Genomic DNA, 96,654 nt, shown 5'->3' with positions numbered 1-96,654 from the left:
TCAAGGCCGTCCAGGATCTCCTGCCGGTCCGGAAGGACGAGCGCGGCGCCGCCGCGAAGGACGGGCGCGGCCGGCTGCGGCTCGCCTGACCGGCCGACCTGATGCGCGGGCGGCACGGCCGACCGCCATCCGCCGCCCGTCCGTCGCCTCGCCTTGCCGGGCGGGCGGCGGACTGGCAGAAGCGGCGCGCCTTGCGGCACCTCCCGCGGATCGCACAGCGGACACGATTGAGCAGATGATCGAGGCCCAGGACCGCATCCCGTCTGGCGCCCGGCCGGAGGTCGGCCCGGTGCTGGTCACCGGCGCGAGCGGATTCCTCGGGCCCGCCCTGGTGGACGTGTTCCGCGCCGCCGGCTTCCCGGTCCGGGTGCTCGTGCGGGCGACGAGCCCGCGCACCAACCTGACCTGGCCCGACGTCGCGGTGGCCGAGGGCGACATGCGCGACCCCGAGGCCGCCGCCGCGGCCATGCGGGGGATGCGCTACCTCGTCCACGCCGCGGCCGATTACCGGCTCTGGGCGCCGGACCCCGAGGAGATCGTGCGCACCAACCGCGACGGCACGCGGGTGCTGATGCGGGCGGCCCTCGAGGCCGGGGTGGAGCGGGTCGTCTACACGTCGAGCGTCGCCACCATCAAGCCGCACGACGACGGCACGCCGGCCGACGAGACCCGGCCGCTCACCCCCGAGACCGCCATCGGCGCCTACAAGCGCAGCAAGGTGGTGGCCGAGCGCGTGGTCGAGGAGATGGTGGCGCGCGAGGGCCTGCCGGCCGTGATCGTCAATCCCTCGACGCCGATCGGCCCGCGCGACGTGAAGCCGACGCCGACCGGGCGCATCATCGTCGAGGCGGCCCGGGGCAGGATGCCGGCCTTCGTCGATACCGGCCTCAACCTCGCCCACGTCGACGACGTCGCGGCCGGCCACCTCCTGGCGCTGCGCCGGGGCCGCATCGGCGAGCGCTACATCCTGGGCGGCGAGAACGTGCTGCTGTCGCGGATGCTGGCCGACATCGCGGGCCTCGTCGGCCGCAAGCCCCCGACCGTGCGGCTGCCCCGGGCGGCGGTGTACCCGGTGGCGTTCGTGTCCGAGCTCGCCGCGCGGGTCACCGGCAAGGCGCCCCTCGCCACCCTCGACGGCATCCGCATGTCGCGCTACCGCATGTTCTTCTCCGACGCCAAGGCCCGGGCCGAGCTCGGCTACGGGGCCCGGCCCTACCGCGACGGCCTCGCCGACGCCGTCGCCTGGTTCCGTCAGGCTGGATACCTCCGATGACCACCGCCACCGAGGCGCGCTCCGGCAAGTCGCACCGCGACGAGAACTTCCCGGTCGCCTCCCACCTGATCCACCCGCGCCACCGCGGCGCGATCCTGGCCTTCTACGACTTCGTGCGGGCCGGCGACGACGTCGCGGACAATGGCGGGCTCCCGCCCGAGCGCAAGGTCGCGCTCCTCGACGGGCTCGCGGCGGCGCTCGCCGGGCGCGGGCCGGACGACCCCGAGGCGGCGCCCCTGCGCGCGGCCCTGGCCGCACGCGGCCTGCCCCCGCGCCACGCCCTCGAGCTCCTCGACGCCTTCCGGATGGACGCGCGCAAGTCCCGCTACGCCACCTGGGACGAGCTGATCCACTACTGCCGCTACTCGGCGATGCCGGTCGGGCGCTTCGTGCTCGACGTGCACGGCGAGGACCCGGCCGTGACCTGGGGGCCCTCGGACGCCGTCTGCGCGGCGCTCCAGATCGTCAACCACCTCCAGGATTGCGGGAAGGATTTCCGGCAGCTCGACCGGGTGTACCTGCCGCAGGACGCCCTCGACGCCCACGGGGCGAGCGTCGCGATGCTCGGTGCCGAGCGCGCGCCGCCGCCCCTGCGGGCCGCCATCGCGGCGCTCGCGCGGCGCAGCCTCGACCTCCTCGAGGAGGGCCGCGCCCTCCCCGACCTGATCGACGACACCCGCCTGAGCCTCGAGATCGCGGCGATCCACCGGCTCGCCGTCGTGCTGGCCCGCGGCCTGACGGAGCGCGATCCCCTGAGCGAGCCGGTGCATCACGGCAAGGCCGCCTTCGCGCTCGTCGCGCTCAGGGGCGTGGCCGCCTGCCTGGCGCGCCGGCCGTTCCGCCGCCGCCTCCATCCCGTCCTCCGGGGAGCGCGCCCGTGAACGCCCGCACGACGTCCCGCCAGGCTCCCTCCGAGGGCGGCGCCTCCGAGGTCGCCCCGTCCCATGTCGGCGCCTCCCGGGAGGCCGGGGCCCGGGACGCCCCCCCGGAGGCGGCGCCCGCCCTGCCGGCGGCCGGCTCCTCCTTCTACACCGCCATGCGGCTGCTCCCGCCCGAGCAGCGCGAGGCGATGTACGCGGTCTACGCCTTCTGCCGGGCGGTCGACGACGTCGCCGACGACGGCGGTCCGCGAGAGGCGCGGGCGGCGGAGCTCGCCCGCTGGCGCGCCGACGTCGACGCCCTCTACGCCGGCACGGTCCCGCCGCGCCTGGTCGGCCTCGCCGAGCCGGTGCGCCGCTTCGGCCTCGCGCGCGAGGACTTCCAGGCCGTCATCGACGGCATGGCCATGGACGCGCAGGCCGACATCGTCGCCCCCGACGCCCGGACCCTCGACCTCTACTGCGACCGGGTCGCGAGCGCGGTCGGGCGGCTCTCGGTCCGGATCTTCGGCCTCGCCGAGCAGCCGGGCCGCGACCTCGCCCACCATCTCGGCCGCGCGCTCCAGCTCACCAACATCCTGCGCGACGTCGACGAGGACGCCGCGCGGGGACGGCTCTACCTGCCCTCGGAGCGGCTGGCGGCGATCGGGCTCGCGCACCCGACGCCCGCGGCGGCCCTCGCGCATCCGCGCCTCGGCGAGGTCTGCGCGGCCCTGGCCGACGAGGCGGAGGCGCATTACCGCGCCGCCTGGCGGGTGATGGCGGGCGCGCCGCGCAAGGCCACCAAGGCGCCCCGTTTGATGGGGGCGGCCTACCACCTGATCCTCGAGGGGCTGGTGCGGCGCGGCTGGGCCGCGCCGCGGGCCCGGGTGAGGCCCGGGAAGCTCCGGCTCGTCGGCGTCGTCCTCCGGCACGGGATCGTCTAGGCCGATGGGAACCGTCCACGTCCTCGGCGCCGGGCTCGCGGGGCTCTCCGCCGCCGTCCGCCTCGGCCTCGCCGGCCGGCAGGTCGTCGTTCACGAGGCCGCCAAGCAGGCCGGCGGGCGCTGCCGCTCGTACTTCGATCCCGCCCTCGGGCTGACGATCGACAACGGCAACCACCTGCTCCTGTCCGGCAACCGCGACGCCCTCGCGTTCCTGAAGGCCGTCGGCGCGCCGGACGACGCGCTCGCGGGGCCGGACGAGGCCGCCTTCGCGTTCGCCGACCTCGCCAGCGGCGAGCGCTGGACCCTGCGGCCCAACGCCGGGCGCCTGCCCTGGTGGGTGCTCGACGCGCGCCGCCGGGTGCCGGGCAGCCGCGCCCGCGACTACCTGGCGCCGCTCGGCATCTTCCGCGGCGCCGGCCGGGCCGCCACGATCGGCGACAGCATGGCCTGCGGGGGCCTGCTCTGGGACCGGCTCTGGCGCCCGGTGCTCCTCGCGGCCCTCAACACCGAGCCGCAGGAGAGCGATGCCGGCCTCGCCGCCACCATCCTGCGCGAGACGCTCGGCGCCGGCGGCCGGGCGTGCCGGCCCCTCGTCGCCGTCGAGGGGCTGTCGGCCGCCTTCGTCGAGCCGGCCCTGCGCTGCCTGGCGCGCCAGGGCGCCGGGCTGCGCCTGGGCCGGCGCCTCAGAGCCCTGCGCATCGAGGGGGACAGGCTCGCGGCCCTCGACTTCTCCGACGGCACCGAGACGCTCGGGCCCGACGACGCCGCCGTCCTCGCCCTGCCCGCCTGGGTCGCCTCCGACCTGATGCCGGGGCTGCGCGTCCCCGAGAGCCACCGCTCGATCGTCAACGCCCACTTCGCGCTGCCGCCCCGGGCCGGCGCGCCCCTGCTCCTCGGCGTCGTCGGCGGGCTGACCGAGTGGCTCTTCTCCTACCCGGACCGGCTCTCGGTCACGATCAGCGGCGCCGACCGCCTCCTCGACGTGCCCCGGGAGGAGCTCGCCCGCACGATCTGGGGCGAGGTGGCGCAGCTCTCCGGCTACGGCGACGCGCCCCTGCCCCGGTGGCAGATCGTCAAGGAGAAGCGTGCCACCTTCGCGGCGACGCCCCGGGAGGCGGCGCGGCGGCCGGGTGCGCGCACGCACGTCGCGAACCTCGCGCTTGCGGGAGACTGGACCGCGACGGGACTGCCCTCGACCATCGAGGGCGCGATCCGCTCGGGCGCCACCGCCGCCGCGCTCCTGGCGAATGGCGGTGCGGTTCTGCGCGGAGCCGCTTGACGGCGGGGGCCGCATCCGGGAACAGCTTGAGCGCAGGCGGCGTTTGTGCGGCGCCGCAAAGCCGGGGCATCACGGCGGCGGCCCGGGGCCGCCGCGCAAGAAGGCGGCCCGTGGCGGCCGCGCAAGAAGGCGGCCGGGGCCGCCGCACACGAGGGCGGCCCCGGCCGCCGGGTACGAGGAAGGTGACAGGGTCGTGGGCAAGGTCGAGACGCTGCAACGCAGGAGCACGCAGGACATCACCCTCGAGGATGTCGAGCGGCGGGTGTCGCTCGCGTCCCGGGCCCTGATCGGGCTCGCCAACGCCGACGGCCACTGGTGCTTCGAGCTCGAGGCGGACGCCACCATCCCGTCCGAGTACATCCTCTACCACCATTTCCGCGGCTCGGTGCCGACCGCGGAGCTGGAAGGCAAGATCGCCAACTACCTGCGCCGGACGCAGAGCGCGCAGCACCACGGCTGGTCGCTCGTGCACGACGGCGCCTTCGACATGAGCGCCACCGTCAAGGCCTACTTCGCCCTGAAGCTCGTCGGCGACGCGACCGAGGCCCCGCACATGCGCCGGGCCCGGGACGCGATCCTGAAGCGCGGCGGCGCCGCGCACGCCAACGTCTTCACCCGCACCCTGCTCGCCCTCTACGGCGAGGTGCCGTGGACCGCCGTGCCGGTGATGCCGGTCGAGATCATGCTGCTGCCGCGGTGGTTCCCGTTCCACCTCGACAAGGTCTCGTACTGGGCCCGCACCGTGATGGTGCCGCTGTTCGTGCTCCAGGCGAAGAAGCCGCGGGCCCGCAATCCCCGCGGCGTCGGCATCGCGGAGCTGTTCACCCAGGCCCCCGAGCGGGTGCGCCGCTGGCCCTCGGGCGCGCAGGAAACCTCGCCCTGGCGGCCGGTCTTCTCGGCCATCGACGCGGTGCTCCAGCGGGTCGAGGGCGCCTTCCCGGCCGGAGCGCGGGCGCGCGCCATCGACAAAGCGGTGGCCTTCGTGAGCGAGCGGCTCAACGGCGAGGACGGCCTCGGCGCGATCTTCCCCGCCATGGTCAACTCGGTGCTGATGTACGAGGCCCTCGGCTACCCGGAGGACCATCCCCTCGCGGTCACGGCCCGCTCGGCGGTGGAGAAGCTCGTCACCGTCAAGGAGCACGAGGCCTACGTCCAGCCCTGCCTGTCCCCGGTCTGGGACACGGCGCTCGCCGCCCACGCCATGATGGAGGTCGGCGGGCCCGAGGCCGAGCACCAGGCCGCCCGCGCCCTCGACTGGCTCAAGCCCCTCCAGGTGCTCGACATCAAGGGCGACTGGGCGGCCCAGAAGCCGGACGTCCGGCCCGGCGGCTGGGCCTTCCAGTACGCCAACCCGCACTACCCCGACCTCGACGACACCGCCGTGGTGGTGATGGCGATGGACCGCGCCCAGACCCGGCGCAGCCCGAGCGAGGACCCCTCCGATTACGGCGCCTCCATCGCCCGGGCCCGGGAATGGGTCGAGGGCCTGCAGAGCCGCGACGGCGGCTGGGCCGCATTCGACGCCGACAACACCCACCACTACCTGAACTACATACCGTTCTCGGACCACGGCGCGCTCCTCGACCCGCCAACCGCCGACGTGACGGCGCGCTGCGTCTCGATGCTGTCGCAGCTCGGGGAGACCCGGGCGACGAGCCCGGCCCTCGAGCGCGGCATCGAGTACCTCCTCGCCGACCAGGAGGCGGACGGCAGCTGGTACGGCCGCTGGGGCATGAACTACGTCTACGGCACCTGGTCGGCGCTGTGCGCCCTCAACGCGGCCGGCCAGGACCCCGCCTCCGCGCCGATGCGCAAGGCGGTGGCTTGGCTCGTCGGGATCCAGAACCCGGACGGCGGCTGGGGCGAGGACGCGGCCAGCTACAAGCTCGAGTACCGGGGCTACGAGCGGGCGCCGAGCACCCCGTCGCAGACCGCCTGGGCGCTGCTCGCCCTCATGGCGGCGGGCGAGGCCGACCACCCCTCGGTCGCCCGCGGCATCAACTACCTGACCCGCACGCAGGAGGCCGACGGCCTCTGGAGCGAGGAGCGCTACACCGCGACCGGGTTCCCGCGGGTGTTCTACCTGCGCTACCATGGCTACGCGAAGTTCTTCCCGCTCTGGGCGCTCGCCCGCTACCGGAACCTGAAGCGCGGCAACAGCCTGCGGGTCGCGGTCGGCATGTAGGGCGGGCGCGGGGCCCGGAGCCGGGCCGCCCGCACCGGAACACCTTCGGGGGTTCCGGAATTCCGTCCCGCGCCGGGAGGCGCCGGAGAGCCCGCGATGACGCTCTACAGCTACCACGTCTCGCACGAGCAGGTCGCGCCGCGCGACCTGCTGGCGCTCGTCCAGCGCGCCGAGCAGGCCGGCTTCGACGGCGCCTTCTCGTCCGACCACCTCCAGCCCTGGTCCACGGGCCAGGGGCAGTCCGGCTTCGCCTGGGCCTGGCTCGGCGCCGCCCTCCAGGCGACCCAGCGCATGACCTTCGGCATCGTCACGGTGCCGGGGGGATGGCGCTACCACCCGGCGGTGCTGGCCCAGGCGGTGGCGACGCTCGGCCAGATGTTCCCCGGGCGCATCCCCTGGGTGGCGCTGGGCAGCGGCCAGGCCATGAACGAGCAGGTCACCGGTGCGCCCTGGCCCGACAAGGCCGAGCGCAACGCCCGCTTGCGCGAGGGCGCCGAGATCATGCGGGCGCTGCTTGCCGGGGAGACCGTGACGCAGCGGGGCCGCCTCACCGCCATCGAGGCCCGCGTCTGGTCGCGCCCCGAGACCCCGACCCGCCTCGTGGGGGCGGCCACCAGCGAGGAGACCGCGGCCTGGCTCGGCACCTGGGCCGACGGGCTCCTCACCGTCGGCACCCGGCCCGAGGTCCTGGGCCCCATCGTCGACGCCTTCCGGGAGAACGGCGGCGCCGACAAGCCGGTCTTCCTCAAGCTCGACCTGAGCTACGCGCCCGACCCCGCGCAGGCCCTGCACCAGGCCCACGCCGAGTGGCGCTTCAACCTGCTCCCGCCCGCCGTGGCCTGGGAGCTGCGCAGCCCCGCCGACTTCGAGGCCGCGGCCCGCTTCGTGCGGCCCGAGGACCTGCGCGAGGCCGTGCTCGTCTCCCACGACCTCGCCGCCATCGCCGACCGCATCGCCGCCTGCGCGGCCCTCGGCTTCGACAGCATCGACCTGCACCAGGTCGGCGGCAGCCAGCCGGCCTTCATCGACGCCTTCGGCGAGCGGGTGCTGCCCGCGCTGCGCGCCCGCAAGGCCCCGGTGGTCGAGTTCGACCCGTTCGGGCGCAAGCCCTCGGCGCGGGCGGGGTAGCCGGCCGGCGAGGCGTGCGACGCCGCCGCGCCGGCGTGGCCTGCGCGCCACATAGACGCCCCAGCCGCCCTGGTATGAAGGCTGCATCGCGCGGACGCGCTCCGCGCCCTGCCCGCCAGACAGGTTGACCACCCGCATGATCGTCGTCGAGGAGAATCACGGCCCCGCGCCGCACCCGGTGCTGGCCGTGACGGGGCTCGCCCGCGAAGCCCGCCTGGCCGCCGGCCCCGGCGTCGCGACGGTCGGGGCCGGGGGCAACCCGGAGCGTCTGCGGCACTTGCTCAGCGCCCGCACGCCGCCCGGCTGCCGGGCCGTGATCAGCATCGGCATCGCGGGCGGGCTCGATCCGGGCCTCGCGCCCGGCGACGTCGTGGTGGCGACCGGGATCGTGACGCCGGCCCGGCGCTTCGGCGCGCACCCGCAGGTCGCCCGGATCCTCGCGCAGCGCCTCGCGGCGGCGCCGATGCGGGTGGTCTCGGCGGACCTCGCCGGGGTCGACGCCGCGATCCTGTCGCCCCTCGCCAAGGCGGCCCTGCGCAGCGAGAGCGGCGCGGCCGCCGTCGACATGGAATCCCACGTCGCGGCCGCCTTCGCGGAGGCGCACGGCCTGCCGTTCTGCGCGCTCCGGGTGGTGTGCGATCCGGCCGACCGGGCCCTGCCGGCCGCCATCGCCAAGGCCCTCAAGCCCGACGGCGAGCCCGACCTGCTCGCCGTCCTGTCGGCGCTGGCACGCCGCTCCGCGTCGCTGGGCGGGCTCGTGCGCCTCGCCCGCGACTCGTCGGCGGCCTTCGCCTCCCTAGGCCGCTGTCGCGCGCTTCTTGGCGTCGGCCTTGGCGTCCCGGATCTCGGAGAGCTTCTGCGCGACGTTGCGTGAGAACACGAACTCCGCCGGGCGCTGGTTCTCGAGGGAGATGTCGGGGGCCATCTCGCCCTCGGTCTTGATCCCGCGCAGGGCGTAGACCAGGGGCTTCCAGGGCTTCCTCACCGAGTCGACCACCGAGGACGCCTCGTAGCCGGAATGCACCATGCAGTCGGCGCACTTCTCGTAGTTGCCGGTGCCGTAGGAATCCCAGTCCGTGGTCTCCATCAGCTCCTTGAAGGTCCGGGTGTAGCCCTCGCCCAGGAGGTAGCACGGCTTCTGCCACCCGAACACGGTCCGGGTCGGGTTGCCCCACGGCGTGCAATGGTAGGTCTGGTTGCCGGCCAGGAAGTCGAGAAAGAGGCCGGATTGCTGGAAGGTCCACTTCTCGCGGCCCTTCTGCTTGCCGTACCGGAACACGCCGCGGAACAGCTCCTTGGTGGCCTTGCGGTTCAGGAAGTGCTGCTGGTCGGGCGCGCGCTCGTAGGCGTAGCCCGGCGAGACCGTGATGCCGTCGATCCCCATGCGGGTCACGCTGTCGAAGAAGTCCGCGATCTTCTCCGGCGCCGAGTTGTTGAAGAAGGTGCAGTTGATCGTGACGCGGAAGCCGAGCTCCTTCGCCTTCTTGATCGCCGCCACGGCCTTGTCGTAGACGCCGCGCTGGCACACCGACTTGTCGTGCATCTCCTCGTCGCCGTCGAGGTGGATCGACCAGGTGAAGTACGGGCTCGGCTTGTACTGCGCGATCTTCTTCTCGAGCAGCAGCGCATTCGTGCAGACGATCGCGAACTTCTTCTGCGCGATGATGCCGTCGACGATCTGCGGCAGGTCCTTGTGCAGCAGCGGCTCGCCGCCGGCGATCACCACCACCGGTGCGCCGCACTCGCGGACCGACTCGAGTGCCTCGTCGACCGGCAGCCGCTTGTTGAGGATCTCGTCAGGATAGTCGATCTTTCCGCATCCCGCGCATGCGAGATTGCACCGGAACAACGGCTCCATCATCATCACCAGCGGATAGCGCTTGCGCCCGGTGATGTGCTGCTTGAGGATATAGCCGCCGATCTTCGCGACGTACCGAAGAGGGATGCCCAAGATCAGGCTCCTTGTGTGTCGTTCGCAGTGCCAAGCCGGCTGCTTAGCGCGAAAAATGGCGAATTTCCAGCAAGCTAGGTTCGAATGGGTCCAGCCTGCGGTCGATTGAACCGAGGTGTTGCCCAAACTCGACGGGAGCGGAATGGTCGCGCGCTCCTCGGCGCCCGGGGAGCGCCGGGACGCGCGGGCGCGTGCGACGCTGCAACGCAGCAATGCCCTTCCGCACCAGCGCCTCCTGGGTCGCGGCGCCGGGTGTCGGGCCGGCGGTCGGCGCCGACCCGGAATCGATCCGGTCGAGGTCGCGGGCCTCCCGCACGGGATGGCTCCCCGGCCCGGCCTCGCGGCCGATCCCGCGTCGCCGGTTGCCGTCCAGGGAGTTCCGGGCGCCCATTGCCAGGCCCAGGTCGACCAGCCCGGCGAGGGCCCGCGCGACGGCGTAGCGCCGGGCTTGCGCGCGCCGGGCCGGCGGCGGGCCCGCCGAGGCCGGCGGACTCGTTTTCCCGCAACGCGTTGCATTCGGGCCTTCGGACCACTACTTAGCGCGCCAACACGGCGAACCGTGACGCGTCGGCGATCCCGCTCGGGCGGACGCCGCTCCCAGGCCACAGCAACAGAGGCAGGCTCCGCATCGTGATCGAACGGCTCGTGGCCTATTCCGTCCATCGGCGCTGGATCGTCCTGGCAGCAGCGCTGCTCGTGACCGTGGCCGGCGCATTGACGGCGGCGCACCTGTTCCGCATCAACACCGACGTCGAGCGCCTGATCACGTCCGACGTGCCCTGGCGACAGGACGAGATCCAGTTCGAGAAGGCATTCCCCCAGCGCAGCAACCTGCTCGTCGCGGTCCTCGACGCCCGCACGCCCGAGCAGGCCGACGAGGCCGCCAACCGGCTGACCGAGGCCCTCTCCAAGCACAAGAACCTCCTGCCGGTCGTCTACCGGCCCGACGGCGGCCCGTTCTTCGACAAGAACGGGCTCCTGCTCATGTCCCAGAAGGAGCTCGACCAGACCACCGAGCGCCTGATCCAGCAGCAGGGCCTGCTGGGGCCGCTCGCGGCCGATCCGTCCCTGCGCGGCATCATGCAGGCCCTCGGCCTGGGCGCCCAGGGCGTGAAGTCCGGCCAGGCCAAGGCCGAGGACCTGGTCGAGCCCGTCGGCCAAATGAAGGCGACCTTCGACAAGGTCCTCAAGGGCGAGCAGGCCCGGATGTCCTGGCAGTTGCTGCTCGCCGGCGGCAAGGCGGAGGTCGGCGACCTGCGCCGCTTCGTCATCGCCCAGCCGGTCCTCGACTACGACGAGTTGCAGCCCGGCGCCCGGGCGACGGAGCTGATCCGCGACACCGCCCGGGGCCTCGGGCTCACGGCCGAGAACGGCGTGCGGGTGCGCCTCACCGGCCAGGTCGCCGTCGCGGACGACGAGTTCGCGACGCTGTCGGACGACGCGCTGCTCAACAACTCGGTCACGGTCGGGGCGATCGTCCTGTTCCTCTGGCTCGCCCTGCGCTCGGCCAGCCTCGTCGTCGCGGTGCTGATCACGACCTTCGCGGGCCTGATCGTCACGGCGGCCCTGGGGCTCCTGATGGTGGGTGAGCTCAACCCGATCTCGGTCGCCTTCGCGGCCCTGTTCGTGGGCCTCGGCATCGATTTCGGAATCCAGTTCGCGGTGCGCTACCGGGCCGACCGCTTCGCGCAGCCGGACCTCGCCCTGGCGATCCGGTCCGCGGCCCGGGGCGTGGGCTGGTCGCTGACCCTCGCGGCGGTGTCGCTCCTCGCCGGCTTCTTCTCGTTCCTGCCGACCGACTTCCGGGGCGTCTCGGAGCTCGGCCTCATCGCCGGCGTCGGCATGATCGTGGCGTACCTGTTCTCCCTCACGCTGCTGCCGGCCCTCATCGCGGTGATGCGGCCGCGGGGCGAGAAGGAGGAGGTCGGCACCGCGCGCCTCGCCTCCGTCGACCACTGGATCCTCGCGCACCGCAAGCTGGTGCTGGTGCTCACCGGCCTCGTCACCGTGGCGGGCCTGCCGTTCCTCTACAAGCTGCCGTTCGACTCGAACCCGATGCACCTGCGCAGCGCGAAGGTGGAGTCGGTCGCGACCTACCTCGACCTGACCAAGGACCCGAAGACCAGTCCCAACACCATCGACGTGGTGGTGCCGAGCCGCGACGCCGTCACCCCCATGGTCAAGGAGCTGACGGCGCTGCCGAGCGTCTCCGGGGTGATCGACATCGACACCTTCGTGCCGCCCGACCAGGACCAGAAGCTCGCCACCATCGAGGACGCGGCCCAGGTCCTCGGCCCCGTGCTGAGCCCGCCCCGGGTGGCGCCGCCGCCGAGCGACCGCGAGGTGGTCGCGGCGATCAGGACCGCGGTCACGGCCCTGCGCGGCATCGCCGGCACCGGCGAGACGCCGGCGCAGAAGACCCTGCAGGGCTTCACCGAGACCCTCGAGCGCCTGGCCGCGGCCGAGCCCGCATTCCGCGAGGCCGCCGCCGCCGCCACGGTGCCCGACCTCAAGGCGCTGCTCACGCGCCTGCGCGCCCTGCTCTCGCCCGAGAAGATCACCCTCGAGAATCTGCCGGCGCAGATCCGCTCCGACTGGATCGCCGCCGACGGCCGCGCCCGCATCGAGGTGCAGCCGAAGGGCAATTCCAACGACAACAACGTCCTGCGCCGCTTCGCCAAGGAGGTGCTGAGCGTGGCGCCCCACGCCACCGGGGCGCCGGTGGCGACGACGCGCTCGAGCCACACCATCCTGGGCGCCTTCATCGAGGCGGGCCTGCTGGCGCTGGTGTCGATCTTCATCATCCTGTCGGTGGCCCTGCGCCGGCCCTGGGACGTCGCCATGGCGCTCGGCCCCCTGGTGCTCGCCACCCTGTGGACGCTCGAGGCGCTCTACGTCATCGGCATGCCGCTGAACTTCGCCAACATCATCGCGATGCCGCTGATGCTGGCGGTGGGCGTGGCGTTCCACATCTACTACGTGATCGCCTGGCGGGCCGGCGTCGCCGACATGCTGGCCTCGAGCCTCACCCGGGCGATCTTCTTCTCCGCCCTCACCACCGGCACGGCCTTCGGCTCCCTGGTGCTCTCGAGCCACCCGGGCACCGCCAGCATGGGCAAGCTCCTCGCCCTCTCGCTGTTCTTCACGCTGGTGGCCGCCTTCTTCATCGTGCCGGCCTTCCTCGGGCCGCCGCCGAAGACGGCGCGGGAGAAGACCGGCCCCGCCGGTGCGGCTGCCCGGCGCGATCCGCTGATCCCGGAGCCGGCCGAGGTCGTGCCGGCGACCTCGCAGCGGCTGGTCTGAGCGGCCGTCGCCCGGGGAGCCTGCGGGCGCGGCCCGGGGTTTGCGCGCGGCAGCCCGCCCGGTGACCGGGCGGTCCGCCTCAGGCGAAATCCGAGAAGCCGCCCAGCACGGCGCCCGACGCCCTCAGGGCCGCGCGGCTCGCCGGCGCCGTCAGGGCCGCGAGCTCCTCCGCGTAGGCGTAGCCCGGCGCCTCGCCCGGGAAGCCGCCCGTCGTCGCCGGATGGGCGTAGAGCTCCGTCAGCCCGTCCGGCAGGTGCGCGAGCAGCCCCGCGACGCGGGCCGGATGCAGGGCGCCCGACCAGGCGAGGCCGAGCACCCCGTCCGGGACCAGCAGGCCGGCGCCGCGGGCGCGCAGCGCCAGCAGGGCGGCCCAGGGGGCGGTGTCGAGGGCGGGGCGCGGGGCGGTGCCCGGCTCGGCGCGGCGCAGGACGGCGCGGGGTTCCCGCGGCACCCGGAGCGCCCGCACGCCGTACTCGCGCCCGATGGCCAGGACGAGGCCGGCGATCACCGGGTGGACGTGGAAATGCTTGTGGGCGTTGACGTGGTCGAGGGGCAGCCCGGTCGCCCGGTAGGCCTCGAACTGCGCCCGGATCTCGGCGGCGAGCTGCCGGCGGGCGCTCGGCCGCAGCGCGAGGTCGAGCCCGAGGCGGCCCATGTCCCGCCGCAGGAGGCCGTCCGCGCCGACGAGATCGGGCAGCCGGTCCGGCGGCAGGGTCGGCCAGGCCTCGACCATCACGAGGTGCAGCCCGACCCGCAGGGTCGGCGCGGACCTCGCCCGCGCCACGGCGTCGGCGGCGGCCGGCGCCGACACCATCAGGCTCGCGGCCGACAGGATGCCGTCCCGGTGCGCCCGCTCCACCGCCTCGTTCACCGGCAGCGACAGGCCGAAATCGTCCGAAGTGACGACGAGGCGTTTGATGGCGGGGGATCCTGACGGTTGCGGGCGCGAGGCCGCCGGCCGCACCGGCGCGTCCCCCGCCCGGATGAGCCGACGGGCCCGCGGGGCGCCAGCCGCCAGCCTCGGGCGCCCCCGGACGACGCCGTTCCGGGGGGCGGCCTTCCTACGCGGCCGCCTTCGTGGTGGTCTGGCGCTCCTTGAGGAAGCGGTAGAACTCGACGCCCTCGCGCAGGCGCCGCTTCATCATCTCGGGCGAGCGCACCATCTCGCCGACGATCGAGGCGATCTTCGGGGCGCGGAAGTAGAACTTGCGGTAGAAATCCTCAACCGAGTTGAAGATCTCGGTGTGCGACAGGTGAGGATAGTGCAGTGGTGCGATCTGCACGCCGTTGTCGTCCACCAGCTCCGCATTGTCCTTGTCGAGCCAGCCGTTCTCCACCGCCTGCTTGTACAGGAAGGTGCCCGGATAGGGCGCCGCCAGGGAGACCTGGATGGTGTGGGGGTTGATCCGGGTCGCGAACTTGATCGTTTCCTGGATCGTCTCCTTGGACTCGCCCGGCAGGCCGAGGATGAAGGTGCCGTGGATGGCGATGCCGAGCTCGTGGCAATCCTTGGTGAACTTCTCCGCGACCTCGACCCGCATGCCCTTCTTGATGTTGTGCAGGATCTGCTGGTTGCCGGACTCGTAGCCGACGAGCAGCAGGCGCAGGCCGTTGTCGCGCAGGACCTTCAGGGTCTCGCGCGGCACGTTGGCCTTGGCGTTGCACGACCAGGTCACGCCGAGCTTGCCGAGCTCCCGGGCGATCTCCTCCGCGCGGGGCAGGTTGTCCGTGAAGGTGTCGTCGTCGAAGAAGAACTCCTTCGTCTGCGGGAACGCCTGCAGGCAGTACTTGATCTCGTCGATGACGTGGCCGACCGAGCGCGTGCGGTAGGTGTGGCCGCCGACGGTCTGCGGCCAGAGGCAGAAGGTGCAGCGCGACTTGCAGCCCCGGCCGGAATAGAACGAGATGTAGGGGTGCTTGAGGTAGCCGATGAAGTAGTTCTCCATCACGAGGTCGCGCTTGTAGACGCTCGTGACGAAGGGCAGCTGGTCCATGTCCAAGAGCACCGGCCGGTCCTCGTTGTGCACGATGACGCCGGAGCCGTTGCGGTAGGACAGGCCCTTGATCTGGGAGAGGTCGCGGCCCTCCGCGACCTCCTTGCAGGTGAGGTCGAACTCGTTGCGGGCGACGAAGTCGATCGCCGGCGCCTTCTCGAGGGAGCCCTGCGCGTCCACCGCCACCTTGGCGCCGATCAGGCCGGCCTTGAGGTTCGGGTTCGCGGCCTTGAGGGCCTCGACGGTGGCGACGTCGGCCTTGAACGACGGCACCGAGGTGTGCAGCACGACGAGGTCGAAATCCTTCGCCTGGGCGGCGACGTCCCCGAGCTTCAGGTTGTGGGGCGGCGCGTCGATGAGCTTGGAGTTCTCGACGAGCGCGGCCGGCTGGGCGAGCCAGGTCGGGTACCAGAACGACTTGATCTCGCGCTTGGCCTGGTAGCGGGAGCCGGCGCCGCCGTCGAATCCGTCGAAGGTGGGGGCCTGGAGGAAGAGGGTCCGCATCGGGTTCGTCTCTCGAGAGGGTGGGCCGGAGGGCGGCGGGGGACGGCCGCCCGGCGGGCGGCGATCAGGTCGAGGAAGCGCCGGGTTCGGGAGCGAGGCCGGGCTCGGGGATGAGCGTGCCATCTGCCACAACGCGATAATCGTGACCTTTCCAAGTCACGGCGCCGGAGACGAAGCACCAGGCGAAGCCCGCGAAGGAGAGAAGGTCGCGGATCGGCAGCAGCCAGTAGGGGTGCGGCGCGAGGCCGAAGGCCCGCTCGACGCGCATGCACAGGATGATTCGGCACGCCAGCGCCAGCGCCGCCACCGCGAGGGCGAGGTGCCCGGACCCGGGCATCAGCGCCCCGATGAGCGCGAGCGGGAAGGCGTGCGTCACGAGGGTCCCGGCGTAGCCGACCGGGTCGACGTTGCGGATGGTGCGGTTCCAGCGGGTCTCGTGCCGCCACAGCTCGGGCAGCGAGGTGTCGACGCAGGTGTGCCCGATCGTGAAGCTCGGGATCGCCACCAGGCCGCCCTGCGCCCGCAGGGCTGCCCCGAGGGCGTAGTCGTCGGCGAGGTCGTCCTTGATCGCCTCGAAGCCGCCGATCTCCGCCAGCATCGCGGCCCGGAACGCGATGGTCGAGCCGAAGCACGGCTCGGCGAGGCCGAGCGCGGTGCCCATCAGCACGTTCGGCAGGAACTGCGTGTCGATGGCGAGGGTCGAGAGGTGGGCCCAGACCGTCCGGTGGGCCGGGACGCCGTGGTAGAGGCACGTCACCCCGTTGACGCCGGGACGGGCGAGCTCGGCCGCGAGGCGCTCCAGGTAGTCGGGCCCGACCACCATGTCGCTGTCGGCCAGCACCACGACCTCGTGGGCGATGAGGCCGCTCATGTTGATCAGGTTCGAGACCTTGCGGTTCGCGCCGTGCTGGCGCGCGTCGACCACGAGGTCGATGCGCAGGGTCGGGTGCGCGGCCTGGAGGCGGTGCACCACCGCGATCGCCGGGTCGCCCGCGGTCTGCACGCCGAAGATCACCTGCACGGCGCCCGCGTAGGCCTGGGTGCAGAAGGTGGTCAGGTTCTCGTAGAGGTTCGCCTCGTTGCCGCAGAGCGGCTTCATCACCGTCACGGAGGGGCGCGGCGCGTCGGGCGCGAGGCGCGGCGCGGCCTTGCGGGCGAGGCGCCCGGCGAGCCACGCGGTCGTGAGCCCGTACAGGCAGCCCGCCAGCGCCAGGGTGAGAAGAAGGGTCGTGATCCAGGTCGAATCCATGACGATCGCGAGGTCCCGAGGAGTGGGCCGGGCGCAGCGGCGCGCGGCGTGCTTTGGCGTCCAGCCTGGAGGCAGGCCGTTAGGGCTTCGTTTCCGTTGCCGGCCTTTTTTCGGCGGGCTTGCCGTCCAGGGGCTTGCCGTCCGCCGGCGCCGCCCCGGGGCCCGACGTCGCGGGCGCGGCCGCCGCGGGAGCGGCCGCCAGCATCCCCTCGGTGGTCTTGCGCAGGTGGGCCAGGAGCCCGTCCGGCCCGCCGCTGCGCAGGGGATCGGTGAAGCCGGTCCGCAGGGTGCCGGCCTCGCTCACCGTCCCCTGGAGGTAGACGTCCGTGATCTTGTTGTCGGGGCCGAGGATGTAGTCGACCGGCGAGGGGTCGCCGCTCGCATCCGTCACGGTGGAGCGCACCAGGCGCCCGCTGCCCCGCGCCTCGCTCTTTGCCTGCACCTCGAAGCGGCTCCCGGCCGCCGCCGAGAGCCGGGTGGCGTAGGTCGCGGTGAGGTAGGGCCCGAAGGCCGCGATCAGGGCCGCCTGCTTGTCGGCCGGGATGTCTTTCCAGCGCGTGCCGACCCCGAGGCGCAGCATCGCCGGCAGGTCGAAGTTCTGGGCCATCGGTCCCGCCAGCACGGCGGAGCGGGCCCGCACGTCGCCGGCCTTCAGAGCCTCCTGGAAGGCGTCGGTCATGCGGCGCACTGTCGCCACCGCCGCATCGTCGTCGGCGCGCGCCGGGCCTGCGGGCCAGAGCGCGAGCGCGCCGGCTCCGAGGATGTCGCGAAGCGTCTCGCGTCGGGTCCCCACCAGATCACTCTCCCCTGTTGGCGTCGGCCGGCGTCGCGGCCGGCGCGCCGGCATAGCCGTAGGCGGGCCCGAGCCCGCCCGCGGGCTGCACCAGGGCCCGCAAGGTCGCCCCGATCCCGCCCGCGCGCAGGCCGCGGGCGGCGCCGGACGTGTCCTCGAGGGCGTGCCACAGCATCAGGCTCGGCAGCCCGACCACGAGGTCGGCGAGGCGCTTGAGCAGCGAGAGCGCCAGCGCCGCCTCCGCCGGGATGCCGAAGAGCGCGCAGAGCGCGATCAGGCCGCCCTCCTGCGCGCCGAGCGCCCCCGGCACCGCGAAGGCCGCGCCCCGCACCGCCTGGGCCAGGCTCTCGATCACCAGCGCCTCGAGGAAGCCGATCTCGTAGCCCATGAAGCGCAGGGCCACCCAGACCTCGAGGGTGCCGATCACCCAGCCGAACAGGTGCGTGGCGATCGCGGCGAGAATTCGGCCGCGACGGGCGTAGAGGCCGCGCAGGCGCTCGAACAGCACGTCGACGGCCCCGAGCGCCCGCCACTCGCTGCCGCTGGCGAAGCGGTTGATGGCGGCCTGGAGCAGGCGGTGCCCGAAGCGGCGCTGCACCAGGTAGAAGGCGCCGAGGGCCGGCGCGGCCAGCATCAGGCCGAGGCCGACGTAGTGCACGATCGGCCCCTCGCCCCCCAGCGCGATGAACACGCCGAGGCCGGCGACCGTGAAGAGGAACTGCGTCAGGGCCTGGACCATCAGGTCCACCAGCATGCTGGCGCCCGAGAGGCTGCCCGGGACCCGCTGGAGCGTCAGCAGGCGGGCGCCGATGAGGTCGCCGCCGACCTGCGCCACCGGCAGCAGGGTGTTCACGCCCTCGCGCACGAACCGGATGCTGACGCAGGCCCGCAGCAGCGGCCGCTCCGCGGGCGGGAACACCACCCACCAGCCGAGGCCCGCCCAGGCCACGGCGGCGAAGCGGGCGAGCACCACCAGGGCGGCGCCCCAGCCGGCCGCCCAGATCGCGGCCGCCACGGCCTCCGGCCCCGAGGAGACGAACAGGCCGATCACGGTGCAGAGGCCGGCGATCAGGCCCAGTGTCGTCAGACGCTTCATGACCCACTTTCTGTCGTCGCGGCGCGGCCTCCGGTCGCGGCAGGCGCGCCATTCCAGCAACGGTTGCGAAACAAACCAGCGCCGTCGCGTCTCGGCACGTTGCAGCTTTGGCAGGCGTTGTCTATCACCGGCCGGACACAGTGCTGGCGAATCCAGCATTGCGGGCGGCACTTTCGGGATCATCCGGTTGCCGCCCTAAGCTGATGTTAAGACGCGGATTTGTCGCTCGGCCGCGGGGGCCGGCGGGCAACGAGGCGCGAGGCCGAGCCGCACCGGGACGGCACCAGGGGGCATTGGGAGATGGATCGGGACACGACCTTCGAGGCCGAGCGTGACGGGCCCGGCGACGAGCCCGCGCGCGCGCTGCCGGGCCTGCCGGATCTGGGCCCGGGCCCGACGCCGGAGCCCCGCTCGCCCGTGATGGCCTGGAACGAGTGGGATCCGCTGGAGGAGGTGATCGTCGGGTCCCTCGACGGGGCCACGATCCCGTCGCACCACCTGACGGTGATCTTCAACCTGCCGCGGGCTGCCCAGCCCTTCTACCGGCTGGCCGCGGGCTTCCGCTACCCGCGATTCATGAAGACGCTCGCCCAGAAGGAGCTCGACGGCTTCATCGCCATCCTGGCCGGCGAGGGCGTGACGGTTCGCCGCCCCGACGCGATCGACCATTCCCGCCGCTACAAGGCGCCGCGCTGGTCCTCCCGCGGCTTCTGCGTCGCCTGCCCGCGGGACCCCTACCTCGTCGTCGGCGACGAGATCATCGAGGCGCCGATGTGCTGGCGCTCGCGCTACTTCGAGGGCGACGCCTACCGCTCGCTGTTCAAGGAGTATTTCCGCAACGGCGCCCGCTGGACCTCGGCGCCGCGGCCCGAGCTCTCCGACGCGCTCTACAACTACGACTACCGGGTGCCGGACCTGAAGGCCGGCGAGCCGATGCGCTACACGGTGAACGAGTTCGAGCCCGTCTTCGACGCCGCCGACTTCGTGCGCTGCGGCCGCGACCTGTTCGTGACGCGCTCGAACGTGACGAACCTGATGGGCATCGAGTGGCTGCGCCGCCACCTCGGCTCCGGCTTCCGCATCCACGAGATCGAGAGCCGCTGCCCGCAGCCGATGCACATCGACTCCTCGTTCATGCCCCTCGCGCCCGGCAAGGTGCTGGTGAATCCCGACTACGTCGACGTCGAGCGGCTGCCCGCGGTTCTCAAGAGCTGGGACGTGCTCGTCGCGCCCCGTCCCGACCCCGTCGAGGGCTTCATGAGCAGGATCTCGATGTGCTCGCCCTGGACCTCGATCAACGTCCTGATGCTCGACGAGAAGAGAATCGTCGTCGACGCCAGCCAGCCGACGCTGATCAAGGCGCTCAAGGACTGGGGTTTCGACCCGATCCCGACGCCGTTCCTGTCCTACGGGCCCTTCGGCGGCTCGTTCCACTGCGCCACGCTGGATGTGCGCCGGCGCGGCACGCTGAAGTCCTACTTCTGAGGCCGGCGGAGCGGTCCCCCGGCGCATGGAAGCGCGCCGGGGGGCCGGTCCGGCCTCCGGGGCGGGCCTGACGTCCGGCCGGACCGCCGGCGCGGTGGGCGGGCCGCACCCCCGCCCGGGCCTTCCCGCCCGGAGGCTGTTTCCCCGCCGTTGCTGGCGCGACACAGGCTTGGCAATAGCGACGCTTGGGGCTCGATGCGGGTGCCGCCGCTCCTCATTTCCTCCGATAACATGCCCGGATCGAAGTGAAGGACAGCATGATGGTCTCGCGTGCCCGCCCGTTCCGCCGCCGCGCCCTCGCGGGTGCCGCGGCCGTCGCGGCCTGCATCCCTGGTCCCGGTGTCGAGGCGGCCGATCTCTCGGCGCCCGCGCCGGCTCCGACCTTCGTGGTGGCCCCGCCACCGACCTGGATCGTCACGCTCTCGGGCAATCTCCAGGGGCTGCCGCAATATCCCGGCGCCAAGGACTACACCGCGGTCGTCTACCCGGGCGTCGACATCCGCCGCGCCGACCAGCCGAAGCGTTTCTCGGCCCCCGACGACGGCTTCAGTCTCGCCCTGTACGACAGCCCCTACTTCCGGGCCGGGCCGACGGCGCGGGTCGTCCCGGGCCGCTACTACGGCGACAACCGCAAGGCCCTGTTCGGCTTCCGGGACGCGATGTGGGCGGTCGAGCCCGGGGCGTTCGTGGAGTTCTGGCCGATCCCGGTCCTGCGCGCCCGGGCCGAACTGCGCCACGGCGTGCACGGCCACCACGGCCTGGTCGGCTCGGTCGCGGTCGACTACGTGCAGCCCATCGACCGCTTCGTGCTGTCGATCGGCCCGCGCTTCAACTTCGGCGACTCGTCCTTCGCGCAGCGCTATTTCGGCGTGCAGCCCTACGAGGCGGCGCTCAACGGCTTCGTGACGCCCTTCCGCCCCGAGAGCTACACCACGGTCGGCGGCCTCGCGGCCCTCACCTACACGTTCGACGCCCAGTGGGCCGTGACCGGCTACGCCAGCTACAACCGCATCGTGGGCGCGTCCGCCGACAGCCCGCTGGTGCGCGGCCGCTTCGGCACGCCCGACCAGTTCGTGTTCGGCACCCGGATCGACTACAGCTTCAGCATGCCGGCCCTGTTCTGACCGCGATATCCCCTCGGGTTCCGGGGGCCGCCGCGCTGCGCGGGCCCGGTTCCCGGCGGCGGGTCACGCGAGCGCCACCATGCTGCAGCTCTGCCCGCCGTCGACGGGCAGGCAGATGCCGGTGATGAAGCGCGCCTCGTCGGAGGCGAGGAACACCGCCGCGTGCGCGATGTCCCAGGCCTCCCCGCGCCGTCCGAGGGGCACCAGCCGGTCGCGTCCCGCATCCACGGTGCCGGCCGAGCGGCACTCGTCGGTGAGCGAGGTGTCGAGCAGGCCGGGCAGGATCGCGTTCGCCCGGATGCCGTCGCGGGCGTACTGCATGGCCACCGCCATCGTGGCCTGGTTCACCGCCGCCTTGGCGGCCGCGTACGCGAAGGCCGGCGCCCCGGTCCAGCGGATCGAGGCCACCGACGAGATGTTGACGACGGCGCCCTGGCGCCGGGCCCGCATCCCGGGCAGCACGGCCCGGCAGGTGCGCCAGACGCCGCCGACATTCGTCTCGATCGCCCGCCGCCACCCGCCCTCGTCGAGGTCCTCGGGGCCCCCGGCCTCCGGCTGGCCGACGTTGTTGTGCAGGATGTCGAGGCGGCCGAAGCGCCGCTCGCCGGCCGTCACCGACTGCGCCACGGCCTCGTAGTCGGTGACGTCGGCCGCGAGGGCCTCGGCGTCGTTGCCCTCCTCGGCGATGATCTGCGCCGTCTCCTCGGCGGCGGCGCGGACGCGGTCGACGCAGACGACCCGGGCGCCCTCGCGGGCGTACGCCACCGCGACGGCCTTGCCGTTGCCCCAGCCGGTGCCGGCGGAGCCAGCCCCGAAGACGATCGCGACTTTTCCGAGCAGGCGTTCCGGCATGGCGGCCTCCGTGTCACCCGGAGAGTCGCGAGAAAGGCCCCACCCGCGCAACGGGCGATGAAGCAGGGCCGCCATATGGCGCCCGCATGGATGACCGGCGTCAGGCGGCGCGCGCGCCCCGGTGCTGGACCGCCCGGCGCCACGCCGCGAGCCCGAGCGCCAGCGCGAGGGCGACCTGCGCGAGGCTTCCCTCCGCGAGGTGGACGGGACCGATCTGGAACCGGATCGCGAGCCAGACCGCCAGCCCGGACGCCCAGTAGCCGATGCAGAACACCAGGGTCGCGACCAGGAGGGAGACGAAGTCGTTCATGGGGCTGCCCTCGGGCACTCCCCGACCTCCGATGCAAGCGCCGCGCCACGCTTGCCGGGCCGCCTGCCCTCAGCGCGCGCGCTGGTTGACCGCCGCCGGGCGCGCGCCCGGCCTGCCGGGCTTCGGCGCGGCCTGGGGCGTCGTCGCCGTCGTGGCGGGCTTCTCGGAGGGCGGGCGCGGGGTCTCGGCCGCGAGGCGGCGCACCGGCCAGCCGTCGCTCCAGCGCTCCATGTCGGTGAAGCGCGGGTTCGCCTTCAGGCTCGCCGCATCCTGCCCGGCGAAGGCAGCGTTCGCCGCCATGTCGAAGCTCTTCCAGTAGGCCAGGTAGTCGAGGCTGTCGGTCCCGGCCGCGTTGATCTGGGCCACCAGGGTGGTCTGCTCGCCCGTGAGCGACATGTCGGCCGACCACTTGAAGGGCGGCGGCTTCTGCCTGGGGTCCCGCGGCGGCTCGGGCGGGCCCTTGATGGCGCCGGCATCGTAGGCGCCGTTGCTGCCGGCGGGCGACGCGAGGGTGGCCGAGAGGGCCGGGAAGCCGTGATCGTCCGAGAGGGCCCGGACCATGAGCTTGCGCTCGGGCGGCACCGCACTCGCCTCGCGCATCAGGCGCCGGGCCGCGAGGTCGGCGGCCCGGGCGTCGCGATCTCCGATCACCGTGACCACCAGGGTCGTCGGGCCGAGGCGGCCGAGGTCGTGCAGGGCGATGCCGCGGGACTTGTCGTCCCGGGCGATGCCGCCCGGCATCACGCCGAAGATCAGCCGCGGCACCGGCAGGCCGGTCTCCTGGGCGTGGGCGGCGAGGTTGGCCGCCAGGGGCACCCCGGCGAGGTGACCGATCAGGGCGAGGCGGCCGAGGTCGGGCTTGGCGTCGGCGTCGGACCCGAGCTCGGCGAGGGCGTCCTTGACGAGGCCGGCCGCGATGCCGCTCGCATCCGCCGGCCGGGTGCGGTTCACCTCCTGGAAGCGCGGGAACAGCACCAGGTAGCCCTCGCGGGCGAGATGCTCGATCCAGGCGCCGTAGACTTGCGGGTTCGTCGCCCCCCAGGCGTGCAGGAACACCACCACGGGCCGGCCCGCCGCCGGGGCCGCGCCGCTGCCGTAGAACGCGAAGGTCGTGGCGCCGGCCCGGCCGAGGGCGCGCTTGACGACGCTCGCGGCGACGTAGGACTGGCCGCCGGGGCCCTCCTTGGGCTGGGCCGGCGGCGTGGCGGCCCCCGCCTCGGGCGTGCCCGCGACGAGGCCGAGCGCGAGCAGGAGGGCGTGGCGAAGGCGGGGCTGGGGCTGCATGCGACCGGATGTGTGGGGGCGGGCCGTTATGCTGCACCCCACACCTTTTCGCGCCCAACCTCAAGGCATCATCGCGCGCCGGGCCGCCGTCGCACCGCCCTGTCGCATCCGCGGTACAGTGGCGGCCGCAATCCCGCGTCCGGCGGGCCTCGATCGAGGCCGGAACTGCAGCACTGACAAGAGTTTGGCTGGCGCGCCGGACCGGGCCGCGCTCAGCGCGTCTCGCGCCCGTCCCGGATCACGACGCCGAGCTGGTCGATGAGCGTGTCCAGCTCCCTCGGCACCGGCTGATCGACCACCTCGGTGTACATGGCCCGTAGGTCGTGACCGAGCTTGGCGAGCAGCAGCGCGTCGGCCAGCGACGACGCCGTGGCGTCCGTCTGGCCGAACGTCGCCGCGTGGTTGCTCGAGATCAGCTTCATGGCGGGACCGTCGGGCGCGAGCCCGGCTCCATCGAGGGACGCGAGATCGGGGCCGCCGCGGCACGGGTTCGACGGCGACGGGCCGCCGCGCGACCGGCGGGATCACGCAAGACAACGCGGATCCGGGCGGGCAGTTGCGCCGGGTCCGCGCGCGGCTCCCCGCCCCGTGCCGAACCGCACGGGCGGGGAGCCGGGCCGGGACGGCGTCGTCACATCGGCGGCGTGAGGCCGTCCTTGCCGACCGAGACGCTGCGCGCGTCGAGGCGGTCACCGTCCCGGGCCGCCACCGCGAACACCTTGGCACCCGGCACCAGGATCGCGGCATCCGCCGGCTCGAGGGTCACGACCGGGGCCTTGGCCGGTACCGCGATGACGATGGACTGGCCCTTGTAGGCGACCGTCAGGGTCCTCTCCCCGTTGGCGGCGGCGCTCGCCGCGACGGTGCCGTTGGTCATCGAGGTCTCGACGCGGGGCGCCTGCACGGTGCCGTTGGTCATCGAGGTCTCGACCGCGCCGCCCCCGGACACCGTGTCGGGCAGCATGTCCCAGGCGTAGTGGCCCTCCCCCGCGCCCCGCAGCGCCTCGGGGAAGATCACCACCTCGAGGGCGGTCGGCGGGGTGCCGGGCTTGGCGGCGGTGCCGATGAAGCTGCCCTCCTTGACGGCGTCGAGGCTCGCCCGGATCACGTGGGCGAAGCGCGTGGTCGGGGCGAACCGTACGGTCTCGGTCTTGCCGTCGACGGTCCGGACCGTGACGGTATCGGGACCGACGCTGTCGATCGTACCCCGCACGCGCTCGACCTGGGGCGCGGCGCGGGCCGACCCCGCCGGCAGGGCGAGGGCGGCCGACAGCGCGAGGGCGGCCAGGGCGAGCGGTCCTGCGGCGACGCGGGTTCTGAAAGCGGTCATGGGGCGGGCTCCCGGACATGAGGGTCCGGGACGTTATGGTGCGCGCGCGGCGGGCCACCATGCCCCGGCGCGGATCGCGGCGGGGCCCCGATGTCGCGGGGCGCCGGCCTCAACCCCGCGCGGCGACGGCGATCGTCGTCTCCTCCGTGAGGCAGAAGACGATCCCGGCCGCCCGCAGGGCCGCGACGGCAGCGTGGCGGGCCCGGGACGAAGGCCCCTCCCCGTCCTCCTCCAGGCGGCGGATGGTGGACAGCGACAGGCCGCTCATCGCGGCGAGGCCGGCCATCGAGCAGCCCAAGAGTGCGCGGGCCGCCCGCAGGTGCCGGCCCTCGATCGCCTGCTCGAGGCAGTGGCGCAGGGCGCCGGTACCCTGCACCGGGTGCACCCCGCTCGGCGCGGTGACCCCATTCCAGTTCAGGATCGTTCCGTCGCCGCCCCGGGACACCGCGACGGTGAGCCGGAACGGCACGCGATCGCCGTTCGCCAGGATCTGCTTGAACGCCAGCGTGAACGGCTTGCCGCTCTGCCAGAGCGCAGGCACCTCGTCGCGCCAGTATCCCTGCTCCTCCCGGGGAATCGCCCGGAGCCAGTTCTCCAGGAGGTCCTCGTTGCGCAGCCCGGTGAGCTCGAGGAACTCGCGCGGGTAGGAGAGGATCGGGAAATGCGCGATGGTCGCGAAGTAGGTCTGGCTCTGCTCGAACAGGGCGCGGCGCTGAAGGGTCTGGACGCGGTGGGCGCGCGCCAGCAACTCGCGCTCGCTGACGTCCACCACCACGCCGGCTGCCCGCAGCGGGCGCCCGTCCGGCGCGTGGAACACCTCGCCCCGCATCATCACGGTGCGCAGGACCCCGTCCGGCCGCAGGATGCGGACGGTATGATCCCCGAGGATACCCCATTCGCGCACCTCGACCGCGCTCTCCAGGAGCGGGCGGTCGTCGGGGTGCACGAGGCTCAGGAGCCCTTGGTAGCTCGCCTCGACCCGGCCCGGGGTCACCCTCAGGATGTCGTGGAGCCCCGCTGACCAGGCCTGCCGGTTCGCGGCGAACGCCCAGCCCCAGGTCCCGGTGAGCCCGATGCCCTCGACGAGCCGCAGGATCTCGTCGGTGGAGGTGCCCGGGTCGAAGGCCGGGATGGAGTCAGTCATCGCCGTCCGACGGGGCCGCGTCTGCGCCGATCTCCCGCGGGAGGATCCGGGACGGGAACAGCCGGAGCGCCGTGCCGCGGACGCACCTGCCCGCGCAGGTCCGGCAGACCCGTGCACCCACCCGCCGCTTCGCGGCAGGAACAGCGGCTGAGCGTCTGGGATGCGGCATCACGTGCGACGAGACGGTCGGATTTCGGCGGGCTGGACCTCAGCTTTCCACTATAACAAAAATCAATTTCACGACAGCCCTCGCGCGTGCGGTCGGGCCCCGGCAGCCCAGACGGGCCGGACCGGCTCCGCTGCGGGCGGCCCTGGCGCCGGGATGCGGCCGATGCGTCCTGCGAGCCGGCCGACCGCGTTCTCAGGCGGCGACGGGGTCGCCGAGCGGCGCCGCCGGCGGGATCCCCTCACTCCTCCTCGGCGGTCTCCAGCGTGGCCTTGAGGGTGTCCAGCACCCGGCGGGCGAGCTCCGAATCCGGGTCGTCGCGGGTGAGCGCGTCCTCGAGCATGCCGAGGTAGCCGCCGAGCTGGTGCCGGTAATGCTCGGAATCGATCGTTCGCAGGATGCCGGCGACGAAGCGCACCGCCATCTGCATGGCCACCTGCTTGGCGGCGATGTCGGCCTGCGCCTCCGAGAGCCGGGCGATCATCTCGCCGTGGTTCGCCGACAGGGTGGTCAGGCCGTTGATCTTGTCGTCCGGGCTCATGCGCTCCCCCAATTGGAAAGGGGGCCCCTCCCGGCGGGAGAGGCCCCCTCGCGGCGCCCCGTGCGCGGGGGCGCAAGGCGCCCCGTCAGGCCGCGAGCTGGCGCAGCACGTAGGGCAGGATGCCGCCGTTGCGGAAGTATTCCAGCTCGTCGAGGGTATCGATGCGGCAGGTCAGCGGCACCTGCGTCACCGTGCCGTCCGCGGACGTGATCTCGGCGGTGAGCGTCTGGCGCGGCTTGAGCTCGCCGGCCAGCCCCCGGATGGTGACGGTCTCGTCGCCCCTGAGCCCCAGGGAGGCCCAGGAGGTGTCGCCCTGGAACACCAGCGGCACCACGCCCATGCCGACGAGGTTCGAGCGGTGGATGCGCTCGAAGCTCTCGGCGATCACCGCGCGCACGCCGAGCAGCTTCGTGCCCTTCGCGGCCCAGTCGCGCGACGAGCCGGTGCCGTACTCCTTGCCGGCAAAGACCACGAGCGGCGTGCCGGCCTGCTGGTAGCGCATGGCCGCGTCGTAGATGAACATCCGCTCGCCCCCCGGCTGGTAGAGGGTGTAGCCGCCCTCCACCACGGTGCCGGAGCCGTCGCGCACCATCTGGTTCTTGATGCGGATGTTGGCGAAGGTGCCCCGCATCATCACCTCGTGGTTGCCGCGCCGGGTGCCGTACTGGTTGAAGTCCTGCACCCGGACCTGGTGCTCCTGGAGGTAGCCGCCCGCCGGCGAGGCCGCCCGGATGTTGCCGGCCGGCGAGATGTGGTCGGTGGTGATGGAGTCGAGGAACAGGCCGAGGATCCGGGCGTCGACCACGTCCTCCACGGGCTTCGGCGTCTTCTCCATGCCGACGAAGTAGGGCGGGTTCTGCACGTAGGTCGAGCCGGGGTTCCAGCTGAACGTCTCGGCCTGCGTGACCTCGACCGCCTTCCAGTTGTCGTCGCCGCCGAACACGTCGGCGTAGCGCGACTTGAACAGAGTCGAGGTGATGTTGGCCTCGATGAATTCCTGCACCTCGGCGGCGCTCGGCCAGATGTCGGCGAGGTAGACGGGCTTGCCGTCCGTGCCGATGCCGAGCGGCTCCCGGGTGATGTCGATCTGGAGCGAGCCGGCGAGGGCGTAGGCCACGACGAGGGGCGGCGAGGCGAGGTAGTTCGCCCGCACGTCGGGATTCACCCGGCCCTCGAAGTTGCGGTTGCCCGACAGGACCGCCGCCGCCACCACGTCGTTGTCGTTGATGGCCTTCGAGATCGCCGGCGGCAGCGGGCCCGAATTGCCGATGCAGGTGGTGCAGCCGAAGCCCACGAGGTTGAAGCCGAGGGCGTCGAGGCTCGTCTGCAGGCCGGCCTTCTCGAGGTACTCCGCCACCACCTGGGAGCCGGGCGCGAGGGAGGTCTTCACCCAGGGCTTGGAGCGCAGGCCCCGGGCGACCGCGTTGCGGGCGAGCAGCCCCGCGCCGATCATCACGCTCGGGTTCGAGGTGTTGGTGCAGGAGGTGATCGCCGCGATCACGACGTCGCCGTGGCCGATGTCGAAGTTCGCCCCCTCGACCGCGTAGCGCTTCGCGATCTCCGCCGCCTTGCGGAACTCCGTCTCCATGGACTGGGCGAAGCCCGGCTTGGCGCCGTCGAGGAGCACCCGGTCCTGCGGGCGCTTCGGGCCGGCGAGCGAGGGCCGCACGTCGGTCATGTCGAGGGCCAGGGTGTCGGTGAAGACCGGGTCGGGCGTCTGGGCGTCCCGCCACATGCCCTGCGCCTTGGCGTAGGCCTCCACGAGGGCGATGCGCTCGTCCCGGCGCCCGGTGACGCGCAGGAAGTCGATGGTCTTCTGGTCGACCGGGAAGAAGCCGCAGGTCGCGCCGTACTCGGGCGCCATGTTGGAGATGGTGGCGCGGTCCGCGACCGACATGTCGTCGAGGCCCGGGCCGTAGAACTCCACGAACTTGCCGACCACGCCCTTCTTGCGCAGCATCTGGGTGACGGTGAGCACGAGGTCGGTCGCGGTCGTGCCCTCCGGCAGCTTGCCGGACAGCTTGAAGCCGACGACCTCCGGGATCAGCATGGAGAGCGGCTGGCCGAGCATCGCGGCCTCGGCCTCGATGCCGCCGACGCCCCAGCCCAGCACCGCGAGGCCGTTGACCATCGTGGTGTGCGAATCGGTGCCGACGAGGGAATCCGGATAGGCCACCTCGGCGCCCTCGAAGGGCTTCGTCCACACCGTCTGCGACAGGTACTCGAGGTTGACCTGGTGGCAGATCCCGGTGCCGGGGGGCACCACCGAGAAGTTGTCGAAGGCCGACTGGCCCCATTTCAGGAAGGTGTAGCGCTCCCCGTTGCGCTCGTACTCGAGCGCGACGTTGTCGGCGAGCGCCTTCGGGGTGCCGAACTCGTCGACGATCACCGAGTGGTCGATGACGAGGTCGACGGGCACGAGCGGGTTGATCTTCTGCGGGTCGCCGCCGAGGGCCACCATGGCGTCGCGCATCGCCGCGAGGTCGACCACGGCCGGCACGCCGGTGAAGTCCTGCATCAGCACTCGGGCCGGCCGGAAGGCGATCTCGGTCTCGACCTTGCCGCGGTTGTCGATCCAGGCGGTGACGGCCTCGATGTCGGCCTTCTTGACCGAGCGGTCGTCCTCGTAGCGCAGCAGGTTCTCGAGCAGCACCTTCATGGAGAAGGGCAGCCGGCTGGCATCCGACAGGCCGTTCTTCTCGGCGGCCGGGATGGCGTAGTAGGTGTAGGTCTTGCCGCCGGCCTGGAGCGTCTGGCGGGCCTTGAAGCTGTCGATCGATGCCACGGCGTGGTCCTCGCGAGGGGTTGTCGAACACGGCACAGGCACGGCCTGCGCCAAACTCGGTGTTCGGCCGGATGCGCTGGGGGAGCCGGCGTCGCTGACGCAATGCCGCTGCCCTTGTCCCGAACGCCCTCTCCGGTCGGTCGACCGGACGATGCGGACGGTGCGCGCGCCGCCCCGGGGGTGCCCGGACTGGGATGCGCGAAGGACGGTTTGGACGCCTCTAAGGTCGCGCGGCGCAGCCAAGGGTGCGTATAGAACACTTCGAAACTGCCCGCTACCGGTCAGGTGGGCGCCGGCCCGGCCATTCTCTCCGGCCCGCGCTTGCCGTATGGCACCCGGGCCGAGCACGCTCCTCCCCATCCGGGCCGAGGGGGTCCGTCCCGCGGGAGCCCCCGTGCGCCTCATCGCCGAGAACCTCGCCTGCCGCCGCTCCGGCCGCCGCATCTTCGCCCGGCTCTCCTTCGCGCTCGGGCCCGGCGAGGCCCTGACCGTCACGGGGCGCAACGGCGCCGGCAAGTCGTCGCTCCTGGCGATCCTGGCGGGCCGGCTGCGGCCCGATGCCGGCGCGGTGCGGGCCGAGGACGTGGGCGAGCGCACCATCCCCGAGTGCCTGCACGTCGTCGGCCACCGGGACGGCCTCAAGGGCGCGCTCACCGCCGAGGAGAACCTGGCCTTCGCCCGCGATCTCCTCGGCGACCCCGACCTTGCTCCCCGGGCGGCGCTGGCGCGCCTCGGCCTCGCCCACGCGGCGGCCCTGCCGGTCGCCTACCTGTCGGCGGGCCAGCGCCGGCGCGTCGCCCTCGCCCGGCTGCTGGTCTGCCGGCGGCCGCTCTGGCTCCTCGACGAGCCGGCCGCCGCCCTGGACGCCGCCTCCCAGGGGGCGCTGGCGGCGCTGATGGGCGCGCACCGGGCCGCCGGCGGCCTCGTCGTCGCGGCGACCCACCAGGCCCTCGGGCTCGAGGGCGCCCGCGCGCTCTCGATCGAGGGCTACCGGGAGGCGGCCGGGCGCGGCGCCGACCCGTTCGGCGAGCCCGCCCGATGATGCGCGCCTTCCTGGCCGTGGTCGCGCGCGACCTGCGGCTCGCCGGCCGCATCGGCGGCTCGGGCGCGCTCTCCCTCGTGTTCTTCCTGATGATCGTGGCGCTCGTGCCCTTCGGCCTCGGGCCGGACCTGAACCTCCTCGCGCGGATCGGCCCCGGCATCCTGTGGATCGCCGCCGTGCTGGCGACCCTGATCGGCCTCGACCGCTTGTTCCAGGCCGACGAGGAGGACGGCTCCCTCGACCTCCTCGTCGGGGCCCCCGCCCCGCTGGAACTCGTGGTCCTGGCCAAGGTCGCGGCGCACTGGCTCGGCACCGGCCTGCCGCTCGCCCTCGCCACCCCGCTGTTCGGCCTCCTGGTGGCGCTCTCCCCCACGGCCATGGCCGCCACCGGCCTGACGCTCCTCGTCGGCACGCCGGCCCTGACCTTCATCGGCGCGGTGGGCGCCGCGCTCACCGCCTCGATCCGCCGCGGCGGGCTGATCCTCGCCGTGGTCGTGCTGCCCCTGATGATCCCGACGCTGATCTTCGGCGTCTCGGCGGCGGACGCGGCGCTCGGCGGCACGGTGCCGTTCGGGACGCCGCTGATGATCCTCGCGGCGCTGAGCCTCGTGGCGGCCGTGGTCGGGACCCTGGCGGCCGCCGCGGCCCTGCGCTGGGGGGAGTAGGCCCGGTGGACGGCCGCGCCAGTGGGTCGGGTTTGCGCGATTTTTGTGGGTACGAAATCCGATGCGGATCGTCTACGATCCTGCCAAGCGAGCCAGCAACCTGTGCAAGCACGGCCTCGACTTCGAGGATGCGGCGGAGGTGCTCGGGGGACCCGCGCTCGACATCCGCGACATCCGGTTCGACTACGGCGAGCCGCGGATCATGAGTGTCGGCCATCTCCGGGGCCGCATGGTCGTCGTGGTCTGGACGCCGGATGGCGATGCATACCGGATCATCAGCATGAGGAAGGCGAATGACCGCGAGCAGAAACGATATCGAGGCCGCCTGGACGCGCCTTGATGCCGCGCCGGCCACCCCGGACGACGACAGCCCGGAACTGACCGAGGCCGATTTCGCCCGCGGCACCTGGCGCATCGGCGGGACGCCCGTGGGCGAGGCGGAGGGCCGAGCCGCCGCGGCCGCCGCCGCCCGGCCGCGCGGCCGGCCGCCCCGGAGCGGAGGCAAGCAACATCTCAACCTGCGCGTCGACCACGACGTCGTGGCCGCCTACCGGGCCACGGGGCCGGGCTGGCAGGGGCGCATGAACGACGCGCTGCGCAAGGCGATCGGGCTGTAGCCCCTCGCGCCGGCCTCTGGCTGCGGGCGCGGCCTGCCGTCCCGGTCCGCTCCTCGTCCTCCGTCCGCGCGGAGCGCGGATCGGCGCCCCGCGCTCAGAACACCGCCTGCCCGAGCAGCACCGCCGCGACCACGATCACCACCGCGACGACCAGGAACAGCCCGAACAGCAGCCGGGCGATGCCGCGGGCGCCGGACGCCACGTTGGTGAAGCCGAGGGCGCCCGCCACCAGCGAGACCACGAAGAAGATGAGCGCCCATTTCAGCATGGCGGTGAAACCTCGGCCGTCGGTGGAGACGAGGCGACAACCGGCGCGGCCACGCTTCGTTCCACCCCGTCGGGCACGGCCGGCGCCGCGCCGTCCCGGCTCCGCCCCGCCACGGAGCCAGGCGGCGGGGCTGCGCCCATCGTCCGCATTGCCGGGAGCGTCGCCGGCGCGCTAAACCCGCTGCATGTCGACGGGTCGTCTCACGCGGCTGGCGCAGCCCGGCCATTTCCTGCGCTGGTCCGGGGCCCTGCTGCCCTGGGTGGCGGGCCTGGCGGCCGTGCTCGTCGCCACCGGGCAGTACATGACCTGGTTCGTCGCCCCGCCCGACTACCAGCAGGGCGAGACCGTCCGGATCATGTTCATCCACGTGCCGGCGGCCTGGATGGCGGTGTTCTTCTACGGCACCATGGCGGTCTCGGCGCTCGGCACACTGGTCTGGCGCCATCCCCTGGCGGACGTGGCCCAGCGCGCCGCGGCCCCGATCGGGGCGGCCTTCACGCTGGTCTGCCTCGTCACCGGCTCGCTCTGGGGCAAGCCGATGTGGGGCACCTACTGGGTCTGGGACGCGCGCCTGACCTCGATGCTGGTGCTGTTCCTGATCTATTGCGGGCTGCTCGCCCTGTGGCGGACCATCGAGGATCCCGGCCGGGCCGCCCGGGCGGTGGCGATCCTGACCCTCGTCGGCGCCGTGAACCTGCCGATCATCAAGTTCTCGGTGAACTGGTGGTCGACCCTGCATCAGCCCGCCTCGATCCTGCGCCTGGGAGGCTCGACCATCCATCCGAGCATGCTCTACCCGCTGCTGGTGATGATCGCCGCCGCCTCGGTGCTCGGCCTCGCCCTGCACCTGCAGGCGATGCGCACCGAGATCCTGCGCCGGCGCGTGCGGACGCTGACGCTGCTGGAGGCCGAGCGGCTCGACGCCGCCCTGCCGGCCGCCCAGGCGGCCTGAGGAGCCCGGCCGTGGATCTCGGACCGCACGCCGCCTACATCGTCGGCGCCTACGCGTTCACCGCCCTGGTGATCGCCGGCCTCGTCCTGCACGCCGTGCTCGACCACCGGGCGCAGCTGCGCGCGCTCGCCCTCCTCAAGGACGACCGGAGGCGCCCGTGAGCGCCGCCCCCGGGCAGCCGACCGGTGGGCTCGAGACCGACGAGGCGCCGCCCCGCCGCGGCCGGCTGGTGTTCCTCCTGCCCCTCCTCGCCTTCGCGGGCCTCGCCGGCATCTTCCTCGGCAAGCTCCTGACCACCGGCTACGACCCGTCGAGCGTGCCCTCGGCCCTGATCGGCCAGCCGGTGCCGGCCTTCGCGCTGCCGGGCGTGCCGGGCCTCGTCGCGGAAGGCGGACCGGTGCCGGGCTTCTCCAGCGACGACCTGAAGGGCCGGGTCACGGTCGTGAACGTCTGGGCGTCCTGGTGCGCGCCCTGCCAGGTCGAGCACCCGATGCTGGTGCGGCTCGCCGGCGACGGCGTGAACCTCGTGGGCATCGACTACAAGGACCAGCCCGAGAACGGCCGCCGCTTCCTCGGCCGGCACGGCAACCCGTTCCGGGCGGTCGGCGCCGACGAGAGCGGCCGCGTCGGCATCGATCTCGGGGTCTACGGTGTGCCGGAGACCTACGTCGTCGGGCCCGACGGCCGCATCCGCGAGAAGCTCGTCGGCATCCTGACGCCCGAGACCTATCCGGCCTTCCTCGCCCGGGTGCGGGCCATCCGCTAGGACCCCGCCCCGCCCGGGCGCCGGCTCGCGCCTCGCCCGGGGAGGGCTACCCTCACGCGGACCGGATTCCGCTCACTTGGCCAGTGCTCACTTGGCAAGAGCTCATTTGGCCAGTGCTCACTTGGCCCGAGCTCATTTAGGCAGCGCGTAGATGTTGACCTCGAGGCCGTCGTCGGCGGTCGCGCCGAGGTCGCTCAGGTACTCCTCCACGAAGGCGTCCTGGACCACGATGCCCTTGGCGTCGAGGTAGGCCGTCACCGTCTCGTAGGTCTGGTCGATGCCCTCGTAGGCGCCCTTGTGGACGAAGCGCAGGGCCTTGCCGCTCGGCGTGGCGCCGAAGCGCACGTCGTCGGGGAGCCCGGCGGGCCGCGGGCTCGGGGCGGCCTCGACCGGCACCATGGCCTCGTACTGGAAGCCGTCGTCGTCGGTGCGGGTGAAGACCGCGAGGGGCCGCCCGGCCGCCCGGATGCCGGCCCGGGCCAGTTCGGACTCGATGCGCCCGATGGCGTCCTTGAGGTTCTGCACCGCGTTGTCCCAGGTGCCCCGGCCCGACACGATCGCGGCGGGCTTCGCCGGCAGCGTCACCTCGTCGACGTCGGACGGGTCGCCCGGGTTCGCCACGAGGGGCGGGCGGCCCGACGCCGGCGGCACCGGTGTCGCGGGCGGCAGCGCCTTCTCGGGGACCGGCGGCCTCGGCGCCTGGTTGGTCCCGGGTCCGGGGCCCGGCTCGGTGGTGGTCGGGAGCGGCGCGCTCTGGGCCGGCGAGGGCGTGCCGGCCGGCGGCGCGGAGGGCGCCTGCGGCGCGGGAGCCTGGGCGCCGGCGGGGCTCACGGCCAGGGCCGCGGCGAGGCCGAGTGCGAGGAGCGGGACACGGGTGTTCATCACGGGCGGAGCGCTCCGGGAGGGATGCCGGGGGCCGGCGCGTCGCCGAATCGCCGGCCCCGTCGAACGCGTCAAGCGTAAAGCCGTTTCCCGTCCATCGCGAGAGCGTGAGCGCGCAGGGCAGCGCGCGGCGGGCCGGCCGCTCGCGCCCGCCGCCATTCTGGTCCATAGAGCGCGCGTCCCGTCCGCGAGGCTTCCCGCGTGTCCCCCCTCGACCATCGCCGCTTCCTCAAGATGAACGGGCTCGGCAACGAGATCGTCGTGCTCGACCTGCGCGGCACCGCGATCCGGGTGCGGCCCGGCGAGGCCCGCGCCATCGCGGCCGACCCGGCCTCGCGCTTCGACCAGATGATGGTCCTGCACGATCCAGCGACCCCGGGCACCGACGCCTTCGTGCGCATCTACAACACGGACGGCACGGAGGCGGGCGCCTGCGGCAACGGCACCCGCTGCGTCGCCTGGGCCATGCTGGAGGACCCCGCGATGGCGCGGCCGGCGCCGGAAGGCCGGCTCACCCTCGAGACCCGGGCCGGGCTCGTCGCCGTCGCCCGCGTCTCGGACGTGGACTTCACCGTCGACATGGGGGCGCCGCGCCTGAGGTGGGACGAGATCCCGCTCCGCGAGCCGTTCCCCGACACCCGGCGCATCGAGCTGCAGGTCGGCCCGATCGACGATCCCGTGCTGCACTCGCCCGGCGCCGTCGGCATGGGCAACCCCCACGCGGTGTTCTTCGTCGCGCGCGATCCCGCCACCTACGACCTCGCCCGGATCGGCCCCCTGCTCGAGGCCCACCCGATCTTCCCCGACCGGGCCAACATCTCGCTGGCTCAAGTTCTCGACCGGCACCACATCCGGCTCCGGGTCTGGGAGCGCGGCGCCGGCCTGACCCGGGCCTGCGGCACCGCCGCCTGCGCGGCCCTCGTCGCCGCCGCGCGCCTGCGCATGACCGGACGCGAGGCCGTCGTGACCCTGCCGGGGGGCGACCTCGCCATCGCCTGGGGGGAGGACGACCACGTGCGCATGACCGGCCCGACCGAGCTCGAGCACGAGGGCACGTTCGCCCCCGCCCTGCTCGCCGGGGCGGCGTGATGCCCGTGGAGGTGCTGACCTTCGGCTGCCGCCTCAACGCCGCCGAGTCGGAGGCGATGCGCCAGCAAGCCGAGGCCGCCGGCCACCGCGACCTCGTCGTGGTCAACACCTGCGCGGTCACCGCGGAGGCCGGGCGGCAGGCCCGCAAGGCGATCCGGGCCGCCGTGCGCGCCGACGCCGGCGCCCGGGTGGTGGTGACCGGCTGCGGCGCGCAGGTCGAGACCCGGGCCTACGCCGCGATGCCGGAGGTCGCCGCCGTGATCGGCAACCGCCGCAAGCTCGACGCCGAGACCTGGCGGGACCTCGACCCGGCCGGGGGCGTCCCGGACGGGGCCGGGCGGGTGCGCGTCGACGACGTCTGGGCGCGGCGGCCCGAGCCCGCCCCCCTCCTCGGGGAGATGCCGGGGCGCACCCGCGCCTTCGTGCCGGTGCAGAACGGCTGCGACCACCGCTGCACCTTCTGCGTCATCCCGTTCGGCCGCGGCGCGTCGCGCTCGGTCGCGCCGGAGGCCGTGGTGGCGCAGGTCTCCCGCCTCGTCGAGCGCGGCACCCGCGAGGTGGTGCTCACCGGCGTCGACCTGACGGCCTACGGGCGCGAATGCGGCGGCCCGTCCCTCGGCGGCCTCGTCGCGACGATCCTGCGGGCGGTGCCGGACCTCCCGCGCCTGCGCCTCTCCTCGATCGATTCGGTCGAGGCGGACGCCGCCCTCCTCGACGCCCTGGCGGGCGAGCCGCGGCTGATGCCGCACCTGCACCTGTCGCTCCAGGCCGGCGACGACCTGATCCTGAAGCGGATGCGGCGCCGCCACGGCCGGGCCGACGCGATCCGGTTCTGCGCCGAGGTGCGGCGGCTGCGCCCGGAGACGGTGTTCGGGGCCGACCTGATCGCGGGCTTCCCGACGGAGACCGAGGCGCAGTTCGCCCGCTCGCTCGACCTCGTGGCGGCGTGCGGCCTGACCCACCTGCACGTCTTCCCCTACTCTCCCCGGCCCGGGACCCCGGCCGCCCGGATGCCCCAGGTGGCTCCCGGGACGATCCGCGACCGGGCCTCCCGCCTGCGCGCGGCCGGGGCCGCCGCGCTCCGGCGCCGGCTCGACGCGGAAATCGGCCGCACCCACCGGGTTCTGGCCGAGCGCGGCGGCCTCGGCCGCACCGAGTCCTTCCTGCCCGTGCGGCTGCCCGAGGGCGCCGAGCCGGGGGCGCTCGTTCCCCTGCGCATCGCCGGGCACGACGGGCGGGCGCTGCTCGCCGCGTAGGGCTTGCTTCTCCCGGGGCGTCGCGTCCGCACGCGCGTCCGAGCTCCCGGCCCGGTGCAGACGCGTTCCTCCGCTCGCCACGGGCTCCTACCGCCCCGCCCGGGTGCGCCGGCGCACAGCGGCCGGCCCGCCCGGCTTGCCCACGGCCGCGTGCACTGCAAAAAGGGAGCCGCGGGCGCGCGCCGCCCCCGGTGCGGCGGCCGAGATCGGTTAGGGCAGCGGATGCGAAGCCTGTTCGTCCTGCTCACGATCGCCGTCGCGATCGGCCTCATCGTCAACTCCCTGATCGAGAACGCGGACACGAAGGCCCTCGCGGTCGCCCAGGCCGAGGCCGCTCGCCGGGTCGTGGCGGCGGTCGACGCGTTCGCCGGCAAGGCCGGCCTCTCGCAGGACTGGGTAGCGTACTGCCGGGTCGAGACGCAGCGGAAGATCGGCCTGTACCCGAAGGACGGCTCGATCCCGTTCGGCCTGCGCTACTCGAGCGCCACCGCGGCGGAGGTCCAGGCCGCCATGCGGGTGCGCGAGCAGTACGAGATGTCGGATCAGATCCTCTGCCTCGCGACCCTGAGGAACGCGCTCCGGGGGGCGGACGACCCCGTCCGGTAGGACGGCGTCCCGCCGGCGCTCGCGGCCCCGGGCTCGGCCGCGCCGTCGAGGTCCCTGCCCCGGCGCGAGCGGCCTCGTCACGCCCCCGGGAGGCGCCGCAGCCGGACCACCGCGCGGTCGAGAGCGCCCAGGAACGCCGAGCGGTCCCGGGGCGAGAACGGCTTCGGGCCACCCGTGACCGCCCCCGCCTCGCGCAGGCTCTGCATCAGGTCGCGGGTCGCGACGGCCATGCCGATGGAGGCGTCCGTGAAGCCCTTTCCGGTCGGCGACAGGACCGTCGCGCCGGCCTTGACGCAGCGGCTCGCGAGCGGCACGTCGGCCGTGACCACGACGGCGCCCGGCCCCGCCCGCTCGGCGATCCAGTCGTCGGCCGCGTCGAACCCGTCCGAGACCACGATCCGCTCGATCCAGGGCTCCCGCGGCACGTTGATGAAGGCGTTGGCGACCATGAAGACGTGGAGCCCGTAGCGCCCGGCGACGCGGTAGACCTCGTCCTTCACCGGGCAGGCATCCGCATCGACGTAGATGGCGATCGGGTGGGGCATCGTCGCTCTCAGGTCGGGTCGTCCGCGCGGCGCCGCTCCCGGGGAAGCCGGAACCGGGCCGGCCTCGCGGAGGGACGAGAGGTTAGGGTCCGCCAGGCGCTTGGCTCGAGCGCCTGGCAGACCCTATCTCAGGTGCCCGGATTGACGAACAGGCTGGCGAACTCGGCTGGCCCGTAGTCGCGGCCGGTGATGTCGGTGATCACGACGTCCGCATGGCCGTCCGCCGTCAGCGCGACGGCCTTCTCCAGGGCGGATTCCGGCGTGGTGCGCTGGTACGACAGCCGGCCGTCGGCGGTGTGGGCGGTCACGACGAGTTGCATGAAGCTCCTGCTTCGTTGGGATCGGCCAGCTTACCGGAGCACGCCACCGTTCGCGAGTCCGGACCGGCCTTCCCCGCGCCGGAGCGTGGTCCCGGGCCGCGCGTCCTCCTCCGACCGGGGTCCCGCCCGGCCCCGCGGGATGCTTTGTGTCTCCGCGCGAATCGGCCTAGCCTGCCGATTCGGGAAGTTGGCCGCAGAAAGCACGAGCCGACGAGGGAGACGTCCATGCAGGATCCCGTTCGCATCACGGTGAAGCCCGACGGCCGCTACACGCTGTTCCGGGGGGATCGCCCCCTGATCTACGGCCTCGAGCGGGAGGTCGCCCTGCGCCTCGCCGAGACCTACAACGTCGTGATCGAGCGGGCCTACAGCATCGGCTAGCCTCTCGCCCGGCGCAGTCGATACTTCCTCCTCATCCGGACCGAACACGGATCGCGCACGCGGACGACCGGCCGGTGTCTCGCGGGGTGCCGGTTGCGTCCTCGCGTGGTCTCGCGACGACGTGGCCGTTCGTCCAGCGCGGGCCGCGCGGCGCCACGAGATGCCTGGGCCCAGCCGGCTGCGGGACGTCGCCCGGGTGGCCTTCCGCCGGGACCCGGCTTCCCCCGAAGGCCCGGGCACGCCTCGGCCAGAACGCAGCGCCGTGGTTCGCAGGAGACCGGGACCGGCCGGGACGCGAGGGCGTGCGCTGCGTGCCGGGCAGACCCGAGCCCGTCCCGTCGGGCCTCGCCCGCGTGAGCGCCGCGTCGCAGGACAAAACACGCGGGCCGGACGTCGGCAGAGGTCTCAGGGGTGCCGAGATCCAGCCCGCAGTTGCGCCGGAGTGTCATGGAGGTCGCGAAATCAGCGACGCCGGCGCACAACCTAAGATATAGTTTGCGATCACGAATGCAACCGGAATAATCTTCTCCCGCGGCCCATCGCGTGAGCGGAGCCGTACCGTCATGGAGATCCTGGCGCGCCGACGCTTCTACCGAAGGTTGTAACCGATCCTCCGCGGGTCGCGCGCGCTGCCGTGCGCTCGCCGAACGGCCGGGCGAGCGCCGGGGGGCGGGTGACGACGCGGTCCGCGCGGCCGCGCAGGGTCAGCGGGCGGGACAGACGGGTCCGGTCAGGAGGGCTCCCGCCCCGGCGCCCAGGGGGCCCGCACTCGCCGGGGCCGCGGACGCCGCCTGGTCTCCCGTCGGGTCCAGGTCGGCGCGCGGGCCGATCACGGCGGCGGGCTGCGCGACCAGGCCGCCCGGCACTTGGCCGGTGGAGGCTTGGCCGGTGGAAGCTTGGCCGGTGACTGCTTGGCCAGCAGGAGCTTGGCCGGCCGGGGCCTGGATGTTGATCGGCCAGCTCAGCCCGCCGGCGGGCAAGGGCCGCCCCGAGGCCACGAGCGCCTCCGCGTGATCGAGCAGCATATCCTCGATGTCAGCCGGTCCCAGCATCGCCAACTCCATCGCGTATTTTGCACTGCACAATGCGAACCGGGCGACGCGGGCAAGGTTCCCGCCGGGCACGCTGCGCGGGGCTCACCCCGGAGGCACACCTCGGGCGCGCGCGGAGCCGCGTCCGGCCACGGTCGCACAGGGCCGCGGCCGTCTGAGCAGGCCTGCGCCGGAGGGTGGCGTACCGGGTGTCCTCGCGCGTCGGGAGGGGCCATCGCGCCACCGGCACCTCTGCTCCCGCTGGCCCCGCGGCGCTCGCGCGCCTCGCCGGGCGATGCTCCTCTGAAAAGAAAGGCCGCTCTCGCGAGCGGCCTCGAAGTCTAGGGAGGAAACGCCCAAAGAGGGCATGCATGACCGCGACAGCGTCGCGGGCCGGCAGACACACTCTACGCTGCACCGCACTTGGTGCAAAGCGCAAAACCGGTCCGCGCTGCACGAGCTGCGACTTCGTTGCACGGACGCATCACTTGCCCGTTGCGCGGGCCGGCAGTGTCGGCAGGGCGCGAATGCCCGATCCGGTCCGCGCCGTAGCGGCCCGGATCGGCGACGCGCCGAGCCCGCCGCGCGGGGACGGGCGCAGCCTCCGTCTCAGAAGACGCGGGCGTGCCACGTCGGCCCGAAATGGGCCGAGGCGCGCCGCTGCACCGGAACGGCTCTCGCCGCGCCCTGGTTCACGAGCCCGAGGCAGCACGCGGCCAGGAATGCGCAGACGCTGCCGCCGAGGGGCGCCGCCGCGAAGGCGACGGAATGGCCGGCGCCCCAGAGGAGCGCCGTCGTCAAGGGGCCGCCGATCAGGGCGGACATCACCAGCGGGATCATGGTCGATCTCTCAGACATGGATTTCGTAAGGCAATGATCGAGGAGGCGGAGTTGTTTCCTCGATCGCCGCAGTTCCGGACCGAGCGCCGTGCATGGCTCGCCGCGTCGGCGGGACGCCCGGCTCAGATCCTGAGCATTCCCCATTGGCCGATGACCAGCACGCCGAGGGCCACCGCGACGGCGCAGCCGCCGGCGAGGCGCTGGTCGTCGTCGATCCGGCCGAAGCCCCAGAGCAGAAGCAATCCCGCCGTCAGGGAACTGGCCGCACCGAGCGTGAGGGGAGTGAGGAGAGAAGAGATGTGCGCCTCCGGTCTGTCGGACGCCACGGATCGGGAACGCGGGCGGGAAGAGCACGGCCGCCCCGCCTGGGGGATGCGGGACGGCCGCCCCTTCTCCGATCGCTCCGGCGCAGCACGCCGGAGCGCCGGAAACCCGGACCCGACCTCGGCCCCGTCCGCTCCGGCGCTCCCCCGAGGGGCGTCCCGAGCGATGGCGGGGGCGGGCACGGACCTGATCGTGCGTGGTTGGTCCTGCGTGGACGAGAAGCAGGATGCCCGCGGCCGGCGGGAGCTTCCGTGAGGTACATCACACAGGCCGGCGGCCGCGGGGATCGCCCCGCCGGGGCGGACGAAAGGGCGGCGCCGGGGCGCGCAAAGTGCTACCGAGGCGCGGAGTGTGGTTGGAGCAGAGATGGACCGGAATGGCGATCAGGGCGCTGAACACCCGCAACAAGCTCTCGAACGACTTCAACGACGCGACTGACGCCTTCATCGACGAGGTGCTGGACGCCCTCCAGGCGGGCCGGATCCCCCGCGACCTGGCGCGGGCCTACCTGGCCCACCCCGTCGCCATGATGCATGCGGACGGCGCCCAGGCCGTCGCGAACTATCTCGACCGGATGCTGGCCCAGCGCCCCGAGATCGACTGGACACCCGGCGAGTAGCCGCGCAGCGAGGTTCGGAGCGTGGACACCCCCGTCATCAGGCGCGTCGCGGCGGCCATCCAGGCGGAGGATGCCGGGCCGGGCACGCTCTTCGGCATCGACGACGCGGCGGCCGAGCGCTTCGCGCGGGCGGCCGTCGCGGCGTACGGGGCGGCGCTCGCCGAGGCCGGCCTGGCGATCGTGCCCCTCGCGGTCGCCGAGGCCATGCAGGCCCACGATCAGCAGGTCACCGAGCAGGGCCGGAAGGCGGCCGAGGACCGGGAGAGCGTGAAGAAGCCGCTCGAGCGCTACCGCAGGCTGACCGGCCGGAAGGCGTGATTGCGGTCCCCCGGGCGACGCGGCCGGCCACGCCTCCCGCCCCGGCGGCTCGCGACCGGCGGCCCCCCTCATCCGGGTCGCGAGGACGCCCGCAGGGCCTGGCGCGCGCGGCGCCGCGGCCGCACGCGCGGGTTGCAATTTCTCGATCCCGAGGCCCGGAGGCGCGCTTATGGCCTAGCTTGCCGGCGCCGGGCATGTTAGTGTTCACGGCATCATCGGTGGCGAAGCGAAAGTAGTCCTTCTGCAATCGGCCAGGACGGACCGAGCATCCGCGCCACCGCAGACGATCCGATGCTGCTGCGCGACAGCAGTGCGAGAACGATCCGTTCTGCGCCATGCGGCTTTGCATGCGCGGACGCGGGATCCTCTGACTGGACCGAGCGATACGCACCCTCCCGGCGGCGGCAGCTGTGCCGACGCCTGTCGGCCGATGCTTGCCCGAAGGAGTGACGGCATGAGGAAGCACGCCCGCGCGGCCGGTCTGGCCGTGCTCGCCGCCGTGACGACGACGGCGGTCTCCGCCCAGGAATCGAGTGCGCAGCGCGCCGCCTGCACGCCGGACGTGATCCGCCTCTGCTTCGGCGACATCCCGGACGTGCCGCGCATCAAGGCCTGCCTGCGCCGGGAGCGCCAGAACCTGAGCACGGCCTGCCAGGAGGTCTTCAACGCCGTCGACCGCGGCGGCGCCTCCGCGTCCGCGACGACGCGGCGCCGGGGGTAGCGGCGTCCGGTTCGCGCGGCCCCGGTCCCGCCCGGCGTCCTCAGGGCCGGGAAATCGGGCCCGGCGCGGGTCCGCGGCGGAACGGCGGGGCCGTCCGTCCTGTTGCGTCACGACCCCTCCGCTCTCGTGACTGGACCCGTCGATGCCGGACGAACCCGCCCCGCAGACCTTCGCGCGCCTTCCGAGCGCCCGTCTCGATGATCTGCGCGCCGCGAAGGTCGCCATCATCGGCGCGGCGAACGGCTCGCCCTACGAGGCCGGCCGCGAGAGCCACGCCGCGGCCGCGCCGGCCGCGCTCCGGGCGGCCTCGGCGGCGTTCACGCTCAGGCACTTCGACTTCGACCTGGACGGACCCCTCCTCGACGCGGAGGGCGAGGGAAGCGGGATCGTCGATTGCGGCGACGTCCCGACCGACCCGGCGGATCCCGCCGGCAACCGCGCGCGCATCAGCGACGCGGTCCGGACGATCCTGGCGGCCGGCGCCGCGCCCCTCGTCCTCGGCGGCGACGATTCGGTGCCGATCCCGGTCCTGCAGGCCTTCGAGAGCCAGGGCCCGATCACGATCCTCCAGATCGACGCGCACGTCGATTGGGGCGACGTGATCCAGGGCAACGGCCTCGGGTACGGCAGCCCGATGCGCCGCGCCTCCGAGATGCCGTGGGTGAGCGGCATGGTGCAGGTCGGGATCCGCGGCCTTGGGAGCGGCACCCCCGACCAGATCGCCGACGCCCGCGCCTGGGGCAGCCGGATCGTGACGATGCGCGACTTCCGGCGCATGGGGATCGAGGGAGCCCTCGCCCTGGTGCCGGCCGGCGGCGACGTGTTCGTGACGATCGACGTCGACGGCTTCGATCTCGCGATCATGCCGGCCGTGAACGCCCCGACGCCCGGCGGTCTGTTCTACCAGGACGTGATCGAGCTCATCCACGGCGTGAGCGACCGGGCCCGCATCTGCGGCTGCTCCCTGGTCGAGCTGGTGCCCGAGAAGGACCCGGGCGGCCTGTCGGCCCTGACGGCGGCCCGGGTCGCCTGCACGGTCGCCGCGCTGATGCGGGTGCTCTAGGGGCGGCGCCGGAGCCGCGCCGCGCCGCGCTTGCCGGCCGGCGGGGCGGCCGCCTCGGCCCCCGGGGCCGGCGCAGGTCTCAGGACAGGTGCAGGCCGGTGCCGAGCGCCGTCGGGCGCCGGCCCGCGGGCGCCGACGCCGCGGTCTCGGGCCCGTGCGCCTCCAGGACCGTCTTGCCCCGGAACACCCAGTAGGCGTGCGCCGTGTAGGCGAGGACGACCGGCAGGACGAGCACGACGCCGCCGAGGATGAAGCGCAGCGTGGCGGCGTCCGAGGCCGCCTCCCAGAGGGTGGCGTGGTACGGCACCACGTGCGGCCAGAGGCTGGCGACGAGGCCCGCGAAGCCGAGCACGAACAGCAGGATGGCGAGCAGGAAGGGCCGGCGCTCGTGCCGCCCCCAGAGGCTGCGCCAGAGCAGCACCGCCGCGCCGGCGGCCGCGAGCGGCAGCGGCGCGAGCCAGAGGAGGCGCGGCCACGCGAACCAGCGCGCCGCCACGTGCGGCTCGCTCAGCGCCGTCCAGGCGCTCACCAGCGCCATCATGGCCATCGCCAGGATCAGCGCGGCGTGGGCGACCTCGCGGCCGAAGACCTGCGTCGGGCCGTCGGTCCGCCAGATCAGCCAGCCGGCGCCGAGGAGCGCGTAGCCGCCGACGATCCCGGCGGCGCACAGGAGACCCAGGATCGAGACGAACGAGAACGGACCCCCGGCGAAGTGGCCGTCCTCGATCGCCACCCCCTGGATGAACCCGCCGAGGATCAGGCCCTGGCAGAGGGCCGCGGCGAGGGAGCCGCCCGCGAAGGCGAAGTCCCAGACCCGCCGGAAGCGCCCGGCCTGGAAGCGGAACTCGAAGGCGATGCCGCGCAGGATGAGGGCGAACAGCATCGCCATGATGGGGAGGTAGAAGGCCGGCAGCAGGACGTAGTAGGCCATCGGGAAGGCGGCCCAGAGCACGGCGGCGCCGAGCACGAGCCAGGTCTCGTTGCCGTCCCAGAACGGCGCGACGCTCTGCATCATCAGGTCCCGGTCGCGGTCCATGGGCGCGAGCAGGAACAGGATGCCGATGCCGAGGTCGAACCCGTCGGCGATCACGTAGAGCGCCACGGCGCCGGCCGCGACGAGGGCGAAGACGAGGGGCAGGTCCATGGCTACTCTCCGGGGGCCAGCGTGCGGGCGTAGGCGGGCGCGGCGCCCACGATCGCGGGGCCGGCCTGCTCCAGGCCGGGCCGGACCGCGTTCGGCCTCTCGTCCGCCAGCGGGTCTGGCCCGCGCATCGCGATCCGCGCGCCGTACCAGAAGAACGCGAGGAGCAGCAGGTTGTAGACGACGAAGAACAGGATGAGGGAGGACAGCACCGCCCCCGCCGGCTGCACGGTCACGGCGTCCGCCGTGCGCAGGTGCCCGTAGACCACGAAGGGCTGCCGGCCGGTCTCGGTGACGGTCCAGCCCGCCACGATGGCGACGAAGCCGAGCGGTGTTCCCGCCATGCAGGCGACCTGGAACCAGCGGGTGGCGTAGAGCCGGCCGCGCCAGCGCAGCCAGGCGCCGGTCAGCGCCAGGGCGATGAGCACGAGGGCGATGCCCACCATGATGCGGAAGGCGAAGAACACGAACGGCGCGTAGGGGCGGTCGGCGGCGGGCACCGCCTTGAGGCCCTGCACCTCGCCGTCCCACGAATGCGTCAGGTAGAGGCTCGCGAAGCCCTTGATCGGGAGCGCGACCTCGTAGAGGTTCCGCTCCTGGCCCATGTCGGGCCAGGCGAAGAGCAGGCTGGGAACGGCCCGGCCGGTGTCCCAGATCCCCTCCATGGCGGCGACCTTGGTCGGCTGGTGCACCAGCGTGTTGCGGCCGTGCGCGTCGCCCAGCACCGCCTGGAGGGGCGCGAGGACGAGGCAGGCCCACATCGCCATCGAGAAGGCGGTCCGCGAGGCCGTGACGTGCGTGCCGCGCCAGAGGTGGTAGGCTGAGACCCCGGCCACCACGAAGCTGCCGGTGAGGTAGCTCGCGCAGACCATGTGCATCAGGCGGTACGGGTAGGACGGGTTGAAGAAGGCCTGCGCCCAGTCGCTGACGCGGAAGATGCCCTCCGGGTCGACGGTGTAGCCGGCCGGCGTCTGCATCCAGCTGTTCGAGGCCAGGATCCAGCTCGCGCTGATGAGCGTGCCGGTCGCCACCATGAGGCAGGCGAAGGCGTGCAGGCCCGGGCCGACCCGGCGCTCGCCGAACAGCACGATGCCGATGAAGCCCGCCTCGAGGAAGAAGGCCGACAGGACCTCGTACAGGAAGAACGGGCCCAGCACGTTGCTGACCGAGCGCGAGAAGCCGCTCCAGTTGGTGCCGATCTGGTAGCCGAGCACGATCCCGGTGATCACCCCCATGCCGAAGCCGAGCGCGAAGATCCGGATCCAGAAGCGCATCAGCGCCCGGTAGACCGGATCGTCGGTGCGCCAGGTGAGGACGCTCAGGAACGCCACGAAGGACGCGATGCCGATCGTGAAGGCCGGCCACAGGATGTGGAAGGCGACCGTGAAGGCGAACTGGATGCGCGAGAGCAGGAGGGCGTCCATCGTCACATCCCCCGGCCTGCGCGGATGCGGACCGGGACGGCCTTGTAGGAGGGCGTGCCGCTCTGCGGGTCCCGCGCGTAGAGCGGCACCAGCGGGTTGGCCTCGGGGTAGTAGGCCCCGCAGCACCCGTCGGGCAGGCGGTAGGGCACGACCTTGAAGCCCTCGACGACGCGGGAGACGCCGTCGGTCGAGAGGGTCTCGAGGGCGACCGCGTCGCCCGCCCGAAGGCCGCGCCGGCCCATCTCGGCCTCGTTGAGGAACACCACCATGCGCTGCCCGAACACGCCGCGGTAGCGGTCCGACAGGCTGTAGAGCGTCGTATTGTACTGGTCGTGGCTGCGCAGGGTGGTCAGCCACAGCGCCTCCGGGTCGTCCTGGTGGGGATCCTCCTCCAGGCCCTCGTAGACGGCGAACTCCGCCTTCCCGGAGGGCGTGGCCCAGATGCGCTCCCGCGCCAGGGAGGTCAGGTGGAAGCCGCCGCGGACGCGGATGCGGGCGTTGTAGCCCTGGAAGATCGGGAACACCGCCTCGATGGCGGTGCGGATGCGGTCGTAATCCGCCGTCAGGTGCTCCCACGGGATCGTGGACGCGGGCCCGAGCGTCGCCCGCGCGAGGCCGGCCACGATCGCGGTCTCGCTGCGCAGGTGCGCCGACGCGGGGGCGTTGCGGCCGGCTGAGGCGTGGACCATCGACATCGAATCCTCGACCGTGATCGATTGCGGCCCGGTCTCCTGCCGGTCGACCTCGCTGCGGGCGAGGCAGGGTAGGATGAAGGCCTGCCGGCCGTGGACGAGGTGGCCCCGGTTGAGCTTGGTCGAGATCGCGACCGTCAGGGCGAGGCCGCGCATGGCCCGGCGCGTCGCCTCCGTGTCGGGGGCCGCGGCCACGAAGTTGCCGCCGAGCGCCACGAAGGCCCGGGCCTGCCCGCTCCGCATCGCCTCGATGGCGGCCACGACGTCGTGCCCGTGGCGGCGCGGGGGCTCGAACCCGAAGGTGTCGCGCAGCCGGTCGAGGAAGGCGTCCGTGGGCTTCTCGGTGATGCCGACCGTGCGGTTGCCCTGGACGTTCGAGTGGCCGCGGACCGGGCAGATCCCGGCCCCGGGGCGCCCGATATTGCCGCGCAGGAGCGCGAGATTGGTCAGGAGCCGGACGTTCTCGGTCCCGCGCCGGTGCTGGACCAGGCCCATGCCGTAGACGAGAATGGCCTTGTCGGCCCGCAGGTAGGTGCCCGCGGCGGCGTCCAGCTCCGCCCGCGTCAGCCCCGACGCGCGCTCGATCGCCGGCCAGGGCGTGGCGCGCAGGTCGGCGGCCAGCGCCTCGAAGCCGGTCGTGTGCCCGGCGATGAAGTTCACGTCGAGGAGGCGCGCCGCGTCGGCGGCGGCGGCGGCATCGTCGCGCTCGATGCAGGCCTTCAGGAGGCCCTTGAGGGCGGCGGCGTCGCCGCCGACCCGGACCTGGTAGATCTGCGACGAGATCGGCGTGGATGTCAGCGACGCCATCTCGATCGGGTTCTGCGGCGCCTGGAAGCGCTCCAGGGCGCGCTCGCGCAGCGGGTTGAAGCTCAGGATCGCGGCACCCCGCCGGGACGCGTCGCGCAGCGACGTCATCATGCGCGGACTGTTGGTGCCCGGGTTCTGGCCGAAGATCAGGATCGCGTCCGCGGCGTCGAAATCCTCCAGCAGGACCGTACCCTTGCCGACGCCGATGCTCTGCGGCAGGCCGACGCTCGTCGCCTCGTGGCACATGTTCGAGCAGTCCGGGAAGTTGTTGGTCCCGAACGCGCGCGCGAAGAGCTGGAACAGGAAGGCGGCCTCGTTCGAGGCCCGGCCCGAGGTGTAGAACTCGACCTGGTCGGGGCTGTCGAGGCCGTCGAGGACCGCCGCGATCCGCCGGAACGCCTCGTCCCAGGCGACGGGCCGGTAGGTGTCGCTGGCCTCGTCGTAGGCGAGCGGGTGGGTGAGCCGCCCGAGCATCTCCAGGTCGTAGTCGCTCCAGGTCTCGAGCGCGGCGACCGTGAGCCCGGCGAGGCGCTCGGGCGTGCAGCGCTTGGCCGTCGCCTCCCAGGCCACGGCCTTGGCGCCGTTCTCGCAGAACTCGAAGGAGCTGGTGTGCTTCGGATCGGGCCAGGCGCAGCCGGGACAATCGAAGCCCTCGGGCTGGTTCATGCGCAGCAGCGTCGCGGCGCCGGCCGCCGGGATGCCCTGCTCGACCAGAGCCTTCCCGGTTGCCTCGAGTGCCCCCCAACCGCCGGCCGGACTTGTGTAGGGTCGTATATGGGGCTTCGACACGAGTGACCCTCCTCTCCGGCGAAGACGACCATGCTCTCGGTTGGTGTTATGGCCAAGTTATACGTATGTATGACGGCCTATACTGAGGAATCCGCGCGCGTGGCCGTGCGCCGGGGAACGTCCGGCCGTCCCTGGGGCGCGTGGGGCCGCCGCGCCCTCGCGGGCGTCTTGCGGGCGGGCGCCGCCCGGCCCGCCGTGGACATGCGCCGTCGCCGTCGTGCCGGCCGCCCGGTGGAGGCCGGCGGGCCATCACCGTGTTGCCCCGGAGCGGGCGCAGCCATCAGCTGGTCGGACGGGGCGGCGGCACGCCCCGGTCCCGGGGGTGCGGCTGTGGGCGGCCGGGCCGCGGCGCACCCGCTTCCCGTCGCCCTCCCCCGGCGGGCCCGGCTACGGCTTCCGCTCGCGGGGCGTGACGGCGCGCCGGTCGACGCGGCCGTCGCGCAGGATCGCCAGCGCCACCGGGCGGTCGACGCGGCCGGCGTCGAGGAGCCGGATCAGGTCGTCGGCCCCGTCGACCGCGTGGCCGTCGAGGGCGACGATGATGTCCCCGACCCTCAGGCCGCCGAGCGCGGCCGGGCCGCCCGGCTCGACCTCGCCGATCCGGACCGCGCGCGGCCCCGCGCCGGCGGCGACGGCCAGGCGGCGCGGCAGCGGCATGGTCTGGGCGGTGATCCCGAGATGGGCGCGGCGGACCCGCCCGTGCGTGAGGAACGCCCCGATCACGAACCGGGCCGTGTTGCTGGAGACGGCGAAGCACAGCACCTGCGCGCCCCCGATCATCGCCGTGTTGATCCCCACGACCTCGCCGGAGGCCGAGACCAGGGGTCCGCCGGAATTGCCGGGGTTCAGCGCCGCGTCGGTCTGGATCACGTCCTCGATCAGCCGCCCGTTGCGGCCCCGCAGGGACCGGCCGAGCGCCGAGACGACCCCGGCCGTGACCGTCGATTCGAACCCGAGCGGGTTCCCGATCGCCACGACGAGGTGGCCGCGGCGCAGCGACTTCGAATCGCCGAGCGCCGCCGCGCGCCCCCCCCCCGGCAGGGCCGCGCGCAGCAGGGCGAGGTCGGTGTCGAGGTCGTCCCCCAGGACCTGGGCCTCGGTGTCGGTCCCGTCGGTCAGGGCGACGCGCACGCGACGGGCGCCCGAGACGACGTGGCTGTTGGTCAGGATCAACCCGTCGCCCGCGATGACAACGCCCGAGCCGAAGCCGCCCCGGCGCCCTCCCGCGCGGGTCTCGACCCGGACCACGGCGGGCCCGACGAGGTCGGCGGCCTGCGCGACCACGCGCGAGTAGGCGTCGAGGGGGGATTCCGGCGCGGTCGAGCCGGGATGGGCGTGTCGGGCGTCGTCGCGGGTGGTGTCGGACATGGCGGCCTCGCTGTCGGGCCGCGATGTGGGGATCGCGCGGCCGTCGCGCCGCCTGCCCGGATGGCTAGGCCGCCTGCCCGCACCGCCGGCGCGGCCGCGTCCGCCGCGGGGCGGCGCGCTACTCGACCAGCGCGCCGTACAGCAGGTTCTTGAACAGGAACCGCGTCTTCTGGCGGGTGCTGGGTCCGGCCGCGAGGAAGACGCCCACGATCCGCTCGGCACGGTCCACCGTGAAGCTCGTGCCGCCGGCCCCGGCCCACATGGCGTCGCCCTTCGAGCCCGGGATCCACGCGCCGCCCTCGTCGAGCCTGACGCCCCAGCCGAGGCCGAAGCCGTAGCCCGGGCCCGTGGTCGGGGACGGCGAGCCCTCCAGGCCCTGGATGTGGTTGGACAGCATGAACGCCACGGATTCCCGGGACAGGATGCGCACCCCGTCGAGCTCCCCGCCGTTCGCGACCATCTGGGCGAAGCGGAAATAGTCCCTGGCGCCGATCACCGCGCCTGCGCCGCCGTGGACGTAGCGCCTGCCGGGGTCCTGCTCGCTGCGGGCCAGCCGCCAGAGATCGGCCTTGAGCGGGTCGGCGTCGTACGCGTCAGCGAAGCGGGAGGCCTGGTCCGGCCGCAGCTGGAAGCTCGTCTCGTTCATGCCGAGGGGCTTGAACAGGGTCTCGGCCAGGTGGACGTCGAGGCGCCGGCCCGCGACCTTCTCGACCACGAGGCCGAGCACGTCGGTCGCCACCGAGTATTCCCAGCGCGTGCCGGGCTCGTACGCGAGGGGGATCGCGGCGAGGCGCTTGATGAACTCCTCGTTCGAGACGTCCGTGTTGAGGCTCTCGACGTCGGCCTTCTCGTAGGCCTCCTTCATCTCCGGGAAGGGCGCCGTGCCCGAGTAGGTGAAGCCCGCGGTGTGGCGGAACAGGTCCCAGACCAGGATCGGTCGCTTGGCCGGGACGGCGACGCGGCTCGTGCGCCCGCGCTCGTCGCGCACCTCGGCGTAGACCTTCATCTCCTTGAACTCGGGGAAGTACTGCGCGAGCGGGTCGCGCAGGCTGAGCCTGCCCTGCTCCATGAGGGCGACCGCGGCCACGGCCACGAACGGCTTCGTCATGGAGAAGCCGCGGAACACGGCGTCGCGGGTCATCGGCTTCGTCCTGGCCGAGTCGAGGAAGCCGTGGGCCTCGAAATGCACGATCTTGCCGTTGCGGGCGATCAGCGTCACCGCGCCCGGGATCGTGCCCTGCTCGATCTCCTGCTTCAGCACGGGCGCGATGCGCGCCAGCCGCTCGGTCGACAACCCCTCCTGGACCGGCGTCTCGTCGGCCGCGAGGGCGAGCCCGGTGCCGAGCACGCCCGCGAGTGAGAGCCACGCCACGCGCTTCGCGTTCCGCATCGTCGATGTCCTCCCGTTTCGCGCAGCATAGGCATCGGCGCGCCGCAGGGCCAGGACCTCGCCGACCCTCGCGCCGGACCGGTGTCGACCCCGGGGGGGAAGCGTCCTAGGCCGGTCCCGACGCGGGCCGGCACAGCGTCCCGACGGCGTAGCGGGTCGCGCAGCCGGGTCCCGGCCAGGCCAGGGCCTCGTCGAAGTGGCGGCAGAGCGAGGCGCGGTCGACCCGCACCGCCTCGTTGGCGTCGTCCGCGCGTCCGGCCTGCGGATCGAAGTAGCCGGGGCGCAGGCACACGGCGGGATGGCCCGTCTGATCGGCGAAGGCCCGCACCAGGGCCTCTCCGGCGAGCTTCGAGGCCGCGTACCAGGTCATGCGGTCCGACAGGCCCCAGGCCGGCGCGTCGGCCCAGATCGAGCTCGCGAAGATCAGCCGCCGCACGCCGGCCCGCAGGCAGGCGCCCACGACCGTCAGGGTCGCCACGGTGTTGTCGTGGCCGCCGCGCTCGAACGGCGAGCCGGGATCCGGATCGGCCGCCAGGTGCACCACGGTCTCGGCCCCCGCGAAGGCCGGCCCGCAGGCCTCGGGTCCGTGCAGGAGATCGACGATGCGCTCGGCGCCGTGGCGGTCGAGCCCGATCACGGCGCGCTCGCGCCAGTGCTCCCGCAGCGTGCGGCCCATGCGGCCGGCGGCGCCCGTGATCAGGATCGTGCCCGTCACGGGACCTCGTCTCCGGAGCGCGGCGCCGCGCGCGCGGGCCGCATCGGCTGCACCCGTGCGGTCATCCGATCGCCACCACCACCCCCTCGTGGGGCGCGAGCGCGAGTCCCGGCCCCTCCGCGCCCGCGCCGTTCGCCTCCGTACGGCTCGAGAGCAGGAGCCGCCCCGCCCGCGTGAGGGGGGGCGTCGCGGTCCGGGCGCTGAAGTTCAGGGCGACGAGCAGGCGCCGCCCGGCGTGCGTGCGCTCGTAGGCGAGGACCGCCTCGTCCGCCTCCACGATCGCGACGGCCCCCGCCGACAGGGCGGGCTCGCCGCGGCGCAGGCGCAGGAGCGCGCGGTAGAGGGAGAGCAGCGAGCCCGGATCCGCCGCCTGGGCCGCGACGGTCAGGCCCGGATCCGCGGGCCCGAGCGGCAGCCACGGCTCGCCCTCGGTGAAGCCGCCGCCCGGGCCCGGAGCCCACGGCATCGGGGTCCGCACCGGGTCCCGGCCGAGCCCGAGACCGGGCACGTTCCGCTCCCAGGGATCCTGCACGCGGTCCGGCGGGATCGGCACGTCGCGCATGCCGATCTCCTCGCCCTGGTAGAGGGTGGGCGTCCCGCGCAGCGTCAGCAGCAGCATCGCGGCGACGCGCGCCTGCTCGGCGCCGAGGCGACTGACGAGGCGGGAGCGATCGTGGTTCCCCAGCACCCAGTTCGGCCAGCCGCCGGGAGGCAGCGCGGCCTCGTAGGCTCGCACCAAGGCCGCGATGGCGGCGGGCGTCCAGGGCGTCGAGAGCAGGTGGAAGTTGAACGGCAGGTGGAAGCCGGAGAGATCCCTGCCGTAATAGGCCATCAGCCGGTCGATGGGCAGGTACGCCTCCCCGATCAGCACGCGGCCGTCGTAGGCGTCGGCCACGCGCCGCATCGCGGCGATCGCGTCGTGCACCTCGGGCTGGTCCATGGTGTGGGCGCGGATGACGGCGCGGGCCGGCGACTGGCCGGTGCGCCAGGCCGGATCGGGCGGGTTGTCCCGCAGCGCCTCGTCCTCGATCAGGTGGTGGATGGCGTCGACGCGCATGCCGTCCACGCCGCGGTCGAACCAGAAGCGCAGCACGTCCAGCATGGCGTCGCGCACCTCCGGATGCCGCCAGTTCAGGTCGGGCTGCTCCCTCAGGTAGGCGTGGTAGTAGTACTGCCCGGTGGGCTCGTCGAAGGTCCAGGCGGGCCCGCCGAACTCGCTCAGCCAGTTGCTGGGCGGCCCGCCGCCGGGCCCCGGGTCGCGCCAGACGTACCAGTCCCGCTTCGGGCTGCTGCGGCTGGACCGGCTCTCGACGAACCAGGGGTGCCGGTCCGAGCTGTGGTTCGGGACGTAGTCGAGGATGATCCGCAGGCCCCGCGCGTGGGCGGCCGCGATCAGGCGGTCGAGATCGTCCAGGGTGCCGAAACGCGGGTCGACGCCCCGGTAGTCGGAGACGTCGTAGCCGAAATCCGCCATGGGCGACGGGTAGATCGGCGAGATCCAGACCGCCTCGACGCCGAGCGCGACGAGATGATCGAGCCGCGCGAGGATGCCCGGCAGGTCGCCGATCCCGTCCCCGTTCGAGTCCTGGAACGAGCGCGGGTAGATCTGGTAGATGACGCCCGTCTGCCACCAGGCTGGATCGCCCGCGTCCATTCGGCCTCGCATCGTCGCGTCGGGGCTGCGGCGCGCGGGACGCCGGGCGCCCCCACGGAGCGCGCCGTCCGCGCTGCCGGGGGAACTCGCGGCACGGCACTCGGGTTCGGCCCGGCGGGGAGGCGCTGATCCCCGGCCGCGCCCGCGGCAGTGGCACCGTGTCCCGATCCGGGCCATGATCGCCCCGGCACACGGAGCCTCGGCGATGCGCACGAAGCCAGTCCTGACGATCGAGGATGCGCGCCGCATCATGGCGGCGGCCCGGCTCGAGGCGGAGCGGCGCCGTCTCGAGGTCAGCATCGCCGTGGTGGACGAGGCCGGCGTCCTGATCCTGCTCGAGCGGCTCGACGGGGCACGGCTGCACACGCCGGATGCCGCGACACTCAAGGCCCGCACCGCCGCGATCGTCCGGACCGCGACGGCGGACCTCCAGGACCAGGTCGGCGCGAACCCGGCCCTGCTCTCCTTCCCCGGGCGGATGCCGCTGAGCGGAGGCGTGCCGCTGACGGCGCACGGGCACGTGGTCGGCGGCGTGGGGTCCTCGGGCGCCCAGCCGGACGAGGACGAGGCGGTGTGCCGGGCGGCAACGGCCGCGCTCGCCGCCCTGCCGGCGGAGGAGCGCACGGTCGGCGGCGCCGGGGCGTAGCCCTCCGGGTGCCGTTGCGTAGCCCCCCGGGCGCCCGGCGGCGGGGGCCGGCGCGGCACCGCCCGCCCGTGGGCGATCGATCGCGCAGGGCGTCGGCGGCCTAAGGGCATCGGCAGGTTGTACGGCCGGGACGCGCCGTCGCGGATCGCGGCCGGCGCGATGGCGGCCGCGGGGGCGCCTCGCCCGGGTCGACGTTCACGGCCGCCGGCCCGCGGCGGCCAGCCACTCGTCGAAGCGGACCGCCCCGAGCCGCGGGCGGTCGCCGGGCGTCAGGGACCGGTCGTCCAGCTCCGTCCCGAAGTAGCGCGCGCGGACATCCGCGATCACCTCGCGCGGCTGCCCACGCGCCGCCAGGTAGCGCCGGGCGAGCACGTCGAGCGGGATGCGCTCGGGCCCGGCCACCTCCACGCTCCCGTTCAGCGGCGCGCCCACCGCGAGGTCGGCCAGCACGGCGGCCACGTCGTCGGAGGCGACAGGCTGGAGAAGGGCCGGGGAGAGGCGCAGCGGACCGCTTTCCGCACTCGCCCGGACGATGCCGTCGACGAACTCGAAGAACTGCGTCGCCCGCAGGATCGTGTAGGGGATGCCGGACGCCGCGATCAGGGTCTCCTGGGCGGACTTGGCGCGCAGATACCCGCTGTCGGGCAGGCGGCCTGTGCCCACGACCGAGAGCGCGACGTGGTGGCTCACGCCGGCGGCCGCCTCGGCGGCGAGCAGGTTGCGGCCCGAGGTCTCGAAGAACGCCAGGACGGCCGCGTCCTCGAACGAGGGCGCGTTGGCGACGTCGACGACGACCCGGGCACCGGCGAGCGCGCCCACGAGCCCCTCCCGCGTGACGGTGTTCACGCCCGTGCTCGGCGAGGCCGCCAGCACCTCGTGCCCCGCGCGGCGAAGCCTGGCGACGACGTTGGTGCCGATGAGCCCGCTGCCGCCGATGACCACGATCTTCATGTCTCTCTCCTTGCCGCCGACCCCGATCGCGCCGATCGGGATCGCGTGCCGGGAGGATGGCGGAGGATCCGCCGGAAGACCTCGTCGGACCCCTGGAATTCGCCTGGATTCTCCTTGGCTCCGCGTCCAGGCCGGGGCGGCCGCGTGCCCGGGAAGGGCCGGCGTGCTATTCCGGGGGGCCGGCCCGCGGACCGGGAGCGTCAAGGAGCGCCGCCGTGCCCTATCAGTTCGGAGGCCATGTGCTGGACCCCGACCGGCGGGAGCTGAGGCGCGGATCGGAGGTGATCCACGTCGGCCCGCAGGTCTTCGACCTCCTGACCCACCTCGTGCGCCATCGCGAGCGCGTGGTCAGCAAGGACGACCTCCTCGAGGCGGTCTGGGGCGGGCGGATCGTCTCCGAGTCGACCCTGACCAGCCACATCAACGCGGTGCGCCGGGCCCTCGGCGACAGCGGCGAGGAGCAGCGCCTGGTCAGGACGATCGCCCGCAAGGGCTTCCGCTTCGTCGCCGAGGTCACGCAGACGCCGGCCCGGCGCGATCTCGGCGCCCCGCAGCCCGCCCCGGAGGGAGCCGGCCGCGACGGCGCGCCGGCCCTCGCCCTTCCCGACAGACCCTCGGTGGCCGTGCTGCCGTTCCGCAACATGAGCGGCGACCCCGAGCAGGACTACTTCGCCGACGGCGTGGTCGAGGACATCATCACGGCGCTGTCGCGCCTGCGCTGGCTGTTCGTCATCGCGCGCGACTCGAGCTTCACCTACAGGGGCCGGGCCGTCGACGCGAGGCGGGTCGGCCGCGAGCTCGGCGTCGGCTACGTGCTGGAAGGCAGCGTCCGCAAGGCCGCGAACCGGGTCCGCATCACCGGGCAGCTCGTCGACGCGACGACGGGCGCGCACGTCTGGGCAGAACGCTTCGAGGGCACGCTCGACGACATTTTCGCGCTCCAGGACCAGGTCGCCGCGAGCGTCGTCGGCGCGATGGCGCCGCAGCTGGAGCGGGCCGAGATCGGGCGCGCGCAGCGCACGCCGACGCCGGACCTCAACGCCTACGACTGCTACCTGCGCGGCATCGCGCGCGTGCAGCAGGGCAGCCGGGAGGCGCTCGACGAGGCGGTGGCGTTCTTCGACCGCGCGATGGCGCTCGATCCGGAATTCGCGTCGGCCTACGCCATGGCGGCGTGGTGCTGCTTCTGGCGCAGGGTCAACCACTGGGGGAGCGGCGGCGCGCGCGAGGCGGCCGAGGGCGCGCGCCTGGCCCGTCGCGCGGTCGAGCTGGGCCGCGACGATGCCGTCGCGCTCGCACGGAGCGGCCACGCGCTCGCGCACCTGGCAGGAGACATCGACGGCGGCATCGCGCTCCTCGACAGGGCGCTCGTGCTCAGCCCGAACCTCGCGGCCGCCTGGTTCCTCGGCGGCTTCCTGCGGGCCTGGAACGGCGAGTCGGAGCGGGCGATCGCGCATTTCGCGCGCGCCATGCGCCTGAGCCCCCTCGACCCCGAGGCGTACCGGATGGAGGCCGGGCTGGCCCTGGCTCACCTGTTCGCCGGACGCTTCGATGCGGCCTCGTCGTGGGCCGAGCAGGCGTCCCGGAACCTGCCGAGCTTCGCGATGGCGGCCGGCCTCGTCGCGGCGAGCCACGGGCTGGCGGGCCGGCCGGAGCCGGCGCGCCGGGCGATGCGCGATCTGCGCCGGCTCGCACCTGCGCTGCGCATCGCCAAGATCGGGCAGTGGCTGCCGATCCGTCGCGCGGACGACCTCGCGCTCCTCGCGGAAGGGTTGCGCAGCGCCGGGCTGCCCGAGTGACGGGCCCGCCGCCGCGAGCGCAAGGCCGGAGCGCGGGCAGGCCGGCGACCGGCCGCCCACGGTGCCTCGCGGCGGCGGCATCCCCGCCCCGAGGAATCGTCACCCGAACGTGAAGGCGTAGGCGCGCGCGCCGGGATCGAGGAACCGGATCTCGAACGTGCGCGCGCCGGCCGCGCCCGCCTGGCGCACGAGCTGGTAGAGGCGGGGTTGCGTCACGACGCCGGTGCCGTCCGGCCCGCTGTCGGTCCCGTGATCCGCGCCCGGCGCCGCACCGTCGAGCGTGATCGTGAACCGGACCGGGCGTCCCTCCGGGCCGGGACCGAGCACGAGGTGGAGGTCCCGGGCCCGGAACCGGTAGGTGATCGCGCCGCCCGCGCGCTCGAGCGCGGCGTGCTCGGGCCGGATCGTCCAGGTGCCGGACAGCGACCATTCGTCGAGCCGCGGCCGGCCGGGCGTGTAGTCCCGCGCCGCGCCCGCCCCGAGCCCCTCCGGCGAGGCGAAGCGCTCCGCCTTCGCGGCGCCGAGATAGGTCTCGCCGGATTCAAGCCGCGCCGGGTCGGGGGCGATCTCCGCGCCTCGCGCCGGCGGCACCGTGGGGAGGGCGTCGGCGTCGGGCCGGCCCGCGGCCTCGGCGAGCAGGTCCTGGATCGCCGCCTCCGCCTGCGCGTAGCCGCCCTCGCCGAACTGGTGGTGCCGGATCCGCCCCTCGGCGTCGACGACGTAGAGGGCCGGCCAGTACGCGTTGCGGAGCGCGCGCCAGAGCCGGAAGTCGTTGTCGACCGCGACCGGGTACGGAAGCGCGAGCCGGCGCACGGCCTGCGCCACGTTGTCGACGTCCCGCTCGAAGGCGAATTCGGGCGCGTGGATGCCGATGACGGCGAGGCCGCGGTCACGGTAGCGCGCCTCCCAGGCCCGCACGTAGGGAATCGTCCGGATGCAGTTGATGCAGGAATAGGTCCAGACGTGGACGAGCAGGACCTTGCCCCGCAGCGTCCCGGCCGTCGGCGGATCGCCGTTCAGCCACTGCGAGGCGCCCGCCAGGCTCGGCAGCCGCCCCTCCACCGGCAGGCGGCTCCGCACGGGACGCTCCCCGGTCTCGGCGCGCGCGCCGCCGCCGTGCAGGCCGTCGAGAAGCCGCTCCTCGGCCGCCTGCGTGCCCGCCGCGGAGAACCGCGTCAGCACCGTCGCGTCGAAACCGACAGTCACGGCCGCGAGGGCCGCCAGCATGGCGGCCCCGAGGAGCTGGCGCAGCCGTTCGCCGAGGCCGAGGCGACGCCGCAGGGCGGCGACGACCGGCCCGCCGGCCAGAACCGCGCCCGCCAGGGCGGTCGCGGCGCCGGCCGCGTAGGCGGCGAGGAGCAGCGTCGTCTCCGGGCCGGGGCCGTTCAGGGCGGCGGCCGTCAGCACGAGGCCGAGGATCGGCCCGGCGCAGGGCGTCCACAGGAGCCCGGTCGCGGCGCCGAGGCAGAGCGAGGCCGCGACGCCGGGGGACGCGCCCCCGCCGAGGGACCGGGACACGGCCTCGCCGAGCCGCACCAGCGGCGCGTGGAGCCACGCTGCGGCCCGGCGCGACACCAGCGTGACCGCGAAGGCCGCGAGGAGGCACAGCGCCGCGAACCGGCCGGCCTCGCTCGCGCGAACCACCCAGCCGCCCCCCACGGCCGCCAGGGTCGCCACGGCGGCGAACGCCGCGACCATCCCGGCCAGCAGGGGCAGGGTGCTCGTCGCGAAGGGCCGGCCCGCCCGCGCGAACGCGAAGGGCAGGACCGGAAGGATGCAGGGGCTGAGGACGGTCAGCGCGCCCGCGAGGTAGACGATGAGGAACTGGGGCATGGCGGCTCCCTCTGCGGTGCCCGTCACCACGCCTCGTCATCGGGGCCCGCAGGTGTCCGGCGTGTGTGGCCTTGCGGCCCCTCCTGTATCCCTGCGTAGGGTGGGGCGGGGCCCGCCGGCCCTGCGGCGGCCCCCTCCCCCCGCAGGGCGGATCGGCCCCGGGGCGCCCGCGCGCCGCCCAGGCCGCGCGCCCGACGCGTACACTGCGTGACGAAGATCGCCTCGCGAACCCGTCCGGAGGGCGCTATCCGGCGGGCAACCCCGAGAGGACCGCCCCTGTGGACCACATCGACCACGTGCTGATCGTCGACGACGACCGGGAGATCCGCGACCTGGTCTCGGGCTACCTCCGGAAGAACGGCCTGCGGGTCACGGTGGCGGCCGACGGGCGGCAGATGCGGGCGTTCCTCGAGGCCGACCGGGTCGACCTCGTCGTGCTCGACGTCATGATGCCGGGGGACGACGGCCTCGTCCTCTGCCGGGAGCTGCGGGCCGGGCGGCACAAGGCGACGCCCGTCCTGATGCTGACCGCCCGCAGCGACGAGACCGACCGGATCGTCGGCCTGGAGATGGGCGCGGACGATTACCTCGTGAAGCCGTTCGCGGCGCGGGAGCTGCTCGCCCGCATCAAGGCCGTGCTCCGCCGGACCCGGATGCTGCCGCCCAACCTCCAGATCACCGAAATCGGCCAGCTCCTGGCCTTCGGCGCCTGGCGGCTCGACACGACCGCCCGCCACCTCGTCGACGAGACCGGAATTGTCGTGGCGCTCAGCGGGGCGGAGTACCGGCTGCTGCGGGTCTTCCTCGACCATCCCCGCCGCGTGCTGACGCGCGACCAGCTCCTCAACCTGACGCAGGGACGCGAGGCGGAGCTGTTCGACCGGTCGATCGACCTGCTCGTCAGCCGCCTGCGGCAGCGCCTGCGGGACGATGCCCGCGAGCCGGCCTACATCAAGACGGTCCGCAGCGAGGGCTACGTCCTCGCCCTGCCGGTCACGATCGTGCGGGCGCGCGAGGGATGAGGGCGCCCCGCCGCGTCCTCGCCCGGCCGCGCAGCCTGCGCGGCCGCGTCTTCCTGATCCTGGCCGCCGGCCTCCTCGCCGCGCACGCGCTGTCGTTCGCCGTGATGCTCCTCGAGCGCGACCTGTCGGCGCGCGCGGTCATGCTCACGACCCTCCAGCGCGACGTCGCCGTGGCGGTCGCGCTGCTCGACCGGGTGCCGGCCGCGGAGCGGGCGGGATGGCTGCCGCTTCTCGACCGGCCCACCTACCGGTTCGCGCTCGGGCCCGGGTCGGCGGGCGTGCCGGAGCTCTCGCCCCGCGCCGCGGCCATCGCGGGCGAGATCCGGGAGGCGCTGGCGCCGCGCTTCGGCGTCCGGGTCGAGACCGTCCCGGGAGGGCGCGAGCGGTTGCAGGGCCACGTCGTCCTGACGGACGGCGCCCCGGTGACGATCGACGTCCGGCCCGGCCTGAGGCCCCTCGCGTCCTGGCTCCCCGTCGTGCTGGTCGCCCAGCTCCTCCTGCTGCTCGGCTGCGTCGGCTTGGCGGTGCGGCTCGCGATCAGGCCGCTCGCGCGGTTCGCCGAGGCGGCGGACGCCCTCGAGCCGGGCCGGGTGCGGGCGCGCTTCGCCGAGGCCGGGCCGGACGAGGTCGCCCGGGCGGGCCGGGCCTTCAACGCCATGCAGGACCGGATCGCGCGGCACCTCGACGAGCGCGTCCGCATCCTGGCGGCGATCTCCCACGACCTCCAGACGCCGATCACCCGGATGAGGCTGCGCGTCGAGACCGGGGACGAGGACCCGGAGCGCGACCGGCTGCTGCACGACCTCGACGGGATCGAGGCGCTGGTCCGCGAGGGGATCGCCTACGCGCGCAGCGTCCACGGCGACGTCGAGCCGCCCGCCCGCATCGACCTGCGCGCCTTCGTCGAGAGCCTCGTCTTCGACTACCGGGATACGGGCCGGGACGTCGCCGCGCGCGCCCTGCCGGACGCGACCGTGGTGACCCGCCCGCGGGCGTTGCGGCGGATCCTCACCAACCTGGTCGACAACGCCCTCCGGTACGCCGGCCACGCCGAGATCGTCGTCGAGGCGCGGGAGGGCGGCCTCGCGCTCGCGGTCCGCGACCGGGGACCGGGCATCCCGGCCGACAAGCTCGACGCCGTGCTGCTCCCGTTCGTCCGGCTCGAGGAATCGCGCAGCCGCGAGACCGGGGGCACGGGCCTGGGCCTCGCCATCGCCCAGCAGCTCGCCTCCGCGATCGGCGGGACGCTGGCGCTGCGCAACCGCGAGGGGGGCGGCCTGGAGGCGACGGTCATGCTGCGCTGACGCGAGCCCGTGACCCGTGCGCGCCGGTCCCGCGCCCGTGCGCCTCCGTCGCGGCGCCCCCGCGAGGCTACATTGATTTACATCTTCGCGGCGCCGGCACACAATCGGGACAATCTGAGCTGGCTGTTTCCCGATCGTCACCATCGTGAAGGGGCGTGAGATGCCTGAGCAGATCGACCATGCGCGCCGGCAATGGGCCAGTTTCGCCGGCCTCGCCCTCGCGGCCGGCACGTTCGGCGCGAGCGGAGCGGCCCGGGCGCAATCCCCGGGGCCGGCGCCCGGCCGGCTTCCGGCCGACGCCGCGGGCAGCCATGCCGCCTTCGGCCCCCTGCGGCGGGTCGAGGCGGGCGACCTCAGCATCGCCTACGTGGAGGCCGGGCCGGCGACCGGAAGGACCGTCCTGCTGCTGCACGGCTGGCCCTACGACATCCACAGCTACGTCGACGTCGCGCCGGCGCTCGCCGCGGCGGGCTACCGCGTCCTGATCCCGTACCTGCGCGGCTACGGCGCCACGCGCTTCCTGTCGGACGCGACGCCGCGCAACGGCCAGCAGGCGGCCCTCGCCGTCGACGCCCTCGCGTTCCTGGACGCGCTCAAGGTCGAGACGGCGCTCGTCGCGGGCTACGATTGGGGCGCGCGGACCGCCTGCATCCTGGCCGCGCTCTGGCCGGAGCGCTGCCGGGGCCTCGTCTCCGTGAGCGGCTACCTGATCGGCAGCCAGAAGGCGAACGCCGAGCCCCTGCCGCCCCGGGCGGAGCTGCAATGGTGGTACCAGTTCTACTTCGCGACCGAGCGCGGCCGCGAAGGCTACCGCCGCCACACCCGCGAGTTCGTCCGGCTGATCTGGGAGCTCGCATCCCCGCGCTGGCACTTCGACGAGGCCACGTTCGGGCGCTCGGCCCCGGCCTTCGAGAACCCGGACCACGTCGCCGTCTCGATCCACAATTACCGCTGGCGCCTCGGCCTCGCGGACGGCGAGGCGCGCTATGGCGAGCTCGAGGCGAAGCTCGCCGCCTTCCCGGTCATCGCCGTGCCGGCGATCACCCTGGAGGGCGACGCCAACGGGGCGCCTCATCCCGACCCGGCCGCCTACGCCAAGAAATTTTCCGGCCGCTACGCGCACCGGCTGATCACCGGCGGCATCGGCCACAACCTTCCGCAGGAGGCTCCGCAGGCGTTCGCGCAGGCGGTGGTCGACGTCGATGCGCTTTGAGCCCGCGCTCCGGGGCGCTGCGCTGCTCCTGCTCGCCGCGGGGGCCCCGGCCCTGCTCGCCGCGGCCTCGCGCGCGGGGGCGGAGGCCGGGCGCGCGGGAGCGAAAACCCCGCTCGCGGGAGCGGAGGCCGGGCGATCCGCCTCGCCGCTCTTCGGCGTCACGATCCCGGACGGCTACCGCGCCTGGCCGCTCGTCGCGCCCTCCCTCGAGGGCGAGCCCCTGAACGAACTGCGGGCGATCGTCGGCAACGACCTCGCGGTGCGGGCCTCCGAGAGCGGAACGCTCCCCTTCCCGGACGGGGCCGTCCTGGTGAAGCTCGCCTGGCGGCACGTCCCGTCGCCCGACTTCGAGGCGGCCACGATCCCGGGCCGCTCGACGACCGTGCAGGTCATGGTCAAGGACGCCAGGCGCTTCCCCGAGACAGGGGGATGGGGCTTCGGCCGCTTCGTCGACGGGGTGGCGGTGGACGAGGCGCAGCACCGGACCTGCTTTGCCTGCCACGAGGCCCGCGTGAAGGACCGCGACTTCGTCTTCACCCGCTACGCCCGGTGACGGGGCCGCCCGGCGCTGCCCGCGCGCGGCGTCCCCCTGGCCGCGCCCGGGCGACGCGCTCCGGGCCGGTGCCTGGAACGCGGCGCCGGGCGCTCGAGGGGTTCCGGTTCCCTCGCGCCGGGCGTCCGCTCAGGGCCGGCTTCGGCCGAACGGCCCGCCGCGCAGCAGGAGGGCGGCCGTCGCCGCGAGGCCCGCCGCGACCACCCCGGCCGTCGCCAGCGGGTGCAGCGTCGCCCGCGTGTAGGCGCTCGTGCGCATGACGTAGACCGGCGGGTCGCCCCGCTCCCGGCCCGCCGCCCGCGGGGCGTGCAGGGCGCCTTCGGGCGCCGTGGGCGGCTCCGGCCGCTTCTGCAGCGCGATGATGGCCCGCGCCAGGTGGTCGTAGGCGCCCGGCGCGAATTCCTTGCCCATCACGAACAGCTTGCCGCCGCCGCCCACGATGATGTCGCGCTGCGGGTGCACGGCCGCGTGCAGGATGGCGTTGGCCACCTCCTCGGGCGGGTAGATCGGGGGCGGCAGGGTCGGCTGGCAATCCATGTAGTTGCGCGCCCGGTCCGGCAGCGGCGTGTCGATGGAGGCGGGTTTCACCAGCGTGACGGAGACCGGTGCGTCCTCGGCGATCAGCTCCATGCGCAGCGTGTCGGTGAACCCCTTCACGGCGTGCTTCGAGGTGGCGTAGAGCCCCTGGAACGGGAAGGCGAGGTCCGAGGCGATGCTGCCGACGTTGATCAGCGCCCCGCCGCGCGCGCGCAGGTGCTCGGCCGCCACCAGCGAGCCGTTCACGGTGCCCCACAGGTTGGTCCGGATCAGGCGCTCGTGGTCCTCCTGGGCGATCTCGCGCAGCGGCCCGTAGACGGTCAGGCCGGCGACGTTGACCCAGGTGTCGAAGCCCCCGAACGCGGCGAGGGCCGCATCGGCGACGGCCTGCACGTCCTCGCGCCGGCCGACATCGGCCGTGACCGCGACGGCACGGCCGGTGCCGATCTCCTCGGCGAGGCGGGCGAGCACGTCCCCGCTCCGCGCGGCGAGGACGACCCGGGCTCCCCGTTCGGCCGCCATGCGGGCGGTGGCGAGGCCGATGCCGCTCGAGGCTCCCGTGATCACGATGACCTGCTCGCGCAGGGGCTTGTGCCTCATGTCCCGCTCGCTCCTCGTCGGGCCGGCGCCGGTGGCGTGCGGCCGCGGGGGCTACGCGCGAGGCGTGGATGCGTTGCAGGACCCCTTCGCCTGCGCGGTTTTCACGCGTCCGGCACCGGGCGCCGCTGCCCCGCGGCTGCGACGGCCGGCGCCGCCGCGCCGATGCGTTCGATCTACGCGCTCCGGCGGGCGCCGCAGGCGCGGGATTCGCCAGGGTAAAGGGCCTGGCAGCGCGCCTCTTCCTGCGCGCAGGCGCCCGGCGGCGGGATGCGCGCGGAGGGTCGCGGTGTGCGGGGTGGCGGGTGATCTCCGGCGATCCCTCCGGGAAGCCGTGCACCTGGACGAGCCTGCGGCCGGTGCCGGGATCACTGCGCGTGCAGTCGCGCCGCCCGGGCAAGCCGGGCTCGCCCCACCACGCCGGCGCCTCGGATCGACCTCACCCGCGCCCGGCACGCACCGGAGGAACGTCGAGCCGGTAGCCCCTGAGGCGAGCGACTGGCGCGAGGAGCGCGAACAATGCCCTCTGGAACCAGATCGGAAGCGCTGCGGTGTAGCCGTGCCCGGCATAGGCGTGCAGCGCCAGGGCGCGCAGGACGAGGGGCGGCTCGCCACGCGGGTCGTAGCGCTCCGGGTGCCGTTCCGCGCCCAGCGCCATGTTGAGGAAGAAGCGAAGGTACTGGTGGCCGGGTGTGAAGCGGCAGGTGAACAGCGTCTCGCCGTCGTGGCCGTTCCGGACGTGGTGGGGCACGCCGCGCCTGACGAGGAAACCTTGCCCCGGCTCCAGGGTTCGACGGACGCCGTCGATCGAGAGAATGAGCTTGCCCTCCCGCACGGTGAACGCTTCATCGGCGTAGGGGTGGACGTGGTGCATGCCCGTTCCGGTCAGCATCCCGCCCCGCGCGAGGTGGACGTCGAACTGGGCGAACTCCGGTACCTCGTCGACCTGGGTGAAGACGAACGTCTCGCCGTTGAAGGGATTCGTCACTCGTCCACCTTGCGAGATCGGGAGCGCGTCTCTCGCCATGCTGCCCACTCCTCCACGCGAGAAGCCGCACAACTTTCAAGCACTACAGTCACGATGCCAGCGGCCGTCCGTGCGAGAGCGCACGCGGGAAGGCATCCCGGTGATTACGGCGCGTCCGGAAGCAATCCAACGCGGGTCATGGGTGCGCGGGCGCCGAGGCTGTGAGCGGTGCTGTGCCGACATTCGTCGCACGCGCCGAACTGCCGCCTTCCAACCTGTGCGGCTGGGCGCGACCGCGCAGGACCGTTCCGTTTCCTGCGGTGACATCCAGCGCGATCGAAGTGCTTTCGCGGCAGGAGTCTGCCTGCCACAGTTTCTCGATGTCGCCGAGCCGGCAATGCTCCCGCGTCGCGCGCTCCAGCTGCATCAACTCTCGGGAGTGTCGGATTTTTTCGTCGTTCTACGCAGGTCTCGCGGGGCGGCCGGATCGCGAGGCCGGCCTGCGCGCTTCGTCGCGCTCCCGGTCCGGGCAGGCCGAAGGACGCCAGCCGGTCAGGCACCGACGTCCGTCACGGCCCGTGAGCTCCCCGGAGGGACGAGCGAGGCCGGCTCTCGCGAAAGCGGAATCTTCGCGATGCGCGACGTGTGGAGCCGACAGCACCCAGGTCCGCAACCGTAGACCGGAAAATCTGCCTCCGCGGCCGATGCAAGATTTATCTTGCGATATCTCCAAGCAATGGAGAATATAATTGTTTGTACATCATTCGCATTGACTCGAGCGCGTCGATCTCAGATCCTATCGGGGATCGACGTTAGCTATCACGGCGGCAATCCGAGTTGGGTGCGCGTTCAGATCATGCGACGTATCTCGTTGAAGTGAGCAGGAATGTTTCGCTGACAGGTTATATTTGCTCATAAGTGCCCGTTGGCGCAATGCGGCAAGGTAATTGACCTCTTTCACAGGCGTTCGTTCGAAAATCTCGATGATGTTTGGAGGCGTCGGTCAACCGCGACAGTTGGTGGAACCCGAAAGGCAGGGGCCACTTCTGGACATCCGATCGCTTGACGTGCGCTTTGCCGATCACACCGCCGTGCGCTCGCTGGATCTCCAGATCGATCCGGGCGAGATCCTCGCCCTGGTGGGGGAGTCCGGGTGCGGCAAATCCACCACGGCCCTGGCGATCCTGCGTCTGCTCTCCGCCCGGGCGCGCCTGTCCGGCAGCATCGCCTTCGAGGGCCGCGATCTGCTCACGCTGAAGGAGCGCGAAATCTCGCGCATCCGCGGCAACGCGGTCTCGATCATCTTCCAGGAACCGATGACCTCGCTCAATCCGGTGCTGTCCATCGGACGGCAGGTCGTGGAGGCGATCACGCTCCACGGGAGGCGGTCGCGCCGGCAGGCGCGCGAGGAGGCGCTGGAGTTGCTCGACCGGGTGCGCTTGCCGGATCCGGTGCAACGGTTCGGCGACTACCCCCACCAACTCTCCGGCGGCCAGCGCCAGCGGGTGATGATCGCGATGGCGGTGGCCTGCCGACCCCGTCTCCTCGTCGCCGACGAGCCGACGACGGCGCTCGACGTCACGGTGCAGGCGCAGATCCTCCAGCTCATCGACGACCTGCGCCGCGATCTCAACATGGCGGTCCTGCTCATCACCCACGACCTCGGCCTCGTGGCGCAGTGGGCCGACCGCGTCGCGGTGATGCATGGCGGCCGCAAGCTGGAGGAGGGATCGACCCGCGAGGTGTTCGCCCGTCCCCGCAGCCCCTACACGCGGGGCCTGCTGGAAGCCTCGCTGCACGGTGGTAAGGTTCCCCATTACCGCACCACACGGCTCCCCGAGATCCGCCACCGTGGCGGCGATGCGTTCGAGCTGGTACGCCCGCCGGCCCGCGTCGCGCGCCTGACGAGCCGGCATCCCGGTCAGCCGCCGCTGCTCAGGGTCGAAGATCTGCGTATCGCCTACCCTTCAGGCGGCACGTCGGTGCAGGCGGTTCGCGGCGTTACCTTCGCGATCGAGCGCGGTGAGACGGTCGGGCTGGTGGGCGAGTCTGGCTGCGGCAAGTCCAGCCTGTCGCGCGCCATCGTGCGCCTGACGCCGCCCGAGAGCGGGCGCGTCGTCCTGGATGGCGTGGATCTGCTGCCGCTCTCGCGGCGCGCTCTGCTGCCGTGGCGGCGCCGGGTCCAGATGATCTTCCAGGATCCGTACTCTTCGCTCAACCCGCGCCAGCGCGTGGACGACATCCTGGGCCATGCGCTCACCCTCCACGGGGCCGGTGACGGCGTCGAACGGGAACGTCGCATCGGCGCCATCCTCGACGACGTCGGACTTCCCGCGACAGCGCGCCGCCGTTACCCGCACGAGTTCTCGGGCGGCGAGCGTCAGCGTATCGGGATCGCCCGTGCGCTTGTGCTCCGCCCGGAGCTCGTGATTTGCGACGAGCCAGTCTCCGCCCTCGACGTGTCGGTCCAGGCACAGATCCTCAACCTGCTGGTGGACCTCAAGGACGCCTACGCGCTCTCCTACCTGTTCGTCTCCCACGACCTCGCCGTCATCCGGTACATCGCCGACCACGTGCTGGTGATGAACGCCGGGCGGATCGTCGAGGCCGGCCCGGTCGAGGGCATCTGGCAATCCCCGCGTGACCCCTATACCCGCACGCTCCTCGGGGCGGTGCCGGGACGTCGACGCATTCCCCGCGAAGAACGGCAGCCCGATCATGCGTGACCCGAGGGCGGCGTCGGCGATCCCACAGGAGGATGGGCACATCGCGGGACCGAACGCCGCGCTGCTCGCCGGAAGTGCGCTCGGGGCGCTGCTCCCCGCGGGCGCCCACGCTGGAAGCCGCTCAAGGGGAAGCCGATCCTCTCGGGCGCGTCGAGATCTGGAAGCAGATCCAGCGCTTGGCCCTGTCCGATCTGCCGCTCGTCAACGTGTTCGCGTATCGCTGGCTCGGCATCCGGGGCAAGAACCTGCGCAGCGTCACGGACACCTGCATCCACAGCCAGAACAATTTCGCGCAGGTCTGGTTCGACCGGCCGGCTTAGCGGCCGCGCCATGGGCCGCCGTGGATCATGGGCAGCCAAACCTGAACCTTCGTGCCCGAACCGATGGATCGATGACAACTCGCGAGGACTGCACATGACATGCCGGCATAGCGACCACGGGGAGAACCGCGCAGGGACCGACGGCGTCATCGAACGAGCGCCCGTCGTGGATCGCCGCGAGCTGTTCGGGCTCGGCGGCGCGCTGCTCGCCGGAGGCGCGCTGGGCTCGCTGTTCCCCCGCGAGGCGCATGCGCTCACCGAGGCGCCGGTCCCGGCGGTGGAGAACGCGCGCGCTGGCGGCACGCTCGACGCGGTGGTCCATCCCGAGCCGCCGACGCTCGCCTTTTTCATGAACACGGCGACGCCCACTCGCGCCGTGGTCAGCAAGATCTTCGACGGGCTCGTCGACTACGGCCCGGACCTGAAGCCGCGCCCGCAACTCGCGGAGAGCTGGGAGACCTCCGCCGACGGCCTGACCTGGACCTTGAAGCTGCGCAAGGGCGCCTTCTGGCACGATGGCACGCCATTCACCTCGGCGGACGTGCAGTTCTCGGCTGAGGTCGTCTGGAGGCGGTACGCACCGACGGCCAAGCGCATCTTCCAGTACCTGACCAAGGTCGAGGTGCCGGACGCACACACCGCGGTCCTGACACTCTCCAAGCCGACGCCGGTCATCATCAACGCGCTCGACGTCGTGGCCGCTCCGGTGCTGCCCAGGCACCTCTACGAGGGCACCGACATCCCCAACAACCCCTACAACAACAAGCCTGTCGGCACCGGCCCGTTCGTGTTCAAGGAATGGGCTCGCGGCAGCCACATCCGCCTCGAGCGCTTCGACAGGTACTGGCAGTCCGGGCGGCCCTTCCTGGACGGCATCCTCTGGAAGATCATCCCGGACGTGTCGGGCCGGGCGAACGCGCTCGAGACCGGGTTGGTGCAGTACGGCGAGCGCAACCCCGTGACCTTCGCGGACGCCGACCGGCTCGCGAAGTCGGACAAGCTCGTGGTCAACAAGGACGGCTACAACGGCTTCGCCGGCTGGCTGTGGCTGATTCCCAACCTGCGCCATCCCATCCTGGGCCAGCTGAAGGTGCGGCAGGCGATCCTGCACGCCATCAACCGGGACCTGCTGGTGAAGACGGTGTGGGGCGGCTACGCGACGCCGGCCACCGGACCCGTTTCGTCCCTGCTCAAGACCTTCTACACGCCTGACACGCCGCAATACCCCTACGACCGCAAGAAGGCCGAGGCGTTGCTGGACGAAGCCGGCTTCCCGAAGCAGGCGGACGGCTGGCGCTTCAAGCTCAACCACGACTTCATTCCCTTCGGAGACGATTACCGCCGCACGGGCGAGTTCGTGCGCCAGGCGCTCCGCGCCGTCGGCATCGACGTGACGCTGCGCGGGCTCGACCTGGCTGCGTGGACCAAGAACGTGTTCGCTGAGTACAATTTCGATCTTGTCAGCTCGTGGGGCATCAACTGGCAGGATCCGCAGATCGGGGTGGAGCAGCACTACTGGTCGAAGGCCGAAGCGAAGGGAACGCCTTGGTTCAACGCGTCTGGCTACGCGCGTCCCGAGGCCGACAAGCTCCTGGAGGCGGCCCAGACGGAGACCGATCCGGCAAGGCGCGTCGCGATCTACCACGACTTCCAGAAGCTGGCACAGGCGGATCTCGGGCTGCTCAACATCCTGGAATTTCGCTGGTTCGGCGTCTGGGACGCACGGCTGCGCAATGTGACGAACACCTTCAACCACAGCCAGAGCAATTTCGCCCATGTCTGGTTCGAGCAATCCGCCTGAGGACCGGCACGGGGCCGGGACGACCCCAACCACGGTGTCCGGGCGGCGGCTGAGGCTGCTCCCGGATCGGAGATTCTGACGTGCTGCTACCGTTGCTTCGTCGCCTGCTGCAATTGGTGGGCATCGTGCTGGCGATCGCCGTGCTCGATTTCATCCTGCTGAAGTCCCTCCCGGGCGATCTCGTCGATGTGATCGCGAGCGAGAGCGGCAGCGTGACGCCAGAGTACCTGGCGGAGCTGCGTCGGCTCTACGGGCTCGATCGCCACTACTTGGAGCAGCTCGTGGCCTATATCGGGCGGCTCGCTCAAGGCGACCTCGGTTTTTCGTTCCGGTATGGTGAGCCCGTCTTCGGCTTGGTGCTCGACCGGCTTCCGACGACGCTCGCCCTGGTGGGAGCGGCGCTGACGCTGTCGGTGGCAGTCGGGCTGCTGCTGGGGATCGCGGCGGCCCGCAGACCGCACGGCGTCACCGACACGCTGATCTCGGGCCTGTCGACGCTCGGCTACTCCGCCCCGCTGTTCTGGATCGCCCTGATGTTGATCGTGCTGTTCGGCGTGAAGCTCGGATGGCTGCCCATCGGCGGCATCCGCGACGTGAGCGCCCGCCATTCCGGCTGGCGAGGGAGCCTCGACGTGGTGCACCACCTCATCCTGCCGGTCGCAACCCTGTCGATCTACTACGTCGCCGTCTACGCGAGGCTGTCGCGCGCCTCGATGATCGACGTCCTGACGGAGGACTACATCCGGACCGCCCGCGCGAAGGGCGCGCGCGAGGGACGCGTGATCTTCGGCCATGCCCTGCCCAACGCCGTGCTGCCGGTGCTGACCATGCTCGGCGTGCAGAGTAGCGCCCTCCTCGGCGGGTCCATCGTCGTAGAGACCGTGTTCGCATGGCCGGGACTCGGGCAGCTCTCCTTCGAAGCCATCAAGAGCCGCGACATTCCCGTGCTCCTGGGGGTGCTGCTGTTCAGCGCCGTGCTGGTGGTCCTCTCCAACCTCCTGGTCGATCTGGTGCAGATGTGGCTCGACCCGCGGGTCCGCCGGCCTCGGACGGCCTCCGCCGCGGAACCACGGGCCCGCACCGAACAGCCAGGGAGGCTCGCGTGAGGCGCTGGTACCTGCAGCCGTCGATCCTGGTCGGCGGCGCCACACTCCTCGCCGTCGCAGGCGCGGCGCTCGCAGCCGGCACGCTCTACCCGGACGACCCGCTGGACATGGTGGGGGCGCCCTTCACATGGCCCGGCACCGAGGCCGCGACGCCCCTCGGCACGGACCTGATGGGGCGCGACCTCCTGGCGGGCCTGATGCACGGTGCCCGCATCTCGCTCCTGGTGGGGCTCTCCTCGGCGTTCGTCTCGCTGTTGATCGGCGTCCTCGTGGGGGCGACGGCCGGCTTCTACGGCGGCGGCATCGATGCCACGCTGACGCGCATCACCGAGCTGTTCCAGACCATCCCGGCCTTCCTGCTGGCCATCATCCTGGTGGCCATCCTCAAACCGACGGTCGTCACCATCGTGTTCGCGCTCGGCGTGACCTCCTGGACCAGCGTGGCGCGGCTGGTGCGGGGCGAGTTCGCGACCCTGCGCGAGCGGGATTTCGTGCGCGCCAGCATCGCGTTGGGTGCGGGCGACCTCCACCTGATCTTCCGCGAGATCCTGCCGAACGCCTGGACGCCGGTGATCGTCTCGACGGCCCTGCTGATGGCGAACGCCATCCTGTCCGAGGCCGGGCTGTCGTTCCTCGGCCTCGGCGACCCGAACGTGGTGAGCTGGGGCTCGATGGTGGGGCTCGGCCGCGACGCTCTGCGCACCGGCTGGTACATGACCGCGATCCCGGGCCTTGCCATCGTGCTGACCATCCTGGGCCTCAACCTGCTCAGCGACGCGCTCCACGGCGCCCTGAACCCGCGCCTGCGCCGGAGCCGCTCCTGAGCACTACCGGCCCGCGCCGCGACGATCGCTGGTGCAGCGCGCCGAAGCGGCGGACGCCCTCGGTGCCGCCGGGGAGGCGGCGGAGAAAGTCGAGGCATACCGGCGATACGCCAGACCGGAGGCTGGTCTCGCCCGTTATGCGGGTGCGACTGGCATCGATTGCGCGCACTTCCGGTCCGACGAAGCCATCCGCCCTGGCCGCGGCGACGCGATCAATTCCGTCGTCGATGCCCTCACGCGGGACGAGGGCAGTTTCACGGTCGGTCGGTTGACCGAAGAGTTTGCCCTCGGCGGACGCTACGCCCTTCGACCTGGTCGTTCCCGAACGACAGGAGCGTGGCGTCCACAAGAGCGCCTATGCCGAAGGTACGCTGCGCGAGAAGCTTGTCCCGAGCGGAGGCGCCCGGTCGCCGCCGCACCATGCTGCCGCACATCATCGTTCTCATCCCTCGCGACCTTGAGTGACGGTCCGTCGTCTCGGTCGCGGCGTCACCCGGCCGCGAAGGCGTCGGCTGCTGGGCCAGGGTCCCCGCCGTTCGCTGTCCGGCGGGGATTGCGGGCCCGCCGCCGATGAAGAGGACGTCCGCCTCGCACGCGGAGGCCGGCAAGGGCTCGGACCGCCTGCCGAACGCTGCCCTCGCGAGTCCTCGGGCGACAGCGTTGACGCAAGCTATGTAATCTATATGAATTGTAAACTATTCCGAGGAGCCCGATCGATGTCCGAGTTCTCCCACTCGCTCCCGGAGGCCGCCCGGCCGCGCGAGCTCGAAGCGCTCTTCGCCGAGATCGCCGCCGGCGCCTCCGGGCGCGACAGCCGGCGCGAGCACCCGTTCGACCTGCTGGCGAAACTGCGGGCCGTGCGCTTCGGCGCGCTGCGCCTGCCGGTCGCGGATGGGGGCGCCGGGGCGAGCTGGCGCGAGACGCTGTGGGCGGTCATCCGCCTCGCCGAAGCCGATTCCAGCGTCGCCCACATCTTCCGCAACCACCTGTTCGTGACGGAGCGCTTCGTCACCGGCCGTGAACCCGGCTACCATGCGAAGTGGCGCCGCTCCGTCGCCGAGGGCGGGCTGATCGGGCTCGCCACGACGGAGCTCGACCGCAGGCAGACGGGCGGGCGCGGCGACCTCAGGACGGTGCTGCGGCCGGACGGCGACGGCTTCCGCCTCGACGGCACCAAGTTCTACAGCACCGGGACGCTCTACGCCGACTGGACGCTCGTGCGCGCGATCGCCCCCGACGGCGAGGACGTGTCGCTGATCGTCCCGACCGGCCGCGACGGCATCGAGCGGCTCGACGACTGGGACGGGATCGGCCAGCGCGTCACCGGGACCGGCACGACGAACTTCCGCGGCGTGCGCGTCGAGGCCGACGAGATCATCCGCGATCCCGCGCCCGCCATCACGGCCTTCGCCAGCACCATCGCGCAGACGATCGTCACCGCGGCGAATGTCGGGGTCCTGCGGGCGGTGCTGCGGGACGCCAAGGCCCTGCTGCGGAGCCGCACCCGCAACTTCTACTTCGCGCCCTCCCCGGTCCCGTCGGAGGATCCGGTGCTGCAGCAGATCGTCGGGCGGATCGCGAGCGACGCCTTCGTGGCCGAGGCCGCCCTCCTCGCCGTCGGCGACGCCCTCGAACGGGTCGCCCGCGCCCGCGCCGAGGAGCCCGACGCCGCCCCGCCGCCCCGCCTCTCCCACGACGCCTCCGTCGCGGCCGCGAAGACGAAGGTCGTCGTCGACGAGCTGGTGCTACGCTCGGCGACTGCCCTGTTCGACGTCGGCGGCGCCTCGGCAGCGACGTTGCGGCAGAACCTCGACCGGCACTGGCGCAACGCCCGGACCCTCTCCTCGCACAACCCGGCGAGCTACAAGGCGCTGGCGGTCGGCGCCTACGAGCTGCACGGCACCGAGCTGCCCGGGATCGGCTTCTTCTGACCTCCGGGACGCGGCGGGCGGGGGGGCGAGCAGGATGTCCTCCCAGATAGTAGTATATTAGTTTTATAGACTATTGAAACAAGCCACGCGTTCCGCCTAGGCTCGGGTGCGGACGGGCCACGACTCGCCGCCCGCCGCCGAGGACGCACGATGATCCCACCGAATCCCGCACCGCGCCCCTCCCCCGCGCGGCGGCCGGGCCGTCATCCGGGCCTCGCCGCGGCGGTGGCGCTGATCCTCGGCCTCGCGGCCGCGGCGGGAGCGGCGGCGCAGGAGGACAAGCGCGGCGGCATCATCCGCTACGGTCACCTCCAGGAGCCGCCGTGCCTCTACGCCGGCTGGGTCCAGGCCGGCTACATCCAGCGTCAATACGCCGACAACCTCGTCGCCAGGACGCAGGACGGCCGCATCGTGCCCTGGCTCGCGACGGATTGGACCGTCTCGGACGACAACCTGACGTACACGTTCCGGCTCAAGCCGGAGGTGCGGTTCCACGACGGGACCGCGCTCGATGCCGCAGCAATCGTCGTCAACTTCGAGCGCTGGCTCTCGGACGATCCCGACAAGGTCAACCGCAACGCCAAGCTCTACGTCGGCGACGTCGTCCGCTCGGTCACGGCGCCCGGCCCGTTGACGCTGCGGATCGAACTCGCCCGCCCCTACCAGCCCTTCCTCACGGTCCTGTCGACCTACTTCTTCGGGATCCTGTCGCCGACGGCGCTCGCGCGCGGGCCGCAGGAATTATGCGAGAGGCCGGTCGGCTCGGGGCCGTTCATCGTCGAGGCCTGGAACCGCGGCCGCAACGTCGTCCTCAAGCGCAACCCGGACTACAATTCCGCGCCCGCGACCGCCCGGCACGCGGGCCCCGCCTACGTCGACGGGATCGTGTGGAAGTTCCTCAAGGACAACACCGTCCGGTACGGCTCGCTGCTCAGCGGGGAATCCGACGCGATCTACGACATCCCGGCCGTGGACTGGGACGAGGCCCGGACCCGCTTCCGCGTCGTCCAGGACGTCACCGGCGGCACGCCGACACGGCTCCAGCTCAACACCGCGCGGCCGCCGTTCGACGACGTGCGGGTGCGCCGCGCCTTCGCGCAGGTCTCCGAGCGGCAGAAGGCGGTCGAGGCGGCCTTCCACGGCGAGATCCCGTTCAACGGCAACGGCGCGCTCAGCCTGAGCACGCCCGAGCACCTGAAGGACCTCGCGCAGTCCTACCCCTACGACCCCGACGCCGCGAACCGCCTGCTCGACGAGGCCGGCTGGACCGGCCGCGCCCGCGACGGCATCCGCACCCGGGACGGCAGGCGGCTCACCGTGCGGCTGCTCTACGCCGGCGGCTCGCTCATCACCTCCGACGGCATCCTGGTGCTGCAGATCCTGCAGGACCAGGCCCGCGCGGTCGGCTTCGACGTGGTGCTGAAGCCGATCCCGCAGGCCGACTGGTTCGCCGGCAAGGGCCGTGGCCCCGACGATTACGAGGCGCAACCCGCCTACTGGGTCGCCTCCTCGGCCGAGATCCTGAAGATCTCCTGGCGTCCCGACCAGGGCGGCGCGGTCAACGCCAACAACGCCTCCCGCTTCCAGCCCCCGGTCCTCTGGCGGCTGATCGAGGAGGCGGACCGGACCTTCGACGACGCGGCGCGCCTCGCCCGCTACGAGGAGGCCCAGCGCCTGATCGTCGGGGAGGCCGCGGTGGTCGGCCTGTTTCCGCTCGCGGTCACGATCGCGAGCCAGCCCAAGCTCAAGGACGTCTGGATCTCGAGTCCTGTCAGCGAGCCCGTCTTCCACGACGCGTATTTCGAGAAATGAGCGCGGCTCCTTCCCGCTCCCGGGTCACGGGATGGCACCGCCGGATCGCCCGGCTCGTCCTCGGCGCGGCCGCGGTGTTCTGGGCGGTCGCGACCTTCACCTTCTGCGTCCAGACGCTGCTGCCGGGCGACCGCGCCGAGCTGATCCTCAACGTCAAGGCCGGAACCTTCACGCAGCCCACCGCCGCCGAGCTCGCGCAGATCAACGCCCGCTACGGCTTCGACGCCCCGCTCGCGGTGCAGTACGGCCGCTTCCTCGGCGGCTTGGTGCGGGGTGATCTCGGCACCTCGTACCAGACGCAAGGGCCGGTCCGGGCCATCATCGCCGAGCAGGCCGCCCCGACGCTCCTCACGCTGTCGGCGCTCGCCCTCGCCTGGGCCATCGCGCTCCTGCTCACGGTGCCGAGCGCCGGACGCGACGGCTCGCTCGCGCGCCTCGTCTCGGGCTTCCAGGTCGCGGCCGCGGTCGCGCCGCCCTACTGGATCGGCACGATCCTGCTCGTGGTCCTCGGCGTGAAGCTGCGGCTCCTGCGGGTCGAGAGCGGCACCGGGCCGGCCGGGCTCGTGATGCCGGCCTTCGCGCTCGCCATCCCGCTCTCCGGCTTCATCGGGCAGGTCATCCGCGAGGAATTCGCCCGCGTCCTCGACCAGCCCTTCGTCACCTCGGCGCGGATGCGCGGCATGAGCGACCTCGCCGTGCGGGTGCGGCTGGTGCTGCGCCACGCGGTGCTGCCCGGCGTCACGCTGTCGGGCTGGGCGCTCGGCGCCCTGTTCTCGGGCGCGGCAATCATCGAGACGGTGTTCGCGAGGCCGGGCATCGGGGGGCTCCTCGTCATGGCGACCTCCGCCCGGGACGTGCCCCTCGTCACCGGCATCATCCTGGCGGCGGCCGGCCTCTACATCCTGGCCAACCTCCTCGTCGACCTCGCCTACCCGATCATCGACCCGAGGCTGAGAGCCCGATGACCCTCGCGACCGACATCCTGCGGCGCCCCGAGGCGGTCCCGCGGCCGCGCCGTCCTGGGATGCGCCGTCCCGCCGACCTCGTCCGCGGCCTCCCGGGAGGCGTCCTCGTGGCCGGCGCCCTCATCGCCCTCTACCTCGTGATGGCCGCGGCGCCCGCCCTCCTCCAGACCCACCCGCCGTTCCGGACCGACCTTGCCGCGACGCTTCGGCCCCCGTCCCTCGACCACCTGTTCGGCACCGACCAGTCCGGCCGCGACCTGTTCTCCCGGGTCGTCGAGGGCACGCGCGACTCGCTCGCCATCGGCGTCGGCGCAACGAGCCTCAGCCTGACGCTCGCGCTGCTCCTCGGCGTCACGGCGGGCCTCGCGGGCGGGGCGCTCGACCGGGCGATCGGCCGCTTCCTCGAGGTGATGTTCGCCTTCCCCAACCTGTTCCTCGCCCTGCTGCTCATCACGGTCTTCGAGGCGACGCCCGTGACGCTGATCGCCGCCGTCGGCATCGGCACCGCCCCCGGCTACGCCCGCATGGTCCGGGGCCAGTTCCTGGCCGTGAAGGGGGCCGGCTACGTCGAGGCGGCGCGGGCCCTCGGCCATTCCCGCCTGCGGATCCTGCGCCGGCACATCCTGCCGAACGCGATGCGGCCGCTCGTGGCGATGATCACGCTCGGCGTCGGGCAGTCGATCGTCTGGGCCTCCAGCCTCGCCTTCCTCGGCCTCGGCGTGGCGCCGCCCTCGCCCGAATGGGGCGCGCTGCTCGATGCCGGCCGCAACTACGTGACGCGCGCGTGGTGGCTCGAGGTGATGCCCGGCCTCGCGATCATCGTGTTCGCGCTGTCGGTCACGGTGGTCGGGCGCCACGTTCAGGACCGGCTCGACGGGCGCGCGGGGACGCCGTGACAGCCGCCGGAGAGACCATGACGCCGTCCGCGAACCGTGCGCCCGGGAGTGCCGCCCCGCCCCTCGTCGCCGTCGAGAACCTGGTCGTGTCCTTCGGCCGCGGCGGGCCGGAGGGGGCGGCCGTGCGGGGCGTGTCGTTCACCCTCGCGGAGGGACGCTGCCTCGCGATCGTCGGCAAATCCGGTTCGGGCAAGAGCGTGACGGCGCGCAGCCTCGTCGGCCTGCCGGGCCGCCACGCGGTCGTGCGCGCGGACCGGCTCGCCTTCGCCGGGCGCGACCTCACGGGGCTCGGTGACCGCGCCTGGCGCGGCATCCGCGGCCGGGAGATCGGCTTCGTGCTGCAGGACGCCCTGGTCTCGCTCGATCCGCTGCGGCCGGTCGGGGCGCAGATCGCCGCGGCTTTGCGCCTGCACGGCGCGCCGGCTCCGCCGTCCCACGTCGCCGACCTGCTGCGGCAGGTCGGCGTGCCCGAGCCGGAGCTGAAGGCCCGGCAGCTGCCGCAGCAGCTCTCCGGCGGCCAGCGGCAGCGCGCCCTGATCGCCGCCGCGCTCGCCCTCGACCCGCGCTTGCTGATCGCCGACGAGCCCACCACCGCCCTCGACGTCACCGTCCAGGCCCAGGTGCTCGCCCTGCTCGAGGAGACCCGCGCCCGCGGCAAGGCCCTGATCCTGATCAGCCACGACCTCGCGGTGGTCTCGCGCATGGCCGACGAGGTGCTGGTCATGCGCTGCGGCGAGGTGGTGGAGCGCGGCGCCGCCGCGCAGGTCTTCGGCGACCCGCAGGCCGCGTACACGCGAAGCCTCATCGCGGCGATCCCCTCGGCGCGCTCGCGCGGCAGCCGGCTCGCCCCGGCCTCGAGCCCGCGCCATGGACATGCGGCACCGGTCGGCACGGCCGCGGCGCGGAGCGGGGTCCCGCCTGCCCCGCCGCCCGCGACCCTGCTGCGCGCGGACGGGCTGGTGAAGCGCTTCACCGGACCGGACGGCCGCCCGAGCGCGGCGGTGGACGGAGTCTCCTTCGCGCTCTGCCGCGGCGAGACCCTGGGGATCGTCGGGGAATCGGGTTCCGGCAAGTCGACGCTGGCGCGCCTCGTGATGGCGCTGGAGGCGCCCGACGAGGGCAGCGTCACCCTGCTCGGCGAGCCCTGGAGCGCGCGGCCCGAGGTGGCCCGCCGGGCTCTGCGTCGCGCGATCGCGATCGTCTACCAGGACCCGCTCAGTTCCTTCGATCCGCGCTGGAGCGTGGCGCGGATCCTCGAGGACGCGATCCCTCCCGACGAGCCCGGCCGGCGCGGCCGGGTCTCCGAGCTGTTCGGCCTCGTCGGCCTGCCGGAGGCCCTGGCCGGGCGGCGCCCGCTCCAGCTGTCGGGCGGGCAGCGCCAGCGGCTGGCGATCGCCCGGGCGATCGCGCCGCGGCCCGCCGTGATCGTCTGCGACGCGCCGGTCTCGGCGCTCGACGTCTCGATCCAGGCCCAGGTGCTCGATCTCCTCGGCGACCTCAAGCGCCTGCTCGGCCTGAGCACCCTCTTCATCTCGCACGATCTCGGCGTGGTCCACCACCTGGCCGACCGGGTGCTGGTGATGAGCCGGGGCCGCGTGGTCGAGAGCGGGACGGCCGACGAGGTCTTCCTGCGCCCGCGCGCCGACTACACGCGGCGCCTCGTCGCCGCCGTCCCGCGCCTCGCGCACCGGGCCGACCCCGCGCTCCACCGGAAGGGAAATGCCGCATGACCGCGCTGCACATCAACGCCTTCGTGATGAACACGGTCTCGCACATCCAGCACGGGCTCTGGCGCCACCCCGAGGCGCGCCAGGCCGATTTCGACGACGTCACCGTCTGGGTCGACCTTGTGCGGACCCTCGAGGCCGGGCTGTTCGACGCGGTGTTCTTCGCCGACGTCGTCGGACTCTACGGCCCGGTCGGCGGCGACTACACGGTCAATGCCCGCGAGGGCCTGCAGATCCCGAGCCACGACCCCTCGGTCCTGCTCTCGGCGCTCGCCGTCAGTACCGAGCATCTCGGCCTCGCCTTCACCAGCTCGGTGCTGCAGGCCCATCCCTTCGAGTTCGCCCGCCGCGCCTCGACGCTCGACCACATCAGCCGCGGCCGCATTGCCTGGAACATCGTCACCTCGACCCAGGAGAACGCTGCGCGCAACTTCGGCCTCGCCCGGCTGACGGAGCACGACGAGCGCTACGAATGGGCCGAGGAGTACCTGGACGTCGTCTTCAAGCTCTGGGAGGGGTCGTGGGACGAGGGTGCGCTCGTGAAGGACCGGGCGCGCGGCGTCCTGGCGGATGCGCGCCGGATCCACCGGATCAACCACGTCGGCCCGCGCTACCGCGTCGAGGGACCCCACCTGCCCGCCCCCTCGCCGCAGCGCACGCCGCTCCTGTTCCAGGCGGGCTCGTCCCCCGCCGGGCGCGCCTTCGCGGCGCGCAACGCCGAGGCGCAGTTCATCTCGGCCCCCGGCCCGGAGGCGGCGGCGGCGCTGATCGCCGAGACGCGCGACCTCGCCGAGCGCGTCGGCCGCCGGCGCGAGGACATCAAGTTCTTCCAGGGCTTCGCCTTCGTGATCGGCAGCACCGAGGAGGAGGCGCAGCGGCGGGAGGCGGAGCTCGACGCCTATGTCAGCATCGACGGCTTCCTGGCCCATTCCAACCTCGGGGTGTCGCAGGACGACGGCCGCCCCCTGCCGCCCGAGACGCTGCTGAAGGACATCCGGACGAATGGCGGACGCAGCCACATCGCGTGGCTGCGCCAGCGCGAGCTCGGCCACGAGCCGACGGTCGGCGATCTCGGCCGGCTGGTTGCCCGGCGCCACCCGCGGCTGGTCGGCACGCCGGACCAGATCGCCGACGCGCTCGCGCTCTGGCAGCGGGCAGGCATCGACGGCGTCAACCTGATCAACTGGACGATCCCGGGCTCCTACCGCGAGTTCAACGAGCACCTGTTGCCGGTGCTGCAGCGGCGCGGTCTCGCCAAGCGCGAATACGCCCCGGGCAGCCTGCGCCGGAAGCTGTTCGGCCGCGACCGGCTCGACGACCGGCATCCCGCGGCGCGCTGGCGCGGCGCCTTCACGCCGCGCCTCGCGGCCGAGTGAGCCCGGCGCGCAACCCGCCGCACCGGCCGTCGACCGGCAGGTCCGGCACGGGCCGCGGGGCACTGCGCGTGCCGCCGCGGCGGCACGCGAGAGCGTGGCATCGGCCTTCGGGCGCGCGAGGGTCGTCCGGTCGAACGGGTCCAGGGGGGCCTCGACGAGGCGCTCCCGGGATCCGTGACGAGGACGTTCCTCCGCTACGCCGAGTGAGCCGGGCCCGCCGCCGCCGTGCCGGCCGGGCCGCGCAACGACGCGACGATCCCGCGCTTGAGCGCGCCGAAGCGGGGATCGGCAAGCAGGCTCTCGTAGCGGCGCGGCCGCCCGAACGGCACCGGGATCTCGGCGGCGACGCGGCCCGGACGGGCGGTGAGGACGAGGACGCGGTCGGCCAGGAACAAGGCCTCCTCGATGTCGTGGGTGACGAACAGCACCGTGGCGCCGGTAGCCTCCCGCGCGTCGAGGAGCAGCTCCTGCATCGACAGGCGGGTCTGCGCGTCGAGGGCGCCGAAGGGCTCGTCCATCAGGAGGAGACGCGGCTCGGAGATCCAGGCCCGCGCGATGGCGACCCGCTGGCGCATGCCGCCGGAGAGCTCGTAGGGGGCGTGGTTCTCGAAGCCGGACAGGCCCATGAGCTCGACGAGCCTCGCCGCGCGCGGTCCGTAGACCGAGGCCGGCACGCCGGCGAGGCGGGGCGCGAAGGTGATGTTGTCGCGCACGGTGAGCCAGGGAAAGAGCAGCGGCTCCTGGAACACGATGCCCCGGTCGGGACCCGGCGGCGGCACCGGGCCGCCGTCGACGGCGACGCGCCCGTCCGTGGCGGCCTCGAAGCCGCCGAGCAGGTCGAGGACGCTCGACTTGCCGCAGCCGCTCGGGCCGAGCAGGCAGACGAACTCGCCCTCGCGCACCGGGAACGAGAGGTGCTCGAGCGCCGTCGTGACGCGGCCGGCGCGACCGCGATGCGCTTGCCGGCGAGCTGCTTGACGTCGGCGATCTCGGAGCGGACCACGAGCCGCTCGCTGGTGGCGACGATCTCGGGCGAGCCGAGGATCCGCAGCGGCAGGCCGCGGGACAGGCCGGCGACGATCGGCGTGCTGCCGAAGACCGCGAAGTCGGTCTGACCGGAGGCGAGGCGCTGCAGCGCCGGCCCGCCCGAGGGGAACGGCACCCACTCGACCCGGGTGGCGAGCGCGGCGTCGAAGGCCTTGTCGTGCTTGCCGATGACCCAGGCGCGGGGCGCGGTGAGGTAGCCGATGCGCACGACGTCCGGCGGAGCGCCCTGCGCGCGGGGGCGAGCGGGCAGCGCGGCGGCCCCGAGGGTGCCCGCGCCGAGGGCCACGAGGTCGCGACGGGAGACGGAGGCGGGGCCGGATGTCATCAGTGTCGGTCTCACGTGTAGAGCGGAGTCGGCGTGATCGTCCCGTTGAGCGCGAAGTTGCCCACCTCGCGCGCCTTGTAGACGACGGGATCGTGCAGGGTGTGGGTGCGGATGTTCCGCCAGAACCGGTCGAAGCCGTAGCGGCTGCTGGTGGCACGGGCGCCCATCAACTCGAAGATCTGCGAGGTGACCTGGAGCGCGGTGCGGCTCGCATGCACCTTGGCGGCGTAGATCGCGGCGGCGACCTCGGTGCGTCGCGTCGGCGTGAGGCCCTCGCCCTGCGCGACCGCGGCCTCGAACGCCTCCCCGGCCGCGGCGGTCAGCGCCGCGCTCGCCCGCACCTCGACGTCGAGGTTGCCGATGTGCTCGAGGATGTAGGGATCCTCGCGCGCCGCCGCGACGCCCGAGGCCTGCCAGGGCCGCGCCTGGGTGCGGATGTACTCCGCGGCCTCCGTGAGCGCGCCCTCGGCGGTGCCGACGTAGAAGCCCGCGATCAGCATCTGGTGCAGAGGCACCACGAGAGTGGTCAGGGGCGAGAGCGCCGGCGCGGCGGGTGGCAGGGCCTCGCCCAGGATCTCGTCGCGCGCGACCCGCACGTTCTCGAAGGCGATGCTGCCGCTCTCCGTCAGGCGCTGGCCGAAGGCGTCCCAGTCGTTGCCGTGAGTCACGCCGGGCCGGTCGCCCGGGATGACGATCACCGCGAAGCCGCCGCCGAGCTCGGCGCGCAGGGTGATCCGGTCCGCCACTGCGGCGTTCGACGCGAAAGTCTTGCGCCCATTCAGCCGGAAGTCGTCCCCGTCGGGCACGAGCACGGATTCGGGATCGCGCGGGTTGGAGGCGCCGCCCCAGAACCAGCGATCCCTCGCCGAGGCCAGGGCCAGGCCCTCGCGCTGCGCCGGGCCGGCGCGCCAGAGCGCGTTGGTGCGATGGAGGTAGTGGTAGCTCAGGAGCTGGGCGATCGCGGTGTCGGCGCGGGCGACGATCCGCACCGCCGCGAGCGCCTGCGCGAAGGACCCGCCCCCGCCGCCGTACTCGCGCGCATCGAGGAGGGTGAGGAGCTTGGACTCCCGCAGCAGCGCCAGCTCCCGCACGGGACGGGCCGCGAGGCGCTCGCGGGTGTTGGCGTCCGCCCGCAGGTCGTCCGCGACACCTTGCGCCAGCGCGGACCAGTCCGGCGCGCCGTCCCGCACCGCTCCGTCGTTGGTCTCAATCGTGGCCATGTCGGTCCCCGCGTGTCCCGCAAGCCCCCTCACCACGCGGCCAGGATGGTTCCCTTGAAGCGCGCCGCGACCGCGTCCTTCACGGGCTGCGAGCGGTAGATCTCGATGAAGCGGCGGATGCGGGGATCGTCCTTGCGGTCCTCGCGCGCCGCGAAGACCAGGGTGAAGTACGGCTTCGCCTCCGCATCGGCGGTCTCGGCCACCAGCGCCTTGTTCAGGTCGAGGCCGGCCAGGTAGGCGTAGTTGCTGGAGACGAAGGCGACCGCGACGTCGTCGAGGGAGCGGGCGAGCTGCGCCGCGTCGAGTTCGACGATCTGCAGCGCCTTCGGGTTCTGCGCCACGTCGCGCAGGGTGGCGTCGAGGCCGGCGCCGGGCCGCAGGGTGATGAGGCCCGCCTTCTGGAACAGGAGCAGCGCCCGGGCGGCGTTGGTGGGGTCGTTCGGGATCGCGATCCGGCTGCGGTCCGGCACGTCCGCGACCTTGGCGTACTTCGACGAGTGGAGCCCGGCCGGCACCAGGAGCGATTCGTCGAGGGCGACGATCCGGTAGCCGCGCGCCTTCACCTGGTTGGCGAGGTAGAAGCGGTGCTGGAAGTTGTTGAGGTCGATGTCGCCGGCGTCGAGCGCGGCATTGGGCTGGTTCCAGTCGCTGAACTCGATGATCTCGGCCTTGAGCCCCTCCTTGTCGGCGAGCCGCGCGGCGTCGCGCAGCACGTCGCCGTAGGGGCCTGCGGAGACCCCGACCTTGAGGGGTCCGTCCGCCCCCTGCGCCGCCGCGCAGATCCCCACCAGCGCGACGAGCGCCAGGGCCGCCGCCCGGAACCGAACACCTCTCACCATGACCAACCTCTCCCCTGTCGCGGCCCGCGAACGCCTCGGCCGCATGGATGGATGACCCGCGAGGCCCGGGGCGCCGGCCCGGAGCCGTGCGGTGCGTCAGAGCGGCGCCGGGATCCCGTGGCGCTCGGCCAGCACCTCGAGGATGCGGCGCGTGTCGGCCACGAAGCGCAGCCCGTTCGCGTGCTCGACGCGGTCCGGCACCGGGCCGGCCTCGCCGAGCACGAGGACCGGCAGCGACTGATGGTCCTCGCCGAGGAGCGCCGCCACGGGATGCCGCGGCCGGGGAAAGGACAGGCGCTGGACCTCGATCTTCCCGGCGAGGTCGGGATGGCTCGCGAGCACGCCCTCGATCTGGTTGCTGTCGGGGCAGAACACGCTGCGCCCCGGCTGCCGGGGATCCTCGAAGGCGGGCTGAAGCAGGAAGAGGCGATCTCGGCTCATGCGGTGCTCCGGGCTCGTGTACGGCCCCGCTCGACGGGCGGCAGCGCGTGTTAGTTGAGTTTGATGCTAGAGTATATCGAATTCTGGGGCGGGCGATCACGCTGCGCGCGGCAACGCCCTTCGCGCACCCGGCCGCAATGCGAGACCGCCCCCGGCCCTACGAGCGAGCCTGTCGGACAGCGTCCGCCACCTGGATTGGCCGCGGCAGCAGGCCGAGGCGCAGGAACGTGTCGGCGATACGCTGCTGTCCGGCGACGACTTCTGGCCCAAGTGGTGCGACGCCCCAACTCTGGCGGCTGAGGGCGCGCGCGAGGATCGGAACCGGCATGCCGATCGCCGGACTGAGCTCCTGCGCCGCCGCCTCGGTCACCCCGTTGGTTTCGCGGTCGACCACCGAGATCGCCGCGAGCACGGCGTCGATGGCCTGTGGCTGCGAGTCCGTGAACGACCGCTCGCCGACGTAGAACTGATGGTTCGCCGCGAGCCCGGTCGCGTCCTGCAGGATGCGGGCGCCGCTCGCTACCTCGACGGCGGCCAGGAACGGATCCCAGATCACCCAGGCGTCGATCGACCCGCCGTCGAACGCCGCCCGCCCATCGGCCGGCGCGAGGAAGATGGTCTGTATGTCGGTGTAGGCGAGTCCGGCCTCCTCCAGCGCGCGAACGAGCAGGTAGTGAACGTTCGAACCTTTGTTGAGCGCGACCTTCTTGCCCTTCAGGTCCGCGACGGAGCGGATCGGGCTGTCCTTCCGGACAACGATCGCCTCACTCTTCGGAGCAGGCGGCTCGTGGGCGAGGTAGACGAGGGGCGCGCCCGCGCTCTGGGCGAAGATCGGCGGCGTCTCGCCGACCACGCCGATATCGATGGCCTTGACGTTGAGCGCCTCGAGGAGCTGGGGACCGCCCGGGAACTCCCGCCACTCGGCCCGGAACCCCAGGGGTTTGAGCGCCGGCTCGAGGCTGCCGCGCGCCTTCAGCAGGAGCATCGTGCCGTACTTCTGGTAGCCGACCCGCAGCACGCGATCGGCCCGCGCCGGGCCGGTGGTTGCGAGCGACGCGAGGGCTGCGGCAGCACCGGCCGCGAAGGAACGCCTGGTGAGCGTCATGACGGGAGACCTTTCGTCTGGAGGGGGTCGGAACGGGATTGCGGGCTGGCGGCTGTCCGATGCGAGGCGCGTCCGGCGAGCGCGAGGAATCCGCAGGGACGTCACATCACCAGTGCAGCGTCCGACCGCGCTGCGGTCGCACGCTGCACTGGTGATGTGAAGGCATTGCGTGAGACGAACAACGGTCGCTTCGTTGAGAGACGCTCCAGCGGCCGTCCGGCCGGAACCTGACCTTCGGGTGTACCTGGACGTACGCGAACCGTCCGGCCTCGACGTGGCCGCGGGTTTCGACAACCTGGAACCCGCTGCCGTGGCGCCGCGTCTGACGCACTCGCGACGATGTCGGTGCTCGCATCGTCTCAGCTCTTGGTCGAGGGTGCCACGATCTCCACTACCCGGTCGGTATGCTGCGACGTGTCATCGTCTTCCTCTATCTTCTTCTTGGCAGATCGACTCGGTGCGGTGATCGGCGAGACGTCATCGCCGATTGGTTCACATCGGCAGTCGGATCGATGCGCGTTCAGCCGATCTGACCGTTGATGTCGAACTGCTTGGCAAACACCAGGCTCTGCGATGTCTCCCGGTCACGGCGGTCGGCCGAGCCGTCGCGGTCTCGATCGGCCCAAGCCGGTCCCGGGATGCCGGCGCGGGCCGCGCCTCGCGGGGCGATGCCGCGGCCGCTGATGCTCCGGTACGCCGTCGACGGATCGGAGGTCGGACGGGGCCGAGGACGGGACCAAAGGCTCATCGAGGCACCTCTCCCTGCCGTGATCCGAACATTACAGAATGACGTCGTTCGACAGATCGATCCCATGGTAGAATTTTCACGACAATCAAGTCTATAGTTTTTATTGCTTTAGATCATTGGATTCATGGAACGATCTCGCCGTCGCCGCTCTCGCTTCAAGCGTGACCTTTTTCCGCGAAGCGGAACAGGTGTCCGTCGGGAACGCGGGAGCTCAGGGCTCCGCCGGGATCGGCAGCGACCCGCTCCGACACCGCTTCCTCAGACACGCTCTGTATCCGGTCATTTCCGGAAGGAACGCGGTGGACCGGGCCCGTGCCAGTCGGTGTGACAGGATTTCCTGTTTTCTGCTCCTCGATTTGGGCTTTGTCGCGCGGACCTGGCATCGGGGAAGATCGTTCCTCGACCCCGCGCCACAGCGCGGACTTCAGCGTAGGAGGAAGCCGATTGCGATGAGGATCATCGTGATGCAGGAGGCGACGGCGATGAGTTCCGGCGTCGGCTCGCCCGGATGGGGGCGCGAGGGCGAGGAGCGGCGTGACATTCCCGTCTTGCGTCCGTGCGGAAGGCGGTCAGCGGGCGAGACGGCGCTCGCCCCGCGTCCGCTGCGGAAGCAGCGCCCTCGCGGCGGCGAGAACCTCGCGCTCTCCTCGGAAGATCTGGCCATCGAGGCGGTCGTAGGGGGCGCCGGCCGCGAAGAAGCGAACCTGAAGGTGATCCTCCGGGACGATGATGCCGATAGCCGACTGGCCGATCTCGAGGACGTGCACGCGCGTGGTCATGGCAAAGGTCTCCCGGCGCCGCTTGTCGGGACGGCATGGTGAGGTCACGCTGTTGGGCAGGTGGTCGCGCGCTCAGGCCGGACAGCCGCCGAGCACGCCGGCTGGCCGGCGCAAGCAGAAAGTCGTTCTCCGGGAGGAAACGCGCGTGTTCACGACCGAAACCTTTCTCGCGCGAGACGGATACAGGGTGCGTGACGCACACATGCCGCTCTAGCCTTTGATGACGCAGCGCAATCTGTCGTGGACCAAATCAGCGCGGCTCGAGACGAAGTCTTGATATAAAAAAGAAATCTCCAGCCAACGCATCGAGAATGTCCGGATTCGATCGGAGGGTCAACGGAATGGATTTTCGAATTCGACGGGATGCGAGACAGGCTGTCCTCCGCGGGCTTGGCCGCGCAGGACAGCGTGCGCGCAACGCAGGACAAGCGCGTGCTGTCGTGGGATCTCGAACCACGCCTCGTTCCGAGGCAGCGGGCGCGTCCAATCACCGTCACCACGTCCGGCGGGCGTCCTCGTCGCGCGATGTGGCCGACGTGATCACGGTGGCATCGGCGCGCGTGCCGGTCCTGTCCACAACGGCCGCGCGCGTCGAATCGGCCGGCCAGCGTCGCGAACAGCACTCCATCGAGGCTTCGGGCCGCGAGCGCGCGGCGGAAGCGGAGGTGGGCGGTGCGCTCGGGCGTGGGCTCGTGGGCGGCAAAGCCACAGAGCCGGTGGAAGCGCGCGGTCATCCGGAGCCTCTGCGCGCTTCGCATCCGACAGGTCGTACCAGGCGGCCCGAAGCAAGCCCTTGAACGGCGCCGGGGACGGCCAGGCCCGCTCGCCGCGGGGCGCGGCGCAGAGCGGAGCCAGAACCCGGCCGGTCCCGGACCAGTCGATCAGGGCGGCGCGCGCAAGCCTCATCACGACCAGACACGAGTCGCGCGCCCGCACGTTGACGGCGATGGAACCTGCCCGCGATCAGTGCCGGTGCGTGCCGACGTCGCCGGCATCGAACGGCTCCGCGGCGATGCGCACGAGTTCGGCGTCCCGCACCGGGGAGGCCGGCACGGAGGCTCCCGAACGGCGCGGCGGGATGCGGACCCGCAGCCAGCCGTTGGCATCGACGAGGAGGCGCGTGCCGTCGAGCTGGTCCTCGTCGCAGCCCGACATCAGAGCGAGCGCCGAGACGGCATCGGGGGAGCCGGACATGCAGTCAAAACCGGACGGGACCGCGTCGGTCTCCCGCGCGGCGAGGAGGACGCGCGTCAACGGCACGCCCGGCGGCGCGGCCTCGGGCGACGGGGTCGCGCCGCCCAGGGCGACGGTGATCTCGACCGGCCCGGCCCGGTCCGGGCGGCCGCGCAGCAGGGTGCCGCCGTCGCGGCACCGGACCGGGAAGCCGGGAAGCAGGACGGGGTGGGCCCAGGTCTCGTTCAGGCGGGCCGCACTGCCGGCGACACGGGCACGGAAGTAATCGATCAGCTGCCAGCGCTCGCGCGGCTCGAGCCGGGCGATGGTGCCGTGCGGGAACGGCGTGTGGCCGATGGGGTCGAATGTCGTGGTGAGCCAGCCGTAGAGGTCGCCGTCGGCCCGCTGCCACAGGCCGTAGGGTGTCGGATCGGACGGATCGTCGCGCGGGCGGAAGCAGGCGGCCGTGCAGTGACGGCGCAGGATCTTCTCGCCGCGCAGGATCGAAGCGGCGGTGAAGCCCGTCTCCGAGCGTTGGAAGCTCGTCGGCCAGGCCGGTTTGGCGAGAAGAGCGAGGTTGGGATTCGGCAGCCAGACGAGGGCGACGAGGGCGCCCGCGGGGCCGATCAGACGGGTGCGGCGCCAGAGCAGGCCGGCAAGGCCGGCGAGCCCGGCACTGAGGAAGGCCGCGGCACGCCACAGCTCCTTGGCGAAGTAGGGCTCGTCGATCCGAGACAGGTCGGGCTGGAGCGGGAAGGGCCAGACGGCCTGCTCGTGCGCACCGGGCGGCAAGCTCGCAAGGGCCACCGCCCCGACGAGCACGGATGCCCCGAGAACGAGTTCCACCGCGATGCTCGTGACGAGCGGCCCCGACCCGTTCCGCGTCATGGCGGGCGTCAGGACGAAGCGGTTGAGTGCCGCGAGGGCGAGCAGGCCGGCAAAGCCGAGGGTCTTGGCGAGGGCGACGCGCCCGTAGAGCGTGCCGAACAGGCCCCCGATGTCACCGACGAGCGGCAGGGACTGGAGCACCGCCGTGACGGCGACGACCCCGACGGCGGCAAGCCCGAGCCAGGAGAAGCGCCGCACCGCAACTCTCGCCGCCGTGACGGGACTCCGTGCCACGGCGATGAGGAGGCCCGGCAAGGCGCCGAGCCAGAGCCCGGCGGCGATCACGTGCAGCGCGACGAGAAGCGGAAGGAATGGCACGTCCGAGGCCGCGGCGTGGCCGAGGCGCGGCTGCAAGCCAAGGGCGCCCGCGGCGAGGCCGGCGGCGAGCAGCACGCGCGGTTGCGAGCGCAGCGTTCCCATCGTGGCCTGGGCGAGCGCCAGGAGCCCCGCCTGCGCGAGCAGCGCGCGGCCGAAGGTCGTGCCGCCCGCCACGAGCCGGGCCGCGGCCCACCAGCCGCGTTCTGCGTCCGTCAGCAGCCTGGCGTGCAGGAGCAGCCACGACACCATGGCGAGGATTGCGACGGTGAGCGCGGCGCGCGCCAGGCGCCGCAGCGACGTCCAGACCCGCTCCGGCCCGGCCGCGGCCGGGCCGGAGAGCAGCGCCGCCAGGACGAGCGTCCCGAATCCCGTCAGGCCCGCTGCCAGTCCGACGCCCCGCGCGAGGCGAGCCAGCAACTCGAGGGCGGCATGCGCGTCCACATCACGGCTTGACGGTGAAGGTGAAGCGGCCGGTCGTGCGGTGCGTGTCGACCGAGGTGGCCGCCCAGTCGACGGTGTAGAGGCCCGGCGGGAGGTCGCGCAGGCGGACCGTCAGGCCCTTCGCGTCGCCTGCCAGATGCGCAGTCCCGGCGTCGACCCGCCTGCCGGCCGCATCCTTCACGACGATGCTCGACAATGCCTCCTCGAGCTTCTCGGTGAAAGCGATGGTGAGCTCCTGCGGCGGCGTCCGCACCGTGCCGTCGACCGGCGGCGACGCGCTGACGAGGTGCGCGTGGGCGAAGGCGGGTGTCGGCACCGCATGGGCGAGCAGCGTCAGAACGGTCATGCCTGCGCACCATCCGAGCCCGCGCGACCGGACCCGCTCGTGCGACGCACTCGTCACCATTGCACCACTCCCTTCTGCCAAATCAGGATTCTGTCGCGGACGCGGAAGAGCAGCGTCGTGAGCGCCGAGAACAGCAGCGCCATCACGAGCAGGCCGGCGTAGAGGTGCCCGTAGGCGGTCCAGCCACGCGCCCAGTCGATGTAGTAGCCGAGGCCCGCTTTGACGCCGATCATCTCGGCGACGACCAGCACCGCGATCGCGTGGCCGAGCCCCATGAACAGGCCGACGAAGACGTGCGGCAGCGAGGCCGGCACCGTGACCCGCAGGAGCAGGAAGCGCTGGTCGGCGCCCAGCGTGCGGGCGACGTCGTAATAGGCCTTGTCCACCCCCGCTACCCCCGACCACGTCAGGATCGTGACCGGGAACCAGGTCGCCAGTGCGACGAGGAAGATCCCGGCGCTGAAGCTCGACGGGAACAGGAACAGCACCAGCGGGATCAGGGCCGTGGTCGGGACCGGCCCGACGAAGCGCAGGAGCGGGCTCGTCCAGTAGCTGACCCGCCTCGTCCAGCCGGTGGCGAGCCCCGTGAGGAAGCCGGCGGTCGCCCCGAAGGCGAGACCCAGTCCGAGCAGGACGAGGGACGCCTTCACGCTCTCGAGGAGGCGCGGGTAGTCGGTGACGTAGGCGTGGAGCAGCCCCTGGGGTGGCGGGAAAAACGGCATCGGCCAGTAGCCCGTCTTCGCCGAGGCGACCTGCCAGACCGAGAGCAGGACCGGCAGCGCCACGAACCAGGGTCCGTTGTGCCCCAGCCAGCGGTTGACGCCGCGCAGGAGCGGGCCGAGCAGGAACCCGAGGAGCAGCAGCACTCCGACCAGCCCCTCCCCGACGCCGACATGGGTCGTGAGCGCGATGTCCTTGATGTTCGGCCAGGACACCGTGACCGCGCCGGCGGCGGCCCAGGCGAGGGCCGCCCATGCCACGATCGGATGGCGCTCGGGGAGATGTCGGGACCGGCCGGCCAGGATGCTGGCCCGGTCGCCCGTGATCGCGTGTTCGTGCACGGTCGCTGCTTCCTCGGGGGGACCTGTGGGCGGGAAGGCTCAGGCGAGGACGTCGACGACGATCCGCTCGGCGAGGGCCTTGGGATCGGTGCGGGGCCGGATGATCCCGACCGAGCGGAGATCGCTCGTGTAGAGTTCGACCTCCTCGCGCAGCCGCTTGCCGCTGCCGAAATGGTGCTCGTGCGTGTGGCTGCGGATGATCTCGCCCAGGATCGGCTCCGCGATCGGACTGTAGGCGGTGAAGATCTTGGCTGCCTCGTCGGGATTGGTCTTGACCCAGTCGGCGGCGTCGAGGAGCGCGCGGGTCAGGGCGGCACTGGCGGGCTTGTTGTTCTCCGCGAAATCCTTGCGCACCGCGATGCCGCAGCACGACAGATCCTTGTAGACGCCCGAGGAGAGGCCGCCGATCTCGTGCAGTTTGCCCTCGTTGTTCTTCAGGACGAGGTAGATGCCGGGATCGGCGTCGACCGCAGCCTGGATCTCGCCCTTCTTGATCGCCTCGCCCAGGAGATCGACGGGATAGACGCGCCAGTCGACCTCGTTGGCTGGATTAATCCCGGCTTTGTAGAGCTGCACCGACAGGAAGTTCTTGCCGGCGCTCGCCATGTCGACGACGCCGATCGACCTGCCCTTGAGCGACTTGTAGTCGACCTCCTGCGAGCCGGTGGCGGAGATGACGCGGATGCAGCCGCCGTGCAGTGCGCCGGTGAAGCGGACGTTGATGCCCTGCTCCAGCGGCTTCAGGAAGCGCAGAATGAAGTTGACGGTGGCGTCGATCTTGCCCGAAGCCACGGCTTCGAGGCTGCCGTCGAAGTTCGAGCCGAACTTCACGATCTCGACGTCGAGGCCGTGCTTGGTGAAGAAGCCCTTCTCGGCGGCGGCCGGCACTGAGATCAGGCATATGCCGGTGCCGCTCCAGCCTAGCCTGACCTTCAGGGGCGCACTCTGGGCGGGCGCCGGCAGCAGGGCGGAGGCGAGGGGCGTACCCAGCGCCAGGGCTGACGCCCCGGCGAGGACGCTGCGCCGGGACGGACGCGGGAGGACGGTGTCGTCGGACATGGCTGAGGCTCCTTAAGTGGACGGGTCCGGGGTTTCGGAGGCTGAGGGCGGCTACCAGCTCACGTCGAGGCCGAGCAGGGCCAGGCTCTCACGGCGCAACTCCACGAGGCGCGGGTCGCCGCGGTGGCGCGGGTAGGGAAGGTCCACGGGGAAGTCGGCCTTCACGGTCGCCGGCCGATCGCTGAAGACGACGACGCGCGTGGCGAGGAACAGTGCCTCCTCGACGTCGTGGGTGACCAGAAGGGCGGTGAAGCCCTTGCGCTGCCACAGCGCGACGAGTTCTCCCTGCATGGTCAGGCGGGTCAGCGAGTCGAGCTTCCCCAGCGGCTCGTCGAGGATCAGGAGCGAGGGGTCGTTGACGAGGGCGCGGGCCAGCGCCACGCGCTGGGCCATGCCGCCCGAGAGCTGGTGCGGGTACGCCTTCGCGAACTGCGTCAGCCCGACGAGCGCCAGGGCCTCGTCGATCCGCCCGGCCTGGCTCCTGAGCCTGCCCTGGGCCTGCGGCCCGAGGGCGACGTTGTCGCGCACCGTGCGCCAGGGAAACAGGGTTGGGTCTTGGAAGACGACGATCCGGGACGGATCCGGTCCCGTGACCGGCCGGCCGTCCTCCCGCAGCGTTCCGCGGGTCGGCGGCTCGAGGCCGGCAACGAGGCGCAGCAGGGTGGACTTGCCGCAGCCGGAGGGACCGAGCAGCGCCACGAACTCTCCGGGGCGCACGCTCAGGTCGATCCGGTTCAGGACCGGCAGGGTCGTCTCGTCGAGATCGAAGGCGTGGCTGACGGTCTCGATGTCGAGGGCGGCGCCCGCCGTCACCTGCGCGGCGTCGCCGATGGCAAGCGCTACCATTGGACGAGACCCTTTTGCCAGGAGAGGACGCGGTCCCGCAGGCGGAACAGCACGGTGATGGATCCGGAGCACAGGAGCGCGAGCACCACGAGGGCGGCGTAGACGTTGGCGTAGGAGGCCCATCCCTGGGCCCACTGCATGTAGAAGCCGATGCCGGCCTTCACGCCGACGAGTTCGGCGACCATCAGCACCGAGAACGCTGCGCCCAGCGCCATGAACAGGCCGACGAAGACGTGCGGCATGGCGGCCGGCACGGCGACCCGCAGGACGAGGAACCAGGGCCGGGCGCCCAGCGTACGGGCGACGTCGTAGTAGCGGGCATTGACGCTGGCGATGCCGGACCAGGTCAGCACCGTGACCGGGAAGCCGGTCGCGAGCGCGATCAGGAATATCGAGGCGCTCCAGCTCGTCGGGAAGGCGAAGAAGGCGATCGGCAGCCAGGCGGTCGCCGGAAGCGGCCCAACGAAGCGCAGCACGGGATGCACCCAGTAGCCGGCCCGCCGCGACCAGCCGATGGCGACGCCTGTCACGAACCCGAGCACGGCACCGATCGCGAAGCCGACGACGAGCAGCTTCATCGAGGCCAGCACGCTGGCGCCCAGCGCGACGTAATCCTCAGTGTAGACCTCGATCAGCGCCTGGGGCGGCGGGAAGAAGGGCAGCGGCAGCCAGCCGAACTTGGCCGAGGCGAGTTGCCAGAGCGTAAGAACGACGCCCGACGCCGTCAGCCAAGGACCCCTGTCGCGGATCCAGGCGCCGCCGCGGGGCCATCGTCGCCCGACCGCGGCGAGTGCGAGGAAGGCCGTGGCGAGCGCGGCCGCGCCGACAGCGAAGCGGCGCGTCTCGAGCCAGTCGCCGAGGTCGGGCCAAGCCTCGGCCGCGGCCGCGGCCGCGGCCCACGCCAGGGCCGCCGTCACGCCCCAGAGCGCGATCGGAGCCTCGCGCCGAGCCTGTTCCGCGGTGTCGATCTGTGTCGCGACGAAGGTTGTCATGGCCTCGGCTATGCTGAGATGCGCGGAGTGGAGGGCTTCGCTCGTCTGGCCGCATCACGCACTATACTCGGGCGACGTCTTTTCGTGGATGAAATTGATTATCGATTTTTCGCGGGTTTGGAGGCTACGCTTCTTCGTACCGCCGTCCGGACGGCCGCCGCGTCCTCCAAGCCCGGAACCGCGGTCCGGGGCTTGCCCGGCGTGAACACCGACATCTCGCCCCCGGGTGCGAGACGCCGGCCCTGGGTGGCGGCGGCGAGCATGGGCGACCGCCACCTTCCGCCGACGAGGATCCGGCGCCACGAGGTCACGCAGGGTTCGGGCAGGAACCGCAGGCGAGAGACCGCCGACGTCGCACCGGCAATGCCTCAGGCACGCGCGCGCAGGTCCGCGGCTTGGGAGATCGTCACGGCTGGTGGTCGTGCAGGGCCGGAACCGGCGGCCCGCCAAGGTGCTGATGCCGCGAAGGCGCCTCGGGCGCTCCAACCGCCCGCGGCGGGTTGCTCGGCCGTCCGCTCGCTGGGCGGCATGCACGCGCGGCGCACCGTGGCGCCGGTGGCGGGCGGCATCGATCCGCCGGACATCGTCGCCGGGAGAGCACACGGGAGCTACGCGAGAATCTGGGTGACGCAAACGGTCAGGCGGCGTGGCGGACCGAGCGCGCGGCGACTTAGGTCCCGTCTTCGAAGACGGGGAACCGTCTCCCGAGCCTGGTCGGGCTGCAGCTCGGCGTACCCGCCCTCGTTCGGCAGAGACACGTCCCGGTTCCGACTGCTTGGCCCGGACCAGTCCACGTGTGGCGTCCGTGGTGCACGGGATCGCGGCGCCCGGCTGCAACCGAGGGCGATGGCAGGGGATGCGCGGCGCGCCGCGGCAACACGGATCGGACAGGGGCGCGGGCATGAGAAAGCCCGCGAAGCCATTGACCCGGCGGGCTTGTGATTGGCGACCCCGGTTGGGCTCGAACCAACGACCTGCCGCTTAGAAGGCGGCTGCTCTATCCAGCTGAGCTACGGAGTCGTGCGCCGAGCCGGTGGTAGCAGGCCGCCCGGAGGCTGTCACCCGCCCCATGGCACCGGCCCGGCGCACCGCGGGGCCGGCCGCCGGGCGTCCATGTGCGACGCCGCACGACGGTCGGGCCGCGCATCGGCTACCCCAGTGTCGGGCAGGTCGCCGCGCTGGCGACCGGAGGGCGGGGAGGCGGGGATGACGACGATCTTCTTCGGAGGCCTTCGCGGCACGGCCGACGGCGAGACGCCCGCCGGGGCGGTCTGGTGCTCGGCCGTCGTGGTCTGCCACGGCTTCGGCGCGCCGACCGGCGCGGCGGCCTGCGACGGGCCGGTCCGGCTCCCGGCCCAACGCCGCTACGCGGGCCTGCGCCGCCTTACGAAGTCGTAATCCACCGGTGAGGTTCGGGCCATCCGCCCGCGGGCATCCTCGGATCCTGGCGGCACGAGCGTGATGCCGCGCGAGGGCGTGTCATGAGGCGGATGATCATCGGTCTGGTCGGCGCGAGCGTCGCCGGCAGCGCGTGTTACGCACAGGGCGGCGATCCGCCGGCCGCGCCGGGCCCGCGGGCGCAGACGGTCGCGCACGCCGACGTCTCGGACGACGGGCACCGCTTCGGCCCCGAGGACCGCCGGGCCTTCACGGAGGCGCGGATCGCGGCGCTGCATGCCGGCCTCACCCTGACGCCCGCCCAGGAGGCCCTGTGGCCCCCCGTCGAGCAGGCCATCCGCGGCCTGATCAAGGTCGGGCGCGACCAGCGCGAGGCGATGCGGGAGCACGGGCGCGACTGGGTCGCCACCAACGCGCCCGAGGCCCTGCGGGCCCGGGCGGATGGCCTCGCGGCCCGGGCCGACGCCCTGCGCAAGCTCGCCGACGCGTCCCAGCCGCTCTACGCCACCCTGGACCAGCGCCAGAAGCAGCGCGCCGTGATCCTCGCCCGGCCGATGGGCGCGCATCCGGGCGGGATGCGGGGGGGTCCCCACCACCGTCACGACGACTGACCCGCGACGGCCCGGGCTTGCGGCCGATCGGGCTTGCGGCTGATCGGGCCGTCGGCCTCTCCGCGCGTCGGCGCTGCCGCGCCGGAGGCCCGGCGGCCCTCCTGGCCCGGATCCGACGGCCGTTCCCGGCCCGCGTCGGCACGACGCGCCGCCGGCCTCCCCGGCGCCGCTCCCCGGCTCCCGGTGGGCGGCGCGCCCGCGTCCCTTCCCCGGGGCCTGCCCCCACGCCCGGCGGCCCGCGCCGCG

General features: G+C 72.9%; 90 protein-coding genes, 1 tRNA gene and 2 pseudogenes. 46 read left to right on the top strand and 47 right to left on the bottom strand.

The annotated features are described in order from the left end of the window. Positions 1 to 235: 235 nt before the first annotated feature. From hpnA to DT057_RS07975, 7 genes are all read left to right on the top strand, one after another. The gene (gene hpnA, locus DT057_RS08005; RefSeq protein WP_128561551.1) at positions 236 to 1,273 is read left to right on the top strand and encodes a hopanoid-associated sugar epimerase; all 1,038 of its coding nucleotides are present in this window, start codon (positions 236 to 238) and stop codon (positions 1,271 to 1,273) included. Next, on the top strand, positions 1,270 to 2,154 hold the full coding sequence (gene hpnC / locus DT057_RS08000) for a squalene synthase HpnC (protein WP_128561550.1): 885 nt from the start codon (positions 1,270 to 1,272) through the stop codon (positions 2,152 to 2,154). Before hpnA ends, hpnC begins: the two co-directional genes overlap by 4 nt. Before the next feature lie 155 nt (positions 2,155 to 2,309). Further along, positions 2,310 to 3,077, top strand: a complete 768-nt coding sequence (gene hpnD, locus DT057_RS07995) for a presqualene diphosphate synthase HpnD (protein WP_203236220.1) — start codon at positions 2,310 to 2,312, stop codon at positions 3,075 to 3,077. Between the two features lie 4 nt (positions 3,078 to 3,081). Continuing rightward, positions 3,082 to 4,356, top strand: coding sequence for a hydroxysqualene dehydroxylase HpnE (gene hpnE / locus DT057_RS07990; protein ID WP_128561548.1), 1,275 nt, complete (start codon positions 3,082 to 3,084; stop codon positions 4,354 to 4,356). Positions 4,357 to 4,549: 193 nt separating this feature from the next. Further along, on the top strand, positions 4,550 to 6,541 hold the full coding sequence (gene shc / locus DT057_RS07985; protein ID WP_128561547.1) for a squalene--hopene cyclase: 1,992 nt from the start codon (positions 4,550 to 4,552) through the stop codon (positions 6,539 to 6,541). 96 nt (positions 6,542 to 6,637) lie between these two features. Continuing rightward, positions 6,638 to 7,669, top strand: a complete 1,032-nt coding sequence (locus DT057_RS07980) for a TIGR03885 family FMN-dependent LLM class oxidoreductase (protein ID WP_128561546.1) — start codon at positions 6,638 to 6,640, stop codon at positions 7,667 to 7,669. A gap of 136 nt (positions 7,670 to 7,805) precedes the next feature. After that, a complete protein-coding gene (locus DT057_RS07975; RefSeq protein ID WP_128561545.1) occupies positions 7,806 to 8,543 on the top strand; it encodes a phosphorylase in 738 nt (245 codons plus the stop codon). Here the strand turns inward: DT057_RS07975 and hpnH are convergent. After that, positions 8,466 to 9,620, bottom strand: coding sequence for an adenosyl-hopene transferase HpnH (gene hpnH, locus DT057_RS07970; RefSeq protein WP_128561544.1), 1,155 nt, complete (start codon positions 9,618 to 9,620; stop codon positions 8,466 to 8,468). The two genes, DT057_RS07975 and hpnH, sit on opposite strands and share 78 nt — an antisense overlap. A 630-nt stretch (positions 9,621 to 10,250) precedes the next feature. On the opposite strand from hpnH, the gene hpnN reads away from it, so the two are divergent. Further along, positions 10,251 to 12,923 carry a hopanoid transporter HpnN gene (gene hpnN / locus DT057_RS07965; RefSeq protein ID WP_128561543.1) on the top strand — a complete coding sequence of 891 codons (2,673 nt, stop codon included), beginning with the start codon at positions 10,251 to 10,253 and terminating at the stop codon, positions 12,921 to 12,923. Between the two features lie 79 nt (positions 12,924 to 13,002). Here the strand turns inward: hpnN and hpnK are convergent, their stop codons facing one another. From hpnK to DT057_RS07940, 5 genes are all read right to left on the bottom strand, one after another. Next, on the bottom strand, positions 13,003 to 13,842 hold the full coding sequence (gene hpnK / locus DT057_RS07960) for a hopanoid biosynthesis-associated protein HpnK (RefSeq protein WP_128561558.1): 840 nt from the start codon (positions 13,840 to 13,842) through the stop codon (positions 13,003 to 13,005). A gap of 142 nt (positions 13,843 to 13,984) precedes the next feature. Then, on the bottom strand, positions 13,985 to 15,421 hold the full coding sequence (gene hpnJ / locus DT057_RS07955) for a hopanoid biosynthesis associated radical SAM protein HpnJ (protein WP_128561542.1): 1,437 nt from the start codon (positions 15,419 to 15,421) through the stop codon (positions 13,985 to 13,987). Positions 15,422 to 15,485: 64 nt separating this feature from the next. Then, on the bottom strand, positions 15,486 to 16,670 hold the full coding sequence (gene hpnI, locus DT057_RS07950) for a bacteriohopanetetrol glucosamine biosynthesis glycosyltransferase HpnI (protein ID WP_128561541.1): 1,185 nt from the start codon (positions 16,668 to 16,670) through the stop codon (positions 15,486 to 15,488). A gap of 79 nt (positions 16,671 to 16,749) precedes the next feature. Beyond that, entirely contained in the window at positions 16,750 to 17,463 is a 714-nt protein-coding gene (locus DT057_RS07945) for a Tgt2/MlaC family protein (RefSeq protein WP_238313223.1), read from the bottom strand. A 4-nt stretch (positions 17,464 to 17,467) separates the two neighbouring features. Then, positions 17,468 to 18,559 carry a lysylphosphatidylglycerol synthase domain-containing protein gene (locus DT057_RS07940; RefSeq protein WP_128561539.1) on the bottom strand — a complete coding sequence of 364 codons (1,092 nt, stop codon included), beginning with the start codon at positions 18,557 to 18,559 and terminating at the stop codon, positions 17,468 to 17,470. A gap of 300 nt (positions 18,560 to 18,859) precedes the next feature. Between DT057_RS07940 and DT057_RS07935 the strand changes: the two genes are divergently transcribed. Further along, a complete protein-coding gene (locus DT057_RS07935) occupies positions 18,860 to 20,044 on the top strand; it encodes an amidinotransferase (protein ID WP_407068085.1) in 1,185 nt (394 codons plus the stop codon). Positions 20,045 to 20,301: 257 nt separating this feature from the next. Then, a complete protein-coding gene (locus tag DT057_RS07930) occupies positions 20,302 to 21,168 on the top strand; it encodes a MipA/OmpV family protein (RefSeq protein WP_128561538.1) in 867 nt (288 codons plus the stop codon). Positions 21,169 to 21,231: 63 nt separating this feature from the next. Here the strand turns inward: DT057_RS07930 and DT057_RS07925 are convergent, their stop codons facing one another. From DT057_RS07925 to acnA, 8 genes are all read right to left on the bottom strand, one after another. Then, entirely contained in the window at positions 21,232 to 22,020 is a 789-nt protein-coding gene (locus tag DT057_RS07925) for an SDR family NAD(P)-dependent oxidoreductase (RefSeq protein WP_128561537.1), read from the bottom strand. Between the two features lie 100 nt (positions 22,021 to 22,120). Next, the gene (locus tag DT057_RS07920; protein ID WP_128561536.1) at positions 22,121 to 22,330 is read right to left on the bottom strand and encodes a hypothetical protein; all 210 of its coding nucleotides are present in this window, start codon (positions 22,328 to 22,330) and stop codon (positions 22,121 to 22,123) included. Positions 22,331 to 22,399: 69 nt separating this feature from the next. After that, entirely contained in the window at positions 22,400 to 23,614 is a 1,215-nt protein-coding gene (locus DT057_RS07915; RefSeq protein WP_128561535.1) for an alpha/beta hydrolase family protein, read from the bottom strand. Between the two features lie 212 nt (positions 23,615 to 23,826). Continuing rightward, positions 23,827 to 24,036 carry a NepR family anti-sigma factor gene (locus DT057_RS07910; RefSeq protein ID WP_128561534.1) on the bottom strand — a complete coding sequence of 70 codons (210 nt, stop codon included), beginning with the start codon at positions 24,034 to 24,036 and terminating at the stop codon, positions 23,827 to 23,829. A gap of 209 nt (positions 24,037 to 24,245) precedes the next feature. Beyond that, a complete protein-coding gene (locus DT057_RS07905; RefSeq protein WP_203236219.1) occupies positions 24,246 to 24,944 on the bottom strand; it encodes a metal ABC transporter permease in 699 nt (232 codons plus the stop codon). A gap of 109 nt (positions 24,945 to 25,053) precedes the next feature. After that, entirely contained in the window at positions 25,054 to 26,088 is a 1,035-nt protein-coding gene (locus tag DT057_RS07900; RefSeq protein WP_128561533.1) for a PAS domain-containing protein, read from the bottom strand. 407 nt (positions 26,089 to 26,495) lie between these two features. Beyond that, on the bottom strand, positions 26,496 to 26,795 hold the full coding sequence (locus tag DT057_RS07895; RefSeq protein ID WP_128561532.1) for a hypothetical protein: 300 nt from the start codon (positions 26,793 to 26,795) through the stop codon (positions 26,496 to 26,498). Between the two features lie 85 nt (positions 26,796 to 26,880). Then, positions 26,881 to 29,580 carry an aconitate hydratase AcnA gene (gene acnA, locus DT057_RS07890; RefSeq protein ID WP_128561531.1) on the bottom strand — a complete coding sequence of 900 codons (2,700 nt, stop codon included), beginning with the start codon at positions 29,578 to 29,580 and terminating at the stop codon, positions 26,881 to 26,883. Positions 29,581 to 29,974: 394 nt separating this feature from the next. Between acnA and ccmA the strand changes: the two genes are divergently transcribed. The 4 genes from ccmA to DT057_RS07870 all read left to right on the top strand — a co-directional run bounded on the left by ccmA (position 29,975) and on the right by DT057_RS07870 (position 31,904). After that, on the top strand, positions 29,975 to 30,622 hold the full coding sequence (gene ccmA / locus DT057_RS07885) for a heme ABC exporter ATP-binding protein CcmA (protein ID WP_128561530.1): 648 nt from the start codon (positions 29,975 to 29,977) through the stop codon (positions 30,620 to 30,622). After that, positions 30,619 to 31,287 (top strand): heme exporter protein CcmB, encoded by a 669-nt coding sequence (gene ccmB / locus DT057_RS07880; protein WP_128561529.1) that lies wholly within the window; start codon positions 30,619 to 30,621, stop codon positions 31,285 to 31,287. The genes ccmA and ccmB overlap by 4 nt, the downstream gene beginning before the upstream one ends. A 61-nt stretch (positions 31,288 to 31,348) precedes the next feature. Next, complete coding sequence (locus DT057_RS07875) at positions 31,349 to 31,627, top strand: BrnT family toxin (protein ID WP_128561528.1); 279 nt, start codon at positions 31,349 to 31,351, stop codon at positions 31,625 to 31,627. Next, the gene (locus DT057_RS07870) at positions 31,581 to 31,904 is read left to right on the top strand and encodes a BrnA antitoxin family protein (protein WP_128561527.1); all 324 of its coding nucleotides are present in this window, start codon (positions 31,581 to 31,583) and stop codon (positions 31,902 to 31,904) included. Before DT057_RS07875 ends, DT057_RS07870 begins: the two co-directional genes overlap by 47 nt. Before the next feature lie 94 nt (positions 31,905 to 31,998). Here DT057_RS07870 and DT057_RS07865 read toward each other — a convergent pair whose 3' ends face one another. Then, positions 31,999 to 32,172 carry a DUF1328 domain-containing protein gene (locus DT057_RS07865; protein ID WP_128561526.1) on the bottom strand — a complete coding sequence of 58 codons (174 nt, stop codon included), beginning with the start codon at positions 32,170 to 32,172 and terminating at the stop codon, positions 31,999 to 32,001. Between the two features lie 184 nt (positions 32,173 to 32,356). On the opposite strand from DT057_RS07865, the gene DT057_RS07860 reads away from it, so the two are divergent. The 3 genes from DT057_RS07860 to DT057_RS07850 are packed head-to-tail and all read left to right on the top strand — an operon-like array spanning position 32,357 to position 33,890. Next, positions 32,357 to 33,124: a heme ABC transporter permease gene (locus DT057_RS07860; protein WP_128561525.1), complete on the top strand. Its 768-nt coding sequence runs from the start codon at positions 32,357 to 32,359 to the stop codon at positions 33,122 to 33,124. A gap of 11 nt (positions 33,125 to 33,135) precedes the next feature. Beyond that, a complete protein-coding gene (ccmD, locus tag DT057_RS07855) occupies positions 33,136 to 33,285 on the top strand; it encodes a heme exporter protein CcmD (RefSeq protein ID WP_128561524.1) in 150 nt (49 codons plus the stop codon). Next, positions 33,282 to 33,890: a DsbE family thiol:disulfide interchange protein gene (locus DT057_RS07850; RefSeq protein WP_128561523.1), complete on the top strand. Its 609-nt coding sequence runs from the start codon at positions 33,282 to 33,284 to the stop codon at positions 33,888 to 33,890. Before ccmD ends, DT057_RS07850 begins: the two co-directional genes overlap by 4 nt. Before the next feature lie 132 nt (positions 33,891 to 34,022). On the opposite strand, the gene DT057_RS07845 is transcribed toward DT057_RS07850, so the two are convergent. Further along, positions 34,023 to 34,772 (bottom strand): GyrI-like domain-containing protein, encoded by a 750-nt coding sequence (locus DT057_RS07845; protein ID WP_128561555.1) that lies wholly within the window; start codon positions 34,770 to 34,772, stop codon positions 34,023 to 34,025. 201 nt (positions 34,773 to 34,973) lie between these two features. On the opposite strand from DT057_RS07845, the gene dapF reads away from it, so the two are divergent. From dapF to DT057_RS07830, 3 genes are all read left to right on the top strand, one after another. Continuing rightward, a complete protein-coding gene (dapF, locus tag DT057_RS07840; protein WP_128561522.1) occupies positions 34,974 to 35,861 on the top strand; it encodes a diaminopimelate epimerase in 888 nt (295 codons plus the stop codon). After that, positions 35,861 to 37,117, top strand: coding sequence for a tRNA (N(6)-L-threonylcarbamoyladenosine(37)-C(2))-methylthiotransferase MtaB (gene mtaB, locus DT057_RS07835; RefSeq protein ID WP_128561521.1), 1,257 nt, complete (start codon positions 35,861 to 35,863; stop codon positions 37,115 to 37,117). Before dapF ends, mtaB begins: the two co-directional genes overlap by 1 nt. Positions 37,118 to 37,339: 222 nt before the next feature. Then, positions 37,340 to 37,723: a hypothetical protein gene (locus DT057_RS07830; RefSeq protein ID WP_128561520.1), complete on the top strand. Its 384-nt coding sequence runs from the start codon at positions 37,340 to 37,342 to the stop codon at positions 37,721 to 37,723. Between the two features lie 77 nt (positions 37,724 to 37,800). Here DT057_RS07830 and DT057_RS07825 read toward each other — a convergent pair whose 3' ends face one another. Both DT057_RS07825 and DT057_RS07820 read right to left on the bottom strand, forming a co-directional pair. Continuing rightward, positions 37,801 to 38,268 carry a YaiI/YqxD family protein gene (locus DT057_RS07825; RefSeq protein ID WP_128561519.1) on the bottom strand — a complete coding sequence of 156 codons (468 nt, stop codon included), beginning with the start codon at positions 38,266 to 38,268 and terminating at the stop codon, positions 37,801 to 37,803. A gap of 128 nt (positions 38,269 to 38,396) precedes the next feature. Further along, entirely contained in the window at positions 38,397 to 38,588 is a 192-nt protein-coding gene (locus DT057_RS07820; RefSeq protein ID WP_128561518.1) for a hypothetical protein, read from the bottom strand. Positions 38,589 to 38,813: 225 nt separating this feature from the next. Here DT057_RS07820 and DT057_RS36070 point away from each other — a divergent pair, with 225 nt between their 5' ends. After that, positions 38,814 to 38,969 (top strand): hypothetical protein, encoded by a 156-nt coding sequence (locus tag DT057_RS36070; RefSeq protein ID WP_203236218.1) that lies wholly within the window; start codon positions 38,814 to 38,816, stop codon positions 38,967 to 38,969. A 704-nt stretch (positions 38,970 to 39,673) separates the two neighbouring features. Here DT057_RS36070 and DT057_RS07815 read toward each other — a convergent pair. Together DT057_RS07815 and DT057_RS07810 are read right to left on the bottom strand one after the other, a co-directional pair. Further along, complete coding sequence (locus tag DT057_RS07815) at positions 39,674 to 40,033, bottom strand: hypothetical protein (protein ID WP_128561517.1); 360 nt, start codon at positions 40,031 to 40,033, stop codon at positions 39,674 to 39,676. Between the two features lie 576 nt (positions 40,034 to 40,609). Beyond that, on the bottom strand, positions 40,610 to 40,858 hold the full coding sequence (locus DT057_RS07810; protein WP_128561516.1) for a hypothetical protein: 249 nt from the start codon (positions 40,856 to 40,858) through the stop codon (positions 40,610 to 40,612). A 682-nt stretch (positions 40,859 to 41,540) separates the two neighbouring features. Between DT057_RS07810 and DT057_RS07805 the strand changes: the two genes are divergently transcribed. From DT057_RS07805 to DT057_RS07790, 4 genes are all read left to right on the top strand, one after another. Further along, on the top strand, positions 41,541 to 41,783 hold the full coding sequence (locus tag DT057_RS07805; RefSeq protein ID WP_128561515.1) for a hypothetical protein: 243 nt from the start codon (positions 41,541 to 41,543) through the stop codon (positions 41,781 to 41,783). A 21-nt stretch (positions 41,784 to 41,804) separates the two neighbouring features. After that, the gene (locus DT057_RS07800) at positions 41,805 to 42,101 is read left to right on the top strand and encodes a hypothetical protein (protein ID WP_128561514.1); all 297 of its coding nucleotides are present in this window, start codon (positions 41,805 to 41,807) and stop codon (positions 42,099 to 42,101) included. Positions 42,102 to 42,555: 454 nt separating this feature from the next. Next, the gene (locus tag DT057_RS07795; RefSeq protein WP_128561513.1) at positions 42,556 to 42,822 is read left to right on the top strand and encodes a hypothetical protein; all 267 of its coding nucleotides are present in this window, start codon (positions 42,556 to 42,558) and stop codon (positions 42,820 to 42,822) included. 142 nt (positions 42,823 to 42,964) lie between these two features. Next, positions 42,965 to 43,885, top strand: coding sequence for an arginase family protein (locus DT057_RS07790; RefSeq protein ID WP_128561512.1), 921 nt, complete (start codon positions 42,965 to 42,967; stop codon positions 43,883 to 43,885). 79 nt (positions 43,886 to 43,964) lie between these two features. Here DT057_RS07790 and cydB read toward each other — a convergent pair whose 3' ends face one another. The 7 genes from cydB to DT057_RS07755 form a co-directional block, all read right to left on the bottom strand. Then, on the bottom strand, positions 43,965 to 45,029 hold the full coding sequence (cydB, locus tag DT057_RS07785; protein ID WP_128561511.1) for a cytochrome d ubiquinol oxidase subunit II: 1,065 nt from the start codon (positions 45,027 to 45,029) through the stop codon (positions 43,965 to 43,967). 2 nt (positions 45,030 to 45,031) lie between these two features. Further along, positions 45,032 to 46,450 (bottom strand): cytochrome ubiquinol oxidase subunit I, encoded by a 1,419-nt coding sequence (locus tag DT057_RS07780; RefSeq protein ID WP_128561510.1) that lies wholly within the window; start codon positions 46,448 to 46,450, stop codon positions 45,032 to 45,034. 2 nt (positions 46,451 to 46,452) lie between these two features. Then, positions 46,453 to 48,738: an FdhF/YdeP family oxidoreductase gene (locus tag DT057_RS07775; RefSeq protein ID WP_128561509.1), complete on the bottom strand. Its 2,286-nt coding sequence runs from the start codon at positions 48,736 to 48,738 to the stop codon at positions 46,453 to 46,455. A gap of 387 nt (positions 48,739 to 49,125) precedes the next feature. Next, entirely contained in the window at positions 49,126 to 50,106 is a 981-nt protein-coding gene (locus DT057_RS07770; protein WP_128561508.1) for a S1C family serine protease, read from the bottom strand. A 118-nt stretch (positions 50,107 to 50,224) separates the two neighbouring features. Further along, complete coding sequence (locus DT057_RS07765) at positions 50,225 to 51,496, bottom strand: serine hydrolase domain-containing protein (protein WP_128561507.1); 1,272 nt, start codon at positions 51,494 to 51,496, stop codon at positions 50,225 to 50,227. Positions 51,497 to 51,602: 106 nt separating this feature from the next. Then, positions 51,603 to 52,211, bottom strand: coding sequence for an NAD-dependent epimerase/dehydratase family protein (locus DT057_RS07760; protein WP_128561506.1), 609 nt, complete (start codon positions 52,209 to 52,211; stop codon positions 51,603 to 51,605). Positions 52,212 to 52,272: 61 nt separating this feature from the next. Then, complete coding sequence (locus tag DT057_RS07755; protein ID WP_128561505.1) at positions 52,273 to 53,865, bottom strand: alpha-amylase family glycosyl hydrolase; 1,593 nt, start codon at positions 53,863 to 53,865, stop codon at positions 52,273 to 52,275. Between the two features lie 205 nt (positions 53,866 to 54,070). On the opposite strand from DT057_RS07755, the gene DT057_RS07750 reads away from it, so the two are divergent. Beyond that, a complete protein-coding gene (locus DT057_RS07750; RefSeq protein WP_128561504.1) occupies positions 54,071 to 54,511 on the top strand; it encodes a GlcG/HbpS family heme-binding protein in 441 nt (146 codons plus the stop codon). 195 nt (positions 54,512 to 54,706) lie between these two features. On the opposite strand, the gene DT057_RS07745 is transcribed toward DT057_RS07750, so the two are convergent. Continuing rightward, a complete protein-coding gene (locus DT057_RS07745; RefSeq protein ID WP_128561503.1) occupies positions 54,707 to 55,462 on the bottom strand; it encodes an SDR family oxidoreductase in 756 nt (251 codons plus the stop codon). Between the two features lie 215 nt (positions 55,463 to 55,677). On the opposite strand from DT057_RS07745, the gene DT057_RS07740 reads away from it, so the two are divergent. Further along, positions 55,678 to 57,261: a winged helix-turn-helix domain-containing tetratricopeptide repeat protein gene (locus tag DT057_RS07740; protein ID WP_162501351.1), complete on the top strand. Its 1,584-nt coding sequence runs from the start codon at positions 55,678 to 55,680 to the stop codon at positions 57,259 to 57,261. Between the two features lie 99 nt (positions 57,262 to 57,360). On the opposite strand, the gene DT057_RS07735 is transcribed toward DT057_RS07740, so the two are convergent. Continuing rightward, a complete protein-coding gene (locus tag DT057_RS07735) occupies positions 57,361 to 59,094 on the bottom strand; it encodes a cytochrome c biogenesis protein DipZ (RefSeq protein WP_128561501.1) in 1,734 nt (577 codons plus the stop codon). Positions 59,095 to 59,372: 278 nt separating this feature from the next. On the opposite strand from DT057_RS07735, the gene DT057_RS07730 reads away from it, so the two are divergent. The 4 genes from DT057_RS07730 (at position 59,373) to DT057_RS07715 (ending at position 63,186) form a co-directional block, all read left to right on the top strand. Beyond that, positions 59,373 to 60,116, top strand: coding sequence for a response regulator (locus tag DT057_RS07730; protein ID WP_128561500.1), 744 nt, complete (start codon positions 59,373 to 59,375; stop codon positions 60,114 to 60,116). Next, a complete protein-coding gene (locus DT057_RS07725; protein ID WP_128561499.1) occupies positions 60,113 to 61,420 on the top strand; it encodes a sensor histidine kinase in 1,308 nt (435 codons plus the stop codon). Before DT057_RS07730 ends, DT057_RS07725 begins: the two co-directional genes overlap by 4 nt. Positions 61,421 to 61,580: 160 nt before the next feature. After that, the gene (locus DT057_RS07720) at positions 61,581 to 62,633 is read left to right on the top strand and encodes an alpha/beta fold hydrolase (protein WP_128561498.1); all 1,053 of its coding nucleotides are present in this window, start codon (positions 61,581 to 61,583) and stop codon (positions 62,631 to 62,633) included. Continuing rightward, positions 62,623 to 63,186: a cytochrome P460 family protein gene (locus tag DT057_RS07715; RefSeq protein WP_128561497.1), complete on the top strand. Its 564-nt coding sequence runs from the start codon at positions 62,623 to 62,625 to the stop codon at positions 63,184 to 63,186. Before DT057_RS07720 ends, DT057_RS07715 begins: the two co-directional genes overlap by 11 nt. A gap of 129 nt (positions 63,187 to 63,315) precedes the next feature. On the opposite strand, the gene DT057_RS07710 is transcribed toward DT057_RS07715, so the two are convergent. From DT057_RS07710 to DT057_RS07700, 3 genes are all read right to left on the bottom strand, one after another. Then, complete coding sequence (locus tag DT057_RS07710) at positions 63,316 to 64,323, bottom strand: SDR family oxidoreductase (RefSeq protein WP_128561496.1); 1,008 nt, start codon at positions 64,321 to 64,323, stop codon at positions 63,316 to 63,318. 436 nt (positions 64,324 to 64,759) lie between these two features. Continuing rightward, positions 64,760 to 65,347, bottom strand: coding sequence for a cupin domain-containing protein (locus DT057_RS07705; protein WP_128561495.1), 588 nt, complete (start codon positions 65,345 to 65,347; stop codon positions 64,760 to 64,762). 136 nt (positions 65,348 to 65,483) lie between these two features. Beyond that, positions 65,484 to 65,714 carry a hypothetical protein gene (locus tag DT057_RS07700; protein WP_128561494.1) on the bottom strand — a complete coding sequence of 77 codons (231 nt, stop codon included), beginning with the start codon at positions 65,712 to 65,714 and terminating at the stop codon, positions 65,484 to 65,486. Between the two features lie 640 nt (positions 65,715 to 66,354). On the opposite strand from DT057_RS07700, the gene DT057_RS07695 reads away from it, so the two are divergent. The 11 genes from DT057_RS07695 to DT057_RS07650 all read left to right on the top strand — a co-directional run bounded on the left by DT057_RS07695 (position 66,355) and on the right by DT057_RS07650 (position 80,771). Beyond that, a complete protein-coding gene (locus DT057_RS07695; RefSeq protein ID WP_238313227.1) occupies positions 66,355 to 68,013 on the top strand; it encodes an ABC transporter ATP-binding protein in 1,659 nt (552 codons plus the stop codon). A 176-nt stretch (positions 68,014 to 68,189) separates the two neighbouring features. After that, positions 68,190 to 68,333 carry a hypothetical protein gene (locus tag DT057_RS35435; protein WP_162501350.1) on the top strand — a complete coding sequence of 48 codons (144 nt, stop codon included), beginning with the start codon at positions 68,190 to 68,192 and terminating at the stop codon, positions 68,331 to 68,333. Between the two features lie 166 nt (positions 68,334 to 68,499). Continuing rightward, positions 68,500 to 70,134 (top strand): ABC transporter substrate-binding protein, encoded by a 1,635-nt coding sequence (locus DT057_RS07690; protein WP_238313229.1) that lies wholly within the window; start codon positions 68,500 to 68,502, stop codon positions 70,132 to 70,134. Positions 70,135 to 70,214: 80 nt separating this feature from the next. Continuing rightward, positions 70,215 to 71,240: an ABC transporter permease gene (locus DT057_RS07685; protein WP_128561492.1), complete on the top strand. Its 1,026-nt coding sequence runs from the start codon at positions 70,215 to 70,217 to the stop codon at positions 71,238 to 71,240. Next, positions 71,237 to 72,064 (top strand): ABC transporter permease, encoded by an 828-nt coding sequence (locus tag DT057_RS07680; protein ID WP_128561491.1) that lies wholly within the window; start codon positions 71,237 to 71,239, stop codon positions 72,062 to 72,064. The genes DT057_RS07685 and DT057_RS07680 overlap by 4 nt, the downstream gene beginning before the upstream one ends. 716 nt (positions 72,065 to 72,780) lie before the next feature. Next, complete coding sequence (locus DT057_RS07675) at positions 72,781 to 73,995, top strand: acyl-CoA dehydrogenase family protein (RefSeq protein ID WP_128561490.1); 1,215 nt, start codon at positions 72,781 to 72,783, stop codon at positions 73,993 to 73,995. A gap of 150 nt (positions 73,996 to 74,145) precedes the next feature. Next, on the top strand, positions 74,146 to 75,807 hold the full coding sequence (locus tag DT057_RS07670; RefSeq protein WP_128561489.1) for an ABC transporter substrate-binding protein: 1,662 nt from the start codon (positions 74,146 to 74,148) through the stop codon (positions 75,805 to 75,807). Further along, positions 75,804 to 76,772, top strand: a complete 969-nt coding sequence (locus tag DT057_RS07665) for an ABC transporter permease (RefSeq protein ID WP_128561488.1) — start codon at positions 75,804 to 75,806, stop codon at positions 76,770 to 76,772. The genes DT057_RS07670 and DT057_RS07665 overlap by 4 nt, the downstream gene beginning before the upstream one ends. Continuing rightward, entirely contained in the window at positions 76,769 to 77,668 is a 900-nt protein-coding gene (locus DT057_RS36735; RefSeq protein ID WP_128561487.1) for an ABC transporter permease, read from the top strand. The genes DT057_RS07665 and DT057_RS36735 overlap by 4 nt, the downstream gene beginning before the upstream one ends. A 17-nt stretch (positions 77,669 to 77,685) precedes the next feature. Next, positions 77,686 to 79,398 carry a dipeptide ABC transporter ATP-binding protein gene (locus DT057_RS07655; protein WP_238313231.1) on the top strand — a complete coding sequence of 571 codons (1,713 nt, stop codon included), beginning with the start codon at positions 77,686 to 77,688 and terminating at the stop codon, positions 79,396 to 79,398. After that, positions 79,395 to 80,771: an NtaA/DmoA family FMN-dependent monooxygenase gene (locus tag DT057_RS07650; protein WP_128561485.1), complete on the top strand. Its 1,377-nt coding sequence runs from the start codon at positions 79,395 to 79,397 to the stop codon at positions 80,769 to 80,771. Before DT057_RS07655 ends, DT057_RS07650 begins: the two co-directional genes overlap by 4 nt. 194 nt (positions 80,772 to 80,965) lie before the next feature. Here DT057_RS07650 and DT057_RS07645 read toward each other — a convergent pair. Further along, positions 80,966 to 81,682 (bottom strand): annotated as a pseudogene (locus DT057_RS07645) (ABC transporter ATP-binding protein); the annotation flags it as partial. Between the two features lie 63 nt (positions 81,683 to 81,745). Here DT057_RS07645 and DT057_RS36730 point away from each other — a divergent pair. Continuing rightward, entirely contained in the window at positions 81,746 to 81,886 is a 141-nt protein-coding gene (locus DT057_RS36730; protein ID WP_162501348.1) for a hypothetical protein, read from the top strand. 268 nt (positions 81,887 to 82,154) lie between these two features. On the opposite strand, the gene DT057_RS07640 is transcribed toward DT057_RS36730, so the two are convergent. The 6 genes from DT057_RS07640 to DT057_RS07615 form a co-directional block, all read right to left on the bottom strand. Then, positions 82,155 to 83,363, bottom strand: coding sequence for an acyl-CoA dehydrogenase family protein (locus DT057_RS07640; RefSeq protein WP_128561483.1), 1,209 nt, complete (start codon positions 83,361 to 83,363; stop codon positions 82,155 to 82,157). 29 nt (positions 83,364 to 83,392) lie between these two features. Continuing rightward, complete coding sequence (locus tag DT057_RS07635) at positions 83,393 to 84,202, bottom strand: MetQ/NlpA family ABC transporter substrate-binding protein (protein ID WP_128561482.1); 810 nt, start codon at positions 84,200 to 84,202, stop codon at positions 83,393 to 83,395. Positions 84,203 to 84,298: 96 nt separating this feature from the next. Continuing rightward, the gene (locus DT057_RS07630; RefSeq protein ID WP_128561481.1) at positions 84,299 to 84,643 is read right to left on the bottom strand and encodes a DUF3088 domain-containing protein; all 345 of its coding nucleotides are present in this window, start codon (positions 84,641 to 84,643) and stop codon (positions 84,299 to 84,301) included. 157 nt (positions 84,644 to 84,800) lie between these two features. Then, positions 84,801 to 85,748 (bottom strand): sulfonate ABC transporter substrate-binding protein, encoded by a 948-nt coding sequence (locus DT057_RS07625; protein ID WP_128561480.1) that lies wholly within the window; start codon positions 85,746 to 85,748, stop codon positions 84,801 to 84,803. 106 nt (positions 85,749 to 85,854) lie between these two features. After that, positions 85,855 to 86,103 carry a dodecin domain-containing protein gene (locus DT057_RS37500; protein WP_203236216.1) on the bottom strand — a complete coding sequence of 83 codons (249 nt, stop codon included), beginning with the start codon at positions 86,101 to 86,103 and terminating at the stop codon, positions 85,855 to 85,857. A 165-nt stretch (positions 86,104 to 86,268) separates the two neighbouring features. Then, positions 86,269 to 86,496 (bottom strand): hypothetical protein, encoded by a 228-nt coding sequence (locus tag DT057_RS07615; protein ID WP_128561479.1) that lies wholly within the window; start codon positions 86,494 to 86,496, stop codon positions 86,269 to 86,271. A 449-nt stretch (positions 86,497 to 86,945) separates the two neighbouring features. Here DT057_RS07615 and DT057_RS07610 point away from each other — a divergent pair, with 449 nt between their 5' ends. Next, on the top strand, positions 86,946 to 87,317 hold the full coding sequence (locus DT057_RS07610; protein WP_128561478.1) for a hypothetical protein: 372 nt from the start codon (positions 86,946 to 86,948) through the stop codon (positions 87,315 to 87,317). A 921-nt stretch (positions 87,318 to 88,238) separates the two neighbouring features. On the opposite strand, the gene DT057_RS07605 is transcribed toward DT057_RS07610, so the two are convergent. From DT057_RS07605 to DT057_RS07570, 8 genes and pseudogenes are all read right to left on the bottom strand, one after another. Beyond that, a complete protein-coding gene (locus tag DT057_RS07605; RefSeq protein ID WP_128561477.1) occupies positions 88,239 to 90,095 on the bottom strand; it encodes a copper resistance D family protein in 1,857 nt (618 codons plus the stop codon). A gap of 1 nt (position 90,096) precedes the next feature. Continuing rightward, entirely contained in the window at positions 90,097 to 90,441 is a 345-nt protein-coding gene (locus DT057_RS07600; RefSeq protein ID WP_128561476.1) for a copper resistance CopC family protein, read from the bottom strand. Between the two features lie 53 nt (positions 90,442 to 90,494). Next, positions 90,495 to 91,502, bottom strand: a complete 1,008-nt coding sequence (locus DT057_RS07595; RefSeq protein ID WP_238313233.1) for an ABC transporter permease — start codon at positions 91,500 to 91,502, stop codon at positions 90,495 to 90,497. 39 nt (positions 91,503 to 91,541) lie between these two features. After that, complete coding sequence (locus DT057_RS07590; protein ID WP_128561475.1) at positions 91,542 to 92,561, bottom strand: ABC transporter substrate-binding protein; 1,020 nt, start codon at positions 92,559 to 92,561, stop codon at positions 91,542 to 91,544. Positions 92,562 to 92,612: 51 nt separating this feature from the next. Then, the gene (locus DT057_RS07585) at positions 92,613 to 93,407 is read right to left on the bottom strand and encodes an ABC transporter ATP-binding protein (RefSeq protein ID WP_128561474.1); all 795 of its coding nucleotides are present in this window, start codon (positions 93,405 to 93,407) and stop codon (positions 92,613 to 92,615) included. Beyond that, positions 93,401 to 94,399 (bottom strand): ABC transporter permease, encoded by a 999-nt coding sequence (locus tag DT057_RS07580; protein ID WP_128561473.1) that lies wholly within the window; start codon positions 94,397 to 94,399, stop codon positions 93,401 to 93,403. The genes DT057_RS07585 and DT057_RS07580 overlap by 7 nt, the downstream gene beginning before the upstream one ends. Positions 94,400 to 94,795: 396 nt before the next feature. Further along, positions 94,796 to 94,987, bottom strand: a pseudogene (locus tag DT057_RS07575) (IS3 family transposase); the annotation flags it as partial. 355 nt (positions 94,988 to 95,342) lie between these two features. Further along, positions 95,343 to 95,419 (bottom strand) — tRNA-Arg (locus tag DT057_RS07570). 186 nt (positions 95,420 to 95,605) lie between these two features. Between DT057_RS07570 and DT057_RS07565 the strand changes: the two genes are divergently transcribed. Both DT057_RS07565 and DT057_RS07560 read left to right on the top strand, forming a co-directional pair. Further along, complete coding sequence (locus DT057_RS07565; RefSeq protein ID WP_128561472.1) at positions 95,606 to 95,797, top strand: hypothetical protein; 192 nt, start codon at positions 95,606 to 95,608, stop codon at positions 95,795 to 95,797. 83 nt (positions 95,798 to 95,880) lie between these two features. Further along, entirely contained in the window at positions 95,881 to 96,408 is a 528-nt protein-coding gene (locus tag DT057_RS07560) for a Spy/CpxP family protein refolding chaperone (RefSeq protein WP_238313235.1), read from the top strand. Positions 96,409 to 96,654: the final 246 nt, after the last annotated feature.

This window comes from Methylobacterium crusticola, from assembly GCF_003574465.1.
GTDB classification, from domain to species: domain Bacteria; phylum Pseudomonadota; class Alphaproteobacteria; order Rhizobiales; family Beijerinckiaceae; genus Methylobacterium; species Methylobacterium crusticola.
This window is presented reverse-complemented; position numbering and strand designations above follow the sequence as displayed.

Excerpts from the sequence above, each read along its gene's own strand:
- hpnA (WP_128561551.1), top strand. The coding sequence starts at position 236 with ATGATCGAGGCCCAGGACCGCATCCCGTCTGGCGCCCGGCCGGAGGTC.
- hpnC (WP_128561550.1), top strand. The coding sequence starts at position 1,270 with ATGACCACCGCCACCGAGGCGCGCTCCGGCAAGTCGCACCGCGACGAG.
- hpnD (WP_203236220.1), top strand. The coding sequence starts at position 2,310 with ATGCGGCTGCTCCCGCCCGAGCAGCGCGAGGCGATGTACGCGGTCTAC.
- hpnE (WP_128561548.1), top strand. The coding sequence starts at position 3,082 with ATGGGAACCGTCCACGTCCTCGGCGCCGGGCTCGCGGGGCTCTCCGCC.
- DT057_RS07980 (WP_128561546.1), top strand. The coding sequence starts at position 6,638 with ATGACGCTCTACAGCTACCACGTCTCGCACGAGCAGGTCGCGCCGCGC.
- DT057_RS07975 (WP_128561545.1), top strand. The coding sequence starts at position 7,806 with ATGATCGTCGTCGAGGAGAATCACGGCCCCGCGCCGCACCCGGTGCTG.
- hpnJ (WP_128561542.1), bottom strand. The coding sequence starts at position 15,421 with ATGCGGACCCTCTTCCTCCAGGCCCCCACCTTCGACGGATTCGACGGC.
- hpnI (WP_128561541.1), bottom strand. The coding sequence starts at position 16,670 with ATGGATTCGACCTGGATCACGACCCTTCTTCTCACCCTGGCGCTGGCG.
- DT057_RS07940 (WP_128561539.1), bottom strand. The coding sequence starts at position 18,559 with ATGAAGCGTCTGACGACACTGGGCCTGATCGCCGGCCTCTGCACCGTG.
- DT057_RS07935 (WP_407068085.1), top strand. The coding sequence starts at position 18,860 with ATGGATCGGGACACGACCTTCGAGGCCGAGCGTGACGGGCCCGGCGAC.
- DT057_RS07930 (WP_128561538.1), top strand. The coding sequence starts at position 20,302 with ATGATGGTCTCGCGTGCCCGCCCGTTCCGCCGCCGCGCCCTCGCGGGT.
- DT057_RS07925 (WP_128561537.1), bottom strand. The coding sequence starts at position 22,020 with ATGCCGGAACGCCTGCTCGGAAAAGTCGCGATCGTCTTCGGGGCTGGC.
- DT057_RS07920 (WP_128561536.1), bottom strand. The coding sequence starts at position 22,330 with ATGAACGACTTCGTCTCCCTCCTGGTCGCGACCCTGGTGTTCTGCATC.
- DT057_RS07915 (WP_128561535.1), bottom strand. The coding sequence starts at position 23,614 with ATGCAGCCCCAGCCCCGCCTTCGCCACGCCCTCCTGCTCGCGCTCGGC.
- DT057_RS07910 (WP_128561534.1), bottom strand. The coding sequence starts at position 24,036 with ATGAAGCTGATCTCGAGCAACCACGCGGCGACGTTCGGCCAGACGGAC.
- DT057_RS07905 (WP_203236219.1), bottom strand. The coding sequence starts at position 24,944 with ATGACCGCTTTCAGAACCCGCGTCGCCGCAGGACCGCTCGCCCTGGCC.
- DT057_RS07900 (WP_128561533.1), bottom strand. The coding sequence starts at position 26,088 with ATGACTGACTCCATCCCGGCCTTCGACCCGGGCACCTCCACCGACGAG.
- DT057_RS07895 (WP_128561532.1), bottom strand. The coding sequence starts at position 26,795 with ATGAGCCCGGACGACAAGATCAACGGCCTGACCACCCTGTCGGCGAAC.
- ccmB (WP_128561529.1), top strand. The coding sequence starts at position 30,619 with ATGATGCGCGCCTTCCTGGCCGTGGTCGCGCGCGACCTGCGGCTCGCC.
- DT057_RS07875 (WP_128561528.1), top strand. The coding sequence starts at position 31,349 with ATGCGGATCGTCTACGATCCTGCCAAGCGAGCCAGCAACCTGTGCAAG.
- DT057_RS07870 (WP_128561527.1), top strand. The coding sequence starts at position 31,581 with ATGACCGCGAGCAGAAACGATATCGAGGCCGCCTGGACGCGCCTTGAT.
- DT057_RS07865 (WP_128561526.1), bottom strand. The coding sequence starts at position 32,172 with ATGCTGAAATGGGCGCTCATCTTCTTCGTGGTCTCGCTGGTGGCGGGC.
- DT057_RS07860 (WP_128561525.1), top strand. The coding sequence starts at position 32,357 with ATGTCGACGGGTCGTCTCACGCGGCTGGCGCAGCCCGGCCATTTCCTG.
- DT057_RS07845 (WP_128561555.1), bottom strand. The coding sequence starts at position 34,772 with ATGAACACCCGTGTCCCGCTCCTCGCACTCGGCCTCGCCGCGGCCCTG.
- mtaB (WP_128561521.1), top strand. The coding sequence starts at position 35,861 with ATGCCCGTGGAGGTGCTGACCTTCGGCTGCCGCCTCAACGCCGCCGAG.
- DT057_RS07830 (WP_128561520.1), top strand. The coding sequence starts at position 37,340 with ATGCGAAGCCTGTTCGTCCTGCTCACGATCGCCGTCGCGATCGGCCTC.
- DT057_RS07825 (WP_128561519.1), bottom strand. The coding sequence starts at position 38,268 with ATGCCCCACCCGATCGCCATCTACGTCGATGCGGATGCCTGCCCGGTG.
- DT057_RS07820 (WP_128561518.1), bottom strand. The coding sequence starts at position 38,588 with ATGCAACTCGTCGTGACCGCCCACACCGCCGACGGCCGGCTGTCGTAC.
- DT057_RS36070 (WP_203236218.1), top strand. The coding sequence starts at position 38,814 with ATGCAGGATCCCGTTCGCATCACGGTGAAGCCCGACGGCCGCTACACG.
- DT057_RS07815 (WP_128561517.1), bottom strand. The coding sequence starts at position 40,033 with ATGGAGTTGGCGATGCTGGGACCGGCTGACATCGAGGATATGCTGCTC.
- DT057_RS07810 (WP_128561516.1), bottom strand. The coding sequence starts at position 40,858 with ATGTCTGAGAGATCGACCATGATCCCGCTGGTGATGTCCGCCCTGATC.
- DT057_RS07805 (WP_128561515.1), top strand. The coding sequence starts at position 41,541 with ATGGCGATCAGGGCGCTGAACACCCGCAACAAGCTCTCGAACGACTTC.
- DT057_RS07795 (WP_128561513.1), top strand. The coding sequence starts at position 42,556 with ATGAGGAAGCACGCCCGCGCGGCCGGTCTGGCCGTGCTCGCCGCCGTG.
- DT057_RS07790 (WP_128561512.1), top strand. The coding sequence starts at position 42,965 with ATGCCGGACGAACCCGCCCCGCAGACCTTCGCGCGCCTTCCGAGCGCC.
- cydB (WP_128561511.1), bottom strand. The coding sequence starts at position 45,029 with ATGGACCTGCCCCTCGTCTTCGCCCTCGTCGCGGCCGGCGCCGTGGCG.
- DT057_RS07780 (WP_128561510.1), bottom strand. The coding sequence starts at position 46,450 with ATGGACGCCCTCCTGCTCTCGCGCATCCAGTTCGCCTTCACGGTCGCC.
- DT057_RS07770 (WP_128561508.1), bottom strand. The coding sequence starts at position 50,106 with ATGTCCGACACCACCCGCGACGACGCCCGACACGCCCATCCCGGCTCG.
- DT057_RS07765 (WP_128561507.1), bottom strand. The coding sequence starts at position 51,496 with ATGCGGAACGCGAAGCGCGTGGCGTGGCTCTCACTCGCGGGCGTGCTC.
- DT057_RS07755 (WP_128561505.1), bottom strand. The coding sequence starts at position 53,865 with ATGGACGCGGGCGATCCAGCCTGGTGGCAGACGGGCGTCATCTACCAG.
- DT057_RS07750 (WP_128561504.1), top strand. The coding sequence starts at position 54,071 with ATGCGCACGAAGCCAGTCCTGACGATCGAGGATGCGCGCCGCATCATG.
- DT057_RS07745 (WP_128561503.1), bottom strand. The coding sequence starts at position 55,462 with ATGAAGATCGTGGTCATCGGCGGCAGCGGGCTCATCGGCACCAACGTC.
- DT057_RS07735 (WP_128561501.1), bottom strand. The coding sequence starts at position 59,094 with ATGCCCCAGTTCCTCATCGTCTACCTCGCGGGCGCGCTGACCGTCCTC.
- DT057_RS07725 (WP_128561499.1), top strand. The coding sequence starts at position 60,113 with ATGAGGGCGCCCCGCCGCGTCCTCGCCCGGCCGCGCAGCCTGCGCGGC.
- DT057_RS07720 (WP_128561498.1), top strand. The coding sequence starts at position 61,581 with ATGCCTGAGCAGATCGACCATGCGCGCCGGCAATGGGCCAGTTTCGCC.
- DT057_RS07715 (WP_128561497.1), top strand. The coding sequence starts at position 62,623 with ATGCGCTTTGAGCCCGCGCTCCGGGGCGCTGCGCTGCTCCTGCTCGCC.
- DT057_RS07710 (WP_128561496.1), bottom strand. The coding sequence starts at position 64,323 with ATGAGGCACAAGCCCCTGCGCGAGCAGGTCATCGTGATCACGGGAGCC.
- DT057_RS07705 (WP_128561495.1), bottom strand. The coding sequence starts at position 65,347 with ATGGCGAGAGACGCGCTCCCGATCTCGCAAGGTGGACGAGTGACGAAT.
- DT057_RS07700 (WP_128561494.1), bottom strand. The coding sequence starts at position 65,714 with ATGCAGCTGGAGCGCGCGACGCGGGAGCATTGCCGGCTCGGCGACATC.
- DT057_RS07675 (WP_128561490.1), top strand. The coding sequence starts at position 72,781 with ATGTCCGAGTTCTCCCACTCGCTCCCGGAGGCCGCCCGGCCGCGCGAG.
- DT057_RS07670 (WP_128561489.1), top strand. The coding sequence starts at position 74,146 with ATGATCCCACCGAATCCCGCACCGCGCCCCTCCCCCGCGCGGCGGCCG.
- DT057_RS07665 (WP_128561488.1), top strand. The coding sequence starts at position 75,804 with ATGAGCGCGGCTCCTTCCCGCTCCCGGGTCACGGGATGGCACCGCCGG.
- DT057_RS36735 (WP_128561487.1), top strand. The coding sequence starts at position 76,769 with ATGACCCTCGCGACCGACATCCTGCGGCGCCCCGAGGCGGTCCCGCGG.
- DT057_RS07655 (WP_238313231.1), top strand. The coding sequence starts at position 77,686 with ATGACGCCGTCCGCGAACCGTGCGCCCGGGAGTGCCGCCCCGCCCCTC.
- DT057_RS07650 (WP_128561485.1), top strand. The coding sequence starts at position 79,395 with ATGACCGCGCTGCACATCAACGCCTTCGTGATGAACACGGTCTCGCAC.
- DT057_RS07640 (WP_128561483.1), bottom strand. The coding sequence starts at position 83,363 with ATGGCCACGATTGAGACCAACGACGGAGCGGTGCGGGACGGCGCGCCG.
- DT057_RS07635 (WP_128561482.1), bottom strand. The coding sequence starts at position 84,202 with ATGGTGAGAGGTGTTCGGTTCCGGGCGGCGGCCCTGGCGCTCGTCGCG.
- DT057_RS07630 (WP_128561481.1), bottom strand. The coding sequence starts at position 84,643 with ATGAGCCGAGATCGCCTCTTCCTGCTTCAGCCCGCCTTCGAGGATCCC.
- DT057_RS07625 (WP_128561480.1), bottom strand. The coding sequence starts at position 85,748 with ATGACGCTCACCAGGCGTTCCTTCGCGGCCGGTGCTGCCGCAGCCCTC.
- DT057_RS37500 (WP_203236216.1), bottom strand. The coding sequence starts at position 86,103 with ATGCGAGCACCGACATCGTCGCGAGTGCGTCAGACGCGGCGCCACGGC.
- DT057_RS07615 (WP_128561479.1), bottom strand. The coding sequence starts at position 86,496 with ATGAGCCTTTGGTCCCGTCCTCGGCCCCGTCCGACCTCCGATCCGTCG.
- DT057_RS07610 (WP_128561478.1), top strand. The coding sequence starts at position 86,946 with ATGAGGATCATCGTGATGCAGGAGGCGACGGCGATGAGTTCCGGCGTC.
- DT057_RS07600 (WP_128561476.1), bottom strand. The coding sequence starts at position 90,441 with ATGACCGTTCTGACGCTGCTCGCCCATGCGGTGCCGACACCCGCCTTC.
- DT057_RS07590 (WP_128561475.1), bottom strand. The coding sequence starts at position 92,561 with ATGTCCGACGACACCGTCCTCCCGCGTCCGTCCCGGCGCAGCGTCCTC.
- DT057_RS07585 (WP_128561474.1), bottom strand. The coding sequence starts at position 93,407 with ATGGTAGCGCTTGCCATCGGCGACGCCGCGCAGGTGACGGCGGGCGCC.
- DT057_RS07580 (WP_128561473.1), bottom strand. The coding sequence starts at position 94,399 with ATGACAACCTTCGTCGCGACACAGATCGACACCGCGGAACAGGCTCGG.
- DT057_RS07565 (WP_128561472.1), top strand. The coding sequence starts at position 95,606 with ATGACGACGATCTTCTTCGGAGGCCTTCGCGGCACGGCCGACGGCGAG.
- DT057_RS07560 (WP_238313235.1), top strand. The coding sequence starts at position 95,881 with ATGAGGCGGATGATCATCGGTCTGGTCGGCGCGAGCGTCGCCGGCAGC.